Annotated in this window: 111 protein-coding genes, 2 tRNA genes and 1 pseudogene (2 of these 114 only partly in view); 62 read left to right on the top strand and 52 right to left on the bottom strand. The window is 66.4% G+C overall.

Going from position 1 to position 112307, the window contains the following annotated elements:
- The 4 genes in view from kdsA to J7346_RS03365 are tightly spaced (at most 48 nt apart) and all read left to right on the top strand, a layout consistent with a single transcriptional unit that may run on beyond the window.
- Window positions 1-2 carry a 2-nt sliver of a 3-deoxy-8-phosphooctulonate synthase gene (kdsA, locus tag J7346_RS03380; protein ID WP_209117756.1) on the top strand. 865 nt of this gene lie to the left of the window's left edge, so just 2 of its 867 coding nucleotides fall inside the window; its start codon lies beyond the left edge, outside the window; its stop codon straddles the left edge of the window (only 2 of its three bases are visible, at window positions 1-2).
- Between the two features lie 48 nt (window positions 3-50).
- Entirely contained in the window at window positions 51-1499 is a 1449-nt protein-coding gene (gene rfaE2 / locus J7346_RS03375) for a D-glycero-beta-D-manno-heptose 1-phosphate adenylyltransferase (RefSeq protein WP_209117754.1), read from the top strand.
- Between the two features lie 8 nt (window positions 1500-1507).
- Window positions 1508-2497, top strand: a complete 990-nt coding sequence (gene rfaD, locus J7346_RS03370; protein WP_209118056.1) for an ADP-glyceromanno-heptose 6-epimerase — start codon at window positions 1508-1510, stop codon at window positions 2495-2497.
- Complete coding sequence (locus tag J7346_RS03365; RefSeq protein ID WP_209117752.1) at window positions 2494-3666, top strand: DUF3089 domain-containing protein; 1173 nt, start codon at window positions 2494-2496, stop codon at window positions 3664-3666. Before rfaD ends, J7346_RS03365 begins: the two co-directional genes overlap by 4 nt.
- Here J7346_RS03365 and recG read toward each other — a convergent pair.
- Window positions 3612-5699 (bottom strand): ATP-dependent DNA helicase RecG, encoded by a 2088-nt coding sequence (gene recG / locus J7346_RS03360; RefSeq protein ID WP_209117750.1) that lies wholly within the window; start codon window positions 5697-5699, stop codon window positions 3612-3614. The two genes, J7346_RS03365 and recG, sit on opposite strands and share 55 nt — an antisense overlap.
- 95 nt (window positions 5700-5794) lie before the next feature.
- Here recG and J7346_RS03355 point away from each other — a divergent pair, with 95 nt between their 5' ends.
- The gene (locus J7346_RS03355; protein ID WP_209117749.1) at window positions 5795-6103 is read left to right on the top strand and encodes a succinate dehydrogenase assembly factor 2; all 309 of its coding nucleotides are present in this window, start codon (window positions 5795-5797) and stop codon (window positions 6101-6103) included.
- The gene (gene mfd, locus J7346_RS03350) at window positions 6103-9549 is read left to right on the top strand and encodes a transcription-repair coupling factor (RefSeq protein ID WP_209117747.1); all 3447 of its coding nucleotides are present in this window, start codon (window positions 6103-6105) and stop codon (window positions 9547-9549) included. Before J7346_RS03355 ends, mfd begins: the two co-directional genes overlap by 1 nt.
- Window positions 9550-9566: 17 nt before the next feature.
- Here mfd and J7346_RS03345 read toward each other — a convergent pair whose 3' ends face one another.
- A complete protein-coding gene (locus J7346_RS03345) occupies window positions 9567-10895 on the bottom strand; it encodes a diguanylate cyclase (protein WP_209117745.1) in 1329 nt (442 codons plus the stop codon).
- Window positions 10896-11082: 187 nt separating this feature from the next.
- Between J7346_RS03345 and J7346_RS03340 the strand changes: the two genes are divergently transcribed.
- Window positions 11083-12033, top strand: coding sequence for a YihY/virulence factor BrkB family protein (locus J7346_RS03340; protein WP_245157603.1), 951 nt, complete (start codon window positions 11083-11085; stop codon window positions 12031-12033).
- Here J7346_RS03340 and J7346_RS03335 read toward each other — a convergent pair.
- Entirely contained in the window at window positions 11999-12232 is a 234-nt protein-coding gene (locus J7346_RS03335) for a sulfurtransferase TusA family protein (RefSeq protein ID WP_209117743.1), read from the bottom strand. The two genes, J7346_RS03340 and J7346_RS03335, sit on opposite strands and share 35 nt — an antisense overlap.
- Window positions 12229-12717 (bottom strand): CinA family protein, encoded by a 489-nt coding sequence (locus J7346_RS03330; RefSeq protein WP_209117741.1) that lies wholly within the window; start codon window positions 12715-12717, stop codon window positions 12229-12231. Before J7346_RS03330 ends, J7346_RS03335 begins: the two co-directional genes overlap by 4 nt.
- A 92-nt stretch (window positions 12718-12809) precedes the next feature.
- Here J7346_RS03330 and J7346_RS03325 point away from each other — a divergent pair, with 92 nt between their 5' ends.
- Window positions 12810-15083, top strand: coding sequence for a fused MFS/spermidine synthase (locus tag J7346_RS03325; protein WP_209117739.1), 2274 nt, complete (start codon window positions 12810-12812; stop codon window positions 15081-15083).
- Here the strand turns inward: J7346_RS03325 and J7346_RS03320 are convergent.
- The gene (locus J7346_RS03320; protein WP_209117737.1) at window positions 15080-16237 is read right to left on the bottom strand and encodes a bifunctional 2-C-methyl-D-erythritol 4-phosphate cytidylyltransferase/2-C-methyl-D-erythritol 2,4-cyclodiphosphate synthase; all 1158 of its coding nucleotides are present in this window, start codon (window positions 16235-16237) and stop codon (window positions 15080-15082) included. The two genes, J7346_RS03325 and J7346_RS03320, sit on opposite strands and share 4 nt — an antisense overlap.
- A 64-nt stretch (window positions 16238-16301) precedes the next feature.
- Between J7346_RS03320 and dusB the strand changes: the two genes are divergently transcribed.
- From dusB to J7346_RS03285, 7 genes are all read left to right on the top strand, one after another.
- Window positions 16302-17294 carry a tRNA dihydrouridine synthase DusB gene (gene dusB / locus J7346_RS03315; RefSeq protein WP_209117735.1) on the top strand — a complete coding sequence of 331 codons (993 nt, stop codon included), beginning with the start codon at window positions 16302-16304 and terminating at the stop codon, window positions 17292-17294.
- Window positions 17295-17353: 59 nt separating this feature from the next.
- Window positions 17354-19642 (top strand): PAS domain-containing sensor histidine kinase, encoded by a 2289-nt coding sequence (locus tag J7346_RS03310; RefSeq protein ID WP_245157602.1) that lies wholly within the window; start codon window positions 17354-17356, stop codon window positions 19640-19642.
- A gap of 9 nt (window positions 19643-19651) precedes the next feature.
- Window positions 19652-21064, top strand: coding sequence for a sigma-54 dependent transcriptional regulator (locus J7346_RS03305; protein ID WP_209117733.1), 1413 nt, complete (start codon window positions 19652-19654; stop codon window positions 21062-21064).
- Entirely contained in the window at window positions 21064-21927 is an 864-nt protein-coding gene (locus J7346_RS03300) for a D-amino-acid transaminase (protein ID WP_209117731.1), read from the top strand. The genes J7346_RS03305 and J7346_RS03300 overlap by 1 nt, the downstream gene beginning before the upstream one ends.
- Before the next feature lie 106 nt (window positions 21928-22033).
- Complete coding sequence (gene hfq, locus J7346_RS03295; RefSeq protein WP_123286626.1) at window positions 22034-22276, top strand: RNA chaperone Hfq; 243 nt, start codon at window positions 22034-22036, stop codon at window positions 22274-22276.
- 90 nt (window positions 22277-22366) lie between these two features.
- Entirely contained in the window at window positions 22367-23680 is a 1314-nt protein-coding gene (hflX, locus tag J7346_RS03290) for a GTPase HflX (RefSeq protein WP_209117729.1), read from the top strand.
- 71 nt (window positions 23681-23751) lie between these two features.
- On the top strand, window positions 23752-24879 hold the full coding sequence (locus tag J7346_RS03285; RefSeq protein ID WP_209117727.1) for a GNAT family N-acetyltransferase: 1128 nt from the start codon (window positions 23752-23754) through the stop codon (window positions 24877-24879).
- 6 nt (window positions 24880-24885) lie between these two features.
- Here J7346_RS03285 and J7346_RS03280 read toward each other — a convergent pair whose 3' ends face one another.
- Genes J7346_RS03280 through J7346_RS03270 form a run of 3 tightly spaced genes read right to left on the bottom strand, consistent with a single transcriptional unit; the run spans window position 24886 to window position 27437 of the window.
- Complete coding sequence (locus J7346_RS03280; RefSeq protein WP_209117725.1) at window positions 24886-25242, bottom strand: HEAT repeat domain-containing protein; 357 nt, start codon at window positions 25240-25242, stop codon at window positions 24886-24888.
- Window positions 25242-26039, bottom strand: a complete 798-nt coding sequence (mazG, locus tag J7346_RS03275) for a nucleoside triphosphate pyrophosphohydrolase (RefSeq protein WP_209117723.1) — start codon at window positions 26037-26039, stop codon at window positions 25242-25244. The genes J7346_RS03280 and mazG overlap by 1 nt, the downstream gene beginning before the upstream one ends.
- A 9-nt stretch (window positions 26040-26048) precedes the next feature.
- A complete protein-coding gene (locus J7346_RS03270; protein WP_209117721.1) occupies window positions 26049-27437 on the bottom strand; it encodes an MFS transporter in 1389 nt (462 codons plus the stop codon).
- A 111-nt stretch (window positions 27438-27548) separates the two neighbouring features.
- On the opposite strand from J7346_RS03270, the gene J7346_RS03265 reads away from it, so the two are divergent.
- The 4 genes from J7346_RS03265 (at window position 27549) to ygiD (ending at window position 30335) form a co-directional block, all read left to right on the top strand.
- A complete protein-coding gene (locus tag J7346_RS03265; protein ID WP_209117719.1) occupies window positions 27549-28442 on the top strand; it encodes a D-alanyl-D-alanine carboxypeptidase family protein in 894 nt (297 codons plus the stop codon).
- Window positions 28439-28888 (top strand): hypothetical protein, encoded by a 450-nt coding sequence (locus J7346_RS03260; protein ID WP_209117717.1) that lies wholly within the window; start codon window positions 28439-28441, stop codon window positions 28886-28888. The genes J7346_RS03265 and J7346_RS03260 overlap by 4 nt, the downstream gene beginning before the upstream one ends.
- Window positions 28889-28974: 86 nt before the next feature.
- Window positions 28975-29577, top strand: coding sequence for an NAD(P)H:quinone oxidoreductase (wrbA, locus tag J7346_RS03255; protein WP_209117715.1), 603 nt, complete (start codon window positions 28975-28977; stop codon window positions 29575-29577).
- A 2-nt stretch (window positions 29578-29579) separates the two neighbouring features.
- Complete coding sequence (gene ygiD / locus J7346_RS03250; RefSeq protein ID WP_209117713.1) at window positions 29580-30335, top strand: 4,5-DOPA dioxygenase extradiol; 756 nt, start codon at window positions 29580-29582, stop codon at window positions 30333-30335.
- On the opposite strand, the gene J7346_RS03245 is transcribed toward ygiD, so the two are convergent.
- Complete coding sequence (locus J7346_RS03245) at window positions 30336-30734, bottom strand: DoxX family protein (RefSeq protein WP_209117711.1); 399 nt, start codon at window positions 30732-30734, stop codon at window positions 30336-30338.
- Between the two features lie 74 nt (window positions 30735-30808).
- Window positions 30809-32371, bottom strand: a complete 1563-nt coding sequence (locus J7346_RS03240) for an AMP-binding protein (RefSeq protein WP_209117709.1) — start codon at window positions 32369-32371, stop codon at window positions 30809-30811.
- Window positions 32372-32544: 173 nt separating this feature from the next.
- Here J7346_RS03240 and lipA point away from each other — a divergent pair, with 173 nt between their 5' ends.
- From lipA to J7346_RS03160, 16 genes are all read left to right on the top strand, one after another.
- Window positions 32545-33519, top strand: coding sequence for a lipoyl synthase (gene lipA / locus J7346_RS03235; protein WP_226633877.1), 975 nt, complete (start codon window positions 32545-32547; stop codon window positions 33517-33519).
- A gap of 7 nt (window positions 33520-33526) precedes the next feature.
- Window positions 33527-33979 carry a type II toxin-antitoxin system RatA family toxin gene (locus J7346_RS03230; protein WP_209117705.1) on the top strand — a complete coding sequence of 151 codons (453 nt, stop codon included), beginning with the start codon at window positions 33527-33529 and terminating at the stop codon, window positions 33977-33979.
- Window positions 33976-35085, top strand: a complete 1110-nt coding sequence (locus tag J7346_RS03225) for an NAD(P)/FAD-dependent oxidoreductase (RefSeq protein WP_209117703.1) — start codon at window positions 33976-33978, stop codon at window positions 35083-35085. Before J7346_RS03230 ends, J7346_RS03225 begins: the two co-directional genes overlap by 4 nt.
- Window positions 35078-36112 carry a GNAT family N-acetyltransferase gene (locus J7346_RS15185; RefSeq protein WP_209117701.1) on the top strand — a complete coding sequence of 345 codons (1035 nt, stop codon included), beginning with the start codon at window positions 35078-35080 and terminating at the stop codon, window positions 36110-36112. The genes J7346_RS03225 and J7346_RS15185 overlap by 8 nt, the downstream gene beginning before the upstream one ends.
- Before the next feature lie 109 nt (window positions 36113-36221).
- Window positions 36222-36404, top strand: coding sequence for a 50S ribosomal protein L32 (gene rpmF, locus J7346_RS03215; protein WP_209117699.1), 183 nt, complete (start codon window positions 36222-36224; stop codon window positions 36402-36404).
- Between the two features lie 111 nt (window positions 36405-36515).
- A complete protein-coding gene (locus tag J7346_RS03210; protein ID WP_209117697.1) occupies window positions 36516-37133 on the top strand; it encodes a hypothetical protein in 618 nt (205 codons plus the stop codon).
- Window positions 37134-37206: 73 nt separating this feature from the next.
- The gene (eno, locus tag J7346_RS03205) at window positions 37207-38484 is read left to right on the top strand and encodes a phosphopyruvate hydratase (protein ID WP_209117695.1); all 1278 of its coding nucleotides are present in this window, start codon (window positions 37207-37209) and stop codon (window positions 38482-38484) included.
- Between the two features lie 113 nt (window positions 38485-38597).
- A complete protein-coding gene (locus tag J7346_RS03200; RefSeq protein WP_209117693.1) occupies window positions 38598-38918 on the top strand; it encodes a septum formation initiator family protein in 321 nt (106 codons plus the stop codon).
- A 117-nt stretch (window positions 38919-39035) separates the two neighbouring features.
- Complete coding sequence (gene pdhA / locus J7346_RS03195; RefSeq protein WP_209117691.1) at window positions 39036-40055, top strand: pyruvate dehydrogenase (acetyl-transferring) E1 component subunit alpha; 1020 nt, start codon at window positions 39036-39038, stop codon at window positions 40053-40055.
- Between the two features lie 2 nt (window positions 40056-40057).
- Window positions 40058-40501 carry a DUF6794 domain-containing protein gene (locus J7346_RS03190; RefSeq protein WP_209117689.1) on the top strand — a complete coding sequence of 148 codons (444 nt, stop codon included), beginning with the start codon at window positions 40058-40060 and terminating at the stop codon, window positions 40499-40501.
- Window positions 40498-41856: a pyruvate dehydrogenase complex E1 component subunit beta gene (locus J7346_RS03185; RefSeq protein ID WP_209117687.1), complete on the top strand. Its 1359-nt coding sequence runs from the start codon at window positions 40498-40500 to the stop codon at window positions 41854-41856. Before J7346_RS03190 ends, J7346_RS03185 begins: the two co-directional genes overlap by 4 nt.
- On the top strand, window positions 41853-42152 hold the full coding sequence (locus tag J7346_RS03180; protein ID WP_209117685.1) for a DUF5076 domain-containing protein: 300 nt from the start codon (window positions 41853-41855) through the stop codon (window positions 42150-42152). Before J7346_RS03185 ends, J7346_RS03180 begins: the two co-directional genes overlap by 4 nt.
- Window positions 42153-42159: 7 nt before the next feature.
- Window positions 42160-43413 carry a pyruvate dehydrogenase complex dihydrolipoamide acetyltransferase gene (locus J7346_RS03175; RefSeq protein ID WP_209117683.1) on the top strand — a complete coding sequence of 418 codons (1254 nt, stop codon included), beginning with the start codon at window positions 42160-42162 and terminating at the stop codon, window positions 43411-43413.
- 10 nt (window positions 43414-43423) lie between these two features.
- On the top strand, window positions 43424-44830 hold the full coding sequence (gene lpdA / locus J7346_RS03170; RefSeq protein ID WP_209117681.1) for a dihydrolipoyl dehydrogenase: 1407 nt from the start codon (window positions 43424-43426) through the stop codon (window positions 44828-44830).
- 111 nt (window positions 44831-44941) lie between these two features.
- Window positions 44942-45685: a DUF305 domain-containing protein gene (locus tag J7346_RS03165; protein ID WP_209117680.1), complete on the top strand. Its 744-nt coding sequence runs from the start codon at window positions 44942-44944 to the stop codon at window positions 45683-45685.
- A gap of 21 nt (window positions 45686-45706) precedes the next feature.
- Window positions 45707-47524: a hypothetical protein gene (locus J7346_RS03160; protein WP_209117679.1), complete on the top strand. Its 1818-nt coding sequence runs from the start codon at window positions 45707-45709 to the stop codon at window positions 47522-47524.
- Window positions 47525-47628: 104 nt separating this feature from the next.
- Here J7346_RS03160 and J7346_RS03155 read toward each other — a convergent pair whose 3' ends face one another.
- The 6 genes and pseudogenes from J7346_RS03155 to J7346_RS03130 all read right to left on the bottom strand — a co-directional run.
- Window positions 47629-48333 (bottom strand): flavodoxin family protein, encoded by a 705-nt coding sequence (locus tag J7346_RS03155; RefSeq protein WP_209117677.1) that lies wholly within the window; start codon window positions 48331-48333, stop codon window positions 47629-47631.
- A gap of 16 nt (window positions 48334-48349) precedes the next feature.
- Window positions 48350-49153, bottom strand: a complete 804-nt coding sequence (locus J7346_RS03150; protein ID WP_209117675.1) for an MBL fold metallo-hydrolase — start codon at window positions 49151-49153, stop codon at window positions 48350-48352.
- Window positions 49150-49938 carry a TatD family hydrolase gene (locus J7346_RS03145; protein WP_209117673.1) on the bottom strand — a complete coding sequence of 263 codons (789 nt, stop codon included), beginning with the start codon at window positions 49936-49938 and terminating at the stop codon, window positions 49150-49152. The genes J7346_RS03150 and J7346_RS03145 overlap by 4 nt, the downstream gene beginning before the upstream one ends.
- Entirely contained in the window at window positions 49932-50915 is a 984-nt protein-coding gene (locus tag J7346_RS03140; RefSeq protein ID WP_209117671.1) for a DNA polymerase III subunit delta', read from the bottom strand. The genes J7346_RS03145 and J7346_RS03140 overlap by 7 nt, the downstream gene beginning before the upstream one ends.
- On the bottom strand, window positions 50912-51556 hold the full coding sequence (gene tmk / locus J7346_RS03135; RefSeq protein WP_209117669.1) for a dTMP kinase: 645 nt from the start codon (window positions 51554-51556) through the stop codon (window positions 50912-50914). Before tmk ends, J7346_RS03140 begins: the two co-directional genes overlap by 4 nt.
- Before the next feature lie 86 nt (window positions 51557-51642).
- A pseudogene (locus J7346_RS03130) lies at window positions 51643-52029 on the bottom strand (septal ring lytic transglycosylase RlpA family protein); the annotation flags it as partial.
- Between the two features lie 306 nt (window positions 52030-52335).
- Here J7346_RS03130 and J7346_RS03125 point away from each other — a divergent pair.
- Window positions 52336-52425: transfer RNA gene (locus tag J7346_RS03125), tRNA-Ser, on the top strand.
- Between the two features lie 76 nt (window positions 52426-52501).
- Here J7346_RS03125 and J7346_RS03120 read toward each other — a convergent pair.
- On the bottom strand, window positions 52502-53143 hold the full coding sequence (locus tag J7346_RS03120; protein ID WP_209117667.1) for a TetR/AcrR family transcriptional regulator: 642 nt from the start codon (window positions 53141-53143) through the stop codon (window positions 52502-52504).
- 66 nt (window positions 53144-53209) lie between these two features.
- On the opposite strand from J7346_RS03120, the gene J7346_RS03115 reads away from it, so the two are divergent.
- Window positions 53210-54172 carry a homocysteine S-methyltransferase family protein gene (locus tag J7346_RS03115; protein WP_209117665.1) on the top strand — a complete coding sequence of 321 codons (963 nt, stop codon included), beginning with the start codon at window positions 53210-53212 and terminating at the stop codon, window positions 54170-54172.
- A gap of 63 nt (window positions 54173-54235) precedes the next feature.
- Here J7346_RS03115 and J7346_RS03110 read toward each other — a convergent pair whose 3' ends face one another.
- Window positions 54236-55612, bottom strand: a complete 1377-nt coding sequence (locus J7346_RS03110; protein WP_209117663.1) for an NAD-dependent succinate-semialdehyde dehydrogenase — start codon at window positions 55610-55612, stop codon at window positions 54236-54238.
- Between the two features lie 186 nt (window positions 55613-55798).
- Here J7346_RS03110 and J7346_RS03105 point away from each other — a divergent pair, with 186 nt between their 5' ends.
- Window positions 55799-56473, top strand: coding sequence for an SDR family oxidoreductase (locus J7346_RS03105; protein WP_209117661.1), 675 nt, complete (start codon window positions 55799-55801; stop codon window positions 56471-56473).
- Between the two features lie 13 nt (window positions 56474-56486).
- Here J7346_RS03105 and J7346_RS03100 read toward each other — a convergent pair whose 3' ends face one another.
- A complete protein-coding gene (locus J7346_RS03100) occupies window positions 56487-57050 on the bottom strand; it encodes a lipocalin family protein (RefSeq protein ID WP_209117659.1) in 564 nt (187 codons plus the stop codon).
- Between the two features lie 256 nt (window positions 57051-57306).
- On the opposite strand from J7346_RS03100, the gene J7346_RS03095 reads away from it, so the two are divergent.
- Window positions 57307-58068, top strand: coding sequence for a DNA polymerase III subunit epsilon (locus J7346_RS03095; protein WP_209117657.1), 762 nt, complete (start codon window positions 57307-57309; stop codon window positions 58066-58068).
- Window positions 58069-58070: 2 nt separating this feature from the next.
- Here the strand turns inward: J7346_RS03095 and J7346_RS03090 are convergent, their stop codons facing one another.
- The gene (locus J7346_RS03090; protein ID WP_245157601.1) at window positions 58071-58727 is read right to left on the bottom strand and encodes an OmpW family outer membrane protein; all 657 of its coding nucleotides are present in this window, start codon (window positions 58725-58727) and stop codon (window positions 58071-58073) included.
- A 284-nt stretch (window positions 58728-59011) separates the two neighbouring features.
- On the opposite strand from J7346_RS03090, the gene J7346_RS03085 reads away from it, so the two are divergent.
- Window positions 59012-59224, top strand: a complete 213-nt coding sequence (locus J7346_RS03085; RefSeq protein WP_209117653.1) for a cold-shock protein — start codon at window positions 59012-59014, stop codon at window positions 59222-59224.
- 125 nt (window positions 59225-59349) lie between these two features.
- On the top strand, window positions 59350-60924 hold the full coding sequence (locus J7346_RS03080) for a radical SAM protein (RefSeq protein ID WP_209117651.1): 1575 nt from the start codon (window positions 59350-59352) through the stop codon (window positions 60922-60924).
- 9 nt (window positions 60925-60933) lie between these two features.
- Here J7346_RS03080 and J7346_RS03075 read toward each other — a convergent pair whose 3' ends face one another.
- From J7346_RS03075 to J7346_RS03020, 12 genes are all read right to left on the bottom strand, one after another.
- Window positions 60934-62034, bottom strand: a complete 1101-nt coding sequence (locus tag J7346_RS03075; RefSeq protein ID WP_209117649.1) for a radical SAM protein — start codon at window positions 62032-62034, stop codon at window positions 60934-60936.
- 77 nt (window positions 62035-62111) lie between these two features.
- Complete coding sequence (locus J7346_RS03070) at window positions 62112-63104, bottom strand: hypothetical protein (protein ID WP_209117647.1); 993 nt, start codon at window positions 63102-63104, stop codon at window positions 62112-62114.
- A gap of 10 nt (window positions 63105-63114) precedes the next feature.
- Window positions 63115-64611, bottom strand: coding sequence for an MBOAT family protein (locus tag J7346_RS03065; RefSeq protein WP_209117645.1), 1497 nt, complete (start codon window positions 64609-64611; stop codon window positions 63115-63117).
- A gap of 17 nt (window positions 64612-64628) precedes the next feature.
- Entirely contained in the window at window positions 64629-65897 is a 1269-nt protein-coding gene (locus tag J7346_RS03060; protein ID WP_209117643.1) for a cytochrome P450, read from the bottom strand.
- Window positions 65882-66313 carry a lasso peptide biosynthesis B2 protein gene (locus J7346_RS03055; RefSeq protein ID WP_209117641.1) on the bottom strand — a complete coding sequence of 144 codons (432 nt, stop codon included), beginning with the start codon at window positions 66311-66313 and terminating at the stop codon, window positions 65882-65884. Before J7346_RS03055 ends, J7346_RS03060 begins: the two co-directional genes overlap by 16 nt.
- Window positions 66310-67482, bottom strand: a complete 1173-nt coding sequence (locus tag J7346_RS03050; RefSeq protein ID WP_209117639.1) for a nucleotidyltransferase family protein — start codon at window positions 67480-67482, stop codon at window positions 66310-66312. The genes J7346_RS03055 and J7346_RS03050 overlap by 4 nt, the downstream gene beginning before the upstream one ends.
- Window positions 67479-69221 (bottom strand): ABC transporter ATP-binding protein, encoded by a 1743-nt coding sequence (locus J7346_RS03045; protein ID WP_209117637.1) that lies wholly within the window; start codon window positions 69219-69221, stop codon window positions 67479-67481. The genes J7346_RS03050 and J7346_RS03045 overlap by 4 nt, the downstream gene beginning before the upstream one ends.
- Window positions 69214-71085, bottom strand: a complete 1872-nt coding sequence (locus tag J7346_RS03040) for an asparagine synthase-related protein (protein ID WP_209117635.1) — start codon at window positions 71083-71085, stop codon at window positions 69214-69216. Before J7346_RS03040 ends, J7346_RS03045 begins: the two co-directional genes overlap by 8 nt.
- Window positions 71086-71252: 167 nt before the next feature.
- Window positions 71253-71399: a hypothetical protein gene (locus tag J7346_RS03035; protein WP_209117633.1), complete on the bottom strand. Its 147-nt coding sequence runs from the start codon at window positions 71397-71399 to the stop codon at window positions 71253-71255.
- A gap of 150 nt (window positions 71400-71549) precedes the next feature.
- Window positions 71550-71843 (bottom strand): PqqD family peptide modification chaperone, encoded by a 294-nt coding sequence (locus J7346_RS03030; protein ID WP_209117632.1) that lies wholly within the window; start codon window positions 71841-71843, stop codon window positions 71550-71552.
- Window positions 71840-72745, bottom strand: coding sequence for a hypothetical protein (locus J7346_RS03025; RefSeq protein ID WP_209117630.1), 906 nt, complete (start codon window positions 72743-72745; stop codon window positions 71840-71842). The genes J7346_RS03030 and J7346_RS03025 overlap by 4 nt, the downstream gene beginning before the upstream one ends.
- Window positions 72746-73018: 273 nt before the next feature.
- Entirely contained in the window at window positions 73019-76195 is a 3177-nt protein-coding gene (locus J7346_RS03020) for a metallophosphoesterase (RefSeq protein WP_209117628.1), read from the bottom strand.
- A 383-nt stretch (window positions 76196-76578) separates the two neighbouring features.
- Here J7346_RS03020 and J7346_RS03015 point away from each other — a divergent pair, with 383 nt between their 5' ends.
- Window positions 76579-77184 carry a recombinase family protein gene (locus tag J7346_RS03015; RefSeq protein ID WP_209117626.1) on the top strand — a complete coding sequence of 202 codons (606 nt, stop codon included), beginning with the start codon at window positions 76579-76581 and terminating at the stop codon, window positions 77182-77184.
- Window positions 77185-77187: 3 nt separating this feature from the next.
- On the opposite strand, the gene J7346_RS03010 is transcribed toward J7346_RS03015, so the two are convergent.
- Window positions 77188-77514 (bottom strand): hypothetical protein, encoded by a 327-nt coding sequence (locus J7346_RS03010; protein ID WP_209117624.1) that lies wholly within the window; start codon window positions 77512-77514, stop codon window positions 77188-77190.
- 84 nt (window positions 77515-77598) lie between these two features.
- On the opposite strand from J7346_RS03010, the gene J7346_RS03005 reads away from it, so the two are divergent.
- Window positions 77599-77850: a helix-turn-helix transcriptional regulator gene (locus J7346_RS03005; protein ID WP_348521440.1), complete on the top strand. Its 252-nt coding sequence runs from the start codon at window positions 77599-77601 to the stop codon at window positions 77848-77850.
- 349 nt (window positions 77851-78199) lie between these two features.
- Here the strand turns inward: J7346_RS03005 and J7346_RS03000 are convergent, their stop codons facing one another.
- Together J7346_RS03000 and J7346_RS02995 are read right to left on the bottom strand one after the other, a co-directional pair.
- Window positions 78200-79468, bottom strand: coding sequence for a site-specific integrase (locus J7346_RS03000; protein WP_209117620.1), 1269 nt, complete (start codon window positions 79466-79468; stop codon window positions 78200-78202).
- Between the two features lie 315 nt (window positions 79469-79783).
- A tRNA-Ser gene (locus J7346_RS02995) sits at window positions 79784-79875 on the bottom strand.
- Between the two features lie 138 nt (window positions 79876-80013).
- Here J7346_RS02995 and J7346_RS02990 point away from each other — a divergent pair.
- Genes J7346_RS02990 through J7346_RS02975 form a run of 4 tightly spaced genes read left to right on the top strand, consistent with a single transcriptional unit; the run spans window position 80014 to window position 84913 of the window.
- Window positions 80014-81585, top strand: a complete 1572-nt coding sequence (locus J7346_RS02990) for an exopolysaccharide biosynthesis polyprenyl glycosylphosphotransferase (RefSeq protein ID WP_245157600.1) — start codon at window positions 80014-80016, stop codon at window positions 81583-81585.
- A gap of 6 nt (window positions 81586-81591) precedes the next feature.
- Window positions 81592-83043: a lipopolysaccharide biosynthesis protein gene (locus tag J7346_RS02985; protein ID WP_209117618.1), complete on the top strand. Its 1452-nt coding sequence runs from the start codon at window positions 81592-81594 to the stop codon at window positions 83041-83043.
- On the top strand, window positions 83040-83975 hold the full coding sequence (locus J7346_RS02980; protein ID WP_209117616.1) for a glycosyltransferase family 2 protein: 936 nt from the start codon (window positions 83040-83042) through the stop codon (window positions 83973-83975). Before J7346_RS02985 ends, J7346_RS02980 begins: the two co-directional genes overlap by 4 nt.
- Window positions 83975-84913, top strand: coding sequence for a glycosyltransferase (locus tag J7346_RS02975; protein ID WP_209117614.1), 939 nt, complete (start codon window positions 83975-83977; stop codon window positions 84911-84913). Before J7346_RS02980 ends, J7346_RS02975 begins: the two co-directional genes overlap by 1 nt.
- Here the strand turns inward: J7346_RS02975 and J7346_RS02970 are convergent.
- Both J7346_RS02970 and J7346_RS02965 read right to left on the bottom strand, forming a co-directional pair.
- Complete coding sequence (locus tag J7346_RS02970; protein WP_209117612.1) at window positions 84910-85611, bottom strand: hfsB; 702 nt, start codon at window positions 85609-85611, stop codon at window positions 84910-84912. The genes J7346_RS02975 and J7346_RS02970 overlap by 4 nt on opposite strands.
- A gap of 51 nt (window positions 85612-85662) precedes the next feature.
- A complete protein-coding gene (locus J7346_RS02965) occupies window positions 85663-87105 on the bottom strand; it encodes a Wzz/FepE/Etk N-terminal domain-containing protein (RefSeq protein ID WP_209117610.1) in 1443 nt (480 codons plus the stop codon).
- 119 nt (window positions 87106-87224) lie between these two features.
- Between J7346_RS02965 and J7346_RS02960 the strand changes: the two genes are divergently transcribed.
- A complete protein-coding gene (locus J7346_RS02960) occupies window positions 87225-87959 on the top strand; it encodes a polysaccharide biosynthesis/export family protein (protein ID WP_209117608.1) in 735 nt (244 codons plus the stop codon).
- On the opposite strand, the gene J7346_RS02955 is transcribed toward J7346_RS02960, so the two are convergent.
- Both J7346_RS02955 and J7346_RS02950 read right to left on the bottom strand, forming a co-directional pair.
- On the bottom strand, window positions 87956-88255 hold the full coding sequence (locus tag J7346_RS02955) for a sel1 repeat family protein (protein WP_209117606.1): 300 nt from the start codon (window positions 88253-88255) through the stop codon (window positions 87956-87958). The genes J7346_RS02960 and J7346_RS02955 overlap by 4 nt on opposite strands.
- 188 nt (window positions 88256-88443) lie before the next feature.
- Complete coding sequence (locus J7346_RS02950) at window positions 88444-89169, bottom strand: glutathione S-transferase N-terminal domain-containing protein (RefSeq protein WP_209117604.1); 726 nt, start codon at window positions 89167-89169, stop codon at window positions 88444-88446.
- Between the two features lie 160 nt (window positions 89170-89329).
- On the opposite strand from J7346_RS02950, the gene J7346_RS02945 reads away from it, so the two are divergent.
- Both J7346_RS02945 and J7346_RS14955 read left to right on the top strand, forming a co-directional pair.
- A complete protein-coding gene (locus J7346_RS02945) occupies window positions 89330-89905 on the top strand; it encodes an RcnB family protein (protein ID WP_209117602.1) in 576 nt (191 codons plus the stop codon).
- Between the two features lie 161 nt (window positions 89906-90066).
- Window positions 90067-90954, top strand: a complete 888-nt coding sequence (locus J7346_RS14955; RefSeq protein ID WP_245157599.1) for an RcnB family protein — start codon at window positions 90067-90069, stop codon at window positions 90952-90954.
- 106 nt (window positions 90955-91060) lie between these two features.
- Here the strand turns inward: J7346_RS14955 and gatB are convergent, their stop codons facing one another.
- A complete protein-coding gene (gene gatB / locus J7346_RS02935) occupies window positions 91061-92539 on the bottom strand; it encodes an Asp-tRNA(Asn)/Glu-tRNA(Gln) amidotransferase subunit GatB (protein ID WP_209117600.1) in 1479 nt (492 codons plus the stop codon).
- Window positions 92540-92644: 105 nt separating this feature from the next.
- On the opposite strand from gatB, the gene J7346_RS02930 reads away from it, so the two are divergent.
- The gene (locus J7346_RS02930; protein WP_209117598.1) at window positions 92645-92965 is read left to right on the top strand and encodes a hypothetical protein; all 321 of its coding nucleotides are present in this window, start codon (window positions 92645-92647) and stop codon (window positions 92963-92965) included.
- Between the two features lie 39 nt (window positions 92966-93004).
- Here the strand turns inward: J7346_RS02930 and gatA are convergent, their stop codons facing one another.
- From gatA to J7346_RS02915, 3 genes are all read right to left on the bottom strand, one after another.
- Window positions 93005-94483 (bottom strand): Asp-tRNA(Asn)/Glu-tRNA(Gln) amidotransferase subunit GatA, encoded by a 1479-nt coding sequence (gatA, locus tag J7346_RS02925; protein WP_209117596.1) that lies wholly within the window; start codon window positions 94481-94483, stop codon window positions 93005-93007.
- Window positions 94484-94771, bottom strand: coding sequence for an Asp-tRNA(Asn)/Glu-tRNA(Gln) amidotransferase subunit GatC (gene gatC, locus J7346_RS02920; protein WP_209117594.1), 288 nt, complete (start codon window positions 94769-94771; stop codon window positions 94484-94486).
- An 85-nt stretch (window positions 94772-94856) separates the two neighbouring features.
- Window positions 94857-95420: a hypothetical protein gene (locus J7346_RS02915; RefSeq protein WP_209117592.1), complete on the bottom strand. Its 564-nt coding sequence runs from the start codon at window positions 95418-95420 to the stop codon at window positions 94857-94859.
- Window positions 95421-95491: 71 nt separating this feature from the next.
- On the opposite strand from J7346_RS02915, the gene ruvX reads away from it, so the two are divergent.
- The 3 genes from ruvX to pyrC are packed head-to-tail and all read left to right on the top strand — an operon-like array spanning window position 95492 to window position 98277.
- Window positions 95492-95956 carry a Holliday junction resolvase RuvX gene (gene ruvX, locus J7346_RS02910; RefSeq protein WP_209117590.1) on the top strand — a complete coding sequence of 155 codons (465 nt, stop codon included), beginning with the start codon at window positions 95492-95494 and terminating at the stop codon, window positions 95954-95956.
- A 51-nt stretch (window positions 95957-96007) separates the two neighbouring features.
- Window positions 96008-96994, top strand: coding sequence for an aspartate carbamoyltransferase catalytic subunit (locus tag J7346_RS02905; RefSeq protein ID WP_209117588.1), 987 nt, complete (start codon window positions 96008-96010; stop codon window positions 96992-96994).
- Window positions 96991-98277 (top strand): dihydroorotase, encoded by a 1287-nt coding sequence (pyrC, locus tag J7346_RS02900; protein WP_209117587.1) that lies wholly within the window; start codon window positions 96991-96993, stop codon window positions 98275-98277. The genes J7346_RS02905 and pyrC overlap by 4 nt, the downstream gene beginning before the upstream one ends.
- Here the strand turns inward: pyrC and J7346_RS02895 are convergent.
- Window positions 98274-98999 carry an N-acetylmuramoyl-L-alanine amidase gene (locus J7346_RS02895; protein ID WP_348521450.1) on the bottom strand — a complete coding sequence of 242 codons (726 nt, stop codon included), beginning with the start codon at window positions 98997-98999 and terminating at the stop codon, window positions 98274-98276. The two genes, pyrC and J7346_RS02895, sit on opposite strands and share 4 nt — an antisense overlap.
- Complete coding sequence (locus J7346_RS02890) at window positions 98995-99150, bottom strand: hypothetical protein (RefSeq protein ID WP_209117583.1); 156 nt, start codon at window positions 99148-99150, stop codon at window positions 98995-98997. The genes J7346_RS02895 and J7346_RS02890 overlap by 5 nt, the downstream gene beginning before the upstream one ends.
- A gap of 221 nt (window positions 99151-99371) precedes the next feature.
- On the opposite strand from J7346_RS02890, the gene plsY reads away from it, so the two are divergent.
- The 3 genes from plsY to topA all read left to right on the top strand — a co-directional run bounded on the left by plsY (window position 99372) and on the right by topA (window position 104078).
- The gene (plsY, locus tag J7346_RS02885; RefSeq protein WP_209118046.1) at window positions 99372-100013 is read left to right on the top strand and encodes a glycerol-3-phosphate 1-O-acyltransferase PlsY; all 642 of its coding nucleotides are present in this window, start codon (window positions 99372-99374) and stop codon (window positions 100011-100013) included.
- Complete coding sequence (gene dprA, locus J7346_RS02880) at window positions 100010-101092, top strand: DNA-processing protein DprA (RefSeq protein ID WP_209117581.1); 1083 nt, start codon at window positions 100010-100012, stop codon at window positions 101090-101092. The genes plsY and dprA overlap by 4 nt, the downstream gene beginning before the upstream one ends.
- Before the next feature lie 364 nt (window positions 101093-101456).
- Window positions 101457-104078 carry a type I DNA topoisomerase gene (gene topA / locus J7346_RS02875; protein ID WP_209117579.1) on the top strand — a complete coding sequence of 874 codons (2622 nt, stop codon included), beginning with the start codon at window positions 101457-101459 and terminating at the stop codon, window positions 104076-104078.
- Here topA and J7346_RS02870 read toward each other — a convergent pair.
- Entirely contained in the window at window positions 104075-104914 is an 840-nt protein-coding gene (locus J7346_RS02870; protein ID WP_209117577.1) for an NAD(P)H-hydrate dehydratase, read from the bottom strand. The genes topA and J7346_RS02870 overlap by 4 nt on opposite strands.
- Window positions 104915-105030: 116 nt before the next feature.
- Here J7346_RS02870 and J7346_RS02865 point away from each other — a divergent pair, with 116 nt between their 5' ends.
- The 3 genes from J7346_RS02865 to J7346_RS02855 all read left to right on the top strand — a co-directional run bounded on the left by J7346_RS02865 (window position 105031) and on the right by J7346_RS02855 (window position 107353).
- Complete coding sequence (locus tag J7346_RS02865; protein ID WP_209117575.1) at window positions 105031-105369, top strand: P-II family nitrogen regulator; 339 nt, start codon at window positions 105031-105033, stop codon at window positions 105367-105369.
- A 70-nt stretch (window positions 105370-105439) separates the two neighbouring features.
- A complete protein-coding gene (gene glnA / locus J7346_RS02860; RefSeq protein WP_209117573.1) occupies window positions 105440-106846 on the top strand; it encodes a type I glutamate--ammonia ligase in 1407 nt (468 codons plus the stop codon).
- 96 nt (window positions 106847-106942) lie between these two features.
- Window positions 106943-107353, top strand: coding sequence for a hypothetical protein (locus J7346_RS02855; RefSeq protein ID WP_209117571.1), 411 nt, complete (start codon window positions 106943-106945; stop codon window positions 107351-107353).
- An 18-nt stretch (window positions 107354-107371) separates the two neighbouring features.
- On the opposite strand, the gene tatC is transcribed toward J7346_RS02855, so the two are convergent.
- From tatC to tatA, 3 genes are read right to left on the bottom strand one after another with little or no spacing between them, the layout of a single operon-like run.
- Window positions 107372-108259: a twin-arginine translocase subunit TatC gene (gene tatC / locus J7346_RS02850; RefSeq protein WP_245157597.1), complete on the bottom strand. Its 888-nt coding sequence runs from the start codon at window positions 108257-108259 to the stop codon at window positions 107372-107374.
- A complete protein-coding gene (gene tatB, locus J7346_RS02845; protein ID WP_209117570.1) occupies window positions 108256-108783 on the bottom strand; it encodes a Sec-independent protein translocase protein TatB in 528 nt (175 codons plus the stop codon). The genes tatC and tatB overlap by 4 nt, the downstream gene beginning before the upstream one ends.
- 29 nt (window positions 108784-108812) lie before the next feature.
- Window positions 108813-109019 carry a twin-arginine translocase TatA/TatE family subunit gene (gene tatA, locus J7346_RS02840; protein WP_209117568.1) on the bottom strand — a complete coding sequence of 69 codons (207 nt, stop codon included), beginning with the start codon at window positions 109017-109019 and terminating at the stop codon, window positions 108813-108815.
- Between the two features lie 107 nt (window positions 109020-109126).
- Between tatA and rnhA the strand changes: the two genes are divergently transcribed.
- Window positions 109127-109594, top strand: a complete 468-nt coding sequence (gene rnhA, locus J7346_RS02835) for a ribonuclease HI (RefSeq protein WP_209117566.1) — start codon at window positions 109127-109129, stop codon at window positions 109592-109594.
- Here rnhA and J7346_RS02830 read toward each other — a convergent pair.
- The 3 genes from J7346_RS02830 to J7346_RS02820 form a co-directional block, all read right to left on the bottom strand.
- On the bottom strand, window positions 109591-110055 hold the full coding sequence (locus tag J7346_RS02830) for an NfeD family protein (protein WP_245157596.1): 465 nt from the start codon (window positions 110053-110055) through the stop codon (window positions 109591-109593). The genes rnhA and J7346_RS02830 overlap by 4 nt on opposite strands.
- Before the next feature lie 11 nt (window positions 110056-110066).
- Entirely contained in the window at window positions 110067-111062 is a 996-nt protein-coding gene (locus J7346_RS02825) for an SPFH domain-containing protein (RefSeq protein ID WP_209118040.1), read from the bottom strand.
- 94 nt (window positions 111063-111156) lie between these two features.
- Window positions 111157-111564, bottom strand: a complete 408-nt coding sequence (locus tag J7346_RS02820; protein WP_209117564.1) for an NUDIX hydrolase — start codon at window positions 111562-111564, stop codon at window positions 111157-111159.
- 73 nt (window positions 111565-111637) lie between these two features.
- On the opposite strand from J7346_RS02820, the gene J7346_RS02815 reads away from it, so the two are divergent.
- Window positions 111638-112307, top strand: the 5' portion of a protein-coding gene (locus tag J7346_RS02815) for an FAD-binding oxidoreductase (protein WP_209117562.1). The gene runs 737 nt beyond the window's last position; only the first 670 of its 1407 coding nucleotides appear in the window; the start codon lies at window positions 111638-111640; the stop codon falls past the right edge of the window.

Raw genomic sequence — 112307 nt, 5'->3', positions numbered from 1 at the left:
GAGCCGGTCGACGACTGGACGTGTCCGGTACGGTGGGATAGCTCCAGACCATGAACCTCGCCGGTCTTCAAAGCCTGCTTGCCCGGGCCCCGTCCCTGACCCTCGCCTGCGTGGGCGACATCATGCTGGACCGGTTCGTCTATGGCGAGGTCAGCCGCATCTCGCCCGAAGCGCCGGTGCCCGTGCTGCGCACGCGCCGATCGGTTTCCATGCCGGGCGGTGTGGGCAATGTGGCCCGCAACCTGGCCTCGCTGGGCGCGCGCGTCACCCTCGGCTCCGTCGCGGGGGATGATGGCGAGGGCCGGGTGCTGGCCGGCCTGCTGGCCGAAGAGCCCGGTCTGACCGATGCCGTCCTCTATGCCCCGGAGGCACGGACCGTGGTCAAGACGCGCTATGTGGCCGCGGGACAGCAACTGCTGCGCCTTGACGAGGAAGAGTCCCTCGATACCGCCTGGGTTGGCGAGGGGGTGTTCGACGGCGCCCACGCCATCCTGATCTCGGACTATGCCAAGGGGGTGGTCAGCGATGCGCTGATCGCCGCGGCACTGGCCCATGCCAAGACGGCCGGTGTGCCGGTGATCGTCGACCCCAAGGGCCGGGATTTCGCGCGCTACGGCGCCGTCGATCTGATCAAGCCCAATGCCGCCGAACTGGCCGGCGCGACCGGCCTGCCGACCGACACGGATGCCGAGGTCGAGCGGGCGCTGGCGGCGCTGCTTGAGCAGACGACCGCCCGTGCCGTGGTGGTGACCCGCGCGGGCAAGGGCATGTCCCTGCTGCGGCGGGGCGGATCGGTGCAGCATATCCCCGCCCGGGCGCGGGAGGTGTTCGACGTGTCCGGGGCCGGGGATACGGGGCTGGCGGCCTTGGGGCTGGCGTTGGCGGCGGGCCATGACCTGTCGGCTGCGGCGGGCTTTGCCATCCTTGCGTCGGGCGTGGTGGTCGGAAAGAGCGGCACGGCGACGGTTACCCCGGCCGAGCTGCTGGAAGCCGAGCTGACCGGCGCCATGGACATCGATCACGGCCGGATCGTGCCGGTCGAGGCCCTCGCCGATCAGGTCGAACTGTGGAAAGCTGCCGGGCTGAAGGTCGGTTTCACCAATGGCTGTTTCGACATCCTGCACCGGGGGCATGTGGCCTATCTGGCGCAGGCCCGGGCCTGGTGCGACCGGTTGATCGTGGCCCTCAACACCGATGCCTCGGTGCGGCGGCTGAAGGGCGAGGGCCGGCCCGTCAATGATCTGGACAGTCGGGCGGCGGTGATCGGCGGCCTGGCCAGCGTGGACCGCGTAACGGCCTTTGATACCGAGACGCCTCTGGACCTGATCAAGGCCCTGCGCCCCGATGTCCTGATCAAGGGCGCGGACTATACGCGTGACACCGTGGTCGGGGCGGCCGAGGTCGAGTCCTGGGGCGGCGAGGTCCGTCTGGCGGAATTCTCGCCCGGACATTCCACCACGGCGACGATCGAGAAACTGTCAAAGGACGAGGGCCAGTAATGCGCCGCATGATCGTGGTGACCGGCGGGGCCGGCTTCATCGGCTCCAACATCGTGGCCCGCCTGTGCGCGGAAGACCGGTACGATGTGGTCGTATGCGACCGCATGGAGGAGGCGGATCTTGCCAAGTGGAAGAACCTGGCCAAGCACCCGATCGCCGATTTCTGGTGGCCGGAGCAGATGTTCGACCGGCTGGAAGCCCATGCCGACAGCATCGAGGCCGTGGTGCACATGGGCGCCATTTCATCCACGACCGAGCCGGATGCCGACCTGATTCTGAAGACCAATTTCGCCCTGTCGCGCGACCTGTGGGACTGGTGCTGCCGCAAGGGCGTGCGGCTGGTCTACGCCTCGTCGGCGGCGACCTATGGCGATGGCAAGCTGGGCTTCGATGACGACGACGACTTTGAGTCGTTGCAGAAACTTCGACCCCTAAATGCTTATGGTTATTCGAAATACCTGTTCGACCTGTATGCGACCCGGCAGGCCGCGCGCGGCCACTCGCCCGAGCAATGGGCGGGGCTGAAGTTCTTCAACGTCTATGGCCCGAACGAGTATCACAAGGGCGGGATGAAGTCGGTCGTCGCCCAGATCTGGCCGAAGGTGCAGGCCGGAGAGCCGGTCCAGCTGTTCCGCTCGCATCACCCGAACTATGCGGACGGCGGCCAGCTGCGCGACTTCGTGTTCGTCGATGACGTGGTCGATGTGGTCGACTGGCTGCTGGCCAGCGATGAGGTTTCGGGCATCTTCAACGCCGGATCGGGCCAGGCCCGCTCGTTCGCCGATCTGGCGCGGGCGACGTTCGCTGCGGTCGGCAAGGAACCTCAGATCACCTATATCGACATGCCCGAGGTGATCCGGGACCGGTACCAGTATTTCACCCAGGCCCGCATGGACCGGGTTCGCGAGCTGGGCTTCGACGGGCAGTCGACGCCGCTGGAAGAAGGCGTTCGTCGCTACGTCCAGTCCTATCTGGCGACGGACGACCCCTGGCGATGAGCCGTCGCGCGATCAGCTTCCGGTCCCTGCTCGGCTATGCCGGCTTTGCCCTGGTGTTCCTGATCGTGGCTGCCGCTGCCGTCTGGCGGGGAGACATCCTGCAGGCCGGCATGGACCCCGAGGTGCCATTCCAGACCTATGATCCGCCGCCGGCGCCCGACTATGGGCAGGCCTCGGCCTGGGCGATGCAGGATGTCGGCATCGAGGGCTCGGGACCGGCCGCCGTCTTCTTCATCCATTCGACCACCTATGACGGAGGGCGCGAGTGGAACGGCCCGATCGGCGAGGTGGATGCCGATGACTGGCTGTTTCGCGTGGTCATCCCGAACTATGCGGGCCCTTTCGCGCGGGCGGGGCGGCTGAGTATTCCCCGATACCGGCAGGGCAGCCTCTACACCCGGCTGACCCTCCGCGATGACGCACGCGAGGCCCGGGCCTTTGCCTGGAGGGATATCGATGCCGCCTTCGATGTGTTTCTCGCACAGCATCCGACGGGTCCGATCGTCATCGCCGGACTGGAACAGGGCGGCGAGCTGGCCGACCGGCTGGTGCGCGAGCGCATTGTCAGTGATCCGGCCCTGCGGCGCCGCGTCGTGGCGGTCTACATCATGGATGCCGTGGTCGCGAAAGCGCCCGAGACGCCCTCGCTGCCGCCGTGCCAAAGCCGTGAACAGCTGGGCTGTGTCGTCGCCTTCTCGCCGGTCGGGCAGGACAACGACGGCGCCGCCCGACGGCGGCTGCGCCGGGCGCTGGTCTGGGACGTCCGGGGACGGCTGGCGGATCTGGGGGACCGGGACGCCCTGTGTGTCAATCCGGTGACCGGCTCGACGGATGAGGCCGAGGTACCCGCTCGCCTGCATCGCGGCGCCACCAATGCCACCGGCCTGGAATGGGGCGCCCGCCCCGCCCTGATCGCCCGGAGCGTCGAGACCGAATGCCGCGATGGCCTGCTGCGGCACAGCGAGCCGTCCATGGAGTCCTTCCGCGAGTCCGGCAACTGGTCGGATCGCCGGAAATCTCGCCCATACAATCTGTTCTATGGCGATATTGAACACGATGTTCAGGAACGTCTGGCCCTGTGGCTGCGCCTCAACGGGCAGGGCAGTGCGCGCGATCAGTCGCCCGAGGGCCGCGAGGCACGCCAGTCGAACAGCGCCTCGAGCACCTGAACCGCCTGACCGCGCTCTGACGTCAGCGCCGGGTCGCGGCCCAGGATCAGGCGGGCGTCGTCGGCAGCCGCGCGGATGAGGCTGGCGTGGGCGGTGGGGTCGGCAAAGCGATAGGCGGGAAAGCCGCTCTGCTTCAGCCCCAGCGGATCGCCCCCTCCCCGGATGCGGAAGTCGGCCTCGGCGATCTCGAACCCGTCCTCGGTCTGGCGCAGGATGTCCAACCGCTCGACAGCTGTCTTGCCGAGCCCTGTGTCCGACGCGGCATAGAGCAGGGTGCAGGCGCTGGGCTTGTCGGACCGGCCGATCCGACCGCGCAGCTGGTGCATTTGCGCCAGGCCGAAGCGCTCGGCATGCTCGATGACCATCAGGGTGGCATTGGGCACATCCACGCCCACCTCGACGACCGTGGTCGCCACCAGCAGCGGCGTATGCCCGTCCAGGAAAGACTGCATGACGGTTTCGCGTTCCGGCCCCGCCATACGCCCGTGGACCAGTCCGACCGGCCGGCCCATCAGGCGGGACAGGTCGCGGGCCCGCTTTTCCGCCGCGGCCAGATCGACGGTCTCGGACTCCTCGATCAGGGGACAGATCCAGTAGGCCTGCGCCCCGGCCTCAATGGCGGCTTTCAGCCGGGTGGCGACCTCGGCCAGACGGTCCAGAGGCAGGACGGCCGTGCGGATCGGCCGACGGCCGGGGGGCTTTTCATCGAGCCGGGACACATCCAGCTCGCCATACTGGGTCAGTTCCAGCGTGCGGGGGATCGGCGTGGCCGACATGGTCAGCAGATGCACGCCGCCGTCGGGCCCGCCCTTGTCCAGCAGGCGCTGGCGCTCGCGCACCCCGAACCGGTGCTGTTCGTCGATCACCGCCAGACCGAGGCGATGGAAGGCCACGCTGTCCTGGAACAGGGCGTGGGTGCCGATCACGACCGGCAGGCGGCCACCGGCCAGCCCCTCCAGCACCGGGCGCCTCACGCTGGCCGGATCGCGACCGGTCAGCAGGGCACACTGGATGCCCGCCTCGGCGAACAGGGGCGTCAGCCGCTCGTGGTGCTGACGTGCCAGGATGTCGGTCGGGGCCATCAGGGCCGCCTGAAAGCCGCTGTCGACCGCGTCGGCGAGGGCGAGGGCGGCGACGGCCGTCTTGCCCGAGCCGACATCGCCCTGCAGCAGGCGCGCCATCTGTTCGCCGCTGGCAAGGTCGCGCCGGATGTCGGCAACGGCGCGCTGCTGGGCACCGGTCAGGGTGAAGGGCAGGGCGGAGAGCAGGCGTTCAGCCCCTTGTCCGGGGGCGAGGCGCGGCGCCCGGACCGCTTGCCGCGTGCGCCGGCGGCGGGCCAGCGCCAACTGGTGGGCGAGTAATTCGTCAAAGGCCAGTCGCGCCCGGGCCGGGGCCTGCGGGTCCAGATCGTGCTCGCCTCCGGGCGCATGCAGGACCGTCATCGCCTCGGACCAAGAGGGCCAGGCCTGTTTGGCCAGCCAGGCCGGGTCCTGCCATTCAGGCAGATGGGGCAGGCTTTCCAGCGCCGTGAGCACCAGCCGGCGGACCTGTCTCGAGCTCAGGCCCTGGGTGGCCGGATAGACCGGCTCAACCGGCACGATCTCGTCCCGCTTGTCGGGAGCGAGCACATAGTCGGGGTGAGGTATCTGGACCAGGTCATTGAATTTCTCGACCTTGCCGCTGACGATCCTGCGCTCGCCCTCGGGGCACTGGCGCCGGATCCAGGCCTCCGACCCGCCGAACCAGATCAGGGTGAGAAAGCCGCTCTGGTCATTGGCCCGCACCTTGAACGGCAGGCCTGGACGCCCCGGTTTGGTCAGGCCGCCCATGACCAGATCGAAGATGCCGATCTCTCCCTCGACCGCGGCCAGGGCCGTCATCTCGCGGCGCCGGATCAGGCCCGAGGGTGCGAGGAACAGCAGGTCACGGACCAGCGGCCCGGCCAGACGATGCACGGCCGGGGCCAGCCGGGGGCCCACGCCCTTCAGGCTTTCGACGGGCACGAACAGGGGGAAAAGAATCTCGGGCCGCATGGTGCGTCACGATAGCGATCCGCGACGGGTGGCGAAATGGACAGACGACCGCTATCTGACACGGCTCCACTCCTTTTGACCGGGCAAGAATTCTTGTGGCCGAAGACATCGCACGTGCCGAACTGACCACCCGGCTGAACCGTATCCGCTTTCGCGCCTGGCGCCGGGGCTTTCGCGAGGCCGACATGATCCTCGGCCCGTTCTCGGACCAGATCGCGCCCAAGCTGGACGAGGCGGAACTGACGCAGTTCGAGGCCCTTCTGGATGAGGATGACCACGCGCTCTACGGCTGGATCAAGGGCTCGACGTCCACGCCCCCCGAGTGGGAGGGGCCGTTGATGGACCGCATCCGCCGGTTTGTCGCCGAGTCCGTGTCGGCCGAGGTCGCGCGGGGAATCGGTTGATGGGGCAGTCGTCCGCCCACACCCCCCTGACCGGCGCCCCGGAAGGCCTCGACGCGCTGCGCATTGCCGAGCGGCTGGCGCCCGGCCGGACGGCGCTGTTCGTGGCGCGCGACGCCTCCCGTGCCGCCCGGTTCATCGACGCAACCGGCTTTTTCGCGGACGGGATCGAGATCCTCAACTATCCGGCGTGGGACTGTCTGCCCTATGACCGGCTGAGTCCCTCGTCGTCGGTGTCGGCGCAGCGCATGGCCGCCCTCAGCACGCTGGCCCAGGGCAGCACACCGGATCGACCGCGCCTGATCGTGGCCACGGTCGCGGCCGCCATGCAGCGGATGCCGCCGCGCGATGTGACCGCCAGCGCCGGCTTCGAGACCCATGTCGGGCGAGAGCTCGATACGGCCGCACTCGAGGCCTATTTCGCGACCAACGGCTATGTGCGCGCCTCGACCGTCTCCGAGCGGGGCGAATATGCGGTGCGCGGCGGCGTGATCGACGTCTATCCACCCGGGTTCGACGAACCCGTGCGCCTCGACATGTTCGGCCAGGAACTGGAGTCGATCCGGACCTTTGACCCGGCCTCGCAGCGGTCGACCGGCCAGCTGACCTCCGTGCAGCTGGCGCCGGTGTCCGAGGCCCTTCTGAACGCCGAGGCTATCTCGCGCTTTCGCACCGGCTATCTGGAGCGCTTCGGCACGGCGGGGGACGACCCCCTGTATGCCGCCGTCAGCGAGGGGGCCCGCCGTCAGGGACTGGAGCACTGGCTGCCGCTGCTCTACCCGCGGCTCGAGACCCTGTTCGACTACCTGCCAGCCGATGCGGTCATCTATCTGGACAGCCAGGCCGATCAGGCCCGGGGTGAACGCTGGGACCTGACGGTCGATGCCTTTGACGCGCGGCGCGAAGCCGCCCAGAGCGCGGCAGGCCGCAGCGCCCAGAGCGGACGCGCCCTGCCGCCGGATGCCCTGTATCTCTCGCCGGACGACTGGACCTCGGCGCTGGCGGATCGCGCCGTCGTCCAGCTCAGCCCGCTGACCGGGCCCGGAGAAGACGCCGGCGGGCGGCTGGGCCGGTCCTTTGCCGCCGAGCGGGCGCAGGACAGCGTCAATCTGTTCGAGGCGGTCGCCGCCTATGCCCGCAGCCGCCGCGAGGCCGGGCGCAAGGTCCTGTTTGCGTCCTGGACCGAGGGGTCGTCGGAACGGCTGGCCTCCATGCTGTCGGATCACGGCCTGAATCCGGTCGTCCCTGTGCGGGACTGGGACGATGTGCAGGCCGCCACCGACGCCCTCTATCTACGCGCCATCCTGCCCGTCGAAACCGGGTTCGAGACCGATGATCTGGTCGTCATCACCGAGACCGACATTCTGGGCGACCGGCTGGCCCGGCCCCGGCGCAAGCGGCGGGCCTCCAACTTCCTCGCCGAGGCCTCGGCCCTGACCACCGGCGACCTGGTGGTGCACCTCGACCACGGCATCGGGCGCTATGAAGGGCTGCGCACGCTCGACATCCAGGATGCCCCTCACGACTGCCTCGAGCTGGCCTATGCCGGCGACTCCAAGCTGTATCTGCCGGTCGAGAACATCGACCTGCTGACGCGCTACGGGGCCGAGGCCGAGGGCGTGCAACTGGACCGGCTGGGCGGAGCAGGCTGGCAGGGCCGCAAGGCCAAGGCCAAGGCGCGCCTGCGCGAGATGGCCGAGGGCCTCATCGCCCTGGCGGCCAAGCGGGCGCTGCGCGAAAGCGATGTGGTCACGCCGCCGCAGGGTCTGTTCGACGAATTCTGTGCGCGCTTCCCCTATGAGGAAACCGACGACCAGCTGAACGCCATCGGCGACGTCCTGTCCGATCTGGCCAAGGGCACGCCCATGGACCGGCTGATCTGTGGCGACGTGGGCTTCGGCAAGACCGAGGTGGCGCTGCGGGCCGCCTTCGTGGTCGCCATGACCGGTCAGCAGGTGGCGGTCGTCTGCCCGACAACGCTTCTGGCCCGCCAGCACTTCAAGACCTTCAGCGAGCGGTTCGTCGGCTGGCCGATCACGGTGCGCCACCTGTCGCGCATGGTGACAGCCAGGGATGCCTCCGAGACCCGCGCGGGCCTGAAGGACGGTACCTTCGAGATCGTGGTCGGCACCCATGCGGTGCTGTCCGAGCAGGTCGGCTTCAAGGACCTCGGCCTGGTGATCGTTGACGAGGAGCAGCATTTCGGCGTCAAGCACAAGGAGAAGCTCAAGAGCCTGCGGGCCGATGTGCACCTGCTGACGCTGACCGCGACGCCTATCCCGCGCACCCTGCAAATGGCCCTATCCGGCATCCGCGAGATGTCGATCATCGCCACGCCGCCGGTCGACCGTCTGGCCGTCCGGACCTATGTCGCGCCCTGGGACCCGGTCATGGTGCGCGAGGCCCTGCTGCGCGAGAAGTACCGGGGCGGTCAGGCCTATTATGTCGCGCCGCGGCTGGCGGACCTGCCCGACATCGAGCAATTCCTGCGCCAGCAGGTGCCCGAGGTGAAGGCCGTGGTCGGCCATGGCCAGATGTCCCCGACCCAGCTCGAGGCCGTGATGAGCGCCTTCTATGAGGGCGAGTATGACGTGCTGCTGTCCACCACCATCGTCGAGAGCGGGCTGGATATCCCCACGGCCAACACCCTGGTCGTGCACCGGGCCGACATGTTCGGCCTGGCGCAGCTGCACCAGATCCGCGGGCGGATCGGTCGGTCCAAGGCGCGTGCCTTTGCCTATCTGACGACGGACCCGAACCGGCCGCTCAGCCTGTCGGCCGAGCGCCGTCTGCAGGTGCTGCAGTCGCTGGACAATCTGGGTGCGGGCTTCCAGCTGGCCAGTCACGACCTCGACCAGCGCGGCGGCGGCAATCTGCTGGGCGACGAACAGTCCGGCCACATCCGCGAGGTCGGTGTCGAACTGTACCAGCAGATGCTGGAAGACGCCGTGGCCGAACTGCGCGAGCAGGGCGGCGACGCGCGGGATCGCGACTGGTCTCCCACCATCAATGTGGGCGCTGCCGTCCTCATTCCCGAGAGTTATGTGCCTGACCTGAACCTGCGCCTCAGCCTCTATCGGCGCCTGTCGGATGCCGAGCGCGGCGAGGATCGCGAGGCCCTGGCCGCTGAATTGATCGACCGGTTCGGCCCGCTGCCGGACGAGGCGCAGCAACTGCTGCGCATCGTCGGGATCAAGGCGTCGTGCCGCAAGGCGCAGATCGAGCGGATCGACATGGGACCCAAGGGCGCGGTGCTGACGCTACGCAACAATGCCTTCCCCAATCCGCTCGGACTGGTCGGCCTGATCCAGAAGAACACCGGGGTGTGGAAGCTGCGGCCGGACCAGAAGATCGTGGTCATGGGCGAGTGGGCCGATGCCGAGGCGCGCCTGAAGGCCGCCGAACGGATCACCGACTCGCTGGCCACGGTGGCGGCCCTGGAAAGCTAGTACCGGAGAGCCAGGCGTCAGCCGGCGGCCCGCGCGCTCTCTGACGCGAGCGCCGCCGAGGCGCGTTCGAGCGCGCGCGCAGGGGCTTCGCCCGGCTGCTGCTCGGCCACGCCCAGTTCGAAGTCGACCACGAAGGGCGAACGCCCGGGGCCGGCCTCGAAGGCCGTGCAGCCGATGACGGCCACGATCCGCTGGGCGGCAATTCGGGCGTGGGCTTCGGTCGTGCCGGGCAGGGCCAGCGCGAAGACCTCACTCGACAGACGGGCTGCTGTGTCCTCGGTCCGGATCAGTCGCGAGACCATGGTGCCGATCTGGGGCAGGGCGCGGGACAGCCAGCCGTCCCTGCGGGCCTCCTCGACCGCCGGCGTCATCGAGACCTTCAGCACACAGACCGACAGGGGGCGTCTACGCTCTCGGGCGGCCTCGCTCACCCGGCCGAGATGCAGGGCGAACAGGTCCCGGGTGAACAGCCCGGTGTCCGGATCAGTCAGCCCGGACCCGCGCACCGATTCCAGGGCCCGACGGACGCCGATCTGGCGCCGATGGAATCGCGCCATGGCCAACAGGCGCCGGGCCGTTTCATGCTCTTCGGTATCGGCTGCGGCCACGTCGGCAAAGCCCCGACCATACAGGTCGGACGCGTCGATCTCGGCCCCACGGCTCAGGTAGAGCATCACAGGAATGTGGTAGAGTCTTGTATTTCTTTTCATTCCTGACGCGATGGACAGGGCCGGCGCCTGGTCTTCGGCGCCCCAGAGGACGGCCGCGTCGAACGGGCTCTCGTGCAGATAGTCAAAGGCAGTGTAGGGGGTGGGGGCCGCCACGACTTCCGCCCCGTCCTCGGTCAGGGCATTGGACAGGGCGAGGAATCGCCGGTCGGGCTTGCCGGCCGCCAGGATCCGGACCGGGGCGTCCACGGGAGGGACATCGATGGGCTGGGCGTTCTGGCGGAAGGTCTCGATTCGAAGGTTGAGCTCTTCTTCGGCCAAGGCCGCCCGGACCAGCTGTTCCAGACGGATGCGCAGCTGCACGGGGTGCGCCGGCGCCGTCATGGCCAGATCCACCGCCTCGACCTCGGCTGCACTGGCGGCTCGCGTCATCAGGGCGATGACCGCCAGATAGCGGGGCGAAGCAAGGTCCTTCAGTCGCGTCGCGACCGCTGCAACATCGCCGTCGCCGCCCAGCAGGATGGTCGCCTCGATCGGAAAGTCTTCCAGCACGATTTCGGCAGCCTCGGGCGTGGAGGCGGTGATGGTGGTCCAGCCTTCACCGTCCAGAAGTCGACACAGGGCGTCAGCCTCGGAATCTTCCTCGGCAACGACCAGAATACGCGGATCGAAATCCAAGACGGTTCGCCCCCTTCAGCCCCGAATCCTGCCCCGGAGCGCAGCCCGACAGGGCGTGACCATAGACAGCCCCCCGTCGCTCTCGCAACCGGTTCCGGGACCTCCTGGGGGAAGAGGGTTTGCAAAGTCACAAAAAAGTCTAGTTTCGCGCCGGATTGCCGCTGAGCGGGTCACCGAGAGATTGATCTTGAAAACGGACACTCCCTGGAGCCGGGCAGGCTTCTGGCTTCGATTGTCAGGCCGTGCCTTTGCCCGCAGCTGGGGTCGTGACGTCATGCTCTACACGGGCGGCGTCTCCTTCTTTGCCCTGCTGGCCGTGTTCCCGGCGGTGGCGATTCTGATCGGCCTGTACAAGGTGGGTCTGTCGATCAGCGAGGTCAGCGCCCAGGCCACGGCCCTTGCCGACGTCATGCCGACGGCCGCGCGCGCCATCTTTCTTGAGGAAATCACCCGCCTGACCAATGCCTCGGCGCGGACGGTCTCGACCCAGAGCGCCTTCGCCCTCGTCATCGGTGCCTATGCGGCGCACCGGGGGTTCAAGGCCCTGCTGGCGGGTCTGAACCTGATCCATGATGAGGCCGAGCCGCACGGCTTTCTGAAGTTCAATCTGCTGGCCTTTTTCGTGGCCCTGTTCGCTTTCGGCCTGTTCACCGTCGTGTCGGGCGCGGTCGTCACGGCCCGCCTGATGTCCCACGCGGATGCCGTTGGCACGGGTGAGGAGGTCACGGGCGGCTATATGCCGATGGATGTGTTGCTGCCCGCTATCGGTCTGTCGTTCGGCCTGACGCTGCTCTACCGCTATGCCATGTCGCACAAGTCGCGCGTGGCCTGGCGGCCGGCCATTACCGGCGGGGTAATCGCCACCCTCCTGTCGATGATCTCGTCATGGCTCTGCGCCATCTATGTCGAGCAGATCGCGGTGTTGGGCGCCACCTACGGCTCGGTCGGTGCGGTCGTGGTGCTGCTGATCTGGCTGTCGTGGAACGTGAATGCCATCTTCTATGGCGGCGCCTTCGCCACCGAGATGGAAAACGACAAGCGCGCCCGCGACGAGGCCCTGATCCTCGAGGCGGAAGAGGCGCTGACGCAAACCCCAAAGGTCGTCAGTCTGACGGCGCGGCGCCGGTCTCAACAGTAATCTCAAGCCCGCTCTCGACGTCCTGAACGGTCAGGACCCGGTGCGGCCCATCAGCCAGCATGTGGGGCACGTCGATGCGGGCCATCGGATCCGTGGCCAGCAGGCGGATCGTGTCACCGGGACGGGCCGTCTCAAGCGCTTTGGCCAGCCTGAGGCTCGGCACCGGGCAGCGGTGACCTCGCGCATCGACGACCGTCACGACAGGGCGTCCCGCAACATCTCAAGCGCCTGCTGTGTGGCGGCCAGCCGGATGGCCTGACGATCCGCCTCGGCAAAGCGACGCTCGACATGTCGCACGCCCCCCGGCCCCGCGAGCCCGAAGTGGACCAGTCCGACGGGCTTGTCCGCCGAGCCTCCGCCGGGGCCGGCGATACCGGTCACCGACACAGCGACGTCCACGCCTGCGCGACTGCGGGCGCCGGCGGCCATCGACTCGGCGACAGGGCGCGAGACAGCCCCGTGGGCCTCCAGTAGGGCAGGCGGAACGTCCAGCAGCCGCGTCTTGGCCTCATTGGAATAGGTCACCACACCCTGCTCCAGCACGGCCGAGGAACCTGCCACCGACGTCAGGGCGGCCGCAACCAGTCCGCCGGTGCAGCTTTCGGCCGTCGCCAGCATGACGCCGCCGGCGCGGGCACGGGCGACAACGTCCTCGGCCAGGGACAGAAGGTCGGTCGGAAACATCTCTATGGGCTCGGACGAGTCAGGCTTACGGTGGGCACAGGGTGACGTGGAGACGCCCGTCTGTCGATGCATCGATCCATTCCGGAGCCGGCATGAGTGAACGCAGCCTGTCCTTCGGTGGGCGCTGGGACACCGAGCGCGCGACGCCGATGATCTTCGGCCTCACCATCTTCACCTCGGCCATGCTCGTGTTCTCGGTCCAGCCGATGATCACCAAGCTGGTGCTCCCGGTACTCGGCGGGTCCCCTTCGGTCTGGAACACGGCCATGGTCTTCTTCCAGACAGGCCTGCTGGCCGGCTACGCCTACGCCCACCTGCTGCAGAGAGTGTCGTCGCTGAAGCTTCAGGTCGGAGTGCATGTCGCGCTGCTGGTCGTGGCCGCGACCTTCCTGCCCCTGCGCGTCAACGGGCTGCTGGGGGATCCTGATCCTGCGGCCCCGATCGGCTGGCTGCTGGCGACCCTGGCGCTGTCGGTCGGACTGCCGTTCGCGGCCCTGTCGGCGACGGCCCCCCTGCTACAGGCGTGGTACGCGCGGCTGAGGGCCGGGCATGCCGACGGGCAGAACCCCTATGTCCTCTATGCGGCGTCGAACCTCGGCAGCTTCCTGGCCCTGCTGGCCTATCCGGTCGTGATTGAGCCGCTGGCCTCCCTGTCCGGCCAGCGCTTGGGCTGGAGCGCGGGCTACGGGGTGTTTGTCGTGCTGATCCTCGCGCTGGGCCTGACCGTCTGGCAGGCCCGTGCGACCGGCCGATCCGGGCCCGACCCCAGGCCACTGCCGGCCAGCCCGGCCATCCCCTGGCGCGAGCGCGGGTTGTGGGTGCTGCTGGCCGCCGCGCCGTCCAGCCTGATGCTGGGCGTGACCGCCCATCTGGCCACTGATGTCGCCTCGGCCCCTTTCCTGTGGGTGATCCCGCTGGCGCTCTACCTGCTGACATTTGTGATCGCTTTCCAGAACCGCCCCTGGATCCCGATGCCCATCACCTTTGTGATCCAGTCCGCCCTGCTGGCGGTGACCGTCAGTCTTGTCGCCTTCCGCAGCTCCAGCTGGACCTTCCTGCTGCTGGTCAATCTGGGCGCCTTCTTCTTCATCGCCCTGTGGTGCCACCAGATGCTGGCGGCACGGCGCCCGCCTCCGGACCGGCTTACGGAGTTCTTCCTGCTGCTCTCGGTGGGTGGCGTGCTGGGCGGTGCTTTCAACGCCCTGATCGCACCTGTGATCTTCAACATGGTCTGGGAGTATCCCCTGGTGCTGGTTGCCGTCGGCCTGGCGCGCCCCTGGCGAGGGCCGTTGACGCTCCGGCACGGTTCCTTCCTGCTGGGAGGGCTGGCTTTGGCGATCCTGCCGCACATTATCTACGATCTGGTCCAACGGACCCCTGCGCTGTGGCCCATGTTCCATGAGATCAGCACCTTGCAACTGGCCATGGCGACACTGGGCGCTGCGGCCATCTTTGCCTTCATGGTTCGCGATCGCGCGCTCGTCTTCACGGCCATTCTGCTGGCAGTGACGCTCTCGGCCCAGCACATCACCCGAGGCTATGACTGGAGCCTGACCGAGCGCAGCTTCTTCGGCGTGATGCGGGTGGCCCGGATCGAGGACCCGGGCATGGGCGGGCCCGTGCACGTCCTGATGCACGGCACGACGCTGCACGGCGCGCAGGCCCGAAATCCCGAATTCGCCTGTGATCCCACCCTCTACTACGCCTATGACACGCCGATCGGCGTGGCGACCTGGGTCGTCCAGTCACGCGCGCCCGCCGTGCGGATGGGGGTGGTCGGGCTGGGGTCCGGCGCGATGGCGGCCTACAAGCGACCGGGTGACAGCCTGACCTTCTTCGAGATCGACCCCATGGTCGACCGGATGGCCCGGGATCCCCGCTGGTTCACCTTCATCTCCCACTGCGCCTCTGGTCCGGTCGAGACGGTGCTGGGCGATGCGCGTCTTACCCTTGCGAATCAACCCGACGCGGCCTTCGACCTTCTGGTGGTCGACGCCTTCTCGTCCGACGCCATTCCCACCCACCTGCTGACGGTCGAGGCGCTGGCGGACTATTTGCGCGTGGTAGGGCCGACAGGTGTGGTCGTGCTGCACCTGTCCAACCGGCACCTCGACATCACCCTGCCGGCCGTGGCCGCCGCGCGACAACTGGGCGCGACCGAGCGTCACCGCATCTATGTCGAGGCGGCGGACCGGCCGGATATGTCCGAGGCGTCGACCGAGGTGCTGATGCTGTCGGCCACGCCCGCGGGGCTGGCGGACTTCACTACTGACCCGGGCTGGAAAACGATTGCCGAGACCGACGTCAGGCCCTGGACCGACGACTACGTCAATCTGTGGGGCGCCCTGATGCGCGGCAGCTTCTAGCGCGAGCGGGGCAGGGTGACGGTGGCTACGGCTTGCGCGGCCAGCCCCTCGTTGCGACCGGTGAAGCCCAGTTGCTCGGTCGTGGTCGCCTTCACGCTCACGGCATCGAGTTCCAGCCCGCACAGCTCCGCCAGCCGTGCCCGCATGCCCTCGCGATGTGGTTTGATCTTCGGCTGCTCGCAGATCAGCGTCACATCGACATTCACCAGAACTCCGCCGCGGGCGGCCAGTCGCTCGACAGCGTGAATGAGGAACTGGTCGGACGCGGCCCCCTTCCACTTCGGATCGGTGGGCGGGAAGTGGTCGCCGATATCGCCGTCGCCCATGGCGCCCAGAATGGCGTCGGTCAGGGCGTGAAGGCCTGCGTCCGCGTCGGAATGACCGATCAGGGTCTGGTCATGGGAAATCTCGACCCCGCACAGCCAGACCGAGGCGCCCGGCCCCCAGCGGTGGACGTCGAACCCCTGTCCCACACGGGTCACCATCGGCGCCTCAAGCCCCCTCGCCAGAGCCTCGGCCATGATGAAGTCCTCCGGATAGGTCAGTTTGAACAGGCGCGGATCGCCGGCCACCAAGACGACACGCCCGCCCGCCGCGCGCACCGCCTCGGCCTCGTCTGTGGGCGGGGCTGCACCGGACCACCCCGCGAGTGCGTCGACGACCGTCGAGCGACGGAATGCCTGCGGGGTCTGGGCGCGATAGAGGCCGTCGCGGTCCACACTGTCACCCAGCGCTGAGTCTGTGCCGCGTCTCAGGCTGTCGACGGCGGGCAGGGCGGGGACGGCCCCGTCGAACGTGTCCAGCGCGGTGAGCAGGCGGTCAATCACAGCCCGGTCCAGAAAGGGGCGCGCTGCATCGTGGATCAGTACGGCCTTGTCGTCGGGCCCGCCCAGGGCCTTCAGGCCCCGCGCGACCGACTCAGCGCGCGTCGCGCCGCCCTCGACCATCCGCCATCCCTCCAGGCCTGAGAGCGTCGTCGGCCCTTCGGCCAGTCGGTCCGCCGCTGCCACAACGATGACCTCGCTGGCCCCGGCCTTCAGGAGGGCGTCGACCGACCATCGCACCACAGGCATGCCGCCCAGGGCGACCCAGGGCTTTTCTACACCTGCCCGGGAGCCCGAGCCCGCGGCGACAACGACGGCCTGAAACTTCATGCCCCGTCTTCTAGGGGGCGACCGCGCCCTTGACGAGAGGGGGCAGGGGCGAAGATAGGGGCCGATGCCTTCCTCCCTCGTCATCGGCGATGTGACTGTGCCCGGCCGGGTCCTGATGGCGCCGATGACCGGCGTCACCGACCTGCCATTCCGCCAGCTCGCATCGGAGCTGGGCGCGCCTTATGTGGCGACGGAGATGGTCGCCTCTGCCGAGCTGGCCCGTGGACGCCCCGATGTAGTGCGGCGTGCCGCGGTGGGCGAGGGGCTGCCGCTCACCGTCATCCAGCTGGTCGGGCGCGATCCGGAGGCCATGGCCGAAGGCGCCCGAATGGCCGAGCGCGCCGGCGCCGATATCATCGACCTCAACTTCGGGTGCCCGGCCAAGGAAGTGACCGGGGCCGCGTCCGGCTCTGCCCTGATGCGGGTGCCGGACCTCGCCTGCCGGATCATGGAGGCCGTGGTAGGTGCCGTCAGCCGGCCGGTGACCGTCAAGATGCGGTTGGGTTGGGACGAGACGTCCCTGAACGCACCCGATCTGGCCGCCCAAGCCGAGCAGATCGGGGTGAAGGCGGTGACGGTCCATGGCCGGACCCGCAAGCAGTTCTACACCGGCCAGGCCGACTGGCAGGCCGTGGGGGACGTCAAGGCGGCGGTGTCCATCCCCGTGATCGTCAATGGCGATGTGGTCACGCTGGACGATGCCCGCGAGGCCCTGACCCGGTCCGGGGCAGACGCTCTGATGCTGGGGCGGGGTGTCTATGGCCGGCCTTGGCTGGCGGCCCGGCTTCAGGCGGGGCTGGACGGCGGGACAGGTCCAGAGGCGCCGGATCGGGCGGAGCGGCTGGCCCTCGTCATCCGGCACATGCGCGCGTCACTGGACTTCTATGGCTATCCGCTGGGGCTCAAGATGTTTCGCAAGCATCTGGGCTGGTACATCGAAAACGCACCCTGGCCGGAGGAGGCCACGGAGCGGCGCGCCGCCAAGGCCCGCCTGTGCCGGCTGGATGACCCGGATGCCGTTGCCGGGGCTCTCGCGGACCTCTGGTCGGACCGGTGACGTAATTCCGCAACTAACCTGTTGATCATCGGCCACAGGTGTCGGATGGTGTCGGACGCATGACCGGCCCTGTTATCGCAGACCCGATGCCCAGAAGCCGCCCGCTTGATGCGGCGATCGGCGCTCTGCGCGCCGGAATCGCCACACCGGCCGGCCGACCGGTCTTCGGCGTAGCCTATGCGCTGGCCTTCATCATCACCGTCGCGGCCATCTGGCTGGTGGCCATCGCGCCCGAGGCCGGGGGTGAGGGGGGCGCCCGCGCAGCCGCCAGTCGCGCCGTCCTCTACATCCTGCTCGGCAATCTGGTGCTGATCCTGACGCTGGCCTCCGGGGTCGGCGTGCAGGTGCTGGACCTGATCCGCAATCGCCAGCAGGCGGGCGCCAGATTGCACCTCCGGTTCGTCACCCTGTTCTCGCTGGTGGCCGTGGTGCCCGCCATCCTGATCGCCCTGGTGTTCGGCGTGCTGGTCAACCGGGGCGTCGATCAGTGGTTCAGCGTCAACGTCAGCGAGGCCGTCGAGAACGGGGCCGACATCGGCCGCGCCTACGTCCGCGACGTCAGCCTCGAGCTGGAATCCGACCTCGCCACCATTGCCAATGAGCTGACGGCGCCCGAGGCTCGGGCGGACTTCCGCAACAGCCGGATCCGGTTCTCGGGCCTGCTGGCCCAGACGGCCGACATCTTTGGCTATCCCGCCCTCTATATCCTTGATGGCGATGGTCAGGTGCTGGCCAGTGGCGAACTGCCCGGGGCTCCCCTCTACGTCGGGCCGCCCCGGAGCGATCTTGAGATGGCCGCCCAGGGCGAGATCGCGCCCAGCGGCGTCACCGAGAACCCGGACACCATCCGCACCCTCTATCCGCTGACGGGCTATGGCGACGCCTTCCTTTATGCCGTGCGGCCCCTTCAGCCCGGGCTGATTGCCCAGATGCGCAATAGCCGACAGTCCATTGATGCCTATCGCGAGGCCAAGGAGAGCCGCGCCCGCATCCAGGCGGCCTTTGCCCTCAGCTATCTGGAAACCGCCTTGCTGGTGCTGGTCGGGGCGGTGTGGCTGGGCATGTCGGCAGCCAGCGCCATTTCGGTGCCGATCGGGCGCCTGGCCCAGGCCGCCGACCAGGTGGCGAGCGGCGACCTGTCGGCCCGCGTTCAGGTCGACAAGGAACCCCATGAAATCGCCGCATTGTCCAATGCCTTCAACCGCATGACAGGCGATCTTCAGGCGCAACAGGAGGCTTTGAAGGCCGCCAGCGAGGACGCCCAGGGCCGTAGTCGCTTCATCGAAACCGTGCTGTCGGGGGTCAGTGCGGGGGTGATCGGTCTGGACCGCAAGGGGCGCGTGTCGGCCATCAACGCCAGTGCGGTCGAACTGCTGGGCCTGCCCGACGATGACCTGACCGGTCAGGAACTGGCGGCCTTTTCGCCGGAGCTCAGCGAACTGCTCAAGCGGGCCGAAGCCCATATCGAGGAAGACATCGACGTCACGCGCGACGGCGAGACCCGGCGCCTGCGGGTCCGGATCGAAGGTGGGCTTGGCGGTGAGATGGTGCTGACGTTCGACGACATCACGCGTCTGGTGACGGCCCAGCGCAATGCGGCCTGGCGTGACGTGGCGCGCCGCATCGCCCACGAGATCAAGAATCCGCTGACCCCGATCCAGCTGTCGGCCGAACGCCTGCGCCGCAAATACCGGCCTCGCATCTCGGACGACGTCGAAACCTTCGACCGCTGCACCGAGACCATTATCCGGCAGGTGGGCGACATCGGCCGGATGGTCGATGAGTTCTCGTCCTTCGCCCGCATGCCGGCGCCCCGCTTCGCGCCCGAGAACCCTGCCGAGCTGCTGCGTCAGGCCGTCTTCGCCCAGCGCGTGGCCGTGCCCGATGTGGAGATCGAACTGCAAAAGGGCCTGCCGCGCCATACGCTGCAATGCGACGGCCGCATGGTCGGTCAGGCCCTGACCAACATCCTGAAAAACGCCGGAGAGTCTGTCGTCGCGCGCCGGGCCCTGACCGGAGAGGACGGCAACAGCCCCGCCATCCTGGCCCGTATGGAGGTCGACGACGGCACGGTCACCTTCATCATCGAGGACGACGGCGTCGGCCTGCCCGAAAAGGACCGCGATCGCCTGACCGAGCCCTATGTCACCACGCGCGAGAAGGGCACGGGCCTTGGCCTGGCGATCGTGCGCCGCATCTGTGAGGACCACGGCGGCGAACTGAAGCTGGCCGATGCCGAAACTCTCAAGGGCGCCCGGGTCTGCCTGGTGTTCCCGCTCAAGGCGCCCTCCCTGACGGGGTCCGCGCCTGCCACACCCTCAACCTCCACCGCCCCGGCGGCTGAATAGAGAGAAGCCATGAAAAACAACGGAGCCGATATTCTGGTCGTCGACGACGAGGCCGACATCCGCGACCTGGTCGCCGGCCTGCTGGAAGACGAGGGGCATTCGATCCGTACCGCCTCCAACTCGGACGAAGCGCTTGCCGCCATCCGGGCACGCAAGCCGTCGCTGGCCCTGCTGGATATCTGGATGCAGGGCGGCGGCATGGACGGGTTGGAGCTGCTCGACATCATCCGGACCATCGACCCGGACCTGCCGGTCGTGATGATTTCCGGCCATGGCAACATCGAAACCGCCGTCAGCGCCCTGCAGCGCGGCGCCTACGACTTCATCGAAAAGCCGTTCAAGTCGGACCGTCTGGTGGTGGTCATCCAGCGGGCGCTGGAGGCGGCGGCCCTGAAGCGGGAGAACCGCCAGCTGCGCGCCCAGGCCATGACCCCGACCGGGATCATCGGCAAGTCGGCGGCGGCCGCCACCCTGCGCAGCACCATCTCCAAGGTCGCGCCGGCCAACAGTCGCGTGCTGATTTCGGGCCCGCCCGGATCGGGCAAGGAGCTGGTCGCCCGCCAGATTCACGAGGCAAGCCCGCGCGCCCGGTCCGAATTCGTGGCCATCGCCGCCGCCGGCATGACGCCCGAGCGCCTCGACCTCGAGCTGTTCGGCGAGGAGGGGGTGGACGGTCGCCCCAGCAAGATCGGCGTGTTCGAACGCGCCCACAACGGCACCCTCTATCTCGACGAGGTCGCCGACATGCCCCGCGAGAGCCAGAGCCGTATCCTGCGCGTGCTGGTCGAACAGCGCTTCCGGCGGGTGGGCGGTGAGCAGGACGTCCAGGTCGATGTGCGGGTCATCACTTCGTCCTCCCGTGACCTGAAGCAGGAAATCGACGAGGGCCGCTTCCGTGAGGACCTGTTCCACCGACTGGCCGTGGTGCCGATCCGCGTCCCGCCCCTGTCGGAACGGCGCGAGGATATCGCCGAGATGATCGAGCACTTCACCGAGACCATCTGCGTGTCCCAGGGCCTGCCCCGGCGCCGTATCGGCGAGGATGCGGTGGCCGTGATGCAGGTCAATCCCTGGCCCGGCAATGTCCGCCAGCTGCGCAACAACATCGAGCGGCTGCTGATCCTGGCCACGGGCGACCCGTCGGAACCGATCACCGCCGACATGCTGCCGCAGGACGGGCCCGCCGATAACGGCACCCTGTCGATGGGCAATGAGCGCATCATCGCCCTGCCGCTGCGCGAGGCGCGCGAGGTGTTCGAGCGCGAATATCTGTCGGCCCAGATCATGCGCTTCGGCGGCAATATCTCGCGCACCGCAGGCTTCATCGGCATGGAACGCTCGGCCCTGCACCGCAAGCTGAAGTCGCTGGGCGTATCGCCCGCCCGCGGCGGCGATGACGAAGGGGAGGGTGACGAGGCCTGATGTCCCGCATTGCCTACGTCAACGGGGTCTACAGCCCCCACGGAGAGGCCGTCGTCCACATTGAGGACCGGGGCTTCCAGTTCGCCGACGGCGTCTATGAGGTCTGGTCGGTGTTCGATGGCCTGCTGGCCGACTTCGACGGCCATATGACCCGGCTGCAGCGCAGCCTGTCCGAACTGCGCATCCGGATGCCGATGACGCCCCAGGCCCTGACCATCGTGCTCAAGGAGACCATTCGCCGGAACCGCGTCGACAACGGCATCGTCTATCTGCAGATCACCCGCGGCACCGCCCGGCGGGACCACCCCTTTCCGCCGGCCGACACCGCGCCCAGTGTAATCGTGACCTCGCGCCGCGTGGATCAGGTCAAGGCCGAGGCCCAGGCGAAGAAGGGCGTGGCGGTCGTCACCAGGCCGGACATGCGCTGGGGCCGGTGTGACATCAAGACGGTCGGCCTGCTGCCGAATGTGCTCGCCAAGCAAGCGGCGCGCGAGGTCGGCGCCTATGAAAGCTGGCTGGTCGACGAACTGGGGCTGGTGACGGAGGGCACCTCGACCAACGCCTGGATCATCGATGCGAACGGCGTGCTGCGCACACGTGACACCCAGGCCAACATCCTGCGCGGTTGCACCCGCTCGACCCTGATGGAGATCATCAAGGCCGAAGGCATCCCGTTCGAGGAGCGCGCCTTCACCGTCGAGGAGGCAAAGGGCGCACAGGAAGCCTTCTTCACCGCCGCAGGCGCCTTCGTGCTGCCCGCCATTTCCATTGACGGCGTAAAGATCGGCACCGGAAAGCCCGGTCCGATCACCCGCCGCCTGCGCGAGGCGTACCTTGAGGCCGCGCGGGAGAATGCCGTCTGATGCGGCGGTTGCCGTGACCGGTGCCGGTGACTAAGGTCACGCCGTCGCTTCGCGGCTCCGGCAGCCTCCCTGCGCCGGAAACAATCAAGAACAGGATCAACCTGCCATGTCGCAAGACAAGCGTCAGAACCTTCAGGACACCTTCCTCAACACGGTCCGCAAGACCAAGACCCCGCTGACCATCTTCCTCGTCAACGGCGTCAAGCTGCAGGGCATCGTGACCTGGTTCGACAATTTCTGCGTGCTGCTGCGTCGCGATGGCCAGTCGCAATTGGTCTACAAGCACGCCATCTCCACCATCATGCCCTCGGCTCCGGTCGATCTGCGCGAGCCCGAAGATCAGGACTGATCTGTCCGGTCCGGTTTCTGAGGGAGCCTGTGGTCCTGTCCGTTCGTTTGCGGACGGGATGACCCTGTCCTCTTCTTGTCCGGAACCCGCGTGCCGACGCCCCTGATCGATCATACCGCTCCGCCCGTTCGGGCGCTCGTCCTTCATCCTGACCGCGCTGCGGGCAGTGCGTCCGCACGTCGCCCGCACGACCGGCTGGACGAAGCCGTCGGCCTGGCCGAGGCGCTGGACCTCGACGTTCGCGGCCAGGAAGTCATCACCCTTCGCCGTACGACGCCCGCCACCCTGTTCGGCTCGGGCAAGGTCGAGGAGATGGCCGCTCTGGTCCGGGCCGCCGAGGCCGAGGTCGTCGTCATCGACGATGCCCTGACCCCGGTGCAGCAGCGCAATCTGGAGAAGGCCTGGGAGGCCAAGGTCATCGACCGTACCGGCCTGATCCTCGAGATCTTCGGCCGACGCGCCCGCACGCGGGAGGGGCGCCTGCAGGTCGAGCTGGCGCGGCTGGAGTACGAACGCTCGCGCCTCGTCCGCACCTGGACCCACCTGGAACGCCAGCGCGGCGGCACGGGCTCGACCGGCGGTCCGGGTGAAACCCAGATCGAGCTGGACCGCCGCCTGATCGCCGACCGCATCGTCAAGCTGAAGGGCGACCTGCAGGATGTGCGCCGCACGCGCGGGCTGCACCGCACGGCCCGCAAGAAGGTGCCGTTCCCGACGGTCGCCCTGGTTGGCTATACCAATGCGGGCAAGTCGACCCTGTTCAACCACCTGACGGGGGCAGAGGTCATGGCGAAGGACCTGCTTTTCGCCACCCTGGATCCGACCCAGCGTCTGATCCGCCTGCCGCAGGGGCGCTCGGCGCTGATCGCTGACACCGTGGGCTTCATCTCTGACCTGCCCCACGAGCTGGTCGAGAGCTTCCGCGCCACGCTGGAAGAGGTGGCCGAGGCCGACCTGATCCTGCACGTACGCGACATCTCCAGCCCGGAGACCGAGGCGGAGGCAAAGGACGTCGAGACCGTGCTGGCCCGGATCAGCCCGGCAGACGGCGAGGACGAAGGCACGCTTCAGGCCCGCACGCTTGAGGTCTGGAACAAGATCGACCGACTGGACGCCGACAGCCGGACGGCCATGGTCGCGCGGTCCGAGGTCGAGGGCGCCGTCGCGGTCTCGGCCCTGACGGGTGAGGGCCTCGAGGCCCTGCGTCAGGCCATCGCGGAACGCATCGACACCGATGCGGAAATCCACCTGACGCTCGAACCCCAGGACGGAGAGGCGCTGGCCTGGCTATACGAGCATGGCCGCATCACGGAGCGCAGCTCAGACCCGGAGGGCCGCACCCGGCTGACCGTTCGCCTGTCGGAACCGGCGCTCGGGCGGTACCAGAGGCTGTTCACGGGCTGACCTCGCCAGAGCGGCGAGGGATTTGCTGGGGCGATAGCTCCGATGGCCTTTTGCGCTGAAAGCCTCCCTGAATGGCACAGATTACCGCCACCCGCTGCCCTGCTGCCGCGCTGCCGGAGGCTGAGGCCGACGCCTGGCGTGCCTTTCAGAGACAGCAGCCGGCCTTTGCCAATCCGCTGATGGGACCCGACTTCGCCCGCGCCGTCGGGCGGGTGCGCGAGGATGCCGAGGTCGTCACCTATCGACGCAGCGATGAGATCGTGGGCTTCCTCGGTCTGCACCGTCGGCCCGGGGGGTTCGCCCGCCCGCTCGGCGTGCCCTTTGCCGACTATCATGCTCTCGTGACGGGGCCCGCTCCCGGATTCAAAGGTCGGGAAGCCCTGACTCTCGCGGGCGTGCGCGCCTTCCGCCACATCGGCCTGATCGATCCGTTCGGCCTGTTCGACAGCATTGCGGTCGGCCCCACGGCGTTTGCCATCGCACTGCCAGAGGGTCCGGACGCGCATCTGGAGGCTATTCGCGCCGCCAATCCAAAGCGGGCCAAGAACTATCGCCGCCTTCTGAACCGTCTGTCCGACGTGGGCCCCCTGAGGCTTCAGGCCAGTCGCGACCGTGCCGATTTCGATCAGTTGCTGGCGTGGAAGTCGGAGCAGTTTCGCCGGACGGGCCTGCAGGACGTGCTGCGTCCGGCCTGGGTCCGGGGGCTCATGTCAAGCCTGTTCGAGACCTACACGCCGCGCTTTGGCGGGCTGATGCTGACCCTGCACGCCGGGGACACCCTGGCCGGCGGGCATTTCGGCGTGATCGCGAATGGCATCTATCACCCCTGGATTGCGTCCACCAACCCGGCCCTTGTTGCCGCCTCGCCGGGCAACGCCTTCCTGGATCAGGTCATCCGCGCCATGCCCGATCTGGGCATTCGGGTCTATGACCTCGGCCCCGGGCACGACCACTACAAACAGCCCTTCTCCTCGACCCTGAAGTCGGTCGGTGTCGGGCTGACGCTGACCGACACCCGCGCAGGCGGGTTGATGACGATCGGCTCGACGGACTGGGCCTCGGGAGTCGATGCACCGCTGGCCAAGGTGCGGCGGCGCCTCGACCACATCGCGGCGGTCGATCCGACGGCGGCCGGGCGGGCCATGGCGCTGGTCGATGCCATGCGGGCTATCCCGAGACGTCTGGGCGGCGCCGACTGACCGCCCCTAGGGTCGCGGAGACCAGCCGAGAAAATGCGAGATGTCGTCTGCGGCGGCCTCGGCCTGACCACGCACTACGGACGATGGGTCGGTGAGGGCCGCCCGGACCAGCGGCTCGACCACAGTGCGATCCAGGGTGCGGAACTCGCGGGCGAGATGGCCGAAGCCCAGGATGGCATTGCCGCGCACCCATTCGTTCGGATGCGAGGTCAGGCGCACGCAGACGGATTCGGCCCAGTCACGGTCGGCATCCTCGCAGCCCATGGACACGGCGACCGGAACATAGGGCATTTTTTCCGGATCGTTCTCGACGATCAGCGCCTCGATGTCGGCGGGTGTCCAGTCAGCGGGCAGGGGGCCCATCAGCCGCGCTCCGCCACCTTGGCCGCATTCCACAGGGCATCCATTTCGGCGAGATCCGACTGGTCGGGCGTGCGGCCGTCCTTCGCCAGTTCCGCCTCGATGAAGGCGAACCGGCGGATGAATTTGGCATTGGCGCCGCGCAGCGCATCCTCGGGCTCGACGCCCAGCTTGCGCGCCAGATTGGCAAGGACGAACAGCAGGTCGCCAACCTCGTCCTTCATCCGCTCGCTGGACCCGGCGGCGATCTCGACCTTCAGCTCGGCGACCTCCTCGTCCAGCTTGGCAAAGACCTCGTCCGTCGACGGCCAGTCGAACCCGACCCGCGCCGCCCGCTTCGTCAGCTTGGCCGCCCGGGCCAACGCCGGCAGGCCGACCGGCACATCGTCCAGCACGCCATGCTGGGCCTTCGCCTTCCGCTCGGCGGCCTTGATGTCCTCCCACCGGGCCTTTTGCGAGACGGCATCCGCCCGTGCAGCCTCCTCGCCGAAGACATGCGGGTGGCGGCGCTCCAGCTTGTCGGCAATGGCGTTCGCCACGGCATCGAAGTCGAACAGGCCCTGCTCCTCGGCCATGCGGGCGTGGAAGACGACCTGGAACAGCAGGTCGCCCAGCTCGGACTTCAGCTCGTCATGGTCGCCGCGCTCGATGGCATCGGCGACCTCATAGGCTTCCTCCAGCGTATAGGGGGCGATGGTCGCAAACGTCTGTTCGACGTCCCACGGACAGCCGGTCACGGGGTCGCGCAGACGCACCATGATGGCCCGCAGCCGGTCGAGGGGGGAGGGGGATGCACTCATGGTCCCGACCTAGCCGGTCGCGCCGCGCGCATCCAGCGCCGCCCGGATTTCAGCATGGCGCTTCTGGTCCAGCGGATAGCGCCACAAGGCGAACGCTCCGACCACAAGGCACAGCGCCGGCAGGCCCGCAAACATGGCCTGAAGCCAGGCCAGGGCCGTGGCACTGTTCTGCCCGCCCAGCGCGGGATCGAAGCCGGTCATGCGCAGGCCCGCGAAGGTCATGACCGACACGGCGTACCCCAGCTTGGACGTAGCGGTCAGGATCGAGAACAGCAGGCCGGTGCGGTCCGCGCCCTCGTCCAGCCGGACCTGGTCGGCCACATCGGCCATCATGGCCCGCAGCAACAGGTCTCCCGAGGCAAAGGCCAGTCCCACCAGAGCCACCATCAGCCCGGCGACCAGCACCTCGGCATTACCCAGCCCGGCCGCTTCGGCCAGCGGCACGAGCACCGGTCCGGCAAAGCTGGCCAGCAGCAGGGTGACGGCGAAATAGACGCAGGCGAGCACAAGGGCCCCGTGCTTGCCCATCCGCACGGCCAGTGCACTCCAGACCGGCGCTCCGGCCAGACCGGCGACGAAATAGACCAGCAGCAGGATCGAGGTCTCGGCCCGCTCGAACCCGCGCACGGCCTCGAAGAAATAGAAGAACAGGGCGCCCACCACGCCGCGTGCAATGCCCAGCATCAGGTCGGCGGTCAGAAGCCGCTGCAGCACCGGCAGCCGGAACAGCTGCAGATAGGCAAACCGGCTGGCCCGGTCGGGGGTCGGCCCGTGCTTCGGCTCGGGCGTGAAGGCAAAGGTCACCGCCAGCGTCAGGGGCAGGGCCAAAATGATAAACAGCCCCTGCCAGCGCACCGCGGCCGCATAGTCCCCCAGCCCCAGATTCTGGACAAGGGCGGGGATCAGCAGCACGACCAGCACGCCAACGATGTTGGCGGTCTGCCACCAGCCGTAGATGCGGGATCTCTGGTCGTAGTCACTGGTCAGCGTCGAGGCCCAGCTGACCTGAGACAGCAGGCTGACGGAAAAGCCCAGCGACATCAGGACCAGCCAGACGGTCAGATAGGCGCCCCCGGCACCCGGCCGCACCATAAAAAGCATGCCGACCGCCAGCATCAGCAGCGGAGCCGCCAGTCCCATCCAGAGCCGATAGCGCCCGAACCGGCTGTGGGTGCGGTCGATCACCATGCCCAGCGCCGGGTCGACGAAGATGTCGGCCAGCCGGATGACCAGAAAGATCACCCCGACCAGCGCCAGATCCACGCCGACGTGGCTGGCATAGAACTCGGGCAGGGTCACATAGACGGGCAGGCCAAGCGCCGCATAGGGCAGGCAGGCGGCCGAGAAGGCAGCCAGCGTCCGGTTGGGCAGTCGGCGGGGCGGGGCGGCGGTCGACATGGGTATCCCCTCGATGACGGCACGAGTCGTCCGCCGTCCCTGTCATAGCGCGAATTCACCCGACGCAACTGCCCCCTTGCCCTCGGGGCCCGGCTGGGGCTTGCTCGGAGGATGACGAGGTTCGCAACAGTGCTGGTGGTCCTGCTGGTCGGTCTGGCCGGTCCTGCCCTGGCGCAGGAGGACTGTAATGCGGGCCCCGGCTCTCGGGGGATCGCCGTGGCCAACGGCTATTCGGCCGACTGGTTGATGTGGCAGCCGTTCGATCAGACGGAGCGCGGCTGGCTGACCTACCTGCCGCTGATCCAGAAGGAGATCGGCACACGTTGCGCCCCGGATACGCCCGGTTTCGCCCAGGCCCTTGCCACCTTCCAGAAACGCTATGATCGCGTTCCGAACGGTCTCTTCGACCGTGGCACCTTTCAGGTGTTCAAGGGGGTGTGGCAGGAACGCCGGCCCTTCGTCATGGCCCGGGTGGCCGACATCTGCCCCGAACCCCCGCCGCAGAGCGAACTCGGCTATCTTGATCCCGACGAGGAGCACGCTGACCGTATGGTGCGGCTGCTGCAATACGATGTCCTCAACGCCTACCGCCTCATGGTTCGCGCGGCCCGGGCCGAGGTTCCGGAGATCGCCGACAACCCCGAGCTTCTCCAGATCTTCTCCAGCTATCGCGATCCGGACGCCGACACGGCCCGGTGCGCGACCGAGGGGAACTGCGACGGTTTGCGGCGCGCGGCCTGTTCTCCCCACCGCACCGGCACGGCCATCGACATCTATGTCGGTCACCTTGCGGGGCATGGCGTCGACTCGACCCGCTGGGCCAACCGCAGGCACCAGTCGCGCGGCCCGGCCTATCGCTGGCTGGTGGAGAATGCCGCTCGCTTTGGCTTCGTGCCCTATGCCTACGAGCCCTGGCACTGGGAATGGACCGGCCCGACCACGGAAATCCTGAACTCCGGGCGACTGGCGCCCTATCCGCATACCTCGCCGCTGGCGGGCGAATGATCCGCACCCTCATGGACGGAGAGATCGCCCTGGCCCGCTCGGTCTTCGGCGAAAGGATCGACCTGGCGGCCATCCGGCTGGTGCGGCTGCCGACGTTTCTCAGGCGTGCTTTCGTACCCGGCCGGTTCGCCGGTCGCAGCTGGATCTTCTGGCCGGCCACGAGCTGGGACGAGGACCTTTCGCAAGGCCCCCTTCGCCGACGCGCCACCCTGGTCCATGAGCTGGTGCACGTCTGGCAAGCCCAGCAGGGCATCAATCTCCTGATCGGCAAGCTGAGGGCAGGGGACGGGCCGAAGGCCTACGCCTATCGCTGCGACGCTGATGTCGCGTGGGACGGACTGAACATCGAACAGCAGGCGTCGGTCGTCGAGCACCGCTACCTTCTGGCGCAGGGCGCAACCGTTCCGGGGTCCGACGCCTTCTATCAGCGGGTCTGCCCTTTCTGACTTTCTGGTCGGTGCCCCTTGACGGGGCGAGGGCATAGCCTATTTCGACACTGTTGCAGTTACATATCCGACTCAGGAGATTTCCCATGCCCAAGGTTCTGGTCCTCTATCATTCCACCTACGGCCACGTGGAGCGCATGGCCCAGGCCATCGCCGAGGGCGCGCGCGAGGTCGAAGGCGCGACCGTGGATATCAAGCGAGTCCCGGAACTGGTGCCCGAGGAGCTGGCGAAGAAGAGCGGCTACAAGCTCGACCAGGAAGCCCCCATCGCCAAGGTCGAGGACCTGGCCGACTATGACGCCATCCTGATCGGCGCCGGCACGCGCTACGGCACGGCGGCTTCGCAAATGCGGAACTTCCTCGACCAGACCGGCGGCCTGTGGGCCAACGGCAAGCTGGCCGGCAAGGTGGGCGGGGCCTTTACCTCGACCGCTACCCAGCACGGCGGCAATGAGATGACCCTCATCGGTCTGATCCAGACCATCATGCACCACGGCATGCTGGTGGTCGGCCTGCCCTACACCTGGCAGGGTCAAATGCGGATGGACGAGATCACCGGCGGCTCGCCCTATGGCGCGACCACCATCACCGACGGCGACGGCTCGCGCATGCCCAGCGACAATGAGCTTGAGGGCGCGCGCTTCCAGGGTCGGATCGCCGCGGAAACCGCCAAAAAGCTGTTCGGCTGACGATGGCGGCGCCCGCCCTCTTCTTCGGCCACGGTTCGCCCATGAACGCCCTGGGCGGCCCGTGGGCCGAGGGGTGGCGCCAGCTGGGGCAGGACCTCGGCAAGCCGCGAGGCGTGGTGATGATCTCGGCCCACTGGGAGACCCGTGGGTCAGCCGTCACTGCCATGGCGAGGCCCGAAACGATCCACGACTTTGGCGGTTTCCCGCCCGAACTGCATGCCTTTCAGTACCCCGCGCCCGGCTCTCCGGAGCTCGCGGCGCGGGTTGCCGACCTTACGGGCGCGACCCCCACGGACCAGTGGGGCCTCGACCACGGCACCTGGTCCGTGTTGGCCCATGTCTGGCCGGACGCCGATGTCCCGATCGTCCAGCTGTCGCTGGACCGCACCCTCGACGCGCAGGGCCACTATGACCTCGCCAAGGGCCTGAATGCCCTTCGGGACGAGGATATCGTCATCGCCGGATCCGGCGACTTTGTGCACAATCTGCGGACATGGAAGCGCGCGGGCGGCGAGCCCTACGACTGGGCGCTGACGTTCAACGAGGCGGTCAAGGCCGCCCTGGTCGCCGGGGATCACGGTCGCCTGATCCACTGGATGGACCTCGCGGACAACGCCGCGCTCAGCGTGCCCACGGACGAGCATTTCCTGCCGCTGCTCTATGTTGCGGCGCAGGCCCGGCCCGAAGATCCGGTCGCCTTTTTCAACGACCGGATCGAGGGCGGCTCGATTTCGATGACCGGGGTCCGGATCGGCTGATCAGCGCTTCTTCGCCAGCATGCCGTCGACGCTGAAGGCGCCCGGGCCGGCAAAGAAGATGAACAGGAACACCCAGCAGTAGAGCGCCGCCAGCTCGCCGCCGTTCACCAGCGGATACAGGCCACCCGACATGGCGTGAAACTGGAAGTAGGCCACGGCCATCATGCCCGACAGCAGGAAGGCGACCGGCCGGGTGAACAGGCCCAGCACGATCAGCGCCCCACCAACCAGCTCCAGCACACCGCCAATGCCCATCTGGCTCATCAGCTCGAACGGGCCGCGGGCCTCGGCCGGGAAGGAGAAGATCTTCTGGGCCCCGTGCTGCATGAACATGAGACCGGAAATGACCCGCAGCCCGGCAAGGGCCATCGGGCTGTGACGCTCAAGCGAATCGAACATGGTTTCAGCCTCCCTGAATTGTGCCGGGATACTGCAATAGCCAAGGTTCCAGATCAATCGCCGTTCGCGGACCCTCAGGCCGCCTCGGCCTCACCCTCGACCATGCGCTGGATGGCGACATAGTCGGTCTTTCCGGTGCCCAGAACCGGGACCTCGCTGACCTTCATGATCCGCTTGGGCACGGCCAGATCCGGCGCGCCGTGGCTGCGCGCCCATTCGGTCAGGCGTGATGCCTCGGCATCGATCCGGTCGGTGACCAGCACCAGCTTCTCGCCCTTGCGGCTGTCGGGAACCGCCACGACGGCGTGGCGTGACTCGGGCCAGACCGCGCTGGCCAGCCCCTCGACCGCCGTCAGGCTGATCATCTCGCCGCCGACCTTGGCGAAGCGTTTCACGCGACCCAGGATGCTGACATAGCCGTCGGCGTCGATGTCGACGATGTCGCCGGTGTCGTGCCAGCCGTCCTTGAGGGGCTCGAGCCGCTCGGGATCATCCTCGGCGATATAGCCCGCCATGACATTGGGACCGCGCAGGTAGAGCCTGCCGCCCGTCTCGATGCCGGGAACCGGATCGACCCGCCATTCCATATCGGGCAGCATCTGGCCGACGGTACCCGGCCGGTTGCGGTCCGGGTGATTGACCGCCACCACCGGCGCCGCTTCGGTCGCACCATAGCCCTCGAGCAGCTTCAGCCCGCCGAATTTGGTGTTGAACAGATGGTGCGTCTCGTCACGCACCCGCTCGGCGCCGGCGACCACGAACTGCAGGGTCGAGAAATCGTCCGGCCCCGCGACGCGCGCATACTGGTTCAGGAAGGTGTCGGTCGCGAACAGGATCGAGGCCTTCACCTCGGGCAGCAGTTCCACGATCTGCTTGGAGTGCAGGGGAGAGGGGTACTGGAACGCCTTCATCCCGGTCAGCAGCGGCAGCAGGACGCCGCCGGTCAGGCCGAAACAGTGGAAGGTCGGCAGCGGGTTGAACATCACCCAGTCGGGGTCGAGGTCGATGTGCGTCGCGACCTGGCGGACGTTCGAGACCATGTTCGACTGGCTCAGCATCACGCCCTTGGGGCTTCCGAAGCTGCCTGAGGTGAACAGGATGACGCCCGGGTCGGACGGGCGCGTCTCGACGCGGAACTGCTTGGGGAAGAAGCCGGCCATGAGGCCGAACAGCTTGTCGGGCAGGCCGATCGACTTGCGGATGTCGTCCAGCCAGACGATCTCGGCCACCTGTTCCAGGCTGTTGACGAGGTCCTCCAGCTTGGCCTGGCTGATGAAGCGCCGGGCCGACAGGATTTTCTTCACGCCCGCAGCGCGGACCGCCGCCTTCAGGTTCAATTCCCCCGAAGTGAAGTTGAGCATGACCGGCACCCGGCCCATGGCGTGCAGGCCATAAAAGGTCACGACCACGCCCGAGCTGGAGGGCAGCAGGATGGCCACGCGCTCGGCCGGCTCGGTCAGGGCGGCGATCTTGCGGCCCAGCACCATGGCCGCACGGATCAGGCCCGTATAGGTCAGGGGATTGCGGTCCTGGTCCTCGAGAATCGGCTTGTCGCCATACTTTTCGCGCGCCGCGATCAGGGCGTCGAAAATAGTCTCCTGAGCGGCCTTGGCGTGCATGTCAGCCGACAAACGCATCCTCCCTGTGAGGGGTCTGCGCCCCTCCTTGATAATCGGGGCAAACTAGAGAGCAGAACGCCGGTTGAAAAGATAAGTTACACGGCGTGAGGGGCCGTGCGACGCCCGCACGGCTTGCCATCCGGTTCCCGAAGGCCGACATAGCGGCTTCCGAGCCCTCCCGCCGCCCGCAATTGTCCGACGCCATGGTCACCCTGATCGATACCCTCCAGCGGTCCTCCGCCGAGCTGCGCCACCCGGAAAAGCGCAACCGGCCGGAATCGCCTGTGCTGCGCAAGCCCGACTGGCTGCGGGTCAAGGCACCCGGGTCGGGCCAGTACAATGCGACCAAATCCATCGTGAAGGACAAGGGCCTCGTCACCGTCTGCGAGGAAGCGGCCTGCCCCAACATCGGCGAGTGCTGGAGCCAGAAGCACGCCACGCTGATGATCATGGGCGACACCTGCACGCGGGCCTGCGCCTTCTGCAACGTCAAGACGGGCCTGCCCCAACCGCTCGACCCCGAGGAACCGGCCAAGGTCGGCCTGGCCGTGGCTCAGCTTGGCCTGAATCACGTCGTCATCACCTCTGTCGACCGGGATGATGTCGCTGACGGGGGCGCGGCCCACTTTGCCGAGGTCGTCCGCCAGATCCGCCTGCAGGCCCCGACCACGACGATCGAGATCCTGACGCCCGACTTCCTGCGCAAGGACGGCGCCGCCGAGGTCATGATCGACGCGAAGCCAGACGTGTTCAATCACAACCTGGAGACTGTCCCGCGCCTGTATCTGAAGATCCGCCCCGGCGCCCGCTACTTCCACTCCCTGCGCCTGCTGCAACAGGTGAAGGAACGCGACCCGAACCAGTTCACCAAGTCCGGCATCATGGTCGGACTGGGCGAGACCAAGGAAGAGGTCATGCAGGTGATGGACGACATGCGCTCGGCCGGCGTCGACTTCATCACTATCGGCCAGTACCTGCAGCCGACCCGCAAGCACGCGGCCATCGACCGGTTCGTGACGCCGGATGAGTTCAAGTCCTATGAGGCCATCGCGCGGGCCAAGGGCTTCCTGATGGTGTCGGCCTCGCCCCTGACCCGCAGCTCGCACCATGCGGGAGACGACTTCGCCCGGCTGAAGGCCGCACGTCTGGCACAGACGGGGCGCTAGTCGCGACTTGGCCGTCCATACCCTGACCCGAATCCTGCCCTATGCGCCGGACCAGCTGGCCGCGCTGGTGGCGGATGTGCGCGCCTATCCGGACTTCGTGCCCTGGGTGACGTCCATGCGGGTCTGGAACGAGCGGGAGGAGGCCGAGGGCGTCAGTCTGCTGGATGCCGAGGCGGGCGTCGGCTTTGCCTTCCTGAAAGAGCGGTTCTCCACCTGGGTTAGGCATGACCGCAATGCGCCCAAGGTCGAGGTCGGCCTGATCCGCGGGCCTTTCAAGCACCTGAAGAATCGCTGGGCCTTCTTTCCCCATCCGGACGGCACCCGGCTGGAGTTCATGATCGACTTCGCCTTTCGCTCGCCCATCCTCGACGCCATGCTCCGGGCCAATTTCGACCGCGCTGTCGACAGCCTGATCCGCAAGTTCGAGGCCGAGGCCGCGCGCCGCTACGGCCAGCCATGACATTCGACTTTGACGCTGTGGTCGTGGGAGCAGGCGCGGTCGGCCTGGCCTGCGGCTACGCGCTGAGCCAGCGGGGCCGGACGGTGCTGGTTCTTGAGAAGCAAGACCACATCGGTCAGGGCGTGTCCTCGCGGAACAGCGAGGTCATCCACGGCGGGCTCTACTATCCGACCGGTTCGCTGAAGGCGCAGGCCTGCGTCGAGGGACGGCGGCGCCTGTACGCCTTCCTCGACAGCCACAAGGTCGACTACTGGAAGTGCGGCAAGCTGGTCGTGGCGACCGAGGCGGCCGAGGTCCCGCGCATCGAGGCGATCTTCGAACAGGCCACCATCAACGGCGTCGAGGGCCTGGAGCATCTGACCGGCGATCAGGCCCGGGCGCTCGAGCCCGCGCTCAACGCCCACGCTGCCATTTTGTCGCCGGAGAGCGGCGTGTTCGACAGCCACGGCTATATGTCGGCCCTGGAGGGTGAGATCACTGCGGCCGCGGGTGCGGTCGTCATTTCAGCCCCGTTCGAGGGCGCCGAGCCGCTTGCGGACGGCGGCTTTTCGATTCGGGTCGGCGGAGAGGGGGCCATGACCGTCACGACCCGCCAGCTGGTCACCGCGCCCGGCCTGTCGGCCCAGTCGGTTGCTGCGGCTATCGAAGGCTACCCTGCCGACCGGATTCCCGAGGGCCACTATGGCAAGGGCATCTACTTCCGCCTGACCGGACCGGCCCCGTTCAACCGTTTGATTTATCCGCCGCCGATCAAGGGCGCGTTGGGAACCCACTATCGCAAGGATCTGGGCGGGCAGGGGGTGTTCGGGCCGGACCTCGCCTTCGTCGAGACTGAGGACTATTCGGTCGATCCCGCCAAGCGCGACACCTTTGCCCATTATATCCGTCGCTTCTGGCCGGATGTGGATGCCGAACGTCTGGTCCCGGACTATGCCGGCATCCGGCCGAAGCTGCACGGCCCGGGCGAGGACCAGCCCGACTTCCAGATCCACGGCGCCGAAGTCCACGGCCTCGAAGGCCTGATCGCCCTGTTCGGCATCGAAAGCCCGGGCCTGACCAGTTCGCTGGCGCTGGGCGAGATCGTCGCGGACAGGCTGGATGACTGAGTTTCGTCCCGCCACGCCGGCAGATCTGGCCCCGCTGCACGCCCTGGTGCATGCCGCCTACCGCGGCGACAGCGCCCGGCGCGGCTGGACGCATGAGGCCGACCTGCTGGACGGCAACCGGATCGACCGGGGCTCGCTGATGGCCGCCCTGTCGGCTTCGGATCAGGTCGTACTGGTCGCCGAGACCGCCGCCGGCTTGACCGGCTGCGTCCATGTCACCGACCGGGGCGAGGGGCTCGCCTATCTCGGCATGCTGACTGTTGACCCCACCCTCCAGGCCCAGGGCACGGGCCGCCGGCTGATCGCCGCGGCAGAGGGCCATGCCCTTCGGCATTTCGGGGCGCGTCGGATGGAGATGACGGTCATCGTGCACCGGAATGAGCTGATCGCCTGGTACGAGCGGCGGGGCTATCGGCGCACGGGCGAGACCCGGCCCTTTCCCGCCACCGACCCTCGCTTCGGCCTGCCCCGGCGCGATGATCTGGCCTTCACCGTGCTGGAAAAGCCGCTCGACCGCATCCTCACCGACCGCCTGACGCTTCGGCCCGCGCGCCCCGATGACCTTGACGCCCTGCACGCCATCTTCACGCGTCCCGAGGCCATGACCTGGTGGTCATCGCCCCCACACCAGACGCTGCAGGAGACGCGCGACTGGCTGGACAGCATGCTCGCCAACCAGCATTCCGGCCTCGACTTCCTGATCGAGCGGGACGGGCAGGTGATCGGCAAGGCCGGTTTCTGGAAGGCGGCGGACATCGGCTACATCCTGCATCCCGATCATTGGGGGCAGGGCATCGCCCGCGAGGCGGTGACCGCCGTGCTCACCCGGCTGTTCGCCGTGACGGACCACGATCAGGCGACGGCGGACGTCGATCCGGAGAATCGCGCCTCGATTCGCCTGCTGGAGACCCTGGACTTTCGAAAGACCGGCTTTGCCGAGCGGACCTGGCATGTCGGCGGCGAGTGGAAGGACAGCCTGTACTACGCCGTTTCGCGTGCAGACTGGCAGGCGCGCCCGGGCGCTTGAACTCTGCGGCGTGTTGAGGCATAAGCCGCCCTCCGCTGGCGGCTCTTCTGGGCCGCCGCAACTGTTTTCGCGCCCGATCGGGCGCCCCTAACCGAGAATTGAGACGGAAATGGCCGTTCCGAAGCGCAAAGTATCCCCCTCGCGTCGCAACATGCGTCGCGCCCACGATTCGCTGGGCACCAATGCCTATGTCGAGGACAAGGACACGGGCGAGCTGAAGCGTCCCCACCACATCGACCTGAAGACCGGCACCTATCGCGGTCGTCAGGTGCTGACGCCCAGCGAAGACTAGGGTCTTCCACGCCGACCCTCGCGGGGGACGGACAGATATGCGATTCAAGCGCCGTCCGGGCACCGGGCGGCGCTTTCTGCGTTCCGGTCTGAACCCACAAGGAGTTCCCCCATGCGCCATCCCCCTCGCACCATCCTCGGCACCGTCGGCGCCATCGCCCTCATGGCGGCCTGCAGCCCCGAGACCGAGACCCCGACCGAACCGACCGCACCGCCTGCCGCGACCGATCCCACCGTCGGCGACACCACGGCTGTGAGCCTGACGGGCGAGGGCTGGGGTCCCCTGCGCATCGGCATGACCCGGGCCGAGGTCGTCGAGGCGCTGGGCGAGGATGCCAATCCGGACGCCGTCGGCGGGCCCGACCCTGAATCCTGCGACCAGTTCCGCCCCGAGCGCGCGCCTGAGGGCATGTTGCTGATGGTGGAGAACGGGGTGCTGACCCGGATTTCGATCTCGGAGCCCTCGGACCTGATGACCGACAAGGGCCTGCGTGTCGGAGACACCGCCGAGCGCGTGAAGGGCGCCTATGGCGATCAGGCGCGGGTCACCCCGCACAAATATCAGGACGCCCCCGCCGAGTATGTCACCGTCTGGAGCCGAGGCGGCGGCGAGGACTATGTCCAGGACACGCAGGCGCGCGGCATTGTCTATGAGATCAGTCGTGACGGCACCGTGATGGCTATCCACGCCGGTGGCCCCTCGATCCAGTATGTCGAGGGCTGTGCCTGAGGCTGATTGGCGTTTGGTCGGGGCTGCGCTAAACCCCGCGACCTGATCCTTTCGCAGCCCCGAGCCGAACGCCATGACCGACATCGCCGACATCACTGCCCGCCAGATCCTCGACAGCCGCGGAAACCCCACGGTCGAGGTCGATGTGACCCTGGAGGACGGCGCCTTTGGTCGGGCTGCGGTGCCGTCCGGCGCCTCTACGGGCGCCCATGAGGCGGTGGAACTGCGTGACGGCGACAAGTCGCTGTGGGGCGGCAAAGGCGTGATGAAGGCGGTCGACGCCGTCAACGGCGAAATCTTCGACGCCCTGAGCGGCATGGACGCCGAGGATCAGCGCCGCATCGACGAAACCCTGATCGGTCTGGACGGCACGGCGAACAAGGGCCGTCTCGGCGCCAATGCCATTCTGGGCGTGAGCCTGGCCTGCGCCCGCGCCAGCGCTGTATCCGCAGGACTGCCCCTGCACCGCTACATCGGCGGCGTCTCGGCCCGCATCCTGCCGACCCCGATGATGAACATCATCAACGGCGGGGCGCACGCCGACAATCCGATCGACATCCAGGAATTCATGATCCTGCCGACGGGCGCCGAGAGCTTCTCGGAAGGCCTGCGCATGGGCACCGAAATCTTCCATGCGCTGAAGAAGGCGCTGAAGGATGCCGGCCACAACACCAATGTCGGGGACGAGGGCGGTTTCGCCCCCAATTTGGCGTCGGCCGAGGCGGCGCTGGAGTTCATCACCAGGGCCGGGCAAGCCGCCGGCTATCTGGCGGGTGAGGACTTCCACCTCGGGCTCGACGTGGCCTCCACCGAGTTCTTCAAGGACGGGAAGTACCACCTTGAAGGCGAAGGCAAGACGCTCAACTCGGAAGGCATGGTCTCCTACCTCGCCGACCTGTGCGAGCGCTTCCCGATCGTCTCGATCGAGGATGGCTGCGGCGAGGACGACTTCGACGGCTGGAAGCTGCTGACGGACCGTCTGGGCGACAAGGTCCAGCTGGTCGGCGACGACCTGTTCGTGACCAACCCCGTGCGTCTGGCCGCCGGCATCGGCGAGGGGCTGGCCAACTCGATCCTGATCAAGGTCAATCAGATCGGCACGCTTTCCGAGACCCTGGATGCGGTCGATATGGCCCACCGTGCCGGCTACACCGCCGTCATGAGCCACCGTTCGGGCGAGACCGAGGATTCGACCATCGCCGATCTGGCCGTGGCCACCAACTGCGGACAGATCAAGACCGGCTCACTGGCCCGGTCGGACCGCACGGCCAAATACAACCAGTTGCTCCGTATCGAGGAAATGCTGGGTGACCAGGGTGTCTATTTCGGCGACGGGATGCTGCTGAAATAGGCCGCACTCGCCCCTGAAATCCTACGGCCAAGCTACGGTTCGTTAGGCATTTTCGTGCAGGTTCTGACAACCGTTTTTCACGCTCAGAAGGAGCGTTGTCAGTGCCTGAATGGATGAAGCCTTACCTCCCGTCCGCAGTCCTCGCGTTGAGCGTGCTCTATCTGGGCGTGCAGGCCCTGACCGGGCAGTACGGCCTGCTGACCGGAGACGAGCGCGCCGCCACCCTGGCCAAACGCGAGGCGGCTGCTGAACGTCTGGCCGCCGAGCGGCAGGATCTGGAACTGCGGGTTCGCTATCTGCAGACCAATCATCTGTCCCGCGACCTTCTGGAAGAGCGGGCCCGGGTGCTGCTCGGCTATGCCGACCCGGCCGATCACGTGATCCGGGTCAGCCTGCCTGCGCCCGCGGCAGACCGGTCTTCTCCTGCCCTCTAAACTAATGTTACAGCCCGGACGGGCCGCTTTGCGTTTTCGGAACGAAGGCTGCTAAAGCCGCTTTCGTAATGACAGGCCGCGCGCAGGTGCGACGGGCCGCAAAGCCGGGAGGCCCGGATGGCGAAAGCCGCCGCACAGAAATCCACATCGACCAGGCGGTCCAACGGTCCGGCCGCGACCAAGGAAGACCTGCTGCGCTACTATCGCGAGATGGTGCTGATCCGCCGCTTCGAGGAGCGCGCGGGCCAGCTGTACGGCATGGGACTGATCGGCGGCTTCTGCCACCTGTACATCGGCCAGGAGGCCGTGGCCGTCGGCGTTCAGGAGAGCGTCAAGCAGGGCCACGACAAGATCATCACCGGCTACCGGGACCATGGGCATATGCTGGCCGCGGGCATGGACCCCAAAGAGGTCATGGCCGAGCTGACCGGTCGCATCGGCGGCTCGTCGAAGGGCAAGGGCGGCTCGATGCACATGTTCGACGTGCCGACCGGCTTCTATGGCGGTCACGGCATCGTCGGTGCGCAGGTCGCCCTGGGCACGGGTCTGGCCTTCTCGGGTCGCTATCGGGGCGATGACTCGGTCGCCTTCGTCTATTTCGGCGATGGCGCGGCCAATCAGGGGCAGGTCTACGAAAGCTTCAACATGGCCCAGCTGTGGAAGCTGCCGGCCATCTACATCATCGAGAACAACCAGTACGCCATGGGCACGAGCATCGAGCGCTCGTCGTCGACGACCGATCTCAGCCAGCGCGGTGCCAGTTTCGGCATCCCGGGCGAGCAGGTCGACGGCATGGACGTCATCGCCGTGCGAGACGCCGTGGCCAAGGCCGTGAAGCGCGCGCGCGACGGAGAGGGGCCCTATATCCTCGAGGTGAAGACCTATCGCTACCGCGGCCACTCCATGTCGGATCCGGCCAAATATCGTTCGAAGGAAGAGGTCGACACCGTCAAGACGACCCGCGACCCGATCGAGCATGTGAAGAAGCTGCTGGCCGAGGCCAAGGCGACCGAGGACGAGATCAAGGCCATTGATGCCGAGATCAAGGGCATCGTCGCGGAAGCCGTCCAGTTCGCCCAGGAAAGCCCCGAGCCGGATCCATCCGAGCTCTACACTGACGTCTATGTGGAGGCGTGAGCATGTTTTCGCTGCTCGCCATTCTCGCTGGGCCGGCTGTCCAAGACCCCGCTGCAGAAACGAAGGCGCTTGCTGACTGTGCCCCGACCACACTCGAAGCCACATTCGTGTGCCTCGACACGCACTGGACGTCGCGGGCTGAATATAAGGCCCTTAGCTACGATGACACGGTAATGGCCCACTTCGGCATAGGGATGTGGATGCGAAACAACTGGGGCCTGTGGGGTGGTGGTCCTTTGGCCAGGCACTTCAATGAGATGGGAATTGAGCACCCAGACGACATGTCTGGGATCATCCTGAAATCTTACTGGCTCTATCTCCACGACTGTCCCCAGGGCGTCGATGAACAAGTCGCTTTCTACCGAGACTACTGGGATCGGAGTGAGGGCGAAGACTCAATTCCGGAGCCGATTTTGGATTGCACTGCAGGAGCCAGCGCTCAATGACCGACATTCTGATGCCGGCGCTGTCGCCCACGATGGAAGAGGGCACGCTGACCAAGTGGCACATCAAGGCGGGAGACACGGTCTCTGCCGGACAGGTGATCGCCGAGATCGAGACGGACAAGGCGACCATGGAGGTCGAGGCCGTTGATGAGGGCGAAGTGCTGGAAATCCTCGTGGCTGAAGGCTCCGAGGGCGTGAAGGTCAACACCCCTATCGCCCGCCTGTCGGGCGACGATGGTGCGGCAGCCCCCGCACCCGAAGCGCCCAAGGCGGAGGCAAAAGCCGAGGACGCGCCCGGCACGGAAGGCGCGCCGGCCGATGCGCCGGTCAAGCCGAAGACCGAGCTGAAGGATCCCGAGATCCCGGCCGATGCCAAGCTGGTCAAGACCACCATCCGCGACGCCCTGCGCGACGCCATGGCCGAGGAAATGCGCCGCGACGAGAACGTCTTCCTGATCGGGGAAGAGGTCGCCCAGTACCAAGGCGCCTACAAGGTCAGTCGCGAGCTGCTGCAGGAGTTCGGCGACAAGCGCGTCGTCGACACCCCGATCACCGAGCACGGCTTTGCCGGTCTGGGCGTGGGCGCCGCCATGGCGGGGCTGAAGCCGATCGTCGAGTTCATGACGTTTAACTTCGCCATGCAGGCCATCGACCACATCATCAACTCGGCCGCCAAGACGCTTTACATGTCGGGCGGCCAGATCCGGGCGCCCATCGTCTTCCGCGGCCCCAACGGCGCCGCCAGCCGCGTGGCGGCCCAGCACAGCCAGGACTATTCGGCCTGGTACGCGCAGGTGCCGGGGCTGAAGGTCGTCGCGCCCTATGATGCGGCCGACGCCAAGGGGCTGCTGAAGGCCGCCATCCGCGACCCGAACCCCGTCGTCTTCCTCGAACACGAGATGATGTACGGCCTGGAGTTCGACGTGCCGGACGTCGAGGACTACGTCCTGCCGATCGGCAAGGCCAAGGTCCGCCGCGAGGGCGCGGACGTCACCATCACCTGCCATAGCCGCATGGTCGGCTTCGCCCTGCAGGCCGCCGAGAAGCTGGCGGAAGAGGGGATCGAGGCCGAGGTCGTCGACCTGCGCACCCTGCGTCCGCTGGATCACGAGACGATCGTCGAGAGCGTGAAGAAGACCAACCGTCTGGTCTCGGCCGAGGAAGGCTGGGGCCCCATGGGCGTCGGCGCCGAGGTCGCGGCTCGCGTGATTGAGCACGCCTTTGACTATCTGGATGCGCCGCCGCTGCGCGTGCACCAGGAAGATGTGCCGCTGCCCTATGCCGCCAATCTGGAAGCCCTGTCGCTGCCCGGCGTCGACAAGATCATCGAGGCGGTGAAGGCGGTGACCGCATGACCCAGGAGCCGACCCAGTTCCAGCTGACGACGCCGGAAAGTGTCGCCTCCGATCCCGACGCCGTCGAACTGACGCGCATGTGGTGGTCGAAGGGCGAGCCGGTCATGTCGATCAAGCCGGCCTTCACCGACCCCCGCCAGTATGGCCACATGCTGGCTCTGGCGGCGAAACACATGGCCCACGGCTATGCCGTTCGTCACGGCCACGACGAGCGCCAGGCCTATAATCTGATCCTCGAGGGCTTCTCGGAAATCCTGAAGCGCAACGACGTCCAGACCGTCGTCGAGAAGGAGTGAGCGTCGCATGACCGACATTCTGATGCCGGCCCTGTCTCCGACGATGGAAGAGGGCGTGCTGGCCAAATGGCACATCAAGGTCGGCGACACCGTCTCGGCCGGTGACGTCATCGCCGAGATCGAGACCGACAAGGCGACCATGGAGGTCGAGGCCGTCGATGAAGGCGAGGTCCTCGAAATCCTGGTCGAGGCCGGCACCGAGGGCGTGAAGGTCAACACCCCCATCGCCCGCCTGGCCGGAGACGACATCGCGCCTGCGCCGAAGAAGGCCGAGGCAGCCAAACCCGAGGCCGAGACCAAACCGGAGGCGAAAGCCGAAAAGGCCGAGGCCCCCAAGGCGCCGCCGGCTCCGGCCAGGGACGGCGAGCGGATCTTTGCCTCCCCGCTGGCCCGCCGCATCGCCGCGCAGAACGGCGTCGACCTGAAGTCGGTCAAGGGCACGGGCCCGCACGGCCGCATCGTCAAGCGCGACGTCGAAGGCATGAAGGGCGGCACCGCATCGGCTTCCTCCGCCCCGGCGAAGGGCGAACCGCGTCAGGTGCTGTCGCTTGAGCAACAGGGCATCGCGCCCGGTAGCTACGACCTCGTCCCGCTGGACGGCATGCGGAAGGCCATCGCGCGCCGCCTGACCGACAGCTTCCGCGACGTGCCGCACTTCCCTCTGACCATCGACTGCGAGATCGACGGCCTGCTGGCGGCCCGCGCCCAGGTCAACGCCCTGCTGGAACCGCAGGGGGTCAAGGTGTCGGTGAACGACTTTATCATGAAGGCGGTCGCCATGGCCCTGAAGGCCGTGCCCGAGGCCAATGCCAGCTACACGCCCGAGGGCATCGCCATGCACCACCATGCCGATGTCGCCATGGCCGTGGCCATCGACGGCGGCCTGATCACGCCGATCATCCGCAAGGCGGAGACCAAATCGCTGGCCGAGATCGCCACCGAGTCCAGGGACCTGGCCAAACGCGCCCGCGACCGCAAGCTGAAGCCCGAGGAGTTCCAGGGCGGCACCTTCTCGGTCTCGAATCTCGGCATGTTCGGCATCAAGTCGTTCGCCTCGATCATCAACGAGCCCCAGGGCGCGATCATGAGCGTGGGAGCAGGGGAGAAGCGTCCCGTCGTGCGCGGCGACAGCCTGGCGGTCGCGACCGTCATGACCGTCACCCTGACCTGCGATCACCGCGTCGTCGACGGCGCGGTCGGCGCCCGCTTCCTGCAGGCCTTCAAACCGATGATCGAAAACCCCGTGACGATGCTGGCGTAAGGACGACACTGTGGCTGACACCTTCGATCTCATCGTCATCGGCTCGGGTCCGGGCGGCTATGTCGCGGCCATCCGCGCCAGCCAGCTGGGCCTGAAGGTCGGCATCGTCGAGCGCGAGAACCTGGGCGGCATCTGCCTGAACTGGGGCTGCATCCCGACCAAGGCCTTGCTCAAGTCGGGCGAGAAGTACGAAAGCCTGTCGCACCTCAAGGACTATGGTCTGTCGGCCGACAAGGTCGGCTTTGACTTCGAGGCCATCATCCAGCGCTCGCGCAAGGTCGCCAAACAGCTGAACAGCGGCGTTGGCTTCCTGATGAAGAAGCACAAGATCGAGGTCATCGAAGGCACGGCGAAGCTGGAAAAGGGCACGGCGGCCCCGAAGGTGGTCGTGGCCCTGAACGCCGGCGGCAACCGCACGCTGGAGGCCAAATCCGTCATGCTGGCGGTGGGAGCGCGTGCGCGCGCCATCCCCCAGATCGGGCTGGAAGCCGACGGCGATCGCATCTGGGCCTACCGCGAGGCCATGGCGCCGAAATTCATGCCGAAGTCGGTCGTCGTGATCGGCTCGGGCGCCATCGGTATCGAGTTCGGCAGCTTCTATCGCGCGCTCGGTGCCGAAGTGACCGTGGTCGAAGCTGTCGACCGCATCATGCCCGTCGAGGACATTGAGGTCTCGAAGGCCGCCCAGAAGGCGTTCGAAAAGCGCGGCATGAAATTCCGCACCGGCTGCAAGGTGACCAGGGTCAGCAAGGACAAGTCGGGCGTGAAGGTCGCCATCGAGGCGGGCGGCGAGGCCGAAACGCTCGAGGCCGAGGTCTGCATCTCGGCTGTCGGCATCACCGCCAACACGGACGGCATTGGTCTCGAGGCGCTGGGCGTCAATATGGAGCGCGGCCACATCACCATCGACGGTCACTGCCAGACCAATGTGAAGGGGCTGTACGCCATCGGCGACTGCGCCGGCGCGCCCTGGCTGGCGCACAAGGCCTCGCACGAGGGCATCCACGCCGCCGAACACATCGCCGGTTTCAAGACCCCCAACGTCCATTCACCCATCGCCGGCTGCACCTACGCCCAGCCGCAGGTCGCCTCGGTCGGCGTCACAGAACAGCAGGCGAAAGAGGAAAAGCGCGAGGTCAAGATCGGCCGCTTCCCCTTCAAGGTGAATGGCAAGGCCATCGCCTCGGGTGAAACCGAGGGCTTTGTGAAGACCATCTTTGACGCGAAGACCGGCGCCCTGATCGGGGCCCATATGATCGGCGCCGAAGTCACCGAGATGATCCAGGGCTATGTCACCGCCATCACCCTGGAGGCGACCGAGGAAGACATCCACGGCATCGTCTATCCGCACCCGACCGTGTCCGAGGCGATGCACGAAGCCGCCCTCGACGCCTACGGCCGCGTCCTGCACATCTGACTCTCCGCCAAACATGAGCGATTTGTAAGGTTGGGGCAGGGGGCTTTTGCCTTGCCTGTCCGACCGTTGCGGACCTAGTCTGCCCACCGTTGTGCGTGGGGGAGTAGCGTCTTGCTGAAACTTTTGGGCCTTGTGGCCGCCGGACTGGTGCTGGGTCAGGACCCGTCTCAGGATCCGGCCGACACGGCGCCGATCGTCAATCCGGGCGCGCCCGGCGCAGCGACCCGTCAGATCACGGCGGGGGAGGCGGTTGACCTCAGCCGCACGACCCACACGGCCGAGGACGTGCGCTTCATGCAGCACATGATCGTCCACCACGCCCAGGCCGTGGAAATGGTCGCCTTGCTCGAGACGCGCGGCAGTTCGCCCGCCGTCCGCACCATGGGCCGTCGGATCGCCCTCAGCCAGGAAGCCGAAATCGATCTGATGCGGAACTGGCTGCTGTCGCGCGGCCTGCCGCTTGAGCCGACCGACCTGCACGCCGGACACACCATGACGCCCGCGCCCGCCAGCGGCGGACACGACGGTCACGCCGGCCATATGGATCACGGCGCCGGCCACGATGCGCACGGCACAGCGGCCGCGCCGACCGACCCTGATGAAATCCCCCTGATGCCGGGCATGCTGTCGCCGGCCCAGATGCGCCGCCTGGCGGCCGCCGAGGGGCCCGAGTTTGACCGCCTGTTCCTCTCGGGCATGATCCAGCACCACCAGGGCGCCCTCGACATGGTCGACGAACTGCTGGCCCTGCCGGACTCGGGCAATGACCCGATGCTGTCCGACTTCCTGTCTTCCGTGGTGGCCGATCAGTCGGCCGAAATCCTGCGAATGCAGTCCCTTCTGTCTGATCACTGAGTCCCAACCAAAGGAACGGCCATGTTTGTCCGCAAAGCCCTGTATTCCTCCGCTGCTGCCGTCGCCGTCCTCCTGGGCGCGACCTCGGTCATGGCGCAGGTCCAGGAAATCCCCTCCGATGTCCGCACGTCGCTGGCTCCCGGCATCCACGACGCCGCCCAGGCCGCCGAAGGCATGGTGCTCGAGCATGCCGTGACGCCGCCGCCCGGCTTCTTCGACCCGGACGCCATCTTCGCGCCGCCGACCACGCGCGAGGAGGCCGAGGCCATGCGCGCCAACCCGCCGCGCTACAGCCCGCTGGCCCTCGCCAACAGCGACATGGCCGTTTCGGACGGCAAGCTGTTCGTCGGCAACTTCAACGGCTTCAACATCTACGACATCAGCGGGCAAGGCGCCCCGGAACTGGTCGTCTCGGTCGTCTGTCCGGGCGGGCAGGGGGACCTGTCGGTCCACGGCAACCTGCTGTTCATGTCAGTCGAGCAGAACAACGGTCGGATCGATTGCGGTGCCTCGGGCGCCAGCGGGGCGGTGAATGCGGAGCGCTTCCGCGGCGTCCGCATCTTCGACATCACGGACATCAAGGCCCCGCGTCAGGTGGCGGCGGTCCAGACGTGCCGGGGTTCGCACACCCACACCCTCGTGCCGTCGGCCGACCCGCGCACCCTCTATGTCTACAACTCGGCCACCTCTGGCGTGCGTCGCAGTGACGAGCTGTCGATCTGCTCGGACGGCGAGCCCGGCACCAACCCCGAGACCGCGCTCTACTCGATCGACGTGATCGAGGTGCCGCTGGATCACCCGGAGAACGCCGCCATCGTCAACCGGCCGCGCATCTTCGCCGACCGTGAGACCGGCGCCGTCGCCGGCCTGTGGATGGGCGGGCGCGCCGGCGTCAGCAGCCAGGCCACCGCGCGCACCAACCACTGCCACGACATCACCGTCTTCCCGGAGCTGAACCGGGCGGCCGGTGCCTGCAGCGGCAACGGCATCCTGCTCGATATCTCGGATCCGAAGAATCCGCAGCGGATTTCGGACATCTTCGACCCGGACATGGCCTACTGGCACTCGGCGACCTTCGCCAACAGCGGCGACAAGGTCGTGTTCACGGACGAGTGGGGCGGGGGCACCTCGCCGCGCTGCACGGCCGAGGCTCCCGGCAACTGGGGCGCCAACCTGGTGGCCACCATCACCAACGGCGAACTGCGCGGCCGCGCCTTCCACAAACTGCCGTCGGTCCAGGGCGCCAATGAGAACTGCGTCGCGCACAACGGCAACATCATCCCGGTGCCGGGTCGCGACCTGATGGTCCAGGCCTGGTATCAGGGCGGCGTCTCGGTCATGGACTTCACCGATCCGATGCGTCCGGTCGAGATCGCCTATTTCGACCGCGGTCCGCTGGGTGAACGCCTGATGATCGGCGGTTCCTGGTCGGCCTACTGGCTGAACGGCCGCATCTACTCCAGCGAGATCGCCCGCGGCATCGACGTGCTGCGTCTGGTCCCGTCGGATCAGCTGTCGGCGGCCGAGATCGCCGCTGCCGAAGCCGTCCACATGGACGTTATCAACCCGCAAACCCAGACCCGTATCAGCTGGGCTGACACGCCCGACGTCGCCGGCGCCTATCTGGACCAGCTGCACCGGTCGGAAAGCATCTCGGGCGACATGCACCATCAGGTGATGGGCGTGATCGACGGCTGGCGCCGCGGTCGCATCAACGCCGGGGCCGCACGGACGGCCGCTGCTTCGCTGAACGAGGCGGCGGGTGCCCAGGGCGTCAACCCGATCGACGCCGGTCGCATGAAGGCTCTGGCCGAAGTGCTGATCCGCGCCGCAGGCTAGGTTCTGCACCACAGACAGGGGAGCCCGCCGGAGCGATTCCGGCGGGCTTTTCCGTAAGTCCGTTTATCGCCTAAGATATATTATGTGAAATTGTGGGCGCCGGCTTACCGGTATTCCGGATTGGGATGGTCGAAGCGCTCGCCCTTGTCCCAGGCGGTCTTCTGGTTGCCATGGGCCGGAATGCCGCCCGCATCCTTGAGCATGCGCGCCAGATGCATCAGGTTCCAGGCCATGAAGGTCGCGTTGCGCTGGGTGAACTCGTTGTCGAGCCCGACCTTGCCATCGTCGCCATAGGACGGCCCCGGGCCCGCTTCGCCAATCCAGCCGGCGTCCGCCTGCGGCGGGATCACGTAACCGAGATGTTGCAAGGAATACAGCACGTTCATGCCAACATGTTTGATGCCGTCTTCATTGCCCGTAACGATGCAGCCGCCGACGCGGCCGTAATAGGCATACTGGCCCTTGTCGTTCAGCTTGCCCGAATAGCCGTACAGCCGCTCGATCACGCGCGTGCAGATCGAGGATTTGTCGCCGAGCCAGATCGGCGTGGCGATCACAAGAATGTCGGCTTCCATCACCTGCTTCTGCACCTTGGGCCAGCCGTCGGTGTCGAAGCCGTGCTCGGTCATGTCGGGCTGCACACCCGGCGGGATGTCCAGATCCGCGCACCGCAGCGTGGTCGTCGAGACTCCGTTGGCCTTCATGATGCCGATCGCCACATCCATCAGCGTCTGGGTGTGCGAGGTCTCGCCCCCGCGCTTCAGGCTGCAGTTGAGGAACAGCGCCTTGAGATCGTCGTATTGGGCCATGCGAGGAGTCCTTTGGTCAAAGACTGAAGCGCGCGGTCCATCCGTCATGGGCGACATCGACATGGGCCGGCAGGCGCGACTTCAGCGACTGATAGTCGAGGTCGAGATGCAGGTTGGTCAGTACAGCGCGCGGCACGCCGGTTCGTTCAATCCACTCCAGGGCCTGGTCCACGTGGGCGTGGGTCGGATGCGGCGTCCAGCGCAAGGCATCCACGATCCAGAGTTCGCTTCCCCGGACCGCGTCCAGCGCCGCTTCATCCATCGCATCAACATCACTGGAGTAACTGACGGGGCCAAGGCGATATCCGACCGAGCGGATCGGGCCATGACCCTGATCAAAGGTCACGACCGGGATGGTGCCGCCCGGACCTTCCAAACCCCAGGGCGCACCGTGGTCCGGGATGTCGCGCGCCTCCAGCAAGGCGGGATAGCCCTGCTGGCTCTCGAAGATGTAGCGAAACCGTCCTTCGAGGGCCTCGCGCGTGGCAGCGTCCATCCACGCCGGTATGCGGGCCCGGCTGCGCATCACGAACACCCTCAGATCGTCGATGCCGTGGGTCTGGTCGGCGTGGTCATGGGTGTATAGCACGCCATCGACGCGGGTGAGGCCGGCCGCCAGCGCCTGGGCGCGCAGGTCGGGCGAGGTGTCGATCAGGACCGCCGTCTCGCCCCCCTCCCCCTTCAGCCGCGCCAGCATCGAGCACCGCATGCGCCGGTTGCGCGGCTCCGACGGGTCGCACGCGCCCCAGTCGCCATCGCCGCGCGGCACCCCGCCCGACGAGCCGCAGCCCAGAATCGTGACCTCCAGCGCGCGTGTCATGCGCCCTCCGGCCGCGGGATCCGGTCGAACAGCGCAAAGAAGGCGTCGGTCGTCCGGCGCTCGGCCTCGTCACGGCCCCAGCCCCGGATTTCAGCCAGCTTGTCCAGCACGTGGCCGATATAGGCCGGCTCGTTCCGGCGCCCCCGGTGCGGGACCGGCGCCAGATAGGGACAGTCCGTCTCGACGATGATCCGGTCCGCCGGCATGGCCCGGATGACCGCGCGCACATCCTCGGCGGCCTTGAAGGTCGCGATACCCGAGACGGAGAACCATGCACCCAGTTCCGTTGCCAGTTCCGCGAGTTCCGGCCCACTGGTGTAGCAGTGCATCAAGAGCTTGAACGGGCTGGCGGCCATCTCGGCGCGCAGGATGTCCGCCATCACCTCGTCCGCCTCCCGCGTATGGACGACCAGTGGCAGCCCCGTCTGGCGCGCGGCCTCGACATGCACCCGGAACACGGCCGCCTGGACCTCACGCGGGCTGAGGTCATAGTGGAAGTCCAGCCCGCACTCCCCTATTCCCACAACCTTTTCTCGCGCAGCCAGCGTGACCAGCCGCTCGACCGTCAAATCCTCATAATGCCGGGCTTCATGAGGGTGCACCCCGACGGTGCACCAGATGTCGTCATGCGCCATCGCCAGTCCATGCGTGGCCTCGAACGTCGACAGGCGGTCCGAAATCTCGACCATCAGCGCCACACCGGCCTCGCGGGCGCGGGCGATCACGGCATCGCGGTCCTCGTCGAACTGGGGGGCGTGCAGATTGACGTGGCTGTCGATCAGCATGCGGCGCTCCGTCGGACCCGTTCCAGCTCGGCCATCAGGCTGAACAGCACGTCCGGGCGGTCCAGGTTCAGTCCGGCCGTCTGCTCGGAGCGCGACTGGATGCGCGACCACAGATCGGCCCAGGCCTCGGCCCCGGCTCCACCCTCCAGCGCGCGGCCTCGGGCCGCTGCCGCCAGGCGGTCCAGCAGCAGCTCGAACCGCGGCGCAGCCTCGGCCCGCCGGAAGCTCTCGGCGGCCGCAATCACCGCCTTCATGTCGGCCGGACCGCGCTCGACCCAGTCACGTACCAGAACATCCAGCTCGGCGACCTCATTGCCCGCCAGCGCCAGCGCGCGACCGGGCGATCCTCCCGCTGCCTCCGCCGCCGCGCGCGCCTGGTCCTCGTCCAGACCCATACGCGCCTGCACCAGATCGGTGAGCCGCGCCACGGGCCATGCGGGAAAGGTCAGCCGCCGGCAGCGCGACCGGATCGTCGGCAGCAGTCGTCCGGGCGAATGCGCCACCAGGAACAGCACACCCCGCTCAGGCGGCTCTTCCAGAATCTTCAACAAAGCATTGGCAGCATTGACGTTCAGGTCGTCCGCACTGTCAACAATGGCGACCCGCCACTGCGCGCGCGAAGGGCTCTTGGCGAAGAAGCCCGGTAGTTCCCGCGCCTGATCGACCGAGATGGTGCGGCGCGCCTTGCTGCCCTCCGTCACCCGCTCCAGCACCATCAGGTCGGGGTGCGACTGGGCCGCGATCAGCCGGTTGGTCGGGTCCTCGGGCGCGCTCCCCAGCGGCCCGCGAGCGGGGTCGGCCGCTGCCCCCAGCAGACGCCGCGCGGCACGATAGGCAAAACCGGCCTTGCCCACCCCTTCCGGCCCGCACAGCATCCAGCCGTGGTGCAGGCGTCCGCCGCCCATCGCATCGGCAAAGGCCTGTTCGGCGGCGGGATGACTGACCTCGTCATAGCGGTCGCGCGGATGGCTGCTCACGCCTGCACCTCGGGCAGGGGCAGGGCGGCCTCGATCGTGGACCAGACCCGCCCGGCCACATCGTCCTCCGTACCCCGGGCGTCGATCAGGCGGCAGCGCTCGGGATGGCGCGCGGCGATATCGCGAAACGTGTGGCGCAGGCGTTCATGGAAGGCCAGTCCCTTGGACTCGAACCGCGTCTCGAACAGCCCCCGTCCGAAAGCCCGCTCCAGCCCCTCCTCAACCGGCAGGTCGAAGATCAGCGTCAGATCGGGTTGGTCGTCATCCACCACGGTCCGGTCCAGCTGTTCGATGAACGACTGGGGCACGCCCCCTCCCCCGCCCTGATAGGCCCGGCTGGAATCGGCAAAGCGGTCGCAGATCACCCAGTGCCCGGCCGCCAGCGCCGGCCGGATGGTGCGCTCCAGATGGTCGTTGCGCGCCGCAAACATCAGCAGCACTTCCGTCAGCGGCGACCAGCGCTCGCCCTCGCCATTCACGACCAGCTGGCGAATCGCCTCGGCGCCCGCCGAGCCGCCGGGCTCACGGGTCAGAAGCACCTCAAGGCCCTGCGCGCGCAGCCGTTCGGCCAGCCGGCCCGCCTGGGTCGACTTGCCGCTGCCCTCTCCCCCTTCGAAGGTGATGAACCGTCCGCGCGTCATCCGCCTAGAATGGCGGCACGCCCCCGGGAAACCAAGTCCGATGCGGGGATATCAACAGGCTCAGGATCAGACCCGGAGGGTCAGAGCCTCGGGGCCAGTCCCAGATAGCGCACCCGCACCCGCCCCACGCCCCGCTGCAACAGGCCCAGCTCCTCGGCCGCGCCGCGCGACAGATCGATGATCCGCTCGTCCACGAACGGACCCCGGTCGTTCACGCGCAGCACCACGCTGCGCCCGTTGTCCAGATTGGTGACCTCGACCAGCCCCGGCAGGGGCAGGGTCTTGTGAGCGGCCGTGAGGGCGTTCTGGTCAAACCGCTCGCCGGTTGCCGTCGGCCGACCATCGAAGCCGGGCCCGTACCAGGACGCCATACCGACCTCTTCATAGTCGGCATCTTCGGTCGGATAGTACCAGCGCCCGCGGATCTGATAGGGCCGCATGGTGCCCGACACGATCGGTGCCGGATTGTCGACGCGGATGTTTGTGCCCGCCCTCGATCCCCCGGTAAGGCCCGTCGCCCTGGCCCCGACCCGCACAGTCCCCGCCGCAAGGTTATAGCCGCCCTCGGCCACATCGCCCGCCAGCCCGGCCGCCGCCCCGACCGTGCCGCACGCCGACAGGCTCAGCCCCGCCAGAACGACGGACAGGGCGCGAAGGGGGGTGAAGGATCGGGCCATGCGGATACACCTCGAATTCGGTCTGAGGTCCGCATCATCGCCGGATCATTTTCTTCTTTGGTTAACGCCCCCTCCCCCTGCTATGACGCCGATCCACTCCGGGGACAGGTGGCCGAGTGGTTTAAGGCAGCGGTCTTGAAAACCGCCGTAGGTGGAAGCCTACCGTGGGTTCGAATCCCACCCTGTCCGCCATCGCCTTCCGTCTGCGCCCCCGAAGCGTTCCCGGCGCTTGGTCCGGGGCTTTGGCACCGGGCGGCGGACCGAGCCTTCAGGCGTCGACCGGGCTGAACAGCAGTCGAAGATAGGACCGCAACAGCAGGATCTGGTCGGGAAGGACGTCCGGTTCACCCAGGGCCTTCGACAGGATGATGCCGCCTTCGACGGTGTTCGAGATCATGTCCGCCACCGCGGAAAGGGACACCTGGTCTCGCGGCGGATGACGCTCTGCAATCGCCTCGAGCAATGGCAGAAACCGCTCCCGCCACTGCTGCACCGCGGCCCGGTTGAGGTCCCGCACCCCCGCGTCGAACATGCGTTCGCTGTAGCAATAGGTTGCGACAAGGCAGCCGGGGTGGCCGGTGGGAAGATCGCGCATCATCCGGGCCATGCCCTCCAGCGCTTCCAGCAGGCGCGTCAGCGGGTCGCCGCCCTCTTCACGTGTTGCCGCAAACAGCTGATCGAGAACCGCTTCCTCGTTGTCGATGTAACGCTGCAGCAAGGCCCGCGCGAGATCGTTCTTGTCCGAGAAATGATAGAAAAAGCCGTTCTTTGTGATGCCGGCCTCGGCCACGATTTCTTCGATCGAGGTCGCGCCGAACCCCTTGGCGAGCACCCCGGACTCGGCAATGTCGAGGATGCGATCACGCGTATGGCTGCCTTTGCGCATGGGACAAATTCGCTCGAACTGCACCGCAAGTCCACTAGGTCGCCCGGAAGCGCTCGACTAGCTGGCTGGCTCGTTCACAGGAGATGAGCCTTGACCCGCGCAAATGCCTTCCCCCCCTGTCGCCCGGACCGGCTCTATCTGACCGAGGGAGGGATCGAAACCGAGATCATGTACAAATGGGGGTTCGACCTTCCCCACTTTGCGATGTTCCCCCTGCTGGAGCAGCCGCAGGCGCGCGATGTCATCGCGGACATGTACCGCCGCTACCTGGCGGTCGCCGCGCGACGCGGCATGTGGGCCCTGATCGGCGGCTTCGACTATCGCGCCAGCCCTGACTGGGGACAACGGCTCGGCTATTCCCGGGAGGGCCTGCGCGACGCCAATCTGCAGTCGATCGACTTCCTGCGGGACCGGGTCCGGGAATTCGGCACTGACCTGCCGGGCGCCCTGTTCGTCGGCTATGTCGGCCCCCGTGGTGACGCCTACCGGCCCGGACGGCAGCTGGAGGTCGAGGAGGCGCGGGACTACCACGCGGTTCAGCTGGCCACCCTGCGCGAGGCACAGGTGGACCTCGCCTGGGCCGTCACCTTCAGTAGCCCCTCTGAGGCCATCGGTGTCGTGGAAGCGGGGCGAGAGGCGGGCTTGCCGGTCGCCGTATCCCTGTCACTCGACGGCACCTCACACCTCAACTCCGGGGCCTCGCTGGAGGCCGCGATCGCACAGATCGAAGAGGCCACAGCGGGTTATCCCGCCTTCTACTCGATCAACTGTTCCCACCCGCTGGAATTTGCGCCCGCCCTGACCGGCGGGGCGTGGATGGACCGCATTCGCTGTATCCGTCCCAATGCGGCGGCGATGGACAAGATCGCCCTGTGCAAACTCGGTCGTCTGGAAGAAGGGAACCCTGAGGAACTGGGCGACCAGATGGGCGATGTCGCGCGGCGCTTTCCGGCGATGGACATCTGGGGCGGCTGCTGCGGGACCAGCCACATCCACCTGGACCGGATCGCAGGCGCCGCCCTTCGGGTCAGGACGGGTGCGGTCCCGGCCTGAGAGGGCTCCGCACAAGTCTCCTGGCGTGGACCTCCGGAGCCATCTGCACTCCGGCCCCGGCCCTCACGGCATGAAGATCGCCTTCGCATTGACGAACTCCTTCAGGCCGAACCCGCCGTGTTCGCGGCCGTAGCCGGAGTCCTTGACCCCGCCGAAGGGCATGTTCGGGTCGGCGGCGCCGAAGCCGTTGATGCGGACCATGCCGGTGTCGAACCGGTCACGGGCCAGGCGGAAGGCGCGGTCCTCGTCGGCCGAGAAGATTCCGCCGCCCAGGCCATAGCGGCTGTCGTTCGCCAGCTGGATTGCGTGTTCGTCATCGCGGGCGCGGATGACCGAGGCGACCGGCCCGAAGATCTCGTCGTCATGGGCGGGCATGCCCGGGGTGACGTCGCCCAGCACGGTCGCGGGATAGTAGGCGCCCTTGCGATCCGGCACCTTTCCGCCGCACAGGATTTTCGCGCCCTTCGCGACGCTCTTCTCGACCTGATCGCGGACGGTTTCGAACTGGTCCTGGCTGGACAGCGGGCCCAGCTCGCAGTCCTCATCCATCGGATCGCCCAGGGTGATGGCGTCCATCTGCGCCACGAACGCCTCGACGAACCGGTCATAGACGGCGTCCGTCACGATGAAGCGCTTGGCCGACACGCAGGTCTCGCCATTGTTGTAGAGCCGCCCCATGACCGAAAATTTGACGGCCGTCTCGATGTCGGCGTCCTCGAGCACCAGATAGGCGTCGTTCGACCCCAGCTCGAGCACGGTCTTCTTCAGCGCCTTCCCGGCCACGGACGCGACATGGCGCCCCGCGTCGTCGCTGCCGGTCAGGGTCACCCCCCGCACCAGTTGATGTTCGATCAGGGCGTCGCTGGTCTCATGGTCGATCACCACCACCTGGAACAGGTCCTCGGGCAGGCCTGCGGCGATGCAGAGCTCGCGCAGGCGCAGGGCCGACCCGGTGCAGATGCTGGCGTGCTTCAGGACACAGCCGTTGCCGGCCATCACCGCTGAGGCCAGCACGCGGACGGGCTGGTAGAAAGGGAAGTTCCACGGCTGGATGGAATAGATGACCCCGATCGGCTGATAGCTGACGACGCCGCGCTGGCCGTCGCTGCCGTAGGTGCGCTCCTCGTCCGCCAGCGCCGCAGGCCCCTTCTCGGCTGCATAGTCAAAGATGGCCGCGCAGATCTCGATCTCGGTCAGTCCATCCTTGAACAGCTTGCCGGTCTCGCACGTCATCAGGGTGGCCAGGTCCTCGGCCTCGTTGCGCAGCCTTTCGGCGATCGCCTTCAGCACCTTTGCCCGCTCCGAATGGTCCGTCTTGCGCCATTCCAGAAACGCCGCATGACAGGCTTCGAGGCGTTCTGTCGCCTCCGCCTCGGTCATGACATCATAGGTCTCGAGTTCCTGCCCGGTCGCGGGGTTTACGGTCGTGATGGTCGACATGGGGGTCCTTTCAGGGTGTCCGCCGTCAACGCGACCCGGCGGCGGACGTTGCCCCTTCCACCCGGATCGACGGTGCGACCCGACGCCACCCCCACCCCCTCGGCCGCCGCGTCGCTGCCTGCCGGAGGCAACGGAATGGGCTCAGAAGCGCTCGACAGGCCTCACCTTCAACACGGGATATCGACCATGAGCGCGAAGACACTCTTCATCACCGGCGCCTCCAGCGGCATCGGCGCCGCCACCGCACGCCTTGCCGTCTCGAAGGGCTGGCACGTCGGCCTGTTCGCGCGTTCCGAGGACAAGCTGCAGTCGCTGGTCAGTGAGCTGGGCGACAAGGCCATGGCCCTGCCCGGAGACGTTACCGAGCTCGACGAAGTGAAGGCCGCGCTGGACCGGTTCGTCGAGCACGCCGGCCCGCTGAAGGCAGCCTACGCCAATGCCGGCACGGGGCTTTCGACCTCGGGCACCGAGGCGGGCGACCCGGAGGAATGGGCGAAGATGATCCAGGTCAACGTCATGGGCGTGCTCTGGACCGCCAAGGCCGCCATGCCGCATCTCAAGCCCCAGGCCGGACATCTGCTGCTGACCGGCTCGGCCGCGGGCCGCCGCCACCTGTCCGGCTCGGTGTATGGCGCGACCAAGTGGTTCGTGCACGGCTATGGCGGCAATCTTGCCGAAGAAATGAAGGAATTCGGCGGGCGCTGCACCATCATCGCCCCCGGCATGGTGGACACGCCCTTCTTCGACGAAGCCAAGCCCGACAAGCTTCAGCCGGAAGACGTGGCCCGCGCCGCCGTCTTTGCGCTCGAGGCCGACCCGCGCTGCTCGGTCAACGAAGTTTTCCTGATGCCGACGCAATAGGCGCCGGTGGGCCTCAGGCCGGTGGCTGGGCCACCGGCCGCACGAGGCTCGTGTCGTAGCCCAGTTCGGCGACGCGGCGCAGGAGGGTCTCGCGGACCTCGGCCGAGGGGTTCGGCTCGCGGCTCAGCAGCCAGAGGTAGCGGCCCGACGGCTCGCCCACAATCGACCAAGAATAGTCCTCGGCCCGGTCCAGCACCCAGTAGTCCCCGAAATAGAAGGGCCCGAAGAACGAGACCTTGAGCTTGGCATTGCCCGAGTCCTCAACGACCCTGGCCTTGCCTTCGGCCGTTCTCGCCTCTCCGTCCACGCTGTCCTGGCGACAGGTGTTCAGCACCCCCACCAGCCCGTCCTCCCGAAGCGTGTAGCGGGCGGTCACGCCTTCGCAGCCCTTTTCGAAGCCGTTTTCGTACCGCCCGATTTCGTACCAGAGGCCGGAGTACCGGTGCAGATCGACGGACCTGGCGGGCTCGGGAACATCGGGGTTGCCCACCGGCCCCCTTTGCAGGGTCGCGCAACCGGCGAGCGCAACTGACAGACCGGCGACAAGGGCGAGAGCGGTGACAGGCTTGATCGACATGGCGCTCAAACGACGGATGCCGACCTGTGTTCCGCACGATGTGTGCGAAGCCGGAGCGACTTTCCCGACGCAACTCCGGCCCGTGGCATACTATACCCCTGCCCTTCGCCCTGAGGAATAAGAGCCCTGATGTCGATGTCTCCCGCCCGTCCGCACATTCAGACGATTGAGACTATTCAGACCATTCAGACGGTATTTTTGTCCGGTCGTCGGGGCGCCCCGGCAACCGGCCGGACCCTGCATCATTGAGCCTGGCATGAGCGACCCGAATGCCCGGCGCGTGCGCGTCATCGACCTCGAGACGGCGGGCAGCAGTCCGTCCGATGTATGCGAGATCGGCTGGCAGGATGTGGAACAGGGCCCGGACGGCACCTGGCAGGTCTCTGCCGCCTCGCGCGGGGCGCGGTTCGTTGACCCCGGCCGACCGATCTCCCCCGGCACCATGGCCGTGCACCATATCCTCGACGAATGGGTCGCGGGCGTCGGCTACTGGCGCGATGTGGCGCCCGCCGTGCTGAGACCCGAAGGCGGCGTCATGGCGCTGGCCGCGCATCGGGCCAGTTTCGAACAACGCCACTGTACGCCCGACCTGACCGGCTCGGCCGACTGGGTCTGCACGTGGAAATGTGCCCTGCGACTCTGGCCGGACCTCCCGCGCTTCTCCAACCAGATGCTGCGCTATCTGCGCCGGCCCGAGGGGCTGGATCACGACCTCGGTCTGCCGGCGCACCGCGCCCTGCCGGACGCCTATGTGACCGCCCACCATCTGCGCGACATGCTGAACGCTGCGCCGCTCGAAACCCTGCTGCACTGGAGCCGCCAGCCGGGCCTGCTGCCGCGGGTGCCGACGGGCGCGCACCGGGGCAAGGCCTGGTCAGCGGTCGAGGATGCGGCCCTGGCCACCCTCGCCCGGGACCGCGACCCCGACATCCGCTTCAGCGCCGAGACCGAGGTGCGGCGGCGCGCCGGACGGGCCGGGCCCGAAAGCCCCCTGCCCGTCCAGCGCACCCTCCTGTGACCTCAGAACTTCCGGCCGAAGCCGACCGACACGACCCAGGGGTCCAGGTCCACATCGCTGGTCAGGGCGCCGCCGTTGATCTCGGCGTCGGTGTTGAACCAGACCTTCTTGACGTCGACGTTCAGGCTCCAGGGCCCGGTCAGGCCGATGTCGGCACCGGCCTGAAGGGCCATGCCGAGACCGTTGTCGAGATCGACCGTGAAGCCGTTCTGGTCATCGCCCGAGTAGAAGATCATGGCGTTCACTCCGGCCCCGACATAGGGGCTGACGCGGCCCTCGGTCATTGGCCGGTACTGCACAGTCACCACCGGCGGCAGCACCCAGGTCTCGTGGACCACGACATCCGTTGTCGGCCCCTTGGCGCGGATTTCGTGCTGGGTCGTGCCCAGGATGGCCTCGACCGCCCAGTGATCCGTCAGGAAGTAGGTGAAGCCCAGCGTCGGCATGATGTCGTCCGACACATCGACATGCAGGCCGCTGTCAGCGCCACCCGAGGTCAGGATGCGGTCCTCGGTCGTGGGCGCCACATCCGTGATCCGGCCGGTCACGATCCAGTCGCCGGCGCGCGGCGGGCTCCACGGCTCGGCCGACTGGGCCTGGGCGGTTCCGGCGGCGCCGGCCGCCAGCGCAAGGGAGATGAGAGCGGTTTTGAAGGTCATGTTGAACATCCCCGACGGTGGACGATCGCACCATGCGGTCCAGCGCCTTGGCCTGCCGTGCGCCCGTCTCCGAAGCGTTGCCTTGATCCATGTCAAACCCTCCGCAGGGTGCGGCAATATGGGACAGGCCTTGCTTTCGCCGCGTTCGGCGCGCATACGGGGCCGGTCAACATCTCTGCGCAACGCCCTTTTTCTACTTTGCGACGCATCGAGATAAGCCGTTACCTCAGACACGACGGGCCCCGGGAATGTTTCTTCGGGTCAACGCCAACGGAGGTCTCAACATGGCTACCGGCACAGTAAAATGGTTCAACTCCACCAAGGGCTTCGGCTTCATCCAGCCGAACGACGGTGGCACGGACGTGTTCGTCCACATCTCGGCCGTCGAGCGCGCGGGCCTCGGCTCGCTCAACGAAGGCCAGACGGTCTCCTACGAGCTGGAACGTGACCAGCGCAGCGGCAAGACCTCGGCCGGACAACTGCAAATCCAGGCATAAGCCCGACTTGCATTGACGACCTGGAGGCCCGTCATCTCTCCGGAGGTGGCGGGCCTTCTGCGTTCAACCCGTAGTCATGGCGTCCGGCGCGGTGTACCTTGAGAGGCTTTCGAGAGTCCCCCCGTATGGTCCGTTTCCTCCTCATCGCACCCCGCCCCCACTGGGATGCCGACTTCGGCGGGATCGCGGGCGGACCCGGCGATTCTGTCACACGGGTGGCGCCGATCGCCATCGCCACCGTGGCGGCCATGGCGCCGGAGGGGATCGAGGTCGCCCTGCATGACGAGGCGCTCGCTCCGGTCGATTTCGAGGCCCGCGCCGACTTCATCGGCATCACGGCCAATGTCTCGCAGGCCCGGCGCGCCATCGAGATCGCCAGGGAGTTCCGCGCGCGCGGCAAGCCCGTCATCATCGGCGGTCCGCACATCACCCTCGACCCCCAGGTCTTCGACGGCGCCTGTGACGTCGCCGTGACCGGTGAGTTCGAGGAGATCGCCGAGAGCTTCTATGCGGACATGCTGGGCGGCACGCTCAAGCCCCGCTACGTGGGCGGACGCCCCGACCTGGCCCGATCGCCCGTGCCCGCCTGGCAGCTGTTCGACAATGACCGGGCGCTGGTCGGTGTCGTCCAGACCAGCCGCGGCTGTCCGTTCGAATGCAACTACTGCGACGTCATCCAGTACCTGGGCCGCAAGCAGCGCCACAAGACGCCCGATCAGGTGATCACCGAGGTCCAGCGCCTGTACGACCTCGGCTACAACCGCATCGCCCTGGCCGACGACAATTTCACCGTCTATCGCAAGCGCGCCGCCGAACTGCTCGACGCCCTGAGCGCCTGGAACGGGCGCGACGGCCGCGACCATGTGATCTTCGCCACCCAGGTCTCGATTGATGTCGCGCGTGACGACGACATGCTCACGGCCTGTGCCGAAGCGGGGGTGTCGAACCTGTTCATCGGCGTGGAGTCGGTCAATGAGGAGAGCCTCAAGGCCAGCAAGAAGCGGCAGAACCTGAACACCGACATGCAGGCCCAGCTGCGCAAGGTCGTCAGCCACGGCCTCAAGGTCGAGGCCGCGCTGATGGTCGGCTTTGACGCTGATGACCTCACGATCTTCGAGCGCCAGTACCGTTTCGGCATGGGCCTGCCGGTCGGGACCTTCAAGATCTCATCGTTGGTGGCCCCCATGGCGACGCCGATCTATGCCGAGATGCTCCAGGCCGGGCGGCTGGACCTGACGGGAGAGCAGGCTCACTTCCCGGGCGCCGACATGGTCACCAACATCGTCCCCGCCCAGATGACCAGACAACAGCTCTACACGGGCACGCGCTGGCTGATCAGCCGCCTGTACAGCCCGGCGGCCTTCTGGACCCGTTTCGAGGCGCTGGCGGAGATACTGGGCCCCAACCCCCTGCTGCAGCGCGGCACCGGCCGCCTCCACAATCCCCCGTCCCGGGCGAAGGCCAATGCCCACTTTGGCCGGATGGCGCGCGCAATCGGCCGCGCCTATCCCGACATCGCCGAGGTGATCGGCAAGGCCAACCGGCTGATGCGCGCCCGCCCGGAGGTCCGGGATGGACTGGCCGACATCCTGACCACCTGGATGCTGTCCCTGTACGTCCATATCGAGAAGGGCGTGTACGACCCTGAGTGGGCCCTGATGGATGGGCCTCCGTTCGAACGGGCTCGGTCGGCCGCCTGATTGCCGGGCTCAGGCCGCGAGGGTGGCTCGGCCAGAGGCATCCCGTTCAATCAGGAAGATGCGGCCAAGCGTGGCGATCATCTCCAGCCAGTCGGCCAGTGTCGCCTCACTGACCAGATCGACGTCGCGCGGCTCGAACTTGGAGGACCAGCCGCCGCTGTACATGCGGCACTCCGAGCAGACGGCGTCCGAGGTGCCGCACTTTTCGTTGCCCTGCTGCAGGTCGGTCTTGAAGTAGCGCATCTGGCCGACCATCCGCGAATGGCAGTCGCGGGCGACGCCCGTCTCCGGGTCGATGTCATAGAGCGGGCCGGACTGGGTCGCCCAGGCATTGTAGGCCTTCGAATAGACAACCGTGTCCGGGAAATCCTCGATCAGGCCATCCATTGTGCGCCGGACCTCGCCCAGGCTCTCGTCATCCCACAGCAGATTGCTCTCGGTGCTGGAGATGCGGAAGAACGCGCGATCGTTCCCCTCGCCCTCGGTCAGCTTGCGTAGATAGGTCTGGGTGGGCGAGTACATGTTGAAGGTGACCGGCAGGCCGTTGTCGCGACCGATCTCGGCCAGACGCCGGGCATCCCCGATGTTCGTCTTCGTGAGGGTGAAGAGCAGGATCGCCCGCGGATCGCCGGCATAGTTCCGGATGGCCTTGTGAAACGAGCGCCCGCCCCGGAGGTCGGCATCGGTCTCCGCGTCGACCCCCCAGACCGAAACACCGATCCGGTACGGCACGGCCGGGTCGATCCGGACGGTGCCGTTCGTGCCGATGTTCCCATAGGGAAAGTACTGGCTGGCGGCGATCAACCGGTCCTGATGCAGTGCTGGCTCGGCTCCGACGAAATAGGCCATGGTCACGCCGCGTTCGGCCTCGGCGGCGAAGAACCGGTCCCAGGTCCCGATATCCTCGACGTCCTTTATCGGTTTGAAATCATCCGAGAAATAGTAGCAGCCCTCGCAGAACAGATTGCAGCGCGTGGCGACCTCATAGAAGGCCGGCTTGCGGAAGGCGCGTACGACCCGCTTGGCCTCCTCATAGGCTGGCGCCAGGTGCGGCGCAGCCTGGAGAAGGCTCGCCAGCCGCGCCAGCCGTGATCTGCGGGTACTCGACACTGTGACTCCCATCCCGACGCCGGGTCGGACAGGCGACGCTACCATGGCTTGTGCGTCCTTGGGAGGGGCTCTCCTGGTCACGCGGGACATCCGGGCGCATCATCCCCACGGGCCCGCAGAACCGCAGCCAGATCGGCGGAAAAGATCCTTGCCCCTTCCGGATTCATGTGATTCGGGTCGACGAAGAGTCTGGAGGGATAGACCCGGGCAGGGTCACGCCATGCATTGACGACCACGGCGCCCTGATCCTCCACCTCGTCCAGTGACCGCCATAATCCATCCAGTTCCTCAGCCAGCCCCTCACGCGTGCGGCGCTGGAACTCGGGCGATGCGGGCGGCACGACGATGTATAACTGTCCTCCGGACGCGCGTATGCGGGCGTTGATATCCGCAATAGCGCGCCCGGCGCGCTCCGGAACCGAGGGGTCGTAGAAGCGGATCGAGCGGATATCCTCGAGGCGCGCGGCAGCCTCCCGGTCGGCCAGGGCCAGTTCGTCATCGGCGCCCAGAGTGCCATCGAGGCGCCAGATCAGGGACCCCACGGGTTTCGCCTCTGGCCGCAGGCCAACCCGGACAAGGACGTTCTGGAAGCGGCGGCGCCAGTCGTCATAGCCAAGGGCCGGTGAAATGCGCGTCACCGCGTACTGGCGCCAGTCGCCGCCGATCATGTCGTTCTGACCGTTCTCGAACAGGAAGCGGTACGTCAGTCGCCGGTTGTGGGTCCGGCCCGATGCCGAAATGGAATTGTCGTAGAAGACCGCCCCGGGGCTGAGCGCCAGAAACCAGTGGCGGGGCGGATCGGGCCGATCAAGAACAAGGTCGACCATCGCCCGCGTCTCGAACAGGTCCTGAAGCACGAAGAAGAAGTCGGCGCCGTCGGTGCAGAGGGCATCGAAGCGGATCGCGCCCCCCACCGAACTGCCGACGATGATGGCGTCACGCCCCGAGGTCGCGGCGAGCAGGTCGTTCATGGGGTCGAGATAGCGACGGTCCTCAAACTGACGGGAGGCCAGATTGAGGCCTGCCAGCAGAAGAGCGGCCAGGGCGACGAAAAGGATCAGGCGGCGCATCGGATCCCCGTCAGAAGTTGAAGTACAGGAAGCCGGGCTTGTCGAACGTCCCGAACATCAGGATGGCGGCAATCAGGGCATAGTAGAAGCCCCCGGCCACGATCGCTCCCCGGGCCCGCACCCGATCGAACACGGGGCGGCGGGCGTCCAGCCACTGGTAGAGTTCAAGGGCAATGATCGCCACGACTAGGTAGCGGGGAATGGTCGCAAAGCCGGCGACCAATGATGCGGGATCCCGCAGAAGCCAGCCGGACAGTTCGGCCATGCGGCCCCAGGCCTGGATCGATGTCTGCCACCCGGGAGTGGCAACCATGGACCCGAGCAGGATGAGGAAGCTCCACAGGACGACGCGGTTCAGCCCGTTCTGAAGGCCGATCTCCAGGTCGCGCGGGACACCGAGGCCTCGAGCCAGGCCATTCGAGAGCGCCGTCGCTCTGCGGCTACGTCGCACGATCCCCTCACCGATCATGACGAAACCGGCGATGAGGCCGGCCGCCAGCCAGGTCCAGGCCGCCCCGTGCCACAGGGCGACAATGGCTATGGTCAGCAGGGTCGCCAGCGCCCGGCGGACAGCCTTGTCCTCCCGCCGCCCCCTGCTCCTGCCGCCCCCACGCGCAATCGGCAGATAGACGTAATCGCGGAACCAGGTGGAGACGGTGATATGCCACCGCCGCCAGAACTCGGCCACGGACACCGACGCCAGCGGCCGGTCGAAATTCTTCGTCAGCTGAATGCCCAGGATCAAGCTGGAGCCGATGGCGATGTCGGCATAGCCGGAAAGGTCGGCATAGTACCGGTAGATTTCCCCGGCAGCGGCCGTGAGCACCAGCAGGGGCGAATGATCCAGAGGCTGGTTCAGGACGGGCGGGACCAGATCCGCCAGTCGATCCGCAATCACCAGCTTCTTGAAATAGCCTACCAGCATGAGCGCGCCGCCGGCGGCCGCGCGGCCGACGTCGAACATCCGCTCCTTGCGGAATTGCGGCAGCAGGGTTCCTGGCCGTTCGATCGGCCCTGCAAGGAGTTGTGGGAAGTACATCACATAGACGGAGAAGTAGCCGAGGTGCCGTTCCGGCTCTTTCCGACCCCGATAGACGTCGATGACATAGCCCAGGGTCTGGAAGGTGTAGAAGGAGATGCCGAGCGGCAGCAGCAGGCTGACCGGCTCGAAGGCGCGACTGTCACCCCCGTGGTAGATCGTCAGGCCCGTATTGGCGACCAGGGCAAGGTACTTGAACGTGAACAACAGCCCCAGATTGCCGCACAGGCTGATGGCCAGCAGCGCCTTCTTCCGCCAGCCGGGCCGGGCGGAAGGCAGTCTCTGCCCCACGAAGAAATCGATCAGGGTGGACACCCACAGCAGCCACAGGAAATCCCACCGCCAGGCCGCGTAGAACAGATTGCTCATGAGCAGCAGCACGACCCATCGCCAGCGCTGCGGCATCGCGAAATAGAGGACGACCACGAGCGGCAGGAACAGCAGGTAGTCGAGGCTGTGGAAGCTCATGGTCGGTCAGGCGCCGGTCACCGCGCTCGCGGCCGGACCCGGATCGGGGCGCGACCATGAGGACGAAGGGCAAAGTCGACCCAGCAGGTGAGATCCTGCCCCGGATTTGGCGACAGGTCATAGGCGCCGACCACATGGCCGATGGCCCGACTGAGCACGAGGAAGGCGAAGGAGGTGCCCACGCACCCCCGCGGCCCGGCCCCGAACGGCAGCCAGAGCTTGCGGTGGGCGGCGAGGTCCGCGCCCATGAAGCGATCCGGCACGAAGTCGTCGGGCCGCTCCCACAGATCGCGATTGCGGTGCATGGGATAGATGCCGAGGACTGCGGTAAATCCACCGGGCACGACCTCCCCCGCAACGTCCAGATCGACGGTCACGTCCCGCAGGATTTGCGGAATCGGCGGGTAGAGCCTGAGGGCTTCGTGAATGACGGCGCTGGTCAGGGGGCAGGACCGCAAGTCTCTCGCCGGATCGGCCGGCCCGGGACCGGCGGCCCATTCTTCCCTCACCCGGTCCTGGATGTCCGGGTGTTTGGCGAGCAACCAGAGCGCCCAGGTCAGGGTGGCCGTCGCATTGTCATGTCCGGCATGCAGGAACAGCAGGGCCGTGTTGAGCATGCGGTAAGGCTCGCCGAAGTCCTCGGCGCGCACCGCTACTGCCCGGGCACTCAACGCCCGGAGGCAGGCGATCTGGTCACGGAGGGGGGCATAGGCCAGGCGATCCATATCCTCGGCCGTCGCCTCGAGCAGCGGATCACTCTCCGCGGCCTCCTCCTCTGTGCAGAAGAAGGCGCGCCAGAGGGCTTGCATGGTCAGATGCCGGGCCCCGCGAAACAGGTCGACCGGTCCCTCCGTCCAGCTCGACAGGACATGGGAGCAGGCCCGCGCGACGCGCTCGACCGTCGTACGTTCTTGCGTGCCCTGAATTGGACTGAGGAAGGCCTGACGCCATGCCGGCCACTCCATCTCCTCGCCCTGGAGCAGGGTATCGCCAAAGCTGCTGCCGAGGACGCGGTCGTGGAGGCGTGACCGTGGATAGAGACCTTCACGGTTCTGGAGCACCCTCACAACCGTGGCCGGATCCGTCAGCATGACGATGCGGCGCTTGCCGACCCGGGCCTCGACGGCTCGCGCCTCAAGACAGGCCGACGACCAATATTTGTGGGGCAGCTGCAGGGCCCGGACCATGCCGGGGAATTCCAGGGGTGCGCGCCCCTCGAAGTCGAGCCTGGGCAGGCAACTGCCAGTGCGCGCCTCCTCGAACCCCGGCTTTAGGTGCTGTCGCATGTCGCCGCCTGATCTTTCGCCGGGAACCGGGCCAGTTCGACGAATCTGGGCGCGGCTTCCTCCCCGATTACCATGTGCCCGCCCGATGTCACCCAGACGTGCGCCTGAAGACCTCTTCCGGGCGTAGGCTCTCGGGCGATTCCATAGTGAAGAACACAGGAGAGGCCCCGACGCCGCAGCATCGCCTGAACCGCCAGACCCTGTTCGAAACACAGGGCGCGCCAGGGAACGTTCCGCGCGGCGCGCCGGACCGCGCGCCTGACCGGCAGGATTTCGTCCCGCGACACCGCCGGCCGCCCCCCTGCAGACTGGACGGTCCGGGCGACGCGTCGGAACGGGATGAAGGCCACTGCGAATGCCCCGATCCCGAGCGCGACAACGGCCTCGGTCAGGATCGGCACATCGGTCACTTTCATGATGCCCTCCGCCCAACGGGCGCCAGCCGCCGCCACAGCCACCGGGGCAGTCGCAGCAGATAGTAGAGGGCGGTCAGGCCCCGCGGCAGACCAAGCTCGACCCGGTCGTGGTCGCCCCGGCCGTTGCGCGCCAGCTCGAACAGAAAAGCTTGCCGGGACCCGCCGGTGAAGTGGCGGCCGATGCGGTTCATCCACCACGGCCTGCTGTGAGCCGAAACCTCGGTCCGGCCCTCGCCCCAGGCCAGATTCGAGAGCGCGCCCTGAACCAGATAGCGTCCTGCCAGGTCCAGCCGCTGCAGCGGCACAGGCATGTCGAACAAGGTCGAACAAAGGTGCAGGGCCACATCAGGTCCGCGTCCGCCGCCCATGGCCACGGCCTCATCCCTCAGTCCCCGAACCTCGGCTTCCGACTTCTGCCGCAGGAAGGCCGCGACGTCCGCGATCCACTTCAGGCGCGACCAGCTGTGGCGGGTGCCGTGAACGGTCAGATAGGCAAACAGCTCGGCGTCGGCCAATGTCCGCAAATGCCCCGACGCAACCGACACACGCCGGGTACGCGAGAGGCTCAACCCGGCCAGCTCATGTGGATTATCGACGAGTTTCCAGTGAAGTTCGACGAAGACCTTGCGCACCGGGTGCATCAGAACGCACTCTTTCGACACGGTCTGGAAGCGAGCGAAGGCCTCGGGCGACAGCCCATCGGGGCGATGCAGCACATAGCCCCGGCTGGCCAGCAGCGTGAGCGCCGCGTCGATCTGAGCGGGCGGAACCAGCAGGTCGATGTCCCACGAGTCCTTGAGGCCGATGTCGTCATGGATCAGGCAGGCGAGAGCCGTGCCCTTCAGAAAGATGGCATGAAGGCCGGCCTGATCGAAGGTCGTCTGCAGGGCCACGCTCTCTCCGGCCAGCAGAAGGCTCCGCATCGCCGCGCGGGACGCCATGTCCCTCAGTCCTGCGCCGGTCGCGGGATCAGGCTCGACGCCGGCCTTTTGCAGGGCCGCAAGGACCTGGGGCGCAACCCTGTGTCGGGCGACGGTAGCGAGGAGAGCCTTGCCGTCCAATGCGGGATGCGCCGCAAGCCGCACCACGGCGTCATCGGCCGCCCGTTCGGCACCGGGGCGACAACAGGCCGCCACAAGCCGGAGCTCCAGCGGAAGGGGAGCGCTCATCGGCGGGTGTCGTCGATCAGACGCCCCCCCTCGAACATGAGACGGCGGTCGCATGCCGCCAGGACCTGGGGGCGGTGGGAGATGACCACCATCAGCGGGCGCGGCTCGAGCGCAGCGAGGGCGGCCAGGACGGCGGCCTCGCTCTCGGCATCGAGAGCGGAGGTGGCCTCGTCCAGGATCATGACCTCGGGACGCCGCAGCAACGCCCGCGACAGGGCAAGGCGTTGACGCTCGCCTCCGGACACGAGCGCGCCATTCTCTCCCACAATGCTGTCGAGGCCCTCCGGCATGCGACCGACGACCTGGTCGGCGCCGGTGAGTTCGAGGGCCCGGGCGATCGCTGTCTCGTCGGCATCGACCCCGCCCCAAAGGAGGTTGTTCCGCACCGTGTCGTTGAAGAGCAGCGGGTCCTGGGTGACGTAGGCCAGCCTCGAGCGCCAGTCCGGGACGGTGCCAGCATCGAGTCGCTGGTCTCCTACGGTGATCTGGCCCTGCTGCGGCTCCAGCAGGCCCGCGAGCAGGTCCGCGAAGGTGGTCTTGCCGGCGCCAGACGAGCCACCCACCGCGATCAGCTCTCCGGGCTGGAGCGCAATGCTGAGCTCGCGCACACCACCCCGCCCTCCCGAGGCCGTATGCAGGCACGTGACGCCCTCAAAGCGAACCGGACGATTTCGGGGGAGCTGGCTGGTGGCCGGCTCGCCCGTCCGGTCGCGCAAAGGCAGCTCGGTCAGGATTTGCTGCAGGGCCTGCCAGGCCGGCAGGGCATAGGCGATCTGCTGCATGCCCGACTGGATTTGCGCGGCGGGGGCGGCAACTCGCGCCAGCACGACCAGAAGGGCCAGCAAGACGGCCGGCGGTGACCCCAGCACGAAATAGCCGAGCATCAGGACGCCGCACGCGACGGCCGCGCCGAGCAAACTCCACATCACGCGCAGGGCGGCCTGCCGGTTGACGAAGGCAATCTGCTGCCGGGCGGCGAGGTCGAGGTCGCGTCGGAAGCCGGCCACGAAGGCGGCATCCATATTCTGGCTCATCGCGGCCTTGAGTCCCCCCAGAAAGCGGCCGAGCTCGACCATGATGGCCATGTTCGCCGCGGTAACTCTCGCGCCGATGTAGCGCGTCGCGCCCAGCCAGCGGCCCATGACGAGCGCGCCGACTGCGAGCAAGCCGAGCGCGACAAGCGCCAGCTGCGGGGCCAGCATCACCGCAACAGCAGCCTGAACGACGACCAGGACGACGGCGACGCCACCCTGCAGCAGGAAATGCACCCCTGCTGAGCATCGCTGGATGTCGCCGCTCATCAGATGGGTGATGCGCCCATGGCCCAGGGCATTGAGCTCGGTCCACCGGCTGTCCGCCAAAGCCTGCGCCAGCATGGACCTCTTCGACTCCAGGTAGCCGATCTGCAGAGCGCCCAGCCGGAGATCGCGCTGCCAGAGGACAAGAGCCCTCAGGCCCATCACTCCCCCGAAGAGCAGCAGGATTATGGGCAGGCGGGCCGAATCCCGGACCTGTGGGAGAAGGGTCCACACGGCGGCGGGCAGCCCGGAGAGCGGGTTGTCCCCGGCGAACAGGGTGGCCAGCAGGGGGACGAGCAGGAACAGGCTGGCTCCCTCCAGCACGGCCCCCGCCGCAACCAGGAGCAGCAGACCCGGCGTGCGGCGGCCCACATAATTCGCCAGATCGCGGATGAAGCCGCCTGCCTGACCCAATGCCTGGGATTTCCCGGATTCAGGCATTCGTACGGGACGCCTTCCTGAGGAAATGGCCCGCGGAAATGCCGCGTAGCAACTTCAGACGATACTCGCGTTCCACTTCAGGCCGCGCCCACCCGTCGGCCGGCAGGTTTTCCAGAGCCGCTTCCAGTCGGTCAAGATCCAGCAGTGCCCCTGCGCCCTCGACGTGGCGCAGACGTCCCAACTCGTCGTGCAGACTGTGGTGAGACCTCTGGAGGTCCTCAAACCAGTCAGCAGCCTGATAGCCCTTGGCCCGTTCGCCAATGACCTCGGAAGGCAACCGGTCAGCCAGTCCCACGCGCGCCAGCCGGCGCGGCAGACCTTCGGCCAGAAACGCCCGCGTCGGGAGCGCGAGGCAGTATTCCACCAGACGTCGGTCCGCCGTCGGATCGCGGATATCCAGCCCCCAGCCCGCGAGCATGCCCTTGTTGTAGTTGCCGGGATCGAACCTCCGCAGGATGCGAAGCCGTTGGGCGAAGGCATCGGCTTCGGCGCGGTAGCCGAGGTCATGGCCCGCCGCCTCGGCGCGCGCGGCAATATCGTATTGCACGACCGCGCTCTCCGGGAGGGCCGAGTAGTCGCCCAGCCGGGTGACCCGGCCCCGGAGGCGGCCCGCGACGCGCCAGAGCGTATCGGGCACGAGCTGTCCGAAGGACCTGGCGAGATAGCCTTTCCAGCGCATTCGTCCGGAGCGAACGAGACCCCGGCCTTCCCGCACCAGACCGACCACGTCGCCTCGCATCAGGAGCTCCCCGGGCAGGGTCGTCCCGCTGTAGCTGAAGCTCATATTCCCCGCATTGCCGACCAGCATCACCGCGAGTCCGAGCTGGCGAGCCTCATCGTTGATGCGGTTCGTCCAGCCGAGATTGCAGATGTTGAGGACCGGGCGCTCGAACAGGAGAAACGCCTGGTCCAGAGGGCTGGCGAGGTCGTGTCCACCGCTGCGCACGACCCGGTGGTCTATATTGGGATAGAGCCGGGCAGTCGCGGTCGCGAGACGCGACTCGTCCTCGATGCGGCCCGGCTTGCCAGGCAGATCAGCCCCGCGTCGCGGTGCCGCCGTGAAGGCGGTCACCTGCCCCCCCCGGTCGGCCATGAGCCGGGCGGCCGTAGCCGTGACTGCCGCGCTGTCGAGCCCGGCACTCAGATGACTGCCGACCCGCCTTCCCGCCCCCCTCAGCCGCGCGGCAACCGCACGATCCAGAAGCTCACGGAAGCCCTCGACCTGCGCCTCGAAGTCCACGGGCACAGGCCGGTTGCGGTCCGGTTCCCAATGTCGGCGTGTGACCATTCCTCGCCGGCTGAACTGGACATAGTGACCGGGTTCGACGCGCCAGACATGACGAAACCATGTCCCCGGTCCGCTCTCGGGGATAAGGGCCAGCAGGCCGGCCAGCGCCGCTTCATCAGGCTCGATCGGAACATCGGGCAGGGCATGGAGGCCCTTGGCCATCGAGGCAAAAGCGACAAATCCATCCCTGTGGTGAAAGTGGAGCGGCTTGGCCCCCAGGGCGTCACGGGCCAGGGTCAGCTGCTGTTCCTGGCTATCCCAGACGGCAAGGGCATAGTCGCCATAGACATGGTCAAACAGACCGAGCCGCCATTTCTCCCAGGCCCGAAGGACGAGACGCGTATCTGACATGACCGCCGCCTCGCCAGCCGGCATGTCGAGCGCAGCGGCCATTCCGGCGCGATCATCCAGCCGCACATCTGCCACGAGCGTATAGCGACCACAGCCGCTGACGAGCGGTGGCACATCGAAGCGGTCTTCATCCAGTCGGTCCGAGCGTCGCAGGGCAAAGGCGATGTTGCCGCCGTCCCATGCGCCCTCGCCGTCCAGCCCGTACATGCGCTGGGCGTGGTCCATGGCTCGGCATTCAGACAGAACGGGCCGCCCGTCCAGACGCCAGCATCCCGACAGAGCCGTCATCGCGCGTCAGCGTTCGCCGAATTCAAAGCAGCCCCCTTGAGGCGACGGCAGTGATCGGCATCAGACCCGAAAGAGCCAATCCGGCCAGCGCGGCCCCCTCCAGGTCAAGAGGCGGAGGTGATCCCGTCGGTTCCGGGGGTGACGTCATTCTCGGCCTGGCCGACATCCAGTCGCTGCAGTTGCGGGGCCGTCCATGTCTTCACGGTCGAGGACGGAAGCGTTTCATCAGGGGTGACGACAGGGTCGCTCATAGCGGTTGAATCCTTACTGGTTTTGCAGACAGTGCCACGGAAGCAAAATCTGTCAAACTCAATCGCGTAAAGCGACGGGCGTTCCCGTAAATCGGGCATTGCGTGGCTCCAGCGCCTCCGCCAACCGGCTGTCGGCGCCTGCCGAAGCCCTCACAGCCGTCGGATCAATCCCTCTGATTCGAGCGAGGTCAGAAGGGCGAACACGTCGGTCCGGCAGACCTCCCGCGAGACATCGTATTCCGTCGTCAGTTGTCCGATGACATCGCCGACGGCGACAGGGGACGCGATCAGGTCCCAGATGCGCGACCCGATGGCGTCCAGCCCGTAACAGGTCCCGCGCTCCACGTTCATGGCCATGACCTCACCATCGACGCGGGTGGTTATCAGGTCCCCCGACGCCACGACACGCTGATCGTCGGCAAAGGTCGTTTCCATGCAGCTCATGCCAGTTTCTTTCCCATCCCTGATCGGAGAAGGCGGTCAACCATTGCCTCGACCTCGGCATCGAAGACATCATGTCCCCAGGGCCGCGCCCACTCCAGAATTGCGGCGCCCGACGCCACAGCGATGCAGTTGCGAAAATGCTCTGCCTGCAGCCCGAGGGCACCGACCACCGCGCGCCGATAGGTTTCAGACATCAGCAGTTGCAGCGCGCTTCTGCCCCGCACACGCGTCAGAGTGCCGTCCTCCTCCCCCGCCCGCTTCAAACGAATGACGGCGGCGAGCGGAACCGGGGTCTCGTTGACTTCGACCGGCAGGGGCATCTGGTATTTGTCGAGGTCGTCGTGAACGCGCTCGAGCGCTTCAAGCGTCTGGCCTCTCTTCTCGGCCGCATCCGCCCACAGCTTGAGACGCGGCAGACCGCGGTAGGCCACAGGCGCGCCCCCCTCCACCCCGATCACGCAGACATCGTCGCACAGGACCGGGTAGCCGTGATCCGAAAACCACGCCGCCAGGGTCGACTTTCCCGCGCCGGAAGGTCCCGTGAAGGCCAACGCCCTCCCCGCAAGGATCACCGCATTGGCATGAAGCGGGAGGAGGCCACGCTGGTGAACAAGGACACCCAGCGCCGAGCCGAGCAGGAACAGCCTGAGGTTCCTGTCAGAGCAGTCCGGCGCGCCATCCACGACGATCGAGGTTCCCGCCTCGATGCGGAAACGACCAATGCCCGGCAGGTTCAGGATCGTGATCCGGCCCTCATGCCGAAGGGTCTCGGTGCCGATGTCCTTTACAGGGCCGCAGCTCACAGTGACGACGTCCCGGGATCCGACCAGCGCGATTTCGCTCAGTTCCGGCAGCGGAATTTCCGAGCGCAGGCACAGGTTGAAACAGGCATAGTCGGGCACACGCCCCTGCTGGCCCGTTTTGCAAAATCTGACAACAGAAAAGGGGAAGATCTGGCGGAGACGGAGGGATTAGCCGACACCTCCGATTCATCCAGCAAAATCAGTCGACCCCGCAACGCAGATGGGACAGTTGATGCCCACGAATGTAGCAAACCAGAGAGGGCCTGCCAATCTCATCGGTCAGCACATGTTGCAGCGCATAGAGGGGAAATTGCCATGTCTCAGTCGATGACTGGCACGCCTAGCCACATTTAAAGATCTTTTTGATCTAGCCTATTTGTTGTCGTCTCGGTGCGTCAACTTGAAGAACATTTCTCTGCTTCGATACGCAGCCATCAGCTTCCCTTTCCGCTCTCCTGCCTTGCGACCAGTTGCTCCCTCGATTCGCACAACGGTATCTGCCGTTACCTCTCGCAGCCGCTCCAGTTCTGGTTCGGATAGCGCATACCGACCGACTAACTCGTGCAGTTTGCGGACCAACACATTCGAGAGATACCGGCTCCCTTGGACAGCCTTTCCAACTTCTTGGGCTAACGAGGCGATGCCCTTCGTACCTTGGTCTGCGAGAATGTTGAATTTCATGAGCTGCCGCCCGCGAGGCTCAGTTTCTGAGCCAAGCCCCTCCGCGAGCTGCTCCGAAAGCTTCTCGGTCCCCATATAGAAGCTCGCCAACTTCGCTACCGCGATCGGCATGGTCAGAGTGAGCCTCTGCGCTATCTCTCCCAAAGTCCAGTCCTCTGGAAAGTTAATCGCGTATTCAACGCCGTTGAAATAAAAGCGTTTCTCTTTAGAAATGGTCGGAACGAGTACTAGAGATAGGATGCAAAACTCAAGCCAACCATCGAGCGCCTCGGCCAGAGCCTCTCTCTTTTTCTTGTCTTCAATAAGCTCGTTGTGCTTAAGAATGGCACTTAGCATGCATAGCATGCCGATACTCTTAACACCATCCTCCCTAAAAAATACTCTTTTTACTTTTTGATCCACCGGAAACATAGAGTAGCTATGCTCTGCATCTAGCACCAAGTCTCTATCAGCTTGAGTCAGAGATGTATGGAGAATCTGCTGCTCAATACCGTAAAGCTCTTCTAAGGAAGATTTCGGGTCTGGTATATTTATATCTTCGAGCGCCGGCTTGGCATTAGGAAGGTCGGGCACGCCGGTCCACATATCTGCCAACTCGGACCTAAAGCGCTCTCTCGCCATGTCGAACAAGGCCTCGTCATCGCGCTCTAATGCACAGTAAAACGACACTTCACTTATGAACCCTAGAAATCGTTCTTCTTCGAAGATGTAGTCTTTGAATTCAATAGACTTCGTCATACGCAATGCAATAAAGTATTCCAAAAATGCCCTAAGTTTGAACTGTACATTTGAGCCAACTCGTTCTAAAATACGAGCTTCTACATAGTAATCTAGTAAGTGCGTCGTGTTATAGGAGAACCCATACCGCGACATATACTCGTTAAATCTCGTTAATACCTGCGCCTCTGCAATTTCATAGGACTCCGCACGAGTCATGAACTCCGCCAAATCAGCCAGGACCGCCGATCTATTGACGAAATCAAATGCGCCAGGAATCAGATCACGCGGCGCAAACTTGTCGAGTAAAATCTCGATGAACCGCTGGACCAGGTTGGCCCTATTGTAGGGAGCAGTACCGTCGCTCTCATATATTTGGATCAAGAAGGTGCCCGTCACGGGCGTGAGGGGCATGTTAAGGTTCTTGGCCTCCCGAAGCATACGCTGGAGCATCTCGTCCACTTCCGCTGGTGGCCGCGCCCCGAATTTGTCAACTAGACTCCGCATCTGGGAAGCGCGGTAGGGCTTCATCGTCAGGTGCGTGAATGGCACAGCCTCGGCCACAATGGGGGCTACGGTTGACCCACCCATCAGGGGCGTGGCCGACGCAATCACAAAACGGCACCGAGCATGGCGCTCAATGAAGTCGCTTAGGGCCTGCTTCCTCCCAGATTTGGAAAGATCAACATCGTCCACAAGGAACGTGAGTAGGCCGTTCTCTCGTAGCGCTTTGATTGAAACTCCATCCGGGAGGTCCGGAAGCTTGGAACGAATGAGCGCGTCGTCCTTCGCTGCATATTGCGGTATCTCAGGATGCGACAGAAGGACGGGTATCCCCGCAGCTTCTAATGGCCCCTCGCTGCGAGCCATTGAAACCGCCCACTGCCGCAGCAAGCTAGTTTTCCCAGACTCTGGGTCCGACGAGAGGATTAGGTTGTCGGTCCCGGCAATGACTTGGCTAGCGCTCAGAACTTCAACCTTGGCTCCTACACGGGTCTCGCTTTCCTTCTTAATGGGGGTGGCACGCTCGAAGTCCGGCGGAATAAAAACGTCATCCAAGCTCTTGGCGGAAAGCGTAGAACAGCATTCCGCCTCAAAGTACGGCCGAGCCAACTCTTGCCGCCAGTGACCAAGCAAACGAAAGTCCACTGAAGGCGTTGCAAGCTTCCAGACTTCCCGCGCCTTGTCAGAGGAGAAGAATTCCGCCGAGGCCAAGACGTCGATTGCCTTGTCAAAACTCTTACGGCGTTCGAAATAGGAACGGTAACGCGCCTTGGTGTGGAAGCCATCCTGCTCGATAAATGAGAGCAGAGAATACCCATTGTAATATTCGCGATCGGTATAGAGAGCCCCGCTTTGTGCGAAGAAGCAATTGCCCTCAATGGTCCGGATTTCACGCGGCCGGGGATCGTGGACGTGGCCGTGGAAATAGGCGGCAGCTCTTGATGCGAGGATCTGCTCGACAGCTCGCTCGTTCTCTTCATTCAGCCAATCGAGTGGATGATGGCCAATGACCACCGCCCTGATCCCCACGGGAATGGCGTCAAGCGCCTCCTCAAGAGCATGCTCCGAGATGCAAAGGAACCCTCGGTCCTTATGGGCTAGGCCAGCGGTGGTCAGGCACGCTGTATTCAAGGCTACGACACCGAGGGAGAGCTCCCTAAAGTAGTAACTCTGGAATAGCGGCGTCGCCTTTGTGAGATAATTGGACGAAAAAAGAGTTACAAAATCCGTATAATTTTCAAATGCCTTAGACACATATTTCCGAAATTCAGCGGAAGCAAAAAGTTCGTTTGCCCCTTTACGGCTCATTGCCGCCTTCTGCCACCCCACAATCTTGTCTATAACTGGCCCCAATACCGAACGCGCGGCATCGTGGTTTCCCGGGCAAATGACGATGTTCGATTCATCGATTGCCAGTGCTCTCGCAGCGCCAGATATTACGTCAGCTGCATTATAATATGACTCCTGCTCGTCGGCGTCTTTTACTACATCGCCGCTGAAAAATAATAGATCAGTTAACTCGGAGCTGTTCTTTAATGTCTGAATGTCATTGATAAACGCACCAAGAACAACTGACTGATCATCTGCTTTCACTGCAGTGAAGTGCATATCGCTGATGTGCACCACGTTAATCGGTCTTTTGGCCACGAATTCCCCCCGAGCGTTTTTCATACCCTAGCCGGAAATCCACCGATAGGAAACCGAGAGTTGTGCGCCCGCGGAAGGATTTGGACGGCTATTCATACCATTGGGGAAGGAGCCCCCGAGCGTCACTTCACGGCCTAAAAATGCCGGGCACATGCAGAGTGCCACCTGAGGCAGGTGTACAAACTACTTCCCCCTCACCCCCCTTGCGACGCCCGCGCACTTTCAGGTTTGCTTAGGTCTTCCCCACACCATCCTCCGCTCAATGGGCAAGGGGTAGGCACAAAAGTTGTAAGTTTTGCGCTTAGGCTCAAAACATAACTTGACGCACAATTGAGCCGCGCATATGAGCTAGGGGATCAGCCAGCCTAACTTGTGAGCCAGCCATGCACCGTATCGCATATTACCGGGTTTCGACCGGCGACCAGAGTATCGAGGCTCAACGTAGCGCCCTCGGGGGCAACTTCGATCAAGAGTTTAGTGACGAGGGCATAAGCGGTGGCACTCTAGCTGCATCGCGTCCGGGGTTCTCTGATTTGCTGAGCAAGTTGCGTAGCGGGGATACCGTGCACGTCCATGCGGTGGACCGTTTGGGCCGGGATGCAATCGACGTTCAGTCCACAGTTCGTCAGATCATGGCGCTAGGCGCAAAGGTTCATGTTCACGGCCTCGGAACGCTAGCCGGCGATACTGGGGAGCTTATCCTCGCAGTTCTCGCCCAAGTGGCCTCTATGGAGCGCCGACGCATCAGGGAACGCACCGAGGCGGGTCGCGTGACCGCTAGGGCGTCTCTGGAGGCCACAGGGAGGACGCACAGGGGCAAGGAAAGCCTCGGTCGACCCAAGGCCCAGGACGCAGCGACGGTGGCGCTCTGGCGGCTAGAAAACGGGGCCAGCATCAAGGACACAGCGGAGCAGTTCGGATTGTCGGTGGCGACGGTCAAGCGTTACTGCCATGCCCACAAACATGCAGTTGCTAAGGCTGCGGCCTAGCAGCTAGCTCGGTTTCACATACGCGAGATTGTCCGGGTCGGGAAACGCAGCACAGAACCGCAGGTGATTTATGATGCTCTGTATGGCAGCTCGCTTCGCCATCCTATTTGCATCGCCCGTGGACAGTCCCTCGACCTGCATGACCGAGGAAAAGAGCTCCTCAAGCTCACCGTTCAGGATCCTCAGTTCATCTTTGCCAAGGCAGGCATCCGCCATCGTCCGGTAGTAGCGAAGAACTTTGTCGAGTTTTGCGTCTTGGTGACGCCTGATCAGAATATGGGCGAGCCATACCGTTCCACCGATTGCTAAGACCCAAAGCACAATAGTCATGACTACCGCCTCCCCACGGCACCATAGGGTGACCTCAATGGGTCGTAAATACCGTGGCCGCAAACACCTCCGCGCTCGACATAGATGCGGATGTCGAGGATATCTGGAGCACAGGATGACGACGGCCTGCTTGCCAGTCTCGGCCGTCATATCCGAGAACTCCGGGTGCGCCGGAATCTGTCTCAGGAAGCGCTAGCCGACGCATCGGGGATTGACCGATCGCATATGGGAAAGATTGAGCGCGGGGAGAGGAATGTCACGATCCTCAATCTGGCGAGGATAGCAAAAGCCCTAGGGTGCAATCTGTCAGAGCTGATCGCTGGATCGGCATTGTAGGCTAAGCGCAGGAATATGCCGGACCTGACAACAGCCGAGATATTTTCGATGCGCGATGCGATTTGCTCGAGAGCGCTCCGGCAAACTCCAATTTGTAGAAGCAGGGGCTGCCTACGAGTGCATCCGTTGTCAGGAGTGAGCTAGTTTCGTCACCCTAGAACATGGGGAAAACCGCCCTACCCGATCAATCGGATTTCAGCCGAGTGGGTTGATGGAGAGCGATGCAATGAGTTGCCTCCCATATCTATTTGTCCCTCTCAAGTATAATATATGATATTAACAAGTTCGATTAATTTATAATAGCCGTCCAAATAAATGATCTAATAACATATCATAATGTACTAGCGCACTATTGCTTGTAAGGTTGGATATTGAATGAGTCGAACTCTGGCACGCTATAACTCTCAATACCCTCAACGAGAGGCTTGATAGGATAATCGAGACTTCCGTAGTCATCAGCCACATCACCACTCGCATGACCAGTGATAGCGTCGTTGACACTCTTAGGAATTCCAGAATCTCTGGCATAATGCTTGAAAGTATGACGGAAGGAATGAAATACGATCTTCCTATCCGTTACACCCTGACGGCGCAGATACGAACCAAACCATTTGCCCCAGTAGGCTGTTACCGAGCCGTATCTGTCTGGTTTTAAGAGTGGGAACAATTTCGGCTGCCCGCTCACGCGCGTGGATTCCACATACTGTAGAAAGCCGAGCTTTAGGAGAGCGTCATGAACCGGGACGCGTCGGTCACTACTTTGGTTCTTTAATCTGAGACCGTCCTCCTCATCTGAGGTGATGCGGATAACCCATGCCAATTCCTTTACGCCATCTCTCAGGTACCCCTCTTGTAGGACATCGATCACTCGAAGTTGACCAAGCTCGTTTAGTCTCGCTCCGGTGAAGAGGGCCATTAGGGGTAGCCAGTAGCTCGCCTCACCGCCCCCGTTTGAGGGCCGCTCCCCGGCCGAATGGACCGGACCTGCGAACAGCGACCTGAGCGAGGCGGTGTCGAACGGCTTGCGGCTTTCCTTGGCTCTCTGCGTGACAGGAGCTTTGACACCGACAGAGGGATCGGCGGTCAGAAGGTCGTTTCCGACTGCGTAACGGAAGAGCGCTCTCAACTGATTGAGCCGGTTGTTAGCTGTGGCGGGGCTTGATCCGGCTGCTAGCATCGAATCTTTGAAGGCCAGGATATGGCGCTTGGTGATCTGCTCAATGCGTAGGTTGCCCGTGGACTTGTCGAAGTCGCGGATAGTCCGTTGCCACATCTGCACCGACTTTGCCGTCGGTTTGACCTCTGCAGCCCATTTGTCCGCCAACTGGGTCAGCGTGAGGGCCTGAGGATTGGGCCGAGTAGCCTGCGCTTTGGGTGGAAGAACCGGCAATGATACCACGCCCTCCCCTGTCAGTACGGCTCGCGCGGCAATGACCATCGCCTCCGACGCGTTCATTGAGCCTGCCGGAAAGTCCGGAAAGTCGCCTCTCAAGACGGCCTCATGGTCAGCTAGGGCCTGTCTGACGCGATCGTTGAACGCTGGCAGCTCGCCCCTTGCAGCGTAAATTTCTCGCTCCTTTCGCCAACCGTCAGCGAGTCTGGCGGCGCGTTCGAGCACTGACATTGAATCCGTTACGGGGAGCCCGATCCCCACAGAATGGAGCTCCATTTCCTCGAACAACCGGTCAGTCCGGACAGCTTCTAGCCGACACAGGCGGGCCGCTGTGGAGCGGTCCTTCGTCTTAAGCGAGAAGATCAGTTCCTTCTTACCCTCGAACTGTGGGCGTAGGGCCTTCGGTATCACACGGCGGAAATAATATGCGGGGCCGCGCCGAAATAGGTATGTGGGCATTGGGTCTTCATCTGCTCCAGATGTAACACCCACTCGCGCAAAGCCTCTGATTCTGGAGGATTTCCTTGCCACGCAAGGTTCTGGCGGAGACGGAGGGATTCGAACCCTCGGTACCCCTTACAGGGTACGACGATTTAGCAAACCGTTGCCTTCAGCCACTCGGCCACGTCTCCGGCAGGCGCCGTCGATAGCCGAGCGCGGGCGGACGCGCAACAGGGGGATGAAGGGGATATTGCAGCCCCTGCGTTAACGGGACAGTCAGCCGGATGTGGTGGGGTGAGGATGACCCTCTCCGAAAGCCGACCCGACGCATGCCCAACAGCCTTGCCAACGCCGTGCCCGAGCCCTCGTCCGATGCCGCCGACGCACTGGATGCCGCGGGCCTGCAGGCCATGGCGCGCGCGGCGGTGAGCGGTGAGACGCCCCCTGCCGACGCGGCGACACATCGACGGGGACCGTTCCGGCCGGGGGTCTGGCTGAATGCCCGCGAGCGGGCGCGGGCGCGGCTCTCGGTCCACTACTTCCATGCGATCGACGTGCTGTGCGTGGCGGTCGTGACCCTGCTGGCCCTGTTCCTGCTGACGCCGGAGGGACTCGGCGACGCGCGCGTGGCCGATGTGCTGCCGGTCATCACGGGCGCGGCGGTGACCCTAGGACTGATGCGCTCGATCGACATCTACCGGTTCGGCCAGACACAATCGGACATCCTGCACCTGGGGGCCGTATCGGGTCTGGTGGCCGCTGGCGGCGTTCTGGCCCTCACCATCGGTGCCCTGCTCGGCGACATCCACTTCACCCTGATCCTGGTCTGGGGGGCGCTGACGCTCGTCACCCTCTATGGCCTGCACCTGTGCTGGTTGGAGCTGATCCGGCGCATGCGGGAGAACGGCGCCCTGACGCCGAACGTCGTGCTGGTCGGCGCGACCCGACACGCCGAGTCGATGATCCGCGAAGCCATGCAGCGGCGCGACCTCAACATCATCGGCGTCTTCGATGATCGCATGGCGCGCTCGCCGAGGGCCGTCGAGGGCGTGCCGGTCCTGGGGGACAGCGAGGCGCTGATGGCGCACCGCATCCTGCCCTATGTCGACCGCATCGTGCTGGCCATCGATCCCCGCGCCGAGGAGCGGGTGCGCGACCTGACGCGGCGGCTGACCGCCCTGCCCAATCCCGTCAGCCTGCTGGTCGATACCGAAGACGGACGTCTCCGGGCCGCCGCCATGGAGCGTCTGGCGCGCTCGCGGCTGTCACGGCTGAACGGCCAGATCGACGATGACCGCCGCGCCTTCAACAAGCGGCTTCAGGACCTGATTATCGGGGGGCTTGCCTTGGTGCTGCTGGCGCCGGTGATAGCGATCATTGCCCTGCTGGTGAAGCTGGACAGCCGTGGTCCCGCCTTCTTCCGCCAGCGCCGGCACGGCTTCAACCACGAGGAGATCGTGGTCTGGAAATTCCGCACCATGAAACAGGAGGCCACCGACGCCACGGCCAGCCGGCAGGTGACCCACGACGACGATCGCATCACCCGCCTCGGCCGGCTCCTGCGCTCCACCAGCCTCGATGAACTGCCCCAGCTGGTGAATGTGCTGAAGGGCGAGATGAGCCTGGTCGGCCCCCGCCCCCACGCCATCGGCATGAAGACCGGCCAGATCGAATCCGCGCGTCTCGTCGCCGACTATGCCCACCGGCACCGGATCAAGCCGGGCATGACCGGCTGGGCCGCCATTCATGGCTCTCGCGGGCCCCTGCATACGGCTCAGGACGTCCGCCGACGGGTCCAGCTGGACGTGGAATATGTCGAGCGCCAGTCGCTCTGGATGGACCTCTGGATCATGCTGGTCACCGTCCCCGTCCTGCTGGGCGACCGGCTGGCGGTTCGGTAGGGCGCGATGTTCTGGCGCGGGGTCTGGGGCTATCTGCCCGCCAATATCGTCCAGGGAGTGGTCGGCTTTCTGACGCTGGTCGCCTTCACGCGACTGCTGAGCCCGGATGACTTTGGCCGCTACGCCGTGGCCTATGCGGTTTTCAGCCTGACGCACGTGGCGGTTTTCACATGGATCGAGGCGGCCATGGCGCGGTTCTGGGCGGCCGAAAGCGAGGGGCCGTCGCTGGCCGACCATTTCGCCGGCCTCTATCAGGCGACCTTTGCCCTCACCCTCATCTTCCTGCCGGTCATGGGGCTGGCCATCTGGCTGTGGCCGATGGACACGGCATTCCGGGTCGCGGTGGCGGTCGGGGTCGCCGGCGTGCCGGTCCGGTGCCTCGCGCGGCTGGTGCAGGAGCGGTACCGCGCCTCGGGCGAGGTCGCCAAATCCGCCTGGATGGATATCTTCACGGCCGTCGGCGGTCTGGGTTTCGGCGTCGTCTTTGCGATCCTGGGCGCGGGGGCTGCCTCGCCGTTGATCGGGCTCGCGCTGGCGCCGCTGGTCCTGCTGCCGTTCGTCCTGCCCGCCGAGTTGAGGTTCGCGCGCGGGGGCCGGGCCGATCCGAAGCGTCTGTTGTCCTATGCGCGCTATGGCTATCCGATTGCCGTGTCGCTGGCGCTGACGCTGGTTCTGGGCTCGACCGACCGTATCCTGCTGGCCGTCTTCATGGATGAAGCGGCGACCGGCGCCTATCACGCGGCCTACAGCCTCGCGAACCGGACGCTGGATGTGCTGTTCATCTGGCTGGGCGCTGCAGGAGGACCGGCGCTTGTGATGGCGCTGGAACGTCACGGCCATGCCGGTCTGAAGGAAGCCGCCCGCGAACAGGCCTCGACCTTCCTGTTGATTGGTATTCCGGCGGCGGTGGGGCTGGCTTTGGTGGCGCGGCCGATGGCGGAGTTCATGATCGGCGAGGACCTGCGCGGCGCCGCAGCGGCCATCACACCGTGGATCGCCGTGGCCGCCCTGATGTCGGGTCTGTCCAGCTATTACTTCGGGCAGGCCTTCACCCTCGGCAAGCGCACCAGCCTGCTGTTCGTGACCATGGCCATTCCGGCGGCAAGCAATGTGGTGCTGAATCTCATCCTGATCCCGCCCCATGGGGTCATGGGCGCGGCCTGGGCGACGGCGGCCAGTCTGGCCATCGGGCTGACGTCGGTGATCCTGATCGGGCGGCGCGTGGTGGCCCTGCCCATTCCAGTCGACAGCCTGATCCGCATCGGCGTGGCTTCGGGCGCCATGGCCCTCGTGGTCACCCGCCTGCCGCGCACAGGGGGTTTCCTCGAACTGATGACGGACGCCGGCGTCGGCGCGCTTGTGTATGGCGCCGTCGTGGTCACCCTCAACGCCGCCGGGATCCGGGACGTGCTGGGCGAGCGCTTGCGACGCCTGAAGGCCCGGGGAGCCCCCGCATGAGCCGCGCCCGTAGGACGGACAGTCCGACATGGGCCGGTGCGACCCCGCGTCTCTCGGTGCTTATCCCGTTCCTGCGCGACGATCCCACGGATCTTCTGAACCGGCTGGAGGCCGAGGCCCCGGACCTGAACGGCCAGGCTGAGGTCGTGCTGCTGGATGACGGCACCGGCGATGCGAAACTGACAGCCGCGCTGGAGCAGCGCGTAGCAACGCTCCGCCTCCCTGCTCGCCTGATCACCCTGACGGCCAATGAAGGTCGCTCGCGGGGCCGCAACCGGCTGGCGTCCGCGGCGCGGGGGAACAGCTGGCTGTTTCTGGACAGCGACATGCGGCCGGATCGCTCCGACTTCCTTGCCGCCTGGCTTGCCCTGATCCAGCGTGAGGACCCCGCCGTCGCCTTTGGCGGCTTCTCACTCATGCAGGCCCCGACCGACGCCCGCTACGCCGTGCACCGGTCCATCGCCCTGAAGTCGGAGTGCCTGCCGGTCGAGGCGCGTGAGCAGGCGCCCGAGAAATACGTCTACACCTCGAACCTGCTGGTACGGCGCGATGTGTTTGCAGCCGAAGCCTTCGACCCCGCCTTTTCCGGCTGGGGCTGGGAGGACGTGGAATGGGCCATGCGCGTGGCCCGGAACCACGCCGTCCGGCACGTCGACATTCCCGCCACCCACATGGGCCTCGACACCACGGCCAGCCTGATGGCCAAGTACGAACAGTCGGCCGACAATTTCGCGCGGGTCATCGCCCTTCATGCCGAGGTCGTCTCCACCTATCCCAGCTACCGGGCGGCGCGCCTGATCCGGCGGCTGCCGGCACGGGGAGCCTTCAGAAGCCTGGTCCGCAGCGTCGTGCTTCAGGACTGGCTGCCGGCAGGGGCGCGGGCATTCGCGCTCAGGCTCTACCGGGCCGCGCTCTATGCGGAGGCCGTCTGATGGAGCGGGTCGCCGTCCTCGTGCCCACCCTGCGGCGTCCCGAGGGACTGGCCGCGGCCCTCGCCTCCCTGATGGCACAGGAACAGGTTGGGGGCCGCCTGTCCGAGATCGTGGTCGTCGACAATGATCGCCAGCCCAGCAGCCGGTCCGTGGTCGACGGGTTCAGCGATGCGCCCGTGCCCGTCATCTATGTGCACGAACCGCGGTCCGGTGTGGCGTCGGCGCGCAACGCGGGGCTGGCGGCGACGCAAGCACCCCTGATCGCCTTTCTGGACGATGACGAGATCGCCTCACCCCGCTGGCTGGCCAGCCTGCTGGACAGCCAGGCCTCGACCGGCGCCGACGTCGTATTCGGTCCGATCCGGGGGAGTGCCCCGGGGGCACCTGACGACCTGCGCCCCTATCTCGAAACCTTCTTCGGCCGCGAAGGGCCGTCCGCAGATGGCCTGATCGATCATCCGTTCGGCTGCGGCAACAGTCTGATGATACGGGCCACCGCCCTGCCCGGGGACGCGCCGTTCGAGGTCCGCTGGAACCATTCGGGAGGAGAGGACGACGCCTTGTTCGCCGCTCTGGAAGCGCGAGGCGGCCAGTTCGGCTGGTCGGCGGACGCGTGGGTGGACGAGGTCGCCCCGGCACACCGGGCGAACCTGAGCTATGCCCTGTCGCGCGCCTTTGCCTATGGCCAGAGCCCGTCGCAGGCCGCTTGGGGCCGCAAGGATCCGTTAGGCGTGGCGAAATGGATGGCGGTCGGCGCAGCCCAGCTGGTCGCTTGGGGACTGGTGGCCCTGCCGCTGGTGGTCCTTCATCGGCCCGAGCGCGCCCGCGTCTTAGATCGGGCCGTCCGCGGTCTGGGCAAGGTGCTGTGGATGCCGGGGCTGGAGCCGCGCTTCTACGGCGCGGCCGAGTTGCAGCGACTGGACCGGGCCGCCGCCTAGGCCGTCAGCCGGCGCAACAGCGGCGGCACGCGATAGGTGGAACGATTGACCACCACGCCCGCAATATTGCCGCCGACAGCCTCGATCTCGTCGCGCAGCGCCACCGGAGCGGCCGCCTCGGTCGCCTGTCCCGCCACCACCAGCACGGTCACATCCGCAAGCGGCGCGAGGATCAGGGCAAGGTCGCTGCGATCCGCCGAGGGGGCATCGATCACCACGGTCTCGGCATGTCCCCTGAGGGCATCCCAGTAGCGGCCATCGTCGATCGCCTCGGCGCGCTGGCCGGAGCGCAGCACCTCCTGATTGAAGCGGGTCACCCACAGCCGCCCGCCCAGCGCCGGACGCGCCGTCAAAAGCCGGGCCGGAGCTACGGGCTGCCCATCCTTGCCGACCAGCGGCGGGGTGATGGCAAAGAAGCTGGATCCGTCGGGCGAGGCATGGGCCGGACGCCCCAGTTGGCCAAAGCGCTCCGGATCACCCCCGATAATGCTCATCTGGTCCTGCTGCAGAAGGTCCGCATCGATCAGCCAGACCGGCCGGCGCGCACGGACAGCGGCCAGCCGGGCATACTCCCGGGCGACCGTCGAGGTCCCCTCACCCGCCAGGGCCGACACGAACAGCACGACGCGACCGCGATGCCCGCGCCCGGGGCCCAGGGCGGCCCACAGCTCTGCCATTTCGGTCGTCAAATCGATCATCGAATCGGTGTCACACGCCTCACCACGCCCGAGGCTACCATGCGCGCGGCCTCACCGGGCCTTCATCGGCGCGACAGCCAGTACCGGCATGTCGAGGGTACGCCCGACCACTTCAGCAGTGGCGAAGTCGCGCCGCGAGAATATGCGGACCAGACCCACGCACAGGGCGGTGAAGCCGGCGAACAGGATGACCAGCGCCAGCAGCGGCAGCTTCAAGCTCTTGCCCGTCGTCGGCGCGACAGCCCGCTCGATCACCGTCACATTGTCGGCGCCGGCCTGGACCAGCGCGCTGTCCGCGCGGCTCTGCGACGTGCGCTGCTGGAATTCTCGAATGTTGGCCGAGAGAACTTCGCGCTCACTCGACAGGGTGGTGTTTTGCGATTCGACCTCGATCAGGTCCGATTGGCGCGCCTTGATCTGTTCCAGCTGGCGGTCCAGCGCGGCCAGTCGTGCCCGCAGCGAGTCGCGCTCGGCCTGCACCGTGGCGCGGGTGGTCTCCAGCTCGGTCCAGATGGGATTTGGTCCGGTGCGGACTTCCTTGACGCCCACGCCGCCCCCGGCCGCGACATAGGCCTCGAGCTGGGCAATCCGCGCCTCGATGTCGCGGACCGGCTGCGAGTCGGGCAGATAGCGCGCCAACAGGGCCTCGCGCTCGTTGCGGGCCTGCAGAATCTGGTCCTGGGCCGAGACGTTCAAATCCTGCGACAGGGCGATTTCCGGAGGCGTCTGCGCCAGTTGCGCCTCGAGCGTGCGCAAGCGCTGATCCGTCTGGTCCAGCAGGGCCTGGGTCGACAGACGGTCGCTGTAGACCGTCTGATAGCTGGTCGCATAGTTCGCCTTGGCGGCGGCGAAATCGCCGATGTCATTGGACCGCAGGAAGGCCTGATACTCGGCATCAGCCCGCGCCAGATCGTCCTCGAACGCCTGTTGCTGGGCCAGATTGGCATCGGTGCTGCGGTCGGTGAACAACTCGCGCCGGTAGGCCAGATAGGCGTCCACGATGGCGTTCAGAACGGTAGCCGAGCGCTGGGCATTGCCGCTTTCATAGCCGACGGCGATGACCGGACTGCCGGGTGACACCCCGATCTTCAGGCCACCTGCGAGCGCCTTCATGGCCTGGGCCTCCTGGGCCGCGCGACTGCCGCTGGCCTTGTCCCCCAGAATGGCGGCCGGGCCGAGCGTCCGCACGACTCGTTGCTTGACCTCCTGGCTGTCGAGGATGGCGGCTTCGGATTGGGTCACGGCATCCGAATCCGGCGCCTGCCCCCGCTCGGTCAGCCCTACGCGCGGCTGATAGACGTATTCCTGACCGACGCCTGCGAAGATTCGGGCCTCGGCGGTGTAGGTCTTTTTCAGGGTCATGACCGCCACCGTGCCGAGGGCGACGATGACGAGGAACACCAGCAGCATTACGCCGATCTGGCGGATCAACAGGCCGACAATGTCCGCCAGGTCGTACCGCGGTCGGGCGGAATATGTGGCGGAGGAACGCATACGAACGGAGAATCCTGTCGAGAGGGTCAGGTGATCCTCAAGGGGCGGCGTTAACCATCGGTTACCCACGTTCCCCGACAGTGGTCCTAACTGATCAGAATGAGTCGGAACGGGACGGAATGACGGTCGATCGCAGACATCTGCTGCTGCTGGGCGCGGCGCTCGGGCTTTCGGCCTGTGGCGGCAATGGCGGCCGCATGCCGCAACCGGGCTACGGGCGGGTCGCACCGGCGTCGGCCAGCAGCTTCCCCGACATTCCGTTTGCCGACTGGACCGACGCCGAGCCCGAGTACGTCCTCTATCCGGGAGACGAGATCGAGGTCGCGACGCCGACGGCGCCCGAGTTGACCCGGACAGTGCGCGTCGGACCCGATGGCCGGGTCTCCCTGCCGCTCGTCGGTCAGGTGATGGCGGCGGACCGCACCCTGTTCGAGCTGGAATCCGCGGTCAGCGGCGCGCTGTCGAGCGAACTGATCCGACCCGTCGTCGAGGTGACCCTGAAGCAGGCCGGGCCGCTGAAGGTGTGGGTGGATGGAGAGGTGCGTACGCCGGGGGTCTATGACATGGCCGGCGACATCGATGCCTATCAGGCGATTATTCAGGCGGGCGGCTTCCTGCCGACCGCAAAGCCGACCCAGGTCGCCCTGATCCGGCGCGGGCCCGGCGGCACCCGGATGATGCGGGTGCTGGACCTCCGGCCCCGGCGCGGCGAGATCGTCGCCCTGCGGCGAGGCGACATCCTGTTCGTACCGCGCTCCAACCTGGGCGAGCTGGCCAACTTCTTCACCCAGATCCGCAACGCCCTGCCCATCGGGTTCAACTACACGATCAACGGGCAGTATCAGCAGTTCTAGGCGGCGAAAGTGGCCGAGCCTGCGTCGATCCAGCGGCGCGCGGCGCGTTGGGCCTCGCTGATCTCTTCGCGGTCCATCTCCATCGACATCTCGCGCCGATAGTCGCGGGCCTCGATCGAGCCCTTCATGGCCGCCAGATTGAAGATCATGTGGGCCGAAACCCGGTCGAGGGGACAGCCCCCCTGCCCGGCCGAATACATCAGGCCCAGTTTGAACAGGGCGTCGCCGTCCATGTCCGGGGTGGGCAGCGGCAGGCCGCCCGGTTCAGCGTCGTGCGCCATTTCTTGCGCCGTCATCTCAGTCCCTCCAGCCAAGGCCGTTCTGGCCCGCCGACGGTCCCGATAAAACCGGTCGCGATTGAAGTTAGCGTTAACAGCACAGGGCCTTGCGACGACTTTTCTGTCACCAAGTCATGAAGGCAAGTTGCTGTATTTACGGGGCGTCAATCGCTTGTTCAGGTCCGCTTTACGGTTGACGCCCTGCTTCAGGCCTTGCGGGCGCGCTGGCCGAACAGAAGCTTGCGCGCGTCCTCGGCATCCTTGCCTGCGGCGCCCAGATTGCCGCGCAGTTCGTCGCCCACGGCCCTCCCTGCCTTGACGGCCGGGCGTGCGCCGACCCGCGCCACCCAGGCTGCCAGTTTCGGGAACTCAGCCAGGTCCTGTCCTTGCGGCGCCGGCAGGATCCAGGGCCAAATGGCCATGTCGGCGATCGAATAGTCGCCCGCCACATAGTCCCGATCTGCAAGGCGACGATCCAGCACGCCGTACAGACGGTGGGTCTCGTCTGTATAGCGGCGCACACCATAGGCGATCTGGCGCTGGTCCTTGATCATGGCTGGCGCATATTGGCGGAAGTGGTGGGTCTGCCCCGCCATGGGACCCAGACCGCCGACCTGCCAGAACAGCCACTGGTCGACCTCGACGCGCTTGCGCACATCCTCCGGATAGAACTGGCCCGATTTCAGGGCCAGATACTGAAGGATCGCACCGGATTCGAAGATCGACAGGGGCTCGCCGTCGGCTCCATCCGGATCGACGATAGCAGGCATGCGGCCGTTGGGGCTGATGGCCTGGAGGGCCGGCTCGAACTGCTCGCCCCGGCCGATGTTCACGGGCTTCAGCTCATAGGGCAGTCCCATTTCTTCGAGGGCGATGGACACCTTCCAGCCGTTCGGCGTGGGCCAGTACCAGAGTTCGATGGGTCGGGTCATGCGGGGCCTCCTGCGCCTTGGTCCTGCATCTGGGCACCGGGCCGGGTCGCTACAAGGGCTTCCTGACCAGAGCGTTCAGGCGGGGTTCATTTCCGGGCCGACAGCCTGCCAGCCTCGCGGATCACCTGATCCACCGGCCACAAAAACCGGAGCATGTACCATGAGGCATCTTTCCCGCGCGGCCATCGTCGCGCTCACCATGGCCACCCTGGCCGTCCCCGCCATCGCCGAAGCGCAAAGCCGCCGCGACCGCGACGACCGCCGCGAGTGGCGGCAGGACAGGCGAGAGGACCGGCGCGACTACCGCCGTGACCGACGCGATGACCGGCGTGACTGGCGCCGTGACCGCCGTGAGGACCGTCGTGACTGGCGCAACGAACGCCGGGACGACCGGCGGGACTATCGGGATCATCGACGCGCCGACCGCTGGGACCGCAATAACCGCGACTGGTGGCGCGGCCGGTCGGACTTCCGGGACTATCGCGGGCGCCGGAACGGCTACTGGTATGCGCCGGGCTACGGCTATTACCGGGTCGAGCCGCGCTACTACGGCTATCGCTGGCAACGCGGTTCACGCCTGCCGTCGACCTATCACCGCTATTATGTGCGGGATCCCTACTACTATGGCCTGAGGCCCGCGCCGCGCGGCTATCGCTGGGTCCATGCGGACAATGACATCCTGCTGGTGGCGCTGGCGACCGGCGTGATCGCGGACGTGCTGTTCGACATCTGGTAGCATTCAGTACGCGGCCATCGGCAAGCCCCGCGCGGAAAACCGCGCGGGGTTTTGCGTTTTTGCGGGTCAGATTTCGTTCACATACGGTTCAGCCTGTTCCTGCCAAGCCTTGGAACAGATCATCGATGGTGATGACAGACAGGGGCGACAAGGACATCGAGATGAAACGTACCCTTTTGGTCTTCAGTGCCCTGACGGCGTTCGTTGCCCCGGCCATCGCGCCTGCGGTCGCCCAGGCCCAGCAGGCAGAGATTCAGGACCGCGACGGTCGACGGGGCGACACCCGCGCCCGCCGGGAGCAACGCCAGGAACCCCAGACGCAACCGCCCCGGCAGCCTCGTCAGGATCGGACCGACCGTCGGCAGGACCGACGTGAAGACCGCCGACAGGACCGGCAGGATAGGCGGGGAGATCGGCGTGATGACCGGCAGGATCGTCGGCAGGACCGCCGCGAGGACCGGGGCGACCGCCGCCAGGATCGCGGCGAGAACCGTCAGGACCGCTGGGGTGACCGCCGCGACAATCGTCAGGATCGACGGGAGAACCGTCAGGACCGGCGCGAGGATCGTCGCGACAACCGCCAGGACCGCCGTGAGGACCGTCAGGATCGCCGCGAGGACCGCCGCGAGTGGCGTCAGGACCGGCGCGAGGACCGCTATGAGAACCGTCGTGACCGGCGCGACTATCGGGAGTTCCGGCGCAGCTGGAGCCGCGACAACTGGCGGCGCGACTGGGACCGTCGTCACCGTTCGGACTGGTGGCGGGGTAACCGCTCGTTCCGCGGCTACACCGGCGTGCGCGTGGGCTTCTACTTCGCGCCGAACTATGGCTATTACTCGGTGCCGCGCCAGTACTGGGGCCGCCGCTGGAGCGAGGGTGACTATCTGCCGTCGATCTTCTGGCGCTACCAGCTGAACGACTATCGCACCTACGGGCTGGGCTTCCCGCCCCAGGGCACGCGCTGGGTTTACGTCGACAACCACATCTATCTGATCGACGAATACGACGGTTACATCATCGAGGTCGTCTACGACTTCTGGCGCTGGTAGGCGTCAGGCCTGAATGAAGAAGGGCCCGGAGAGCGATCTCCGGGCCCTTTTTTCACGTCCCCGCCCGCTCAGGCCGCGATCGACCCGCGTCGCGAGCGGTAGCGCCTCAGGAAATGCCCAGCTTGGCCTTCAGGATCTCGTTGACCGCGGCGGGGTTGGCCTTGCCCCCGGTGGCCTTCATGACCTGACCGACGAACCAGCCGATGGCCTGGGGCTTTTCGGCGACGGCGGCGGCCTTGTCGGGGTTGGCGGCAATGATCTCGTCCACGGCCTTCTCGATGGCGCCCGTGTCGGTGACCTGCTTCAGGCCGCGAGCTTCCACCACATGTCTTGGTGGGCCTTCACCAGCCCAGACATATTCGAACACTTCCTTGGCGATCTTCGAAGAGACTGTTGCATCCTCGATAAGTTCCACGAGTTCTCTAAGAAGAGCGGGCGGGAAACGGACGATGCCCAGATCGAAGCCTTGGCCGTCAGCAGCCAAGCGCGCCGACAGCTCATTGGTCACCCAATTGGACACCAGCTTGGCGTCGCGGCCTTTGGCAGCTGCTTCGAAATAGTCAGCCTTGGCCTGTTCCGAGATCAGCACGCCGGCGTCGTATTGTGACAGGCCGTACTGGCTCATGAAGCGGCGGCGCTTGTCGTCGGGCAGCTCCGGCAGACCGGCCTTGATCTCGTCGATCCACGCCTGCTCGATCTCGAGCGGCAGCAGGTCAGGGTCGGGGAAGTAGCGATAGTCGTGCGCCTCTTCCTTGGAGCGCATCGAGCGGGTCTCGCCCTTCACCGGATCGAACAGGCGGGTCTCCTGGGTGATCGAGCCGCCGTCCTCGAGGATCTCGATTTGGCGGCGGGCCTCGTACTGGATCGCCTGGGATATGAAGCGGAAGCTGTTGACGTTCTTGATCTCGCAGCGCGTGCCGAACGGCTCACCCGGACGCCGGACCGAGACGTTGACGTCGGCGCGCAGATTGCCCTTCTCCATGTCGCCGTCGCAGGTGCCCAGATAGATCAGGATGGTCCGGATCTTCTTGACGTAGGCCACGGCCTCCTCGGGGCTGCGCAGGTCGGGGCGCGAGACGATCTCCATCAGGGCCGTGCCCGCCCGGTTCAGGTCAACATAACTCTCGGTCGGCGACAGATCGTGGATCAGCTTGCCGGCATCCTGCTCCAGATGCAGGCGCTCGATGCCGACGTTGAAGAAGGTACCGTCCTCGGCCTCGACCTCGACCACGCCCTCACCGACGATAGGGTGATACAGCTGGCTGATCTGATAGCCGGTGGGCAGGTCAGGATAGAAATAGTTCTTCCGGTCGAACTGGCTGAAGGTGTTGATCTTCGCCCGCAGGCCGAGGCCCGTGCGCACCGCCTGTTCCACGCACCATTTGTTCAGCGTCGGCAGCATGCCGGGAAAGCCCGCGTCGACCAGCGACACCTGCTCGTTCGGGCCGGCGCCAAACCCGACAGCCGCCCCCGAGAACAGCTTGGCCTTCGACGCCACCTGGGCGTGGATCTCCAGCCCCATGACGATTTCCCAAGGGCCCGTGCGCCCCTGGATGAGTTTGGTGTTGGTCGCGGTGTCAGTCATGGAAACCTTCTAGGTCGACGCCCTCGTCCGGGAAAGAGGGTTCGGTCTTGAGCCCGTCACGAAATCCGGGTTCTCTGGCCGCATCCAAACCGGGAGGAGCCCCCCATGTCCAGAATTCTTGCTGCCGCTGCCATTGCTGCCCTGTCGACGGGCGTCCTCACCGCACCGGCGCTTGCCCTGACCGACACGCCGGCGATCGTCGCCATTGCCGACCATCCGACCATCGACAGCCCGATCAAGGATCTGCTGGCCGATCCGGCGACCGCCTCTATCCTCGACAAGCACCTGCCCGGGATCGCCGACCACCCGGCCCGTCCCCAGTTCGAAGGCATGACTCTGGCCGAGGTGATGCCCTACTCCGAAGGCGCCATCACCCAGGACATCATCGACGCCATCGACGCGGACATCAAAGCGCTGGAACACTGAGGTCGAAGGGGTCGCCGCCTGATCGTCGGGCGACGGCCCTCACCACCACCGCTCCGGCCTGGCGACGAACCCGGCCGACTGCTCCAGCACATCGGCGACCTGGAAGACGGTCGCCTCGTCGAGGGCCTTGCCGATGACCTGAAGGCCGAGGGGCAGGCCGCCGCTGTCGACACCGGCGGGCACCGATATACCCGGCAGGCCCGCAAGGTTGGCGGTCACGGTGAAGATGTCGTTCAGATACATCTGGATCGGGTCGATCTCCTTGTCGCCCAACGCAAAGGCGGCCGAGGGCGTCGAGGGGGTCAGGATGGCGTCCACCTTGTCCCAGACCGCGTCGAAGTCCTGGGCGATGCGGCGGCGGACCTTGAGCGCGCGGACATAATAGGCGTCATAGAATCCCGCCGACAGCACATAGGCCCCGATGGTCAGACGACGCTGGACTTCGGTTCCGAAGCCCTCCGCACGGCTGGTTTCGTAGAGATCGGTCAGCGACTTCGCCTCTCTGGCCCGGTGCCCGAAGCGCATGCCGTCATAGCGGGCGAGGTTGGACGAGGCCTCGGCCGGGGCGATGATGTAATAGGCCGGCAGCGCATATTTGGTGTGCGGCAGGCTGATCTCGACGATCTCGGCGCCCGCAGCCTTCAGCCACTCGACGCCCTTGTCCCACAGCGCCTGGATCTCGGCCGGCATGCCGTCGACGACATATTCCTTCGGCACGCCGATGCGCAGGCCCTTCACGCCCTTGCCGAGGCTGGCGGTCCAGTCGGGGGTATCGATGTCGAGGCTGGTGGAGTCCTTCGGATCGAAGGAGCACATCGACCGCAGCAGGATGGCGGCATCCTCGACGGTCTTGGTGATCGGCCCGGCCTGATCCAGCGAGGAGGCAAAGGCGACCATGCCAAAGCGGCTGGCGCGGCCATAGGTCGGCTTGATGCCGACGGTGCCGGTAAAGGCGGCAGGCTGGCGGATCGAACCGCCGGTGTCCGAGGCCGTCGCAGCCAGGCACAGGTCGCCCGCGACCGCCGAGGCCGAGCCGCCCGAGCTGCCGCCCGGTGTCAGCTCAGCGTTTGAGGCCTTTGATTTCCATGGATTACGGACCGGACCAAAGGCCGAAGTCTCGTTCGACGAGCCCATGGCGAACTCGTCCATGTTGAGCTTGCCCAGCATGACGGCGCCGTCGGCCCAGAGGTTGGCCGTGACGGTGGATTCATAGGGCGGGACAAAGCCCTTCAGCATGTTCGAGCCGGCGGTCGTCTGGACCCCGTCGGTGCAGAACAGATCCTTGATGCCCAGCGGCGCGCCTTCCAGTGCGCCGCCCTCCCCCTTCGCCAGGCGGGCGTCGGAGGCGCGGGCCATGTCGAGCGCCTTGTCGGTCGTCTGCACGACATAGGCGTTCAGGGCCGGGTTGGCGGCCTCGATAGTCGTCACGAAGGCGCGGGTGATTTCCTCGGACGAGAAATCGCGGGCCTTGAGGCCGTCCAGGGCGGCCTTGAGGGTCAGTTTCGTCAGGTCGCTCATCTATTCGACCACCTTGGGCACGACGAAGAAGCCATCCGCCGACTTCGGCGCGTTCGAAAGCACGTCCGCGACCTTGTCGCCGTCGGTCACGACGTCATCGCGCAGACGCAGGGGCTGGGCCACGTTCGACGTCATGGGCTCGACGCCCTCGACGTCGACCTCGTTCAGCTGCTCGATCCAGTCCAGAATGCCGCTCAGCTCGCGGGCCAGCGGCTCCAGCCGCTCCTCGGGGGTCTTGATACGGGCGAGATGCGCCACCTTGCGCACCGTCGCGGCGTCGATCGCCATTCCGGCCTCTCCACAGCAGGGGTGAACGGGCACGCGGCCCGAACGGCGGGATTAGCGGCACGGGGCCGGATTCACAAGGCGGGGACTAGCGTGCCGGGGTGACGGTCACCGTCTCGGGTACCGCGCCGTCCGGGCCGGGCGCGAAGCTCAGGATGACAGCGGTCTGGCGGCTGCCGATCTCGCCGGTGGCCTGATCCATCACGCTTTCGTTGAGCATCAGCTCGACGCGGCCGGCCGATACCGCCTGAATCTGGTACTCGAGATAGTCGCCGATGCGGAAGACGCGCCAGCCTTCGGCGGGGCTGTGGAAGAAGGCGATGTAGGTATAGAGGCCATTCATGGCCGGGTCGCCGCCGGCGGTGCCGAACATCTTGGCGGTCAGATCGCCCTGATCCGGCAGATAGTCGAGCGCCACCACCGCAGCGGCGGTCTGCAGGGCATCATCGGTCTCGGGCTGCAGGACCACGGCCTGACCGGCCTCGACCAGGCTGCCGCCGGGGGTGGGCGTCGGCTTAGATGAGGGCGCGTCCGACGGTCGCTCCGCGAGACCGGGATTGTTGAATCCCTCCCATGCGGCTGACAGGCGATCACACCCTGCAGTCCCGGCGAGGAGAAGCCCGCAGGCGCCCACGACCATGATGCGCTTCATATCCAACCTCCCGTTTCCCGCAGCCAGCTTCGGCTTTGACAGCCCTGGCAGCAAGCCCTATCGCCTGCCGCGTGTCCGTGGTTCCCCTGTCCGAGCTTGCCGCCTCATGCCCGCCGGGGACGCCCTGGCTGGGGCTGGACCTCGGCAGCAAGACCATCGGTGTCGCCGCCTCGGACGCGACGCGCATGATCGCCTCTCCTTTTGAGGTCATCCGACGGACCAAGTTTACGGAGGACGCCCACCAGCTGTTCCGGCTGATGGAGGCACGTGGCGCCACGGCGCTGGTGATCGGCCTGCCGCTCAATATGGATGGCGCCGAGGGGCCGAGGGCCCAGTCCAGCCGCGCCTTCGCCCGCAATCTGGACCGGCTGCGCGACATACCGGTCGCCTTCTGGGACGAGCGTCTGTCGACCTCGGCCGTCGAACGGTTTCTGGTCGAGGACCTGGATATGAGCCGGGCCCGCCGGGGTACGGTGGTGGATCGCAATGCGGCGGCCTGGATCCTTCAGGGTGCGCTCGACAGTCTGCGGCCCTGATCGCGGTTCGCGCTTTCGTTTTGGTCCGCATCGGCCTATAGCCGCCCGTCGATGGCCCGACCCGACACAGACCTTCTGACCGTCATCCAGGACCGGCTGAGGCCGTTCCCCCGGGACCATTTCCTGTCCGTCACCGATCTGAACGCCCAGACAGCACGCGATGTACTGGAGCTGGCCGACGGCTTCGTCGAACTCAATCAGGGCACGGCCAAGTCGCTGGACCTGATGGCGGGCCGGACGGTGGTGAACCTGTTCTTCGAGAACTCCACCCGCACCAGCGCCTCGTTCGAGATCGCGGCGCGTCGGCTGGGGGCCGATGTCGTGAGCCTGAGCCCGCGGTCGTCGTCGGTCGCCAAGGGCGAGACCCTGATCGACACGGCCGCCACGCTGAATGCGATGAAGCCGGACGTGCTGGTCGTGCGCCACTCGGCCTCGGGCGCCGCCGACCTGCTGTCGCAGAAGGTAGGCTGCGCCGTGGTCAATGCCGGCGACGGACGGCACGAGCACCCGACCCAGGCGCTGCTGGACCTGCTGACGCTCAAGCGGGAGTTCGGCGATGTGGGGGGGCTGACGGTGGCCATCTGTGGCGACGTGGCCCACAGCCGCGTCGCGCGCTCGAACGTCGCCCTGCTGTCGATGATGGGCGCGCGCGTGCGGCTGGTGGGACCGCCGACCCTGGTCCCGGGCGATGCCGACCGCTGGGGGTGCGAGGTCTACCATGACATGCGCAAGGGGCTGGAAGGCTGCGACGTCGTCATGATGCTTCGCCTTCAGCTGGAGCGCATGCAGGGCGCGCTGGTCCCGTCGACGCGCGAGTACTACCGCTTCTGGGGGCTGGACCGCGAAAAGCTGCGCGTGGCCGCGCCGGGCGTGCGGGTCATGCACCCCGGCCCCATGAATCGCGGCGTCGAGATCGACTCGGACATCGCCGACGATCCGGACATTTCGCTGATCCAGACCCAGGTCGAGATGGGAGTCTCGGCCCGCATGGCCGTGCTGGCCAGCCTGTCGCGCCGTCGCGAGGAGGCCGGACTGTGAGCTCCCCCTTCTGGATCACCAACGCCCGCCTGCTCGACCCGGCCACAGACTATGACGGTCAGGGCGCCCTCCACATTGCCGACGGCCGCATCACCGCCGTGCACAAGGGCGCGGGCTTCGTGCCCACTGACGACGACGGGGTTGTCGACGCAGAGGGGCTCTGCCTGTCGCCCGGCCTGATCGATATACGGGTCAAGACGGGGGAGCCGGGCGCCGAGCCGAAGGAAACGCTCAAGTCCGCCGCCCTGTCAGCCGCAGCCGGCGGCGTCACGACCCTGGTCATCCAGCCGGACACGGCGCCTGCAGTCGACGACCCCGCCATGGTCGACTTCATCCAGCGCCGGGGCGCGGCCCTCGGCCTGGTGAACATCTTCGCGGCCGGGGCCGCGACCCAGGGCTGCGACGGCAAGCTGATGGCCGAAATCGGCCTGATGCAGGAAGCAGGCGCCCTCTACTTTACGGACGTGGATCGGGTGATCCCCGACAGCCGCACCCTGATGCGGGTCATGAGCTATGCCGCTGCCTTCAATGCCCTGATTGCCTGCCGGCCCCATGATCCCTGGCTGGCGGAAGGCGCCGTTGCAACCTCCGGCGAACTGGCCACCCGACTGGGCCTGTCGTCCGTACCGGCCATCGCCGAGCGTATGCAGCTGGAGCGCGACCTGGCGCTCGTCGAGCAAACGGGCGCGCGCTTCCTGGTCGACCAGATCTCGACGGCGGGCGCGCTGGAGACCTTGGACCGTGCGCGTCAGCGGGGGCTGGAGGTCGCGGCCAGTGCCTCGATCAACCACCTGCGCTTCAACGAGGTGGATATTGGCGACTATCGCACCTTCTACCGGTTGGACCCGCCTCTGCGCGACGAGAGCGACCGCCTGGCCCTGATCGAGGCCGTGCGGGATGGCCGGATCGATGTGATCACCTCCGCCCACGCCCCGGCACCCGCCGAGGACAAGCGGCGCCCGTTCGCCGAGGCTACGCCGGGCGCGGTTGGCCTGCAGACCCTGCTGCCCGCCGCCCTCGGCCTGCACCACGAGGACGGCCTTGACCTTCTGGAGGTGCTCCGCCCCCTCACCTGCGGCCCGGCCGAGCTGCTGGGATTGTCGGCAGGTCGACTGGCCGAGGAAGCGCCCGCGGACCTGATCCTGTTCGATCCGGCGGCCCCTGTGGTCGTCGATGCATCCACCCTGCGGTCCAAGTCCAAGAACTCGCCGTTCGACAACCGGCGACTGCAAGGCAAGGTCGAGCAGACGTGGGTCGGTGGTCGGACGGTGTTCAATACCTAATCGGGTGATTTCAGATAGCGGGCGAAGACCCAGCCAATCTTCTGCACCCCGCTGAACCAGCGCCGGATTCGGTACCATTCCCCCACCCGCTCCAGCACCTCTACCTCGTCCCCGTTTCTGAGCGGGCCCCAGTCCATCAAGGCAAAGGTCGTCCCCGGGCCGCCGCGAACATTCAGCGCCCCGTCATCAACCGCGACGTGCATGATTGAGGGTTGGCGCTCATTGTCAGACCGATCATCCATCAACAGCTTGAAACGCCGGAGAGGGAAGGCCGGACCGGGGTCGACCTTCATCTTGCGCACCCCGTCCACGTCCCGATGGCCAACGATATCGTGGATCGAGGGATAGCTCTTCAGCAAGGCGCGGGTCAGGGCTTCGACCGCCACGAGCTGGGCTTCGGGGTAGTTCGGCCAGAACAGCTTGGCCGAGCCGGCCCAGGGATCGCGGGCCTCAGTCATGCCCGGAAAAGGCTTCAGCTGGGCGGGTTTGACGCGGCGACGTTCCCAGTTCAGGTAACCCCCGGCTCCATCGCTGAAATGGTAGCCGGGGTTGACGATCTCGATGCCGATGGAAAAGTTGTTCACCCTCGGTCGGGACTGGTAGTAGCCGTGCCCCGCGTGCCACGCGCGGTCGTTGGTAGACACCATCTGGGTGATCGCCCCGTCGACCTCGACGACGAAATGGGCACTCGCTCCGGATTTCGTGCTGGCGAAAGAATTAATCGCCGACCCCGCAGTGTAGCCCGCCGTATCCCGCAGTGTAGCCCGCCGTATAATGCATCACGATGATCTCGCGAGCATTCGCCCCTGAGTAGAGATTGGGTGACTTCACCCAGGTGGCCTCATCCAGACGCCCCTTGCTATCAAACTTCATTTTCTTGCCCCCGCGCGGAACAGCGCCAGAACACCTTGGGTAGAAAAACGCGAGGCGCACAATAAAAACATTGTTACCCGAACCCTGCGGCTCCGTCTCTGGTGCTGGTTCCCCGGTGCATTTGAGGCCCGACTGCGGTACGGATGATCGAATCATCCGACATTACGAGCGACGTGGCGCGCGATGTGGGACGCACACGCACTGGCTGTATGGGGTTTAAGGTGCAGGATCTGGCCGGAATCGCGGTGACGACGCTGCTCGGAGCGGCGCTGGCGGGCTATCTGCTGGGTTCGATTCCGTTCGGCGTGCTGCTGACCCGGGCCGCCGGCGCCGGCGATGTTCGCAAGATTGGATCGGGCAATATCGGCGCGACCAATGTGCTGCGCACCGGCCGTAAGGACCTGGCCTTTGCCACCCTGATCCTGGATGCCGGCAAGGGCGCAGTTGCCCTTCTGATTGCGCGCGCCGTGACCGGAAGCGACGTCGTGGCGGCTATCGCGGGCGGCGCCGCCTTCCTCGGCCACCTCTATCCCGTGTGGCTGGGCTTCAAGGGCGGCAAGGGCGTGGCGACCTTCTTCGGCCTGATGCTGGCCGCCGCCTGGCCGCTGGGACTTGTCGCGGCAGCCCTGTGGCTGCTGACGGCGGCGGTGTTCCGCATCTCGTCCCTGTCCGCGCTCGTGGCGACCCTGTTGACCCCGGTCCTGGCGCTGATGCCCATTGCGGCGCTGGGCCTGCCTGCGCCTCACAGCGTCTTCCTGCTGGCTCTGTTCGCCATGGCCCTGATCTGGCTTCGCCATTTCGACAACATCATCCGGCTGGTCCGCGGCAAGGAACCGCGTATCGGAGCCCGGCCCGCGGGATGACGGTGGACGCCGGCGAGCGTTTCGCGCGGCTGCAACTGGCCCGCAGCGAGCGGATCGGCCCGGTGACCTTCGCCCAGCTGGTGGCGCGCTACGGCACTGCCGCCGCTGCGCTGGATGCCCTGCCCGGCGTTATTCGCAAGGCGGGCGGAGCAACCTATACGGCGGCGAGGACCGAGGACATCGAGGCCGAGATCGCGCGCGGCGAGGCACTGGGCGCGCGGCTGATGGTGATCGGCGAGCCGGATTACCCCCCTGCCCTCGCTGCGGTCGACCCGGCCGCGCCCGTCCTCTGGATCAGGGGGCGGGTCGAGCTGCTGTCGCGAGACTCCATCGCCATCGTGGGGGCCCGGATCGCCTCGGCCGGTGGCCAGAGGATTGCGCGGGGACTGGCCTCGCAACTCGGTGAGACCGGCATGAGCGTCGTGTCGGGCCTGGCGCGGGGCATCGACGCCGCCGCCCACTGGGGCGCCCTCCCGACCGGCACGGTGGCGGTGCTGGGGGGCGGAGTCGATGACGTCTATCCGTCCGACAACCGGGAGCTCTACGACCGTCTGGTCGACGAAGGCTGTATCGTGTCGGAGAGCCCGCCCGGCACGCGGGCCCAGGCGCGAGACTTCCCCCGCCGCAATCGCATCATCTCGGGCCTGTCGCAGGGCGTGATCGTGGTCGAAGCCGAAATCCGCTCCGGTTCGCTGATCACGGCGCGGCTGGCTGCGGAACAGGGCCGCGAGGTCTTTGCTGTCCCGGGCTCGCCCCTCGATCCCCGGTCCCGGGGGCCGAACTCGCTGATCCGGGATGGTGCGACCCTGTGTGAACGGGTCGAGGACGTGCTTGAGTCCCTCGGCACCCGGGTCGCGCGCAGGATCCGGCCCGAGCGCCCAACGACCGTCGCCCTGCCGGATGAGGTCGACAGCGAAACCCTGAGCCGGGTCGAGGCCCTGCTCTCGCCCACGCCGACGCCGCGCGACGACCTGGCGCGATCGCTGGCCCTGCCTGTCGCCGTGGTGTCCGGTGCCCTGCTGGAGCTCAGCCTGGTCGGCCGGGCCCGGCTTTTACCCGGAGGATTGGCCTCGCGCTAAGCCCTATTTGCGCGGCGCGCTGGCCAGCAGGGCAGCCTGCTCCAGGGCGGTCGCGAGGGGCTCATCGTCCCGGCACTCCGCCCGGGCCAGCACAGCCAGCTCCCTCGCCATCGACCCGATATACTCCCTGAACGGTGGCTCGCTCGGAGCCGCTCGGTTCAAGGGGTGACTGTCGACGTTTTCCATCTGGGGTCCCACCTGAGAGTGAACAAACTCTACCTTAAGACGTGTTAATTAAAAATATCAACCTTGTCGTGTTTTGCGGGCCGATGATTGACACGCGGCAAGAGGCGACCCACGTTCCCCCGCCCTCACTGCCCCCGTTCCCCCGGGGCCGGTCTTCCCCGAAAGGCGCCACGCCCGAATGAACCTCGTCATTGTCGAAAGCCCGGCCAAGGCCAAGACCATCAACAAGTATCTCGGCTCCGACTTTGAGGTTCTGGCCTCCTACGGCCACGTCCGCGACCTGCCCTCCAAGGACGGCTCGGTTCGCCCGGACGAGGACTTCGCCATGTCATGGGAAGTCGATGCCCGCGGGGCCAAGCGGCTGTCCGAGATCGCCGAGGCCGCCAAACGGGCCGACCGCGTCATTCTGGCGACCGACCCCGACCGCGAGGGCGAGGCCATCAGCTGGCACGTCCTGGAGGTGCTTCAGAAGAAGAAGGCACTGAAGGACACCGAGGTCGAGCGCGTCACCTTCAACGCGATCACCAAATCGGCGGTGCTCGAGGCCATGGCCAATCCGCGCCAGCTGGATATGGAGCTGGTCGAGGCCTATCTGGCGCGGCGCGCGCTCGACTATCTGGTGGGCTTCACCCTGTCGCCCGTGCTGTGGCGCAAGCTGCCCGGCGCCCGCTCGGCCGGCCGGGTCCAGTCGGTCGCCCTGCGCATCGTGGTCGACCGCGAGATGGAGATCGAGCGGTTCCAGCCGCAGGAATACTGGTCCATCGAGGCGGATCTGACCGCCGACAGCCCGCCCTTCACCACGCGACTGGTGAAGCACGCCGGAAAACGGGTCCAGCGCCTGGACATCAAGGATGAGGCGACGGCCAGCGCCGCGCGCGCCGCGATCCAGTCGGGCCAGTTCACGATCACATCGATCGAGAAGAAGCCGGTCCGGCGCAATCCCTCGCCCCCCTTCACCACCTCGACCCTGCAGCAGGAAGCTGCGCGCAAGCTGGGCTTCACCGCCCAGCGCACCATGCAGGCGGCGCAAAAGCTGTACGAGGGCGTCGACGACCAGGGCGGCCTGATCACATATATGCGGACAGACGGTGTCTATGTGACCCCGGAAGGCATCGCCCAGGCACGCGAGGTCATCGGCGAGCGGTTCGGGCCCGCCTATGTCCCGTCCGAGCCCCGCTACTACAAGGTCAAGGCCAAGAACGCCCAGGAAGCGCACGAGGCGATCCGGCCGACCAATATCGCCCGCCACCCCGACTCGGTGCGGCTGGAGGACGACCTGCGCCGCCTGTACGAACTGATCTGGAAGCGGATGGTCGCCAGCCAGATGGAAGCGGCACGCATGGACCGCACGACGGTCGACATCGAGACGCCGGATGGCCAGACCGGCCTTCGCGCCACCGGCCAGGTCGTCATCTTCGACGGCTTCATCGCGGCCTATGAAGAAGGTCGCGACGACAAGCCCCGCGCCGGATCGGACGATGACGAGGACGACACCACCCGCCTGCCAGCCCTGAAGGAAGGCGCCGCCGCCAAGGTCGAGGCCATCCGCACCGACCAGCACTTCACCGAGCCGCCGCCCCGCTATTCCGAAGCGACCCTCGTCAAGAAGCTGGAGGAACTGGGAATCGGTCGTCCGTCGACCTATGCCTCGATCCTGACCACCCTGCGGGATCGCCAGTATGTGCGGATGGAGAAGAACCGCTTCTATCCCGAGGACAACGGCCGGCTGGTTACCGCCTTCCTCGAACAATTCTTCGGACAGTGGGTCGAGTATGACTTCACCGCCGCGCTCGAGAACGACCTCGACGAGGTCTCCGACGGCCAGATGGACTGGAAGACCCTGCTGCGGACCTTCTGGAGCCAGCTGAAGCCGGCGACGGCCGCCGTCCTGGACCGTCAGGGCGTGATCGACGAACTGGACGCGGCCATCGGCCCCTTCCTGTTCCCCGACAAGGGCGACGGGACGGATCCGCGCCTGTGCCCGCTGTGCAAGTCCGGCCGTCTGCATCTGAAGGCCAGCTTCAAGATGAAGTCGTCCTTCATCGGCTGCTCGAACTATCCCGAATGCCGCTACACGCGGGGCTTCGGTGCGGGCGCCAATGCGGAAGGCGGTGCCGAGGGCGGCGACCGGGAGCTGGGCGTCGATCCGGATACCGGCCAGCCGGTGGCCCTGAAGATCGGCCGGTTCGGCCCGTATGTGGAGACCGCCCTGCCGGACGCCGACAAGCCCAAACGCTCTTCCCTGCCCAAGGGCTGGAGCCCGGCCAGCCTGACGCTGGAACAAGCCCTGCGTCTCCTGTCCCTGCCACGCGAGGTCGGGCCGCACCCCGAGGACGGCAAGCCCATCAGCGCGGGTCTGGGCCGCTACGGGCCGTTTGTTCTGCACAATGGCGTCTATGCCAATCTGCCGGACATCGAGGAGGTGTTCGAGGTGGGCCTGAACCGGGCCGTCTCCCTGCTGGCCGAGAAGAAGGCGTCGCGGGGGGCACGTGGCGGGGCGGCGCCGCTGAAGGAACTGGGCAACCATCCCGAAAGCGGCGATCCCGTCCAGGTCATGGCCGGGCGTTTCGGTCCCTATGTGAAGTGCGGCAAGATCAATGCGACCCTGCCCAAGGGCACCGAACCCGAGAGCCTGACGCTGGAAGCTGCGCTTGAACTGGTCGCCGCCAAGGCTGCCGCCGGGGGCAAGAAGCCCGGGGCGAAGAAGGCTCCGGCCAAAAAGGCAGCTCCGAAGAAGGCGACCGCTAAAAAAGCCGCGCCGAAAAAAGCTGCTGCCAAGCCCAGGGCTGCGAAGGACTAGGCGGGTTTCAGCCGGTCGGGCGCCAGCCCGGCAAGCACCGCCGGTATCCGATCAGGAAGGTCCTCCGAGATCAGTCCGGGGCCGAAGCGGCGCGCGGCCTCACCATGGATCCATGCGGCGGCTGAGGCGGCGGCGAAGCTGTCCATGCGCTGGGCCGCCAGCCCGCCGATCAGCCCCGCCAGGACATCGCCGGAGCCTGCCGTCGCCAGCCAGGGCGTGCCGGTAGGGTTGACACAGATGCGACCGTCCGGAGCGGCAATGACCGTCTCCGGGCCTTTCATCAGGACCACGGCATCCGCCCGCTCGGCCGCGCGCGGTGCCGCCTCGACCGACGCGAGGTCGGCCAGGTCTGGGAAAAGCCGCGCGAACTCGCCCCTGTGAGGGGTGAGCACGTCATCGCGATCCAGCAGCGAGAACAGCGCCTCGGCCCGCCCCTCGAACACGCTCAGCGCGTCGGCGTCGACCACCAGGACCGCGCCCGTTCCGGCCAGGGCATGCAGATTGTCGACCGTCTCTTCATCCAGGCCGGCGGCGGGGCCGATGACGATGGCGTCCATCTGCCGGGCGCGCGTGGCCAGATCATCGGCTCCGTCGAACGGCTCCAGCATGACCGCCTCCAGGGCGGCCGCAAGGACAGGGACGGCTTGCGGCGGCGCATAGACCTTTACCAGTCCGGCCCCGATCCGCAGGCCCGCGCGGGCCGCCAGACGGGCCGCCCCCGTGCTGTGCAGGCCGCCCGAAACCACGGCCAGACGCCCTCGCGCGTGCTTGTGCGTATCGTCGTCGGGCCAGGGAAATCGGTCGAGCCAGTCAGGCCGGTCGGCGGGGGCGGTCATGGCGACTCCGTTCACGGATGGTGATAATTGTCGAAAGGCCCTTGCCTTATGGTGCAATGCAATGTCCCATTGCGATCCGAGTGCATGGACCAATTCCGGGTCGCCTCGGGGACGCTATGAAAAAGATCGAAGCCGTCATCAAGCCGTTCAAGCTGGATGAAGTCAAAGAGGCGCTGCAGGACGTGGGCGTCCAGGGCATGACCGTGCTCGAGGCCAAGGGCTATGGCCGGCAAAAGGGCCACTCCGAGCTGTACCGGGGCGCGGAATACGTCATCGACTTCCTGCCCAAGATCAAGATCGAGGTGGTCGTCAGCGACGATCTGGCTCCCGCCGTGATCGAAGCCATCCAGACATCCGCCCGCACGGGCAAGATCGGCGACGGAAAGATCTTCGTGTCCGACATCCAGGACGTCATCCGCATCCGCACCGGCGAGACCGGCGCCCAGGCGGTCTGAACCTTCACCGGCCGTGCCGAAAGGCATGGCACTGCTGCCCTCCTCCCCCAAGCCACAGGACACGAACTCCATGAGCGTCAAGGCCATCCTTCAGGACATCAAGGACAAGGATGTAAAATACGTCGACCTTCGCTTCACCGACACCAAGGGGCGGCTGCAACACGTCACCTTTGATATCGATCTGGTCGACGAAGAGTTCCTCGAGGAAGGGACCATGTTCGACGGGTCGTCGATCGCGGGCTGGAAGGCCATCAACGAGTCCGACATGCTGCTCAAGCCGGACCTCGACTCTGCCTACATCGACCCCTTCTACCAGCACACCACCATGTTCCTGTTCTGCGACGTGCTGAACCCCGACACCGGCGAGCCCTACAACCGCGACAGCCGCTCGATGGCCAAGAAAGCGCTGGCCTTCGTCCAGTCGGCCGGCGTGGGCGACAAGGTGTTCTTCGGCCCCGAAGCCGAGTTCTTCATCTTCGACGATGTCCGCTGGTCCACCCAGGCCCACGACACCGGCTATGCCTATGACTCGACCGAGCTGCCGGCCAACACCGGCTCGGAATACAGCGAGGGCAATATGGGCCACCGCCCCGGACCCAAGGGCGGCTACTTCCCCGTGAACCCGGTCGACTCCGGCCAGGACCTGCGCGCCGAGATGCTGTCGGTGATGAAGGACATGGGCCTGAACCCCGAGAAGCACCACCACGAAGTGGCGCCCGCCCAGCACGAACTGGGCCTGAAGTTCGCTGAGCTGGTGACGATGGCCGACCGGCTGCAGCTCTACAAATACGTCATCCACAACGTCGCTGCCGCCTATGGCAAGTCGGCCACCTTCATGGCCAAGCCCATGTTCGGCGACAACGGCTCGGGCATGCACGTGCACCAGTCGATCTGGAAGGACGGCAAGCCCCAGTTCGCCGGCGACAAATACGCCGGCCTGTCGGACATGTGCCTGTGGTACATCGGCGGCATCATCAAGCACGCCAAGGCCATCAACGCCTTCGCCAACTCGACCACCAACAGCTACAAGCGCCTGGTCCCGGGCTATGAAGCGCCGGTCAAACTGGCCTATTCGGCCCGCAACCGCTCGGCCTCGATCCGTATTCCCTGGGTCAGCTCGCCGAAGGCCAAGCGCATCGAAGCCCGCTTCCCCGATCCGATGGGCAACCCCTATCTGACCTTCACCGCCCTGCTGATGGCCGGTCTGGACGGCATCGAGAACCGGATCGATCCGGGCGCTCCGGCCGACAAGAACCTCTATGACCTGCCGCCAGAAGAGCGCGGCAACATCCCCGAGGTCTGCGGCAGCCTGCGCGAGGCCCTCGAGGCCCTCGACAAGGATCGCGCCTTCCTCAAGAAGGGCGGCGTCATGGATGACGACTTCATCGACAGCTACATCGAGCTGAAGATGGAAGAGGTGATGCGCCTCCAGCTGCATCCCCACCCCGTCGAGTTCGACATGTACTACAGCTGCTGATCGGCTCAGCAGGGAAAGGGCCGGAGGCATCCTCCGGCCCTTTCCAATTCTGCTGGTTTCTGGGACCTTTAGCGTAAATCGCTACTGGAGATTGCCATGCGCCGCATCCTGCTGATCGCCTTGCTGCTTGGAGCCCAAGGGTGCACCACCTTCGACGCCAGCACTTCTCCCCAGAATATCGTGCGTGGGCGAACGATCGTCGCCAACGCCCTGGCGCAGCCCGGAGCCAGCGATCGTATTACGCTCTTCTATGGCGGCGGGCGCGGCGAACGCGAGGCTCTGGCGCAAGCCGAGCTGAGGGGCGATGAGGTTTGCGGGGTTCTCACGGGAGGTGCCCTTCAACCCGTTTACCGGGAGCGTTTGGGGGGCGGCATCGAACTGGTGGACAACCTTTGGGTAGAGTTGCCGGCGAATCAGCATAGGCCGGGATACTGTGTCTCACTGGCCCGGATTGTGAACGCCAAGGTCGGCACCCACGCGGGCTTCCTTGGTCTTCGGTTGAACTGATCCGGCAAAGCGGTCCGCCTAGCCGGCCAGACCGTCTTCGAAGTCCCGCTTGCGGCGACGCAGCTCAATGACACGCACGCACAGGATCGAGACCTCGTAGAGCAGGATCAGCGGGATACCGAGCATGATCTGGCTGAGCGGATCCGGCGGGGTCACGAAGGCCGCCACAACTGCAATGGCCACGATCGCGTATTTGCGCCCCTTCGAGAGCGCCTCCGAGCTGACCAGTCCAGCCATGCCGAGCAGCGTCATGACGACCGGCAGCTGGAAGCAGAGTCCGAAGGCCAGCAGCAGCGCCATGACGAGGTTGAGGTAGTCGGACACCCGCGGCAGCAGCTCGGCGGATATGCCGCCGCTCGCCACCTGCTGGCCCAGCGAGAACAGCATCACGAACGGCAGCATGACATAATAGACCATGGCCGCGCCCAGCAGGAACAGCAGGGGGGCCGCGATCAGGAACGGCAGAAAGGCGCCGCGCTCATTGCGATAGAGGCCGGGGGCGACGAAGCGATAGACCTGCCAGGCCATGACCGGGAAGGTGATGACCACCGCCCCGAAGGCGGCCAGCTTCATCTTGGTGATCAGAAATTCCAGCGGGGCGGTGAAGATCAGGTTCACCGTCTCCCCGTCGCCCCGGGGCACAGGAATAAGCCCGGCCGTGCCCAGAATCAGGTCGAAGGGCGAGACGCTACCGCCCGGGCCGGCGGCTTCACGGAACTGGGCCGCAACGGCAAAAGGCTGGACCAGAAAGACATAGATCGGGTCGGCGACGATGAAACAGCCGATAAAGCCGACCACGAACGCCGCAACGCACACGATCAGCCGCCCCCGCAGCTCGATCAGGTGATCCATCAACGGCGCGCGCGACGATTCGATTTCGTCTTCGTCGTGGGCGGAGCGGCTCAAAGGTCCAAAGCCTTCTTGCGGGTGACCTTGGCCCGGCTTGCGGTCGGTTCGGTCCCCGTTTTCGCAGCAGCTTTCGCGCGGGGCTTGCGCAGCGGTTTGGCTTGCTCCGGCGCCGCATCAGGCTGCCCGGCAGGCGGGGAAGGCATGGGCCTCGCCGCCATCTCTTCCTTCGCGGTACCGTCGCCCTCGGGCGCGGCAAGGGCCGGCTGCGCGGGGGGCGAAACCAGCGGCTGCTTCAGGCTCTGGTCGATGTCGCGGAAGGCCTCTTCCGCCTCGGCCCCGAGCGGCACGGCCTGGGCGTTACGCAGGGCCTCGACTTCCTTGCGCAGCTCGTCGAGCTCGGCCTGGCGGGCCATTTCGTCAAAGCTGGAGCGGAACTCGGCCGCCATGGCGCGGGCCCGGCCCACGAACTGGCCGACCTTGCGCATCATCAAAGGCAGGTCTTTCGGCCCGACCACGATCAGGGCCAGCAAGCCGATGACAAGGATTTCCAGCCCGCCGATGCCGGGACCCAGACCACCCATGGATCACACGCTTTCGTTCAGGGGGACGATCAGCGCTTCAGGTCTTCTTTTTCCGCATCGGTCCGGGGCAGCACGCTGTCTCCGGAGGACTTGTCGTCCTCGCCCTTCAGGCCTTCGCGGAAGGCGCGGATGCCCTTGGCGGCATCGCCCATCAGGCCGGAAATCTTGCCGCGTCCGCCGAACAGCAGGAGAGCCACAACGGCGATGATCAGAATTTGCCAGATGCCGGGCTGCATGAATCTACGTCTCGATAAACAGGGTGGCGGGAGTGCCGGTGACTTTGATCACACCCCATATAGGCCTTGTGATGGCCACGCGCCAAGCGATCCTGTAGTGCGCCGCCATGGCTGCTGAACTTTCTCACGTGATCATCCACACCGACGGGGCCTGCAAGGGCAATCCCGGCCCGGGAGGCTGGGGCGCGATCCTGCAGACCGGCGCCGGGCACGAGCGGGAACTGCATGGCGGTGAACCGGAAACGACCAACAACCGGATGGAGCTGACGGCGGCCATCATGGCGCTGGAGGCCCTGACCCGGCCCTGCCGCGTGGATCTGCACACCGACAGTCGCTACGTCATGGACGGCATCACCAAATGGATCGTCGGCTGGAAATCCCGGGGCTGGAAGACGGCCGACAAGAAGCCCGTCAAGAACGAGGACCTGTGGCGCCGTCTCGACGAGGCGCGGGCGCGCCATCAGGTGAAATGGCACTGGGTCAAGGGCCACGCGGGCCATGAACTGAACGAGCGGGCCGACGCCCTGGCCAATGCCGGCATCGACGCCCTGCCCCGCCGCCCGGGTCGGCGCTAGGGCGCGCGTACCTTCAGCCGGGCGCCCTCGACCATCTCGACGATGACGCGCGAGCCAATGGGCGGCGTGCCGTCCCCCTCGATCTCGGCCGCCCATTCGGCGCCCGAGATGAACACCCGACCCTTGCCGTTCAGAAAGGGCGTGATGACCTCGGCCGGGCGACCAACCAGACGGGTGTCGCGGTCGTTGACGTCGGGCATGTCCGCAGGGTTCATCCGCTTGATCAGTCGGCTGGACAACAACGTCAGGGCGGCGGTCAGCACACCGAACACGATGAACTCGACCGCGAACCCGTAGCGCAGTCCGAGGGCGGTCAGCACGGCTACCAGCCCGGCGGATACGGCCGGCCACAGCAGCCATTCGCTGGACAGGGCGGCCTCGATCGCCAGCAGGGCGAGGCCGACAGCCAGCCAGATCCACCAGGGCTGGGAAGCGTGAAGCGAGACCAGGGCGTCGATCATCGTTCCATCTCCTATTCCGTGCGCGGCACCGAACCCCGCGCCGGACGCGAGGCCGGGGCACGGGCGGGCGCCGAACCGGCCGGCTGGGGCGCCGGAGCCGGGGTGCGCTGCTGTTCGCGGGCCAGGCCGACCAGTTCGCCCAGACCGGCGACCGTCCCGACCAGACCGCCCAGCTCGGCCGGCACGATCACCGTGCGCTGCTGCGGGCTGCGGGCCAGTTCGGCAAAGGCCTCGACGTACTTCTGGGCCACGAAGTAGTTGATGGCGTTGACGTCGCCACGGGCGATGGCCTCGGACACCATGGCCGTCGCGCGGGCCTCGGCCTCGGCTTCCCGCTCGCGCGCCTCGGCGTCGCGGAAGGCGGCCTCGCGGCGCCCCTCGGCCTCAAGGATGGCGGACTGTTTCGCACCCTCGGCGCGGGCGATAGCGGCCTGCTTCTCGCCGTCGGCCTCGGTGATCACGGCACGACGCTCGCGCTCGGCCTTCATCTGGCGAGCCATGGCGTTGGTGATGTCGACCGGCGGGGTCAGGTCCTTGATCTCTATGCGGTTGACCTTGACCCCCCACGGCTCGGTCGCCGCGTCGATCACCGTCAGCAGGCGGCTGTTGATGCTGTCGCGCTGGAACAGCACCTCATCCAGCTCCATGGAGCCGATCACGGTCCGCAGGTTGGTCGAGCTGAGCTGGGTAATTGCATAGGGCAGGTCCTCGACCCGATAGGCCGCAGCCGCTGCATTCATCACCTGGATGAAGACGATGGCATCGACCTTCACCATGGCGTTGTCCTTGGTGATCACCTCTTGCTGGGGCACGTCCAGGACCTGTTCCATCATGTTCATGCGGCGACCGACGCGCTCGACGAACGGGGTCAGCAGGCTGATGCCGGGCGACAGGGTCTTGGTGTATTTTCCGAAGCGTTCGACCGTGAATTCACGGCCCTGCGGCACGATCTTGATCACGCTGAACAGCAGGATCACCGCAAAGACGACGACCACGATTCCAAAGATGTCCAACATGTCCATTGTTTCCGGCACTCCCGATGGGTTTGGACAGGCTAGGCCGTAAAACCCGCGTTCGCCACAGAAACCGGACGCGGCCGGATCATTCCGGCGTGAACAGGTCCGCGGCCATCCGTATGACCCGCACCGTCTCGCTCCACGCGACGCGCGCGGCGACATCCTTCACCGGCCAGAACCGCGCCTCAGCCGCATCGTCACCGGCCATCGGCTCTCCCGCTGTCCAGCGCGCGGCGAAGTCGATCAGCACATAGTGGCGGCCATCCTCGGGGAAGAGGCCGTCCACGACCTCCACCAGCGGCCCCAGCTCGGCCTCGACGCCGGTCTCCTCCCTCAGTTCGCGCAGCGCGGCGTCACGAACAGTCTCCCCCGGCTCGACCCGACCGCCCGGCAGGCTCCATTCGCCCAGGCGGGGCGGACGCCCTCGCCGGATCAGCAGAACCTCATCGCCACGCAGGCAGATCACCCCCACGGCGGCGACCGGAGCAGTCATGGGGGGTGTATCGGACGTGGGGTGCCGGGCCATTCACCCTTTTCCCCGGCCCGGTCATCTGAGACAAGCAGGCATGGCAGCCCCCTCCCCCCAGGCGATCGCAGAACTGAAAGAGGCGCTCGGTCCCGACGGCTGGAGCGAGGATGCCGACACCCTCGCCCCGCACCTGCGCGAATGGCGGGATCGCTGGCAGGGCCACACCCCCCTGTTGCTCAAGCCCGGCTCGACGGCCGAGGTCGCGGCCGCCGTCGCCATCTGTGCCCGCCATGGGGTCGCGATCACGCCCCAAGGCGGCAATACCGGACTGGTCGGCGGTCAGATCCCGATGGGCGAAGTGTTGCTCAGCACCAAGCGCCTGCGCGCGATCCGCGACGTCAGCCCGCTCGACGACGCACTGACGGTCGAGGCCGGGGTGACCCTGTACGAGGCCCAGCAGGCCGCCCTGGCGGTCGACCGCCGGTTCCCGCTGGGGCTCGCGTCCGAGGGCACGGCCACGATCGGCGGCGTCCTGTCGACCAATGCCGGCGGAACATCGGTGGTGCGCTATGGCATGGCCCGCGATCTGGTGCTGGGGATCGAGGCCGTTCTGGCGGACGGCCGTGTGTTCAACGGGCTGAAGCGGCTGCGCAAGGATAACACCGGCTATGACCTGAAGCAGCTGCTGATCGGGGCCGAGGGCACGCTGGGGATCATCACCGCCGCCACGCTGAAGCTGTCGCCGGTTCTGCGGGGGCGCGCGACGG

Source organism: Brevundimonas sp. A19_0 (assembly GCF_017744255.1).
In the GTDB taxonomy this organism is placed as follows: Bacteria; Pseudomonadota; Alphaproteobacteria; order Caulobacterales; family Caulobacteraceae; genus Brevundimonas.
Note: the sequence above shows the minus strand (reverse complement) of the source record. Positions and strands in the feature narration are given on the sequence as shown.

Bases quoted from the DNA above. Each gene is read 5' to 3' on its own strand.
- J7346_RS03190 (WP_209117689.1), top strand. From the start codon at position 40,058: ATGTTTTCGCTGCTCGCCATTCTCGCTGGGCCGGCTGTCCAAGACCCC.
- J7346_RS03210 (WP_209117697.1), top strand. From the start codon at position 36,516: ATGCGCCATCCCCCTCGCACCATCCTCGGCACCGTCGGCGCCATCGCC.
- J7346_RS02820 (WP_209117564.1), bottom strand. From the start codon at position 111,564: ATGACTGCTCCGGTCGCCGCCGTGGGGGTGATCTGCCTGCGTGGCGAT.
- rnhA (WP_209117566.1), top strand. From the start codon at position 109,127: ATGGCTGCTGAACTTTCTCACGTGATCATCCACACCGACGGGGCCTGC.
- topA (WP_209117579.1), top strand. From the start codon at position 101,457: ATGAACCTCGTCATTGTCGAAAGCCCGGCCAAGGCCAAGACCATCAAC.
- J7346_RS02865 (WP_209117575.1), top strand. From the start codon at position 105,031: ATGAAAAAGATCGAAGCCGTCATCAAGCCGTTCAAGCTGGATGAAGTC.
- J7346_RS03240 (WP_209117709.1), bottom strand. From the start codon at position 32,371: ATGCGTTTGTCGGCTGACATGCACGCCAAGGCCGCTCAGGAGACTATT.
- J7346_RS03015 (WP_209117626.1), top strand. From the start codon at position 76,579: ATGCACCGTATCGCATATTACCGGGTTTCGACCGGCGACCAGAGTATC.
- J7346_RS03305 (WP_209117733.1), top strand. From the start codon at position 19,652: ATGAAAAACAACGGAGCCGATATTCTGGTCGTCGACGACGAGGCCGAC.
- J7346_RS03280 (WP_209117725.1), bottom strand. From the start codon at position 25,242: ATGGGCCCCCTGCCCGCTGACTGGACACCCGCCGACATCGAGGCGCTG.
- hfq (WP_123286626.1), top strand. From the start codon at position 22,034: ATGTCGCAAGACAAGCGTCAGAACCTTCAGGACACCTTCCTCAACACG.
- J7346_RS02905 (WP_209117588.1), top strand. From the start codon at position 96,008: ATGGCCCGACCCGACACAGACCTTCTGACCGTCATCCAGGACCGGCTG.
- J7346_RS03085 (WP_209117653.1), top strand. From the start codon at position 59,012: ATGGCTACCGGCACAGTAAAATGGTTCAACTCCACCAAGGGCTTCGGC.
- J7346_RS03260 (WP_209117717.1), top strand. From the start codon at position 28,439: ATGATCCGCACCCTCATGGACGGAGAGATCGCCCTGGCCCGCTCGGTC.
- J7346_RS03100 (WP_209117659.1), bottom strand. From the start codon at position 57,050: ATGTCGATCAAGCCTGTCACCGCTCTCGCCCTTGTCGCCGGTCTGTCA.
- J7346_RS03030 (WP_209117632.1), bottom strand. From the start codon at position 71,843: ATGAGCTGCATGGAAACGACCTTTGCCGACGATCAGCGTGTCGTGGCG.
- J7346_RS03225 (WP_209117703.1), top strand. From the start codon at position 33,976: ATGACATTCGACTTTGACGCTGTGGTCGTGGGAGCAGGCGCGGTCGGC.
- J7346_RS03010 (WP_209117624.1), bottom strand. From the start codon at position 77,514: ATGACTATTGTGCTTTGGGTCTTAGCAATCGGTGGAACGGTATGGCTC.
- mazG (WP_209117723.1), bottom strand. From the start codon at position 26,039: ATGAGTGCATCCCCCTCCCCCCTCGACCGGCTGCGGGCCATCATGGTG.
- J7346_RS03175 (WP_209117683.1), top strand. From the start codon at position 42,160: ATGACCGACATTCTGATGCCGGCCCTGTCTCCGACGATGGAAGAGGGC.
- J7346_RS03055 (WP_209117641.1), bottom strand. From the start codon at position 66,313: ATGAAAGTGACCGATGTGCCGATCCTGACCGAGGCCGTTGTCGCGCTC.
- J7346_RS03155 (WP_209117677.1), bottom strand. From the start codon at position 48,333: ATGGCCCAATACGACGATCTCAAGGCGCTGTTCCTCAACTGCAGCCTG.
- J7346_RS02960 (WP_209117608.1), top strand. From the start codon at position 87,225: ATGACGGTCGATCGCAGACATCTGCTGCTGCTGGGCGCGGCGCTCGGG.
- J7346_RS03365 (WP_209117752.1), top strand. From the start codon at position 2,494: ATGAGCCGTCGCGCGATCAGCTTCCGGTCCCTGCTCGGCTATGCCGGC.
- J7346_RS03090 (WP_245157601.1), bottom strand. From the start codon at position 58,727: ATGACCTTCAAAACCGCTCTCATCTCCCTTGCGCTGGCGGCCGGCGCC.
- J7346_RS03070 (WP_209117647.1), bottom strand. From the start codon at position 63,104: ATGCGCCGCCTGATCCTTTTCGTCGCCCTGGCCGCTCTTCTGCTGGCA.
- glnA (WP_209117573.1), top strand. From the start codon at position 105,440: ATGAGCGTCAAGGCCATCCTTCAGGACATCAAGGACAAGGATGTAAAA.
- J7346_RS03310 (WP_245157602.1), top strand. From the start codon at position 17,354: ATGACCGGCCCTGTTATCGCAGACCCGATGCCCAGAAGCCGCCCGCTT.
- J7346_RS02930 (WP_209117598.1), top strand. From the start codon at position 92,645: ATGTCCAGAATTCTTGCTGCCGCTGCCATTGCTGCCCTGTCGACGGGC.
- mfd (WP_209117747.1), top strand. From the start codon at position 6,103: ATGGGGCAGTCGTCCGCCCACACCCCCCTGACCGGCGCCCCGGAAGGC.
- tatB (WP_209117570.1), bottom strand. From the start codon at position 108,783: ATGGGTGGTCTGGGTCCCGGCATCGGCGGGCTGGAAATCCTTGTCATC.
- J7346_RS03185 (WP_209117687.1), top strand. From the start codon at position 40,498: ATGACCGACATTCTGATGCCGGCGCTGTCGCCCACGATGGAAGAGGGC.
- J7346_RS02990 (WP_245157600.1), top strand. From the start codon at position 80,014: ATGCCCAACAGCCTTGCCAACGCCGTGCCCGAGCCCTCGTCCGATGCC.
- J7346_RS02870 (WP_209117577.1), bottom strand. From the start codon at position 104,914: ATGACCGCCCCCGCCGACCGGCCTGACTGGCTCGACCGATTTCCCTGG.
- J7346_RS03270 (WP_209117721.1), bottom strand. From the start codon at position 27,437: ATGTCGACCGCCGCCCCGCCCCGCCGACTGCCCAACCGGACGCTGGCT.
- J7346_RS03245 (WP_209117711.1), bottom strand. From the start codon at position 30,734: ATGTTCGATTCGCTTGAGCGTCACAGCCCGATGGCCCTTGCCGGGCTG.
- J7346_RS02830 (WP_245157596.1), bottom strand. From the start codon at position 110,055: ATGATCGACGCCCTGGTCTCGCTTCACGCTTCCCAGCCCTGGTGGATC.
- rfaD (WP_209118056.1), top strand. From the start codon at position 1,508: ATGATCGTGGTGACCGGCGGGGCCGGCTTCATCGGCTCCAACATCGTG.
- J7346_RS02965 (WP_209117610.1), bottom strand. From the start codon at position 87,105: ATGCGTTCCTCCGCCACATATTCCGCCCGACCGCGGTACGACCTGGCG.
- J7346_RS02985 (WP_209117618.1), top strand. From the start codon at position 81,592: ATGTTCTGGCGCGGGGTCTGGGGCTATCTGCCCGCCAATATCGTCCAG.
- J7346_RS15185 (WP_209117701.1), top strand. From the start codon at position 35,078: ATGACTGAGTTTCGTCCCGCCACGCCGGCAGATCTGGCCCCGCTGCAC.
- J7346_RS02915 (WP_209117592.1), bottom strand. From the start codon at position 95,420: ATGAAGCGCATCATGGTCGTGGGCGCCTGCGGGCTTCTCCTCGCCGGG.
- rfaE2 (WP_209117754.1), top strand. From the start codon at position 51: ATGAACCTCGCCGGTCTTCAAAGCCTGCTTGCCCGGGCCCCGTCCCTG.
- recG (WP_209117750.1), bottom strand. From the start codon at position 5,699: ATGCGGCCCGAGATTCTTTTCCCCCTGTTCGTGCCCGTCGAAAGCCTG.
- wrbA (WP_209117715.1), top strand. From the start codon at position 28,975: ATGCCCAAGGTTCTGGTCCTCTATCATTCCACCTACGGCCACGTGGAG.
- J7346_RS03110 (WP_209117663.1), bottom strand. From the start codon at position 55,612: ATGTCGACCATCACGACCGTAAACCCCGCGACCGGGCAGGAACTCGAG.
- tatA (WP_209117568.1), bottom strand. From the start codon at position 109,019: ATGCAGCCCGGCATCTGGCAAATTCTGATCATCGCCGTTGTGGCTCTC.
- J7346_RS03300 (WP_209117731.1), top strand. From the start codon at position 21,064: ATGTCCCGCATTGCCTACGTCAACGGGGTCTACAGCCCCCACGGAGAG.
- gatC (WP_209117594.1), bottom strand. From the start codon at position 94,771: ATGGCGATCGACGCCGCGACGGTGCGCAAGGTGGCGCATCTCGCCCGT.
- J7346_RS03180 (WP_209117685.1), top strand. From the start codon at position 41,853: ATGACCCAGGAGCCGACCCAGTTCCAGCTGACGACGCCGGAAAGTGTC.
- J7346_RS03045 (WP_209117637.1), bottom strand. From the start codon at position 69,221: ATGCCTGAATCCGGGAAATCCCAGGCATTGGGTCAGGCAGGCGGCTTC.
- J7346_RS03005 (WP_348521440.1), top strand. From the start codon at position 77,599: ATGCGGATGTCGAGGATATCTGGAGCACAGGATGACGACGGCCTGCTT.
- J7346_RS03145 (WP_209117673.1), bottom strand. From the start codon at position 49,938: ATGCTGATCGACAGCCACGTCAATCTGCACGCCCCCCAGTTCGACGAG.
- eno (WP_209117695.1), top strand. From the start codon at position 37,207: ATGACCGACATCGCCGACATCACTGCCCGCCAGATCCTCGACAGCCGC.
- J7346_RS02975 (WP_209117614.1), top strand. From the start codon at position 83,975: ATGGAGCGGGTCGCCGTCCTCGTGCCCACCCTGCGGCGTCCCGAGGGA.
- tmk (WP_209117669.1), bottom strand. From the start codon at position 51,556: ATGACGCGCGGACGGTTCATCACCTTCGAAGGGGGAGAGGGCAGCGGC.
- J7346_RS02950 (WP_209117604.1), bottom strand. From the start codon at position 89,169: ATGACCCGACCCATCGAACTCTGGTACTGGCCCACGCCGAACGGCTGG.
- J7346_RS02945 (WP_209117602.1), top strand. From the start codon at position 89,330: ATGAGGCATCTTTCCCGCGCGGCCATCGTCGCGCTCACCATGGCCACC.
- J7346_RS03040 (WP_209117635.1), bottom strand. From the start codon at position 71,085: ATGGACCACGCCCAGCGCATGTACGGGCTGGACGGCGAGGGCGCATGG.
- J7346_RS03330 (WP_209117741.1), bottom strand. From the start codon at position 12,717: ATGTTTCCGACCGACCTTCTGTCCCTGGCCGAGGACGTTGTCGCCCGT.
- J7346_RS03105 (WP_209117661.1), top strand. From the start codon at position 55,799: ATGAGCGCGAAGACACTCTTCATCACCGGCGCCTCCAGCGGCATCGGC.
- gatB (WP_209117600.1), bottom strand. From the start codon at position 92,539: ATGACTGACACCGCGACCAACACCAAACTCATCCAGGGGCGCACGGGC.
- J7346_RS03200 (WP_209117693.1), top strand. From the start codon at position 38,598: ATGAAGCCTTACCTCCCGTCCGCAGTCCTCGCGTTGAGCGTGCTCTAT.
- J7346_RS03035 (WP_209117633.1), bottom strand. From the start codon at position 71,399: ATGAGCGACCCTGTCGTCACCCCTGATGAAACGCTTCCGTCCTCGACC.
- J7346_RS02890 (WP_209117583.1), bottom strand. From the start codon at position 99,150: ATGAAGTTTGATAGCAAGGGGCGTCTGGATGAGGCCACCTGGGTGAAG.
- J7346_RS02980 (WP_209117616.1), top strand. From the start codon at position 83,040: ATGAGCCGCGCCCGTAGGACGGACAGTCCGACATGGGCCGGTGCGACC.
- J7346_RS03060 (WP_209117643.1), bottom strand. From the start codon at position 65,897: ATGCGACAGCACCTAAAGCCGGGGTTCGAGGAGGCGCGCACTGGCAGT.
- J7346_RS03080 (WP_209117651.1), top strand. From the start codon at position 59,350: ATGGTCCGTTTCCTCCTCATCGCACCCCGCCCCCACTGGGATGCCGAC.
- pdhA (WP_209117691.1), top strand. From the start codon at position 39,036: ATGGCGAAAGCCGCCGCACAGAAATCCACATCGACCAGGCGGTCCAAC.
- J7346_RS02970 (WP_209117612.1), bottom strand. From the start codon at position 85,611: ATGATCGATTTGACGACCGAAATGGCAGAGCTGTGGGCCGCCCTGGGC.
- J7346_RS14955 (WP_245157599.1), top strand. From the start codon at position 90,067: ATGAAACGTACCCTTTTGGTCTTCAGTGCCCTGACGGCGTTCGTTGCC.
- dprA (WP_209117581.1), top strand. From the start codon at position 100,010: ATGACGGTGGACGCCGGCGAGCGTTTCGCGCGGCTGCAACTGGCCCGC.
- J7346_RS03150 (WP_209117675.1), bottom strand. From the start codon at position 49,153: ATGACACGCGCGCTGGAGGTCACGATTCTGGGCTGCGGCTCGTCGGGC.
- J7346_RS02955 (WP_209117606.1), bottom strand. From the start codon at position 88,255: ATGACGGCGCAAGAAATGGCGCACGACGCTGAACCGGGCGGCCTGCCG.
- J7346_RS03065 (WP_209117645.1), bottom strand. From the start codon at position 64,611: ATGAGCTTCCACAGCCTCGACTACCTGCTGTTCCTGCCGCTCGTGGTC.
- rpmF (WP_209117699.1), top strand. From the start codon at position 36,222: ATGGCCGTTCCGAAGCGCAAAGTATCCCCCTCGCGTCGCAACATGCGT.
- J7346_RS03285 (WP_209117727.1), top strand. From the start codon at position 23,752: ATGGCACAGATTACCGCCACCCGCTGCCCTGCTGCCGCGCTGCCGGAG.
- ygiD (WP_209117713.1), top strand. From the start codon at position 29,580: ATGGCGGCGCCCGCCCTCTTCTTCGGCCACGGTTCGCCCATGAACGCC.
- gatA (WP_209117596.1), bottom strand. From the start codon at position 94,483: ATGAGCGACCTGACGAAACTGACCCTCAAGGCCGCCCTGGACGGCCTC.
- dusB (WP_209117735.1), top strand. From the start codon at position 16,302: ATGCCTTCCTCCCTCGTCATCGGCGATGTGACTGTGCCCGGCCGGGTC.
- J7346_RS03320 (WP_209117737.1), bottom strand. From the start codon at position 16,237: ATGAAGTTTCAGGCCGTCGTTGTCGCCGCGGGCTCGGGCTCCCGGGCA.
- J7346_RS03050 (WP_209117639.1), bottom strand. From the start codon at position 67,482: ATGAGCGCTCCCCTTCCGCTGGAGCTCCGGCTTGTGGCGGCCTGTTGT.
- J7346_RS03160 (WP_209117679.1), top strand. From the start codon at position 45,707: ATGTTTGTCCGCAAAGCCCTGTATTCCTCCGCTGCTGCCGTCGCCGTC.
- J7346_RS02855 (WP_209117571.1), top strand. From the start codon at position 106,943: ATGCGCCGCATCCTGCTGATCGCCTTGCTGCTTGGAGCCCAAGGGTGC.
- J7346_RS03095 (WP_209117657.1), top strand. From the start codon at position 57,307: ATGAGCGACCCGAATGCCCGGCGCGTGCGCGTCATCGACCTCGAGACG.
- J7346_RS03325 (WP_209117739.1), top strand. From the start codon at position 12,810: ATGAGTGAACGCAGCCTGTCCTTCGGTGGGCGCTGGGACACCGAGCGC.
- J7346_RS03265 (WP_209117719.1), top strand. From the start codon at position 27,549: ATGACGAGGTTCGCAACAGTGCTGGTGGTCCTGCTGGTCGGTCTGGCC.